The organism is Enterococcus sp. ZJ1622, assembly GCF_011038845.1.
Lineage (GTDB): Bacteria > Bacillota > Bacilli > Lactobacillales > Enterococcaceae > Enterococcus_B.
Window position 1 is genome coordinate 171,902 of the sequence record NZ_JAAKDW010000003.1, and the last position, 88,530, is coordinate 260,431.

Genomic DNA, 88,530 nt, shown 5'->3' on the forward strand with positions numbered 1-88,530 from the left:
CTTCTGCTAAGGTCATGATTTCCCAATCAACCGTTGAATTCAAGTGATCACATCTCATCCAAATGGATAAAATAAGAAATCGATATTGTAGTTCGTATGTTTCCTCAGGAGTATCAGACAAAGGCAGAAGAGCTTCAGAGAAATATTTCTCCACGTCTTTTTTTATTTTAAATGCTTTTGTCACAGATAAGAATTCTTCGTCTACAAGGGTAAGATAATCGTATTCACCAATAATGTATCTAGAACAAACTTTCAGAAAGTTGGAATCTTGATAGATTTTTTTGATTAAATCATAACGTCTTACAGATGGATTGAAAAAAATCAAGATATGGCTGCTTGTCATTTTATAAAAGTTGATTTTATCTTCTAAGAGAACGGATAGTTTTTGAAAATCTGATTTGATCGTATTAAAAGTAACACCTAGTCTGTCTGCAGCTTCACCTACATTGATTCTTTTCAGCTCAAAGGCAAATTCAATCAGCTTTACCTTTCTGATGATGTCTTTTTCAATATAATCTTCAATCACATGGAAACCTCCTTGATTTTTAGTTTACTACTTGAAAGTACGCTATTTTATCAGGAGATTTTTTTTTATCTATCGAGCTGTTTATAGAAATAATAAATAATCCATTATATAAGCTGTTCCAAGAGATATACAAGCAACTACGCAGCTGAAAAAACGAATAGACATTCATCATTTTTGTTTGTTTTTGGTTATTTTAATATAAAGTGGATTTTTATAAAAAACAAAGAAAAAAATAGTTTTTAGCACTATATAAAATGAATGATGTAATAAAAATCAAAAAAAAGGAGAAATAGAAAATGAAAAGAATGAAAAATGTATTGTGCATAGTCGCCTCTGTTTTCTGTCTGATGCTACCTACAGTTGTCCAAGCGGATGTACAAGGGGCAATCACTGATTCTGAAAACAATATAATGAGCGAACTTCAAGAAGGCGTAACTATCAGTGGAAAAACGTTCCATTTCGACGCTTCAGATATCACCCAAGCAGAAAACTATTTGAAGGCGCATAAAGTATCCGATGAAACGGCAGCAGAAGTAGCAGATTACGTCAAAGAAGCGCGTCAGCTGATCGTGGACAATGCACAAAATGTAGATGTTCAGTCTGTTTATTCACTAAAAGATTTGATCAAATCTTTACCACGACCAGTGATCGACCAGTTGAAAGATATCGTATTGAAAATCGGTCAGCTACTGAACTTAGTCATTACATTCTATAGAGACGGCGTATCAGTTGTCGATCCTTCAGGTGCAACTGTCTATGCGACAGGTGATGCGATCAAACAAACTGGTGGGGACTATACTATGAGCTTTGTCGCTATCGGAGCACTTTTGACGCTTTCGATTTTGGCTTATTTTGCAGCAGGCCGGCGTGAGTATCGTGTCTAAAAAACAGATCATTAAACGATTCGCAGTAGGGTTTCTGGTCTCGCTCAGTTTTTTAGTTTTGAACTACGGACTGATTTTTCTTGTTGCAAAACCTGTTATTCAGTTTGTTTCTTCATCGGTTCAACTATTGCTACTGACAGATGCGCCGGATTTCGATGAGATACCGAAAAAAATGACCATCCAAAAGAATGTTTCTACTCATCAAGGCGAGATCAATTCAAGCCAAATCCAATTTCCAAAATATGGAGAGAATTATGGAGAAATCACGATATCTGGGATCAACTTGAAAATTCCGCTTTATTTCGGAGACTCAGAAGCGATTCTGAGAGAAGGCGCAGGTCAATACATGGGTTCGGTCTTTCCAGGAGAAAGTGGGACAACATTAGTAGGCGGGCATAATACCGGTGAATTTGCAAAGCTGAACAATATCCAACAGCAAGAACAAATCGATATACAGACTAGTTACGGAAATTACACATATTCTGTCATGCAAAAGAAAATAGCGAATAAAGCAGATCCGCTGATCGCAAAAGAATTAAGACAACGTGAAAGCAGCAAATTGATCCTTTATACCTGCTATCCGATCGATAGTATCGGGTTAACGAACCAGCGATTATTTGTCACCGCAGATCTGGTTTCCGGACCTAAAATCAATGAAAATAACTAGAAAAAGGATTTTGGCAATGATGAAAAGTTTCACAAAACGAATCGCGCGCTTGTTTTTAGCTTATATGTGCTCATTTTTACTCTTTACCTTGCTGTTATTTATTTGTATACGGGTTACTTTGATACGTCCTGCTTTTATGCAGCAGCAGATCGACGATTCCCATTATGTAATGAATATTCATAAAGAAATCAGTGAGAAAATCCAAGATCTAGGACGGGGAAGCAACATACCGCCTGAGGTAGTGAAGGATATCGTCCCAGAGCCGTTTATCGAAAAAAACATGTATCGCTATGTTGACACATTGTATAACGGGACTGCTTTCACTCTGCAAGACGCAGATAAATTGAAGCAGACGATGGTTGGAAAATTGAAACACTACGCAGAAAACCAAAAGATCCATACAGGGGAAAAAACGAATGAAGGGATCAAGCAGTTCGTCGACTCTTCTTTACAAGTAGTGAAGCAAGGTATTGAGATTCCTTATTTAGCTGGCTTTATTCAAAGAGTCAGTCAGTACAAAGCGACTTTGGATGCGTTTATTGCGGGAGCTGCCGTCATTTTTTGCGTATTGATCGGCATGTTGGCATTAGTTTTGCGTGCAAAAAAGGAAAGTCTCTTTTTTGCCAGCTTTATTTTGGCAGGAACAGGACTTTCAATGATCGTTTTCCCTCTTCTGATTTATTTTAGTGGGATGATTGACCGGATCGGCATCATGACGCGGAGCCTCTATGAATTTGTTAAAACGTATTTGACAGCAGTCGATTTGTTCTTGGTCAAAACAGGAATAGCAGTAATTGCTTTATCCGTGTGCATATTGCTTGTATATGGGGGATTAAGTTACAGACGGGAACTTGCTAAAACTAAGAATCTTTGATTTTAGTAGGATGGAACGTGATGAAAACAGACTGTTCTCTAGCTGATTATCTATCAGAAAAGGTGGTTAGTTTATGGAATTAAAAATAAAAGAAAATGCTTCTTTTAGTCGAGGGTATGGTATAACTATTAAACGAAAGAAACTCTATGAATGCATCAAAAGACTGCTTGATATCATTCTGAGTATAATTGGGCTGGTTCTTGCTTCTCCATTACTATCCTTGATTGCATTCAAGATATATTTGGAAGAGCCGGGAGCTCCAATCTTTTTTACTCAAGAACGTGTAGGCAAGGACAAATGTACATTTAAAATGTATAAATTCCGATCCATGTGTACGGATGCGGAAGAAAAGCTCGATGGCTTATTAGCCAAAAATGAAGTAGAAGGCGCAATGTTCAAAATCAAAGATGATCCACGTATCACAAAAATCGGTAAATTTATCCGAAAAACAAGTTTAGATGAACTTCCTCAATTATGGAATGTTTTAAAAGGGGAAATGAGTTTAGTAGGTCCAAGACCCCCTTTGCCACGAGAAGTCAGCCAGTATTCCTATTATGACGAACAACGCTTACTAATAAAGCCCGGCTGTACAGGGATGTGGCAAGTCAATGGACGAAGCGAAGTAAATTTCAATGAAATGGTCGAATTGGATCTCAAGTACATCCAGCAACGGAATCTGATACTTGATGGTAAGATCATCATGAAAACGATTTGGGTGATGCTTCATCCGCAGGGGGCGTGCTGAGTACATTTCTAAATAGAAAAAAGAGCCGGAGGAGACTCTGGTTTTTTTGTGTCTATGAAATATCTCGCGTTTTTGTAGGAATAAAAAGAGATAGAATTAAAAGTCTCAATATAAGCGATGCACTTTTTATTTTTTAAAACAACTAAAAAAATAAAATTTTTAAAAGAAAAAAGAGTAGAGAAATGTGGTTTAGAATAGACCCATAAGTAAAGGATTCTATCAATCTTTTATTTTTAGTTATTACAATAGGAGGCTTGATTCATATGAGTAAAATTTATGAAGCAGTTACGATCAATACAGGCGGAAGAAAAGGAAAAATCTTTTCACAAAAGAAAGAATTTTTATATGATGTAGCAGCTCCAGGCACAGGAGTACATGGGGCAACGAATCCTGAAGAGCTGTTTGCAGCAGCTTACAGCGCATGTTTCAATGGCGCATTGGAATTAGTGATGTCCAGAAAAAATCTCACAAATGCAAGTTCAGTCAAGGCACGCGTTTCTTTGATGAATCATGGAGAGGCAGATTTTTCGATTGAAGTTGTTATCGAAGTATTTATCGAAGGCATGTCAAAAGAAGAAGCCAAGCGTTTAGTGGAAGAAGCAGATCAGGTTTGTCCGTATTCTAAAGCATTAAGAGGCAATACGAAAGTGACACTAGAAATCAGCGAGAACGCATTTTAACAATCTCTTTGAATACGTAACATGTAATATCGACGACGAATAATCCGCTTTGACAATAGATGACAGTTAGCTTAAGGATACTAGAAGTGTATGGGGACGCTTCTAGTATTTTTTTATTAAAAAAACGGTTGTAAAAAAACTCTTTACAACCGCTGTCTTCATTTTTTATTTATCAGCAGTAAACTGATAAGAACCTTTTGCTGAGAACTTCTCACCTTTTTCCATCCGAAAAGGTGTATTCTCCGAAGAAGCGATCGGATTAAAATACACTTTTCCGTAATTACGATAAAACCAGACACTTTTTGTCTGATTATGTTGATAATTTCCGATGCCAAAGGAGGTGTCTATGGAAACAGACAACTGGTTTGTTCCATCTGTTAACACGAATTGGGAAGTCGTAGAGTCTTTTCTGGAACTGCCGAAAATATCTTTTGTGAAATTTTTTATTTCTTCCGGATAAAGTGGATCACCCATCACCAGTATGCCATTATTATAACTGTTAGTTGCTGCTTGCAGAAAGTAATAGTCTTTCAAAGTAAGATCTTCTAAGGCCGTGGCTTCTACTTCTACACCAATTCTCCCTCCGGTGACTGTATATGTTATTTTTTCACGTAAAATCGGCCGACCGGTCCCATCTCTTTTTTTCGTGTTGGTCCCTTGTACTAGGTTGGTCGTGACAAGTTTGACTTCTTTGGCTGAGAAAGAACCGTATCCTTCCATTTTTTTCCCATCTGCGAATATTTCTGCTTGTTCACATGTCGATGTAGGTGTATCAATGGTCTCGCTATAGGTGTGCCATCCGCCTGTATACCCGTCCGAGTATGGATCATCCCCATTGATATTGTGAAGCGCACGTAGCTGATGATAGGGAGAAACGTAGTCTGTATAGACATTGTTCAACATTTTTTTGGGGCCATCAAATTGATTGGATAAGCTATCTACAGTTTTAGGGATCAAATAAGCATCAGAAATCTGCCAAGTATTGTTTTTAGAAACTCTTTTGATTGTCAGCATTAAATCACTTGAATGATCATAAGAACTGATGATTTCTATCTTATTGCTCGTTTTTCGTACATCCATCTGTGTGTTTACTGTTTCTTGGACAACAGGTACTCTTTGTTCATCTAATGGCTGGAAATTTTTGTCATATATGATCACAGAAACATCGTCCGTGGTTTTTAAATCTGGAAGATAATAGGTGAAAGGATGCGTGATAGAATCTGTTGCTTGATATTGTGCGAACACTGTGCCAGTAAAAAAGAATACTGTACTTGCAAAAGTGAAAATTGGTGTACCTATTCGCAGCGTTGAACGATAGATGCTCTTTTTTTTCATACTAAACTCCTTATTGGTTTTATGAAATCCCATGGTCATGGATAAGTTATTTTAAATGATTTTTACTGGGACTCTTTTTTTATTTTTGACTAAAAATCGCTAAAGTTTAAATTTCTGATGAATGTGAATGATAGCAAGAAAGAACAAGGAGATTTTATTTTATTTCATCAACTAACTATTTTTGAAAAAAAACAAAAAATATTTTTGCGTACGTTTATGTAAAATAGTCTTTGTAGAGATACCTCATGCTGTTTATCTCTTACATTCTCTCGAGGGAGCTGTGACAAAAGACTTGTCATAAGCTCCTTTTTTTCGAATAAATAGGTTCTCCTGCCAACTCCTCGGGCACAAGTCACCATATTCATCGAACATGAGAAGCTGTTTTTTTGGAATTGTTCCTTGTGCCTCAGAGTGAAACGGCAGGCTTACAACCTCTGGTTCACGGTGTTCAAGAGACAGCCTATCGGCAATAAGGCACGATTTTGTAAAAATATGGGGAGCTATTTTTCAAAATCGCTTCTTATTGCTCAAGGCTGAACGTCTCTTTCACGACCTCTGATTCACGGTGTTCCAGAAGTAACTTCTTCGAGAACAAGTCGAAATTCCACAAAAATCTGAAAAGCAATTTTCGTAAATTTCTTCTTATTTCTTGAAGCTGCCCACTTCTGCCACAACCTTATTTTTATAACTAAAAGGAGATGAAAGACATGAAAGCTTTGATTTGGAGTTCAATGATATTAGTAAGTTTTTTTATGGGAATGGTTGTCATGTTTGTATTCGGCTTGCCAAAAGAGACTTACGGAGGAGGATCGGCTTTGACTACAAATGACCAGTCAGCTACGATGACAAGTTCAGCTGAATCAGTGGAGTCTATAGGTAGCAGCTATGATATCAAGCTCAGCCTTCGTGAAGCAATCGATATGTATCAGAAATGCTATCCTGAGACTACGATCACTTCAATCGATTTAGAGCGAGCATTTGGCCGATACTACTATGAGATCAACGGTAGGGATTTGAAGAAAGAATATGGTGTAAGGATCCAGACGAAAACAAAGCAACTGAAAAAACTGCGTACGGAACGCCTAGATGTAGAAGAACAAAATGAAGCAAAACGATCAGAAGAATCTCTTGATCTATCTCATTTAAAAGAATTGCAAGAAATCACGCAGATCGCTCAGCGACAAGCAAGTAATGGAAAAGCTGTCGAATGGCATCTAGACAAGGAAATGGATCAGACATATTGGGATGTGACCGTGGAACACAATGGAAAGAACACCGAAGTGAAAGTGGATGCCCAAACAGGGAAAGTCTTAGGCACGGAATTAGAAGATTGAAACTTGACGGATGGATATGTCAAAAAGAGGCAGTCAGCGCACAAGCTGACTGCCTCTTTTGAGTCGTTTAGATTTCTTTCGGCAATTGTTCATAAAAGGCTGCTTTTGTCGCAGTGATATACGGATTCAACCATAGATAGCCGATTCCTAATGTTGCTACAGCCAAAATGTGCCAGCCGATAAAGGAAAGGTCTAACCAGAACAGTTTTCCTTTGTAGCCATCCATCAATTTCCGACTTGCTGTGATCGTATCTAGAACTTTCGGTGTTTGACCAGTTTCTTGAACGATATCATAGTAAATGAAATAGCTTTGAGAATAAGAATAGCTCTTGATGATCCCAGGGATAACTAATAGCAATGCCCACAACGAGGTAAAGATGAAGATCATCACAGCTAGTCCGATGACACCGCCGAGATACACGCCTTTAAATCCGCGGAACGCATCTTTGAAAGGTTCGATCCGATCTTTTTGTCCGCGCAATACATCGAGATATGTCCAGGAAATACCACTCATGAACAAGGCGCTGATGATGCTGGAAATGATCCCACCACCGCTGCTGCCGCCAGTTCCGCCGCTTCCTGAAGCCATTGCATCTTGCATGCTTGTGCCGCCATCATAAAAACTAGCGAGTAGCAAAACGATAGGCAAAACGATAATAAGAATAATAGCAATTGCAATCAGAGAGGGAATCAAGTTCAGAAGGATTGCCTGTCCCCAGCGTCCTTTCAGACTCGCTTTTGCCTGTTGTTTCAATTCTGCAGAAGTTTGCATCTTTTTCACTCCTTTCTTTTATATTTCTCAGTATACCAAAGAAGGTGTCATTTGGCTTTCCTAACGATTTATATGTTATTGAAAGTTTTTTCAAAAAAAGAGGATTAAATAAATTCCGAGAATAGGATACACGCTTGCAAAATATAGCTAGAACGATTATGATGAGGGGAGTTGTCAACGCTATTTTACAGAAGAAAGTAGGGAATTGAATGACGCAACCTGCCATTCGTTATCGATTAATAAAAAAAGAAAAACATACTGGTGCGCGTTTAGGAGAATTGATTACGCCGCACGGTACTTTTCCGACGCCGATGTTCATGCCGGTAGGGACACTCGCTACTGTTAAGACCATGTCTCCGGAAGAACTGAAAGAAATGGGCGCCGGAGTTATTTTAAGCAATACGTATCATTTATGGTTACGCCCGGGCGAAGATTTGGTGGAAGAAGCTGGCGGTTTACACAAGTTCATGAATTGGGATCAGCCAATTCTAACTGATTCTGGCGGCTTCCAAGTGTTCTCATTGAGTGATATGCGCAATATCGAAGAAGAAGGCGTGCATTTCAAGAACCATCTGAATGGCTCACGCATGTTTTTATCTCCTGAAAAAGCAATCAATATCCAAAATAAATTAGGTTCAGATATCATGATGAGTTTTGATGAATGTCCACCATTCGATGAGAGCTATGATTATGTGAAAAAATCCGTTGAACGCACCTCACGCTGGGCAGAACGCGGATTGAACGCACATGCGAACCCTGATCGTCAAGGACTGTTCGGGATCATCCAAGGTGCCGGATTTGAAGATCTTCGCCGACAAAGTGCGAAAGACTTGGTTGGGATGGATTTCCCTGGCTATTCTATTGGTGGTCTATCTGTTGGAGAACCTAAATCAGAAATGAACCGAGTGCTTGAATTCACAACACCTTTGATCCCTGAGAACAAACCACGTTATTTGATGGGAGTAGGTGCTGCAGATTCATTGATCGACGGCGTGATTCGTGGTGTCGATATGTTTGACTGCGTATTGCCTACACGTATTGCTCGGAATGGGACATGTATGACCTCACAAGGACGTTTAGTGGTCAAAAATGCGAAGTATGCCCATGATTTCCGGCCGATCGATGAGAAATGCGACTGCTATACATGTAAAAATTATACGCGTGCGTATATCCGCCACTTGATCAAATGCGACGAAACATTTGGTATTCGCTTGACTTCATATCATAACTTGTATTTCTTGTTGAATCTGATGAAACAAGTACGTCAAGCGATCATGGACGACAACTTGCTTGAATTCAGAGAAGCGTTTTTTGAAGAATATGGATTCAACAAAGAAAACGCAAAAAGCTTTTAAGTTTGTGAATATGATTTTTTTGCTAAATTTATGTAAAAAACTAGTGTCAGAAGCACTTTTCTGCTAAAGTTGTGTGTGTAGATACATGTGAGTGAGGTGAAAAAAATGGGATCATTACCAATGCTTGTGATGTTTATCGCGCTGTTAGCGATGTGGTATTTTATGTCACGTTCACAAAAGAAACAGCAGCAAGAACGTCAAAGCCTGCTTGACAGCATGAAACCAGGCGACGCAGTTGTAACTATCGGCGGTCTGCATGGCGTTGTTTCAGAGATCGACAATGACAAACGTACAGTTGTTTTGGATTGTGAAGGGATTTTCTTGGAATATGACCGTGCAGCGATCAAAACAGTCACACCAGGAACAACAGTCGCAAATGATACAGCAGTAACGACAGTAGAAGAACCTGAGCAGACAAAAGAAGCAGAAACAACAGAAGTCAGCGAAGTTTCAGAAACAATCGATGAAACAAAAGAAAAATAAGAGGTTGTGACAGGAGTGGTTAGCTTCAAGAAATAAGAAGGAATTTACGAAAATTGCTTCTCAAATTTTTGTGGAATTTCGGCTTATTTTTCGAAGAAGCTACTTCTGGAACACCGTGAATCAGAGGTCGTGAAAAAGCTGCTCTGTATCAAGCAGTAAGAACAATCAGATAAAAATAGCTACTCATATTTTTCATCTGATTGGGCTTAGTGCCGTAGATGCAAGCTTTTGAACACCGTTTATTCGGAAGAAGGGACTGTGATAAGACTTTTGTCACAGCCCTTAGACAGCTATCCTTTGACAGCAGCTTGAATGTTCGTTTGGACATTTAGGTTTGCAGTCAGGGGATTTTTTTGTGCTGTAAAAAGCGAGAAGCATAGCAGAGAACAAAGTGTGCTGACGCTGGAGACTATTTTCAACTGAAAGTTTGTTCATATTTGAATAAATAGAATATTTTTGTTCTGGATAATAAATATTAAATTACAATCATGAATAAAAGCTTTGTTTACAAGGTTTATCTGCGGTAAAAATAACTGTGAAAAAAATCACAAAAAAGTATTTACACGGAAAAGAAAATGTTGTATGATTTATATGTGAATTAATTAACAAATAACCATGACCCATTAGGAGGAAAACAATGGCTAAAGTATTGGAGAAAGCAAAACCACAAACGATCGACGTACAAGAAATGATCGATGGACTAGCAGCTAAAGCAAATACAGCATTGAAAGAAATGGAAAGCTTCGATCAGGAAAAAGTCGACCATATCGTACACGAGATGGCAATGGCAGCCTTGGATCAGCACATGCCTCTAGCAAAATTGGCAGTGGAAGAAACTGGACGCGGGATCTATGAAGATAAAGCAATCAAGAATATGTATGCTTCCGAATACATTTGGAACAATATCAAACATGACAAAACAGTTGGTGTGATCAACGAAGATGTGCAAAAAGGCTTGATTGAAATCGCTGAACCAGTAGGAGTCGTTTGTGGTGTGACGCCAACAACGAATCCAACTTCTACAACGATCTTCAAATCGATGATCGCTTTGAAAACAAGAAATCCAATCGTCTTTGCTTTCCATCCGAGTGCGCAAAAATCTTCAGCAAAAGCGGCTCAAGTGGTCCGCGATGCGGCGATTGCTGCGGGCGCACCTGAAAATTGCATTCAATGGATCGAACACCCATCGATCGAAGCGACTTCGATGCTGATGAATCATCCAGGGATTGCGATCGTTTTGGCAACAGGTGGCGCAGGCATGGTCAAATCAGCGTATTCAACTGGAAAACCGGCATTAGGTGTAGGACCAGGTAATGTTCCTGCTTATATCGAAAAAACAGCAAAAATCAAACGCGCCGTGAATGATCTGATCGTTTCAAAAACGTTCGATAACGGAATGATCTGTGCTTCTGAACAAGCAGTGATCGTAGATAAAGAGATCTATGCAGCAGTAAAAGCAGAATTCCAAGCGCATCAGGTTTACTTTGTAAAACCAGAAGAATTATCTAAGCTTGAAGATGCTGTGATGAACGAAGGCAAATATGCAGTGAATCCGGCAATCGTTGGGCATTCAGCAATGGATATCGCGAAACTGGCAGGGATCAGCGTTCCGGAAGGTACTAAAATGCTTGTGGCTGAACTAGAAGGTGTCGGTGCAGACTACCCGCTTTCACGTGAGAAACTTTCACCTGTTCTGGCGATGGTGAAAGCGAACAGTACAGAACACGCATTTGAATTATGCGAAGGAATGCTGAATCTTGGAGGACTGGGACATACAGCAGTGATCCATTCTGAGAATGAAGACCTTCATGTGAAATTTGGCTTGCGCATGAAAGCCTGCCGTATTTTAGTCAATACACCATCAGCAGAAGGCGGTATCGGTAATATCTACAATGAAATGATCCCTTCATTGACATTGGGCTGCGGCTCTTATGGAAAGAACTCTGTTTCCCGCAATGTCTCTGCTGTGAACTTGATCAACGTCAAAACTGTAGCGAAACGGAGAAATAACATGCAATGGTTCAAATTACCGCCAAAAATCTTCTTTGAAAAGAATTCTTTGCTTTACTTGGAAAAAATGGAGAACGTAGAACGCGTCATGATCGTTTGTGATCCTGGTATGGTCCAGTTCGGCTACTGCGACACAGTACGAGAAGTCTTGGCACGCCGAAAAAATGACGTGAAGATCGAAGTCTTCTCTGATGTGGAACCAAATCCGTCAACGAACACTGTTTATGCTGGAACAAAAATGATGGCAGACTTCAAGCCGGATACAGTTATCGCTTTAGGTGGAGGTTCTGCAATGGACGCGGCTAAAGGCATGTGGATGTTCTATGAACACCCAGATACTTCATTCTTTGGCGCAAAACAAAAATTCTTAGATATCCGTAAACGTACGTATAAGATCGATAAACCGGAAAAAACACAATTCGTATGTATTCCGACAACCTCTGGTACAGGTTCAGAAGTAACACCGTTCGCCGTAATCACGGACAGCGATACTCACGTGAAATATCCATTGGCAGATTACGCGCTGACACCAGATGTTGCGATTGTCGATCCTCAATTCGTGATGTCAGTACCTGCTTCTGTCACAGCAGATACAGGGATGGACGTATTGACTCATGCGATCGAATCTTATGTTTCTGTCATGGCTTCAGATTACACACGTGGATTGAGCCTGCAAGCAATCAAGTTAGTCTTTGATTACTTGGAAAAATCAGTGAAAACACCTGATATGGAGTCTCGTGAAAAAATGCATAATGCTTCTACCATGGCGGGTATGGCATTTGCGAATGCTTTCTTAGGCATCTGCCACTCGATCGCACATAAGATCGGTGGAGAATATGGGATTCCGCATGGTCGTACGAATGCGATCCTTTTACCGCATATCATCCGTTACAATGCGAAGGACCCGCAAAAACATGCGATGTTCCCTAAATATGACTACTTCCGTGCAGATACGGATTATGCAGATATCGCTAAATTCTTAGGATTAAAAGGCGAAACAACGGCTGAATTAGTAGAATCTTTGGCAACTGCGGTCTATGAGTTAGGAAAATCAGTCGGAATCGACATGAATTTGAAAGCACAAGGTGTAACACAAGAAACATTGGACACTACCGTGGATCGTATGGCTGAATTAGCTTATGAAGATCAGTGTACGACTGCAAATCCAAAAGAACCATTGATCAGTGAATTGAAACAGATCATCATTGACGCTTATAAAGGCTGATCAGCGGATAAGGATCCGCCTGAAACACCGTTTATTCGAAAAAAAAGGAGCTTTGACAAGTCTTTTGTCAAAGCTTCTTTTTGTGTGTGGCGCAACCGTTGATAATAAAGGTGTTATTTAATATTTAGGTCAATTTTAGACAGTTTTTGTTCAAAATGCGCTATTTATAGTGATGGCCATTACTGCTATATTAAGGGAAGAAAATGAAAGCGATTTAAAAGGTGGTATAACAATGATTATTAAAGAAGAAATTTTTGTTCCGAAAGAACTAGTAGAAGAAAAAATCGATTTGCTTGTAGAAAATTTAACAACGATTAAAGATGACAGCGGAGAATTCCTGCTGGATTTTGATGGACTAAAAGTAGATGACAAAAGCTGGACTGTCTGGAACTGGCCTCAAGGTGTCGGTTTGTACGGGATCTACAAAAATTACCAAAACACAAAGAATCCCCGTGCGTATCAAGTCGTCAATGAGTGGTTCGAAGACCGGATGCAAGAAGGTGCACCGCCAAAGAACGTCAATACGATGGCACCGCTTCTTACAATGGCTTATCTATATGAAGACACCAAGGATTCACGCTATCTTCCTTACTTGGAACAGTGGGCGGAATGGGTGATGAACGACATGCCTCGAACGAATGAAGATGGACTGCAGCATGCGACTTATGGTCCTGAAAACAAGAATCAGCTGTGGGACGATACACTGATGATGACGGTCTTGCCTCTGGCGAAAATCGGGAAGCTATTGAATCGTCCTGAATATCTGGAGGAAGCGCGCTACCAATTCATGATCCATATCAAATACTTGATGGATAAGCGTACCGGTCTGTGGTATCACGGCTGGACCTTCGAAGGAAACCATAACTATGCAGAAGCATTCTGGGCAAGAGGCAATTGCTGGTTGACGATCGCGATCCCAGAGATCATTGAAATCTTAGAATTGTCAAAAGAAGATGCATTGCGCAAACTGCTGATCGAAACACTAGAAGCTCAAGTCCGGGCATTGAAAGAATATCAGTCTGAAAGCGGCTTGTGGCACACCTTGTTAGATGATCCGTCCTCTTATGTGGAATCTTCGGCAACAGCCGGATTTGCTTACGGTATTTTAAAAGCGGTGCATAAACGTTATTTGCCGCAGGAATATAAAGAAGTTGCTTATCGCGCGATTCAAGGACTGCTTGAACAAATCGACGAAAAAGGCGAAGTCCAAAATGTTTCGATCGGAACAGGAATGGGGGATAGCTTAGATTTTTATCGAAACATCGGTATCACAGCCATGCCTTATGGACAATCCTTGACGGTGCTTTGTTTGACAGAATTGCTAGTCTCTTATTGTTAAAAGAAAGGAAAATAAAATGAAAAAAACAACACTGCTGTTTGCAGCAGGATCGCTGAGCCTAGGTCTTCTAGGCTTGAGCGGCTGCGGAAGTAATTCGAGTGTAGCGACTGTCGCAGAGGCAGACGCGGATGAGACGGTCACACTGCGCTTTGCTTATGCAAGCAACAGCCAGCCGGTCATTGATGCAATGAACGAATTTGGACGTTTAGTAAAAGAAAAGACAGCCGGCTCTGTACAAATCCAGTATTTCCCAGATGGACAACTGGGAGGTGAGCGGGAATTGATCGAGCTGACGCAATCGGGTGCAGTTGATTTTACTAAAGTAAGCGCTTCGGCATTAGAGAGTTTTTCAAAGGATTATTCGATTTTTTCTGTCCCTTATTTGTTCAACGACGAAGAACATTTCTTCCGAGTGATGGATAATGCAGAAATCATGGATCCAATCTATCAGTCAACGTCAGATTTGGGCTTTACCGGACTGACTTATTATGATTCTGGTCAGCGTAGTTTTTATATGGTAGATGGGCCGATCCATTCGCCAGATGATCTGAAAGGGAAAAAAATCCGTGTCATGCAAAGTGAAACCGCCATCAAGATGGTAGAGCTTTTAGGAGGATCTGCAGTACCGATGGGAAGTGATGAAGTATATACCTCCCTTCAATCCAATCTGATTAATGGCTCAGAAAACAATGAATTCGTCCTGTATACAGCTGGGCATGGCGGAGTCGCTAAATATTATTCTTATGATGAACATACACGAGTGCCGGATATCCTGATCATGAACGATGCGATCAAAGAACAATTGTCAGCAGAGCAGGAAGAAGCGATCAGTGAAGCAGCCAGAGAATCCACGATCTTCGAAATCGATGCATTCTCAAAAGCGATTGAAGAAGAAAAAGCGAACGCGCAAAAAGAACATGGAGTGCAATTCAATGATGTAGACAATGCGCCGTTTCGTGAAGCTGTTGCGCCACTTCATGATGCATTCAGGAATGATCCTGCGTATCGAGAGCTGTATCAGATGATCCAAGACCAAGGAGCGTAAGAAAAATGAAAACGATTTTAAACAAAGTATTAGAACTCATCGGCGCAGCCTTGCTTATAGGAATGGTTGCTCTTGTGTTATGGCAAGTCTTTTCCAGAACTGTTTTGGGCAATCCGAATACGGTAACAGAAGAGCTTGTCCGGTTCGGACTGGTTTGGTTTGCGATGCTTTCTTCTGCGTATGTCGTTGGGCAAAAGGCGCATTTAGCTGTGACGATCCTTAGCGAAAAATTGACAGGAAAGAAGAGCCAAGCATTAGAAATGATCGTGCAGTGTTTGTTTTTGGCATTTGCGGCGATCATCATGGTGTATGGCGGCTGGAATGCTGTCACGTTAACGATGGGTCAGATCTCACCATCTATGGGGATTCCGATGGGGTACGTATATCTTTCTGTCCCTGTATCGGGTGTGCTGATCATTATCTATAGTCTGATCAATCTGATCGATACATTCAGCGGCAAGCCAGCGATTCAAGAAAAAATTTAATTGGAGGAATAAAATGGCACTAGAAGCCGGATTAGTCTTATTTTTAGTATTTGTTGTGTTGCTCGTATTGGGAATGCCGATCGCGATCAGTATCGCGTTTTCTTCCATGATGACGCTGTTGTTAGTGATTCCGTTCGATGTTGCAGCTTTCAGTTCTGCCCAAAAAATGGTAGGGAGTATCAATAGCTTCTCGCTGATCGCTATTCCTTTCTTTGTCCTCTCAGGAATTATTATGAATAATGGCGGGATAGCAAAGAAGCTGGTGGATTTTGCCATGCTGTTCGTAGGAAGAGTTCCAGGTGCTTTGGCACATACGAATGTTTTGGGGAATGCTTTGTTCGGCTCGATTTCCAGCTCGGCGATTGCAGCATCTACGGCGATCGGAGGCGTCTTGATTCCTCAGCAAGTAGAGGAAGGATATGATCGGAAATTCGCTACAGCTGTCAATATCGCTTCTGCACCAACGGGGATGGTGATTCCACCAAGTACGGCGTTCATCATGTACTCGCTTGTAGCTGGAGGTGCGTCGATCTCTGCTTTGTTCATGGGTGGTTATCTTGTCGGTGCGCTTTGGGCATTTGGGATTATGCTGATCGCTTTCGTAGTTGCGAAAAAGAACAAATATCCAGTTGTTGAAAAAGGACAGATGAAACATGCAGGAAAAATACTGATTGATGCGATACCAAGTCTGCTTCTGATCGTGATCATCATCGGTGGGATACTGACTGGGATTTTTACGGCAGTCGAAGCGTCTGCTATTGCTGTGATCTATTCTTTACTGATCGCGATGTTCTATTACAAAACAGTGAAACTGAAAGATATACCAAATATGCTGTACCAAGCAGTAGCGATGTCTGGCACGATCATGTTCTTACTGGCGACTTCTTCCATGATGTCATTTGCTATGGCATTTACTGGGATTCCTCAAGCGATCAGCTCGCTGATCATGGGAGTAACAGATAACAAATTCGTGATTTTACTGTTAGTCAATCTTGTTTTGCTTCTTGTTGGGATGTTCATGGATGTGGCGCCTGCGATTTTGATTTTCACTCCGATCTTTTTGCCTATCGTCACAAGTGTAGGCGTTGATCCTGTGCATTACGGGTTGTTCTCGATCATGAATCTGTGTGTAGGCTCTATCACGCCGCCAGTAGGAACTGGATTGTATGTCGGAGCAAGTGTCGGAGGCGTGAAAGCAGAATCTATGCTGAAGCCGCTGCTGCCTTTTTACGGTATGATCCTGGCTGTCTTGTTTTTGATTACGTATTTCCCGCAAATCGTGATGTGGCTGCCGAATATGTTAGGTTAGGAGAAAAGATATGTTGAATCTTGCGATAAGAGGACATGATCTATCTGATGTCCATACAGTTGAAATGCTAGCTGAAAAAACCAAAGAACAAGGTATCCATACCTTGCAGTTAGCGTTAGGTTTGTCTTTTCCGGATATCCCATCTGGCGCAGAAGCAATCAACGCTGGTATGGGGAATTTTGTGAAACGGACGTTAGGAGAAAAAGAAATCAGTGTTGGGATCTTGAGTTGTTATATCAACATGATCCATCCTGATGGGAAAGAGCGGGAGAAACTGCTGAATAAATTCGAAAGATACCTCCAATATGCCTCTTCATTTGGTGCATCGATGGTAGCTTCAGAAACCGGGGGTGTTTTTCCGGAAATCCAATACACGGAAAAAAATTTCACAGACGAGGCTTTTGCTGAAGCGGTGTCAGTGATCCATCGGTTGGTTCAAGCAGGTGAGAAATACCAGATGATGGTCGGGATCGAACCAGGATTGAATCATCCAGTGTATTCACTAGATCGTGTGGAGCAGTTGCTTCAAGCTGTCGATTCGGACTATTTAGGAATCATTTTAGATCCTACCAACCTGATCACTATTGAAAACTACCAGCAGCAAGTCCAATTAGTAGAAGAAGCCTTCGAACGTTTTGGCGAAAAAATCTGTGCAGTCCACTTGAAAGATTTTCGTGTAGAAGAGGAAAAAATCGTCCCGACGAATCTGGGTGAAGGGCTGATCGATTATACTGGAATCAGTGAGATCATTGAGAAGAAACGTCCTTATCTTTATGTGGTGCTGGAAGAAACGAAAGATGACGGGATTCGTCAAGGAGTGAGTTTGTTGAAAAGAAGTCGTGGAACCACTGCTTAAACCTTCGTTGCTCAGATCGAAAAATAACATTAGGGGCTGTGACAGTTAGCTGTCTCAGTCTCTCTTCTTTTTATCAAAGTATTTTGATAAGAAAAAAGGAGGTTTACGTACGCTCACCTCCAATCATCAGAAAATGTTATCTGATCGAAAAAACAGCGTGGTATAATAAGATTGTTCGTAACTGAACAAAAGGGGTGATAGCCATGAAACAAAAGAAAGTAAATGGCGAACAAGTCAATACGATGGTCTCTGATCAGTACGAGATCTATCACGTCAAAGACATTGTCAGCCAAAACAAAACGATTTATCATCATCATGATTTTTATGAGATACACGCGACACTGAAAGGTGAAGCGATATTTTATTTGGACGGTCGTCAATTCACGATCAAAGAAGGAAGCGTCTTGCTGATCCATTCCAATGACTTGCATCGCATCGTCAGACAATCAACCGAGCTTTTTGAACGCGTGTATATTTTTGTCACGCCCTCTTTTTTAGAGAGCCGGTCCACTCAATGGTCGAATCTGTCGGCCTGCTTCCAGCCATTGGGAGAAAAGCGCAGCAGAGTGCTGAAAGTTACGCCTGAACTATTGAAAGAAAAATTATCCTTCATCGATCATCCGCCAGACAGACATGTATACGGCGCAGACATCAAATATGAACAGGCGCTTGTCGACTACCTGATCTTTTTGAACCAAGTGGTGAAGCAGGAAGAGAACACTTCTGAACAGACTGCTGCCATCCCTAATGAACGAGTCGACCAGATGATTCAGTATATCTCAAAACATTTGTCGAATCCGCTTTCCTTAGAAGAAATGGAGAAACAATTTTTTGTCAGCAAGTACCATATCACGAGAGAATTCAAAAAATACACAGGTTTTACCTTCCACCAGTATGTCATGAAGAAAAAACTGATTTATTCCAAGCAGTTGCTGAGGGAATACCGAAGTTCAAGTGCTGTCTACAGCAAATGCGGGTTTTCTTCCTATCCTCATTTTCTGAAAGCGTTCAAAAGAGAATTCGGGATCACGCCAAAAGAATTTTTGAGACGGGATACGCAAAATGAATTGGTCCATTATGATCATTTCGAGGACGAGCGATGACTATCCGCCATGGATCACTGACTGAATAAACGAAACAAGACTGGAATTTTCCTGCACTTGTTTCGTTTATTTTTCGTGAAAAATACATAAATGTGCGTATTTATTAGATGAATCAGCTGTATCGGCGAAAGTCTCTAGGGGAAAGGCCTGTTTTTGCTTTGAACAACCGGCTGAAATAAGCGAAATTCTCAATCCCGATCTCGCTAGAAATCGTTTGGATCGTAAATTCTGTATAGCGCAGGAGGTCCTTTGCATAAGAAATCTTTTTATTGATGAGATAATCGATCGGTGGTGTCCCGATATATTTTGAAAAATCCTTGCTCAATTGATATTTGTTCAATAAAAACTGATGTTCCAGCTCATCCAGTGTGATCACTTTTTTGAAATTCTCATCTAGATAATGCTGTAGTTCATAAATATAAGCAGGGATATCTTTCTCCTCAAAATCCAGCTGATACTTTTGCAGGATCAATTCATTCAGCAATTCATGGATGATGACCGACGACTGGAAATCCGTTCGGGCATTAGCTTGTTGTTGCTTGCGGATAAGCTCTGTGAACAAGTGATGGATCTTGTTGTCTTCAGGAGAATCTGCTGTATGGAAGGTGAATTTCCCGTCTTTGATGAATTCTTGATAAAATGCGTGGATATTCTGTCCGCTCAAATGTACCCAATCCATTTCCCAAGGTTCCTCGCTGACTGTTTGGTAACGCTGATACTCTTGGCAATCGATGAAGAAAAGATCGCCAGCTTTCAAATGATGGAGCTTGTTGTGATATGTAAGCGTTCCTTCTCCGGAAAGCGTGAATTTGATCAGATAAGAAGGAAGGTGGGCACGTTCCGTATAGTAAGGGATGGGGGCTTTGAAATGCCCAATCTCTTGGATATAAAAAAACAGATTTTTACTTTTTTGCGTATGTGTCAAAATCACTCTGCTCGAATCTTCTGACCATGAATGATTGGCTTTTTCCCAGTAGTCCATGCAATCGCTCCCATTTGTCAAGATAGTGCAATTATATACCAAAATAGTGTGAAGTAAAATCACTCATTCTGTAATATGATAGCTTTGTTAGTAAATGATAACGTTTTATTCATAAATCAGCATCCAACAATAAAGTAAAAGAGGTGGAGAAATGAATTCGACATTTGTCGCAGTCGACATCGGTGCTTCAAGCGGACGTTTGATGAAGAGTACACGAAAAAGTGATGGACGGCTGTCTTTAGAAGAAGTGCATCGATTCAAAAACGGTTTTCGTAAAAAAGACGGATATCAGCGCTGGGAGATTGATTACTTGATCCATGAGATCCTGACAGGGCTGGAAAAACTGAAAAGTTCAGGGGTAGCTACTTGTTTTGTAGGGATCGACACATGGGCAGTCGATTACTGTCTGCTAGACAAGGATGGCGAACGTTTGGGTGATCCAATTTCTTATCGTGACGATCGCACCACGCACGCAGTTGAAGCTTTTTCAAAAGAGTATTCTTTGGACAAATTATACGAGCAAACCGGGATTCAGATCCAGCCTTTCAATACATTGTTCCAATTATTCGTGGAAGAAAAAGAGCGATTGGCAGAAGCACACAAACTGCTCTTGATCCCGGATTACCTCGGCTATGTCTTCACAGAAAGAATGGTCACAGAAAAAACAAATGCATCCACTATGCAGCTTTTGAATGCAGGAACGAAAGAGTGGGAACCAGAGCTTCTTGAACGAATCGGTGTGGCAAAAGAATTGTTTGCGCCATTAGTTGATCCTGGAACGATCCTGGGATCACTGAAAAAAGAAAAATTCCTGAATTATGACCTCCCGGATGCGACATTCATCAGTGTTGCTAGCCATGACACCGCCTCGGCTGTATTGGGGACACCAGGAGAAGGCGAAAAATGGGGATATATCAGCAGCGGCACGTGGTCGCTTCTGGGGATCGAAACGAAGATTGCCAATGTTTCACCTGCAGCATTCTCAGAAAATTATACGAATGAATGGGGCACACATAATACGGTACGTTTCCTAAAGAACATCATGGGGATGTGGCTGATCCAAGAAGTCGCACGAATGCAGGAGTACCAGTACAGCTACGCAGAACTAGCTGAGCTTGCCAGCAAAGAAAAAGCTTTGCAGCAATTTGTTAATATCAATGATCCGAGATTTCTGAATCCCAAGAACATGATCCAGGAAATCCAGACGTATTGTTTCGAAACAGAACAGACAGTGCCGATACGCCCGGGTGCTATCGCACGCTGTGTCTATGACAACTTAGCGTTATGCTACGCAAATGAACTGGTGAAGATCGAACATCTCACAGGAACACCGCTCGATCGCCTCCATATCGTAGGTGGCGGTTCGAATAATCGTCTGCTGAATCAGTTAACGGCTGATTATGCAGGGATCGTCGTAGAAGCGGGCCCAAGTGAAGCGACAGCAATCGGGAACATATTGATGCAGATGCTGAGTACTGGACAATTCAAGGATGTTGCGCAAGCACGAAAAGAAGTCAAACGGTCTTTTCCATGTGAGATTTTTTATCCAGATCCTGCTAAAAAAGAACTGGCGGCTATTTATTTAAGACAAAACAAAGGAGTAGAAGTATGAATACGATTGAAAGAAATTATGCTCAAGCAAAAGAAAAATATGCCGATTTAGGCGTAGATACGGACAAAGTATTGGCGCGCATGCAGGAAATCAAAATTTCGATGCATTGTTGGCAAGGGGACGATGTCAAAGGATTTTTGAACCCGGATGGTGAACTGACAGGTGGGATCATGTCTACAGGGAATTATCCAGGAGCAGCACGGACACCGGAAGAATTAAGAAACGACCTTGAAAAAGCGTACGCGCTGATCCCTGGTAAGCATAAGTTGAACCTGCATGCCATTTATCTAGACACAGAAGAAGCGGTCGACTTGAATGAGATCGAACCAAAGCATTTTGAAAAATGGGTCGAATGGGCAAAAAAAGAAGAGATCGGACTGGATTTCAATCCAACATTTTTCTCCCATCCAATGATGAAGGACGGCTTCACCCTATCACACCCTGATGAAGAAGTCCGTGCCTATTGGATCGAACATGGCAAACGAAGCAGAAAGATTGCGGAATATTTTGGCAAAGAGACTGGTCAGACCTGTATCAATAACTTTTGGGTACCGGATGGCATGAAAGACAATCCGATTGATCGCTTTTCTCCGCGTAAACGTTTGATGGAATCTTTAGATACGATTTTCAGCGAAGATTTGGATGAGAATTATGTCCAAGATGCTGTAGAAAGCAAACTGTTCGGTCTGGGGGCAGAAGCTTATACAGTCGGTTCCCATGAATTTTATATGGGCTATGGACTGACAAGAGACAAACTCGTTTGTCTGGATGCCGGTCATTTCCATCCGACAGAAGTGATCTCGAACAAACTTTCTTCTCTTGCTTTGTTCAGTAAAGGGATCATGCTTCACGTCTCACGACCAGTTCGCTGGGATTCTGACCATGTTGTCTTGATGGATGATGAACTGCAGGAAATCGCGAAAGAATTGGTTCGAAATGATTTGCTAGGAAAAACGAACATCGGCTTGGATTTCTTCGACGGAACGATCAATCGTATCGCTGCTTGGGTGATCGGCACAAGAAATACTCAAAAAGCGCTACTTAAAGCGCTGCTTGAACCGGTCGAAAAATTGAAGGAAATAGAATCATCATTTGATTTTACATCTAGAATGGCTTACACAGAAGAATTGAAAGACTACCCATATGCAGACGTCTGGAATTATTTCTGTTTCAAAAACGAAGTGCCGACTGGCTTGGATTGGCTGAAAGAAGTGCAGCAATACGAAAAAGATGTATTAGAACGAAGAGGAGCGTGACGAGGTTGAAAAAAATAGATATTTTACAAGCCCCTTATGTAAAGGAAATGGTACAGACGACATCGAATCTGTATCGTTTAGGCTGGGATGAAAGAAATGGCGGGAATATTTCTTACCTGCTGAAAGAAGAAGAGATCCTTCCGTTTCTGGACCCGGAAAAAGTGATCCGCCGCATCCCGATGATCTTTGATGCTAGTCGTCTGGCAGGATGTTATTTTATTGTGACTGGTTCAGGGAAATATTTTAAGAATGTAGCAGATGAGCCCTCAGAAAACTTAGGGATCGTTCGCGTAGCAGAAGATGGGAAAGATCTCGAACTTTTATGGGGACTGGACAACGAAGCGAAGCCGACAAGCGAACTGCCAAGCCATTTCATGAGCCATATCGCTCGTCTGGAAACTGATCCGGAAAATCGGATCGTGATGCATTGTCACGCGAGTCATTTATTAGCGATGAGTTTTACGCATGTATTAGATGAACGGTCGTTTACACGTACGCTTTGGCAGATGTGTACAGAATGTCTCGTTGTCTTCCCAGAAGGAGTCTCGATCATTCCGTGGATGGTTCCGGGAACGAATGAGATCGGAGAAGCAACGGCTGAAAAAATGCGGGAAACACGACTTGTCCTGTGGCCGCAGCATGGGATTTACGGTGCAGGAAAAGACATGGATGAGGTCTTCGGATTGATCGAGACAGCGGAAAAAGCAGCAGAAGTCTATACGTACGTCAAAGCGCAAGGGCCGATTCTACAAACGATCACAGATGAGAATCTCCTGTGCTTAGCTGAAGCGTTTGGCGTAGAACCAAAAGAAGGATATTTGGAAGGTTTAAAAGCTGAGGTAGGTGTGTAGCATGCTAAAAAAAGCTTTCTGCATGAAGGTGTATCCAGAAAAGCAACAGGAATATAAAGAACGACATGACAATCTCTGGCCGGAGATGAAGTCAGCCCTTCGTGAACACGGAGTCAACAGTTATTCGATTTTTCTCGATCCGAAAACCAGTACATTATTCGGGTACCTAGAGATCGAAGACGAGACACGCTGGGCAAAAATGGCTGAAACGCAGATCAATCAAAAATGGTGGCATTATATGGAAGATATCATGGAGACAAATCCAGATTCCTCCCCTGTGAGCCTTGAATTGATGCCTGTTTTCGAATTTTGATCGGTAAAACGCAAGGATCGGGCAACCGGTTGCTTGCTGTTTTACGGTCGTGTTTGTGAAAGTATATACAATGAAGGAGAGAGAAAAATGAGTAATCGAATGATTTTAAATGAAACCTCTTATTTTGGCAAGGGAGCAATCGAACATATTGTCCCAGAATTCCAGAAACGTGGTTTTAAGAAAGCGGCAGTGATCACAGATAAAGGCTTGATCGAGCATGGTGTAGCAACGAAAGTCACACGATTGTTAGAGGATGCGGCAATCGATTACGTCTTGTACGACGGCATCGTTCCGAATCCGACCATCCAAAATGTCAAAGATGGGGTAGCGTTTGTGGAAGAAGCATCAGCAGATTGCATCATCGCTATTGGCGGAGGATCACCGATCGATACCGCAAAAGCGATTGGGATTATCGTGACGAATCCTGAATACTCCGATGTGATCAGCTTAGAAGGCGTTGCGGACACGAAGAACCCTTGTCTGCCGATCTTAGCCGTACCAACAACATCTGGTACGGCAGCGGAAGTCACGATCAACTATGTGATCACTGATGAAGCGAACCATCGCAAGTTCGTATGTGTCGATCCTCATGATATCCCGATCGTGGCTTTTATCGACAGTGACATGATGATGGGAATGCCAAGCAAGCTTGCTGCTTCAACAGGGATGGACGCGATGACACATGCGATCGAAGGGCTGATTACTAAAGGTGCCTGGGAAATGACAGATATGCTGCATCTCAAAGCGATCGAGATCATTGGACATTCACTGGAAGATTCAGTGAAAGGCGATCAGCTTGGCCGAGAACAAATGGCACTGGGCCAGTATATCGCTGGCATGGGCTTTTCAAATGTCGGCTTAGGACTTGTCCACGGAATGGCGCATCCATTGAGTGCATGGTATAACATTCCTCATGGCGTAGCATGTGCAGCGCTTTTGCCTACAGTCATGAAATATAACAAAGACTACACAGGAGAGAAATATCGTGAAATCGCATGTGCACTAGGGATTTCAGGAGCAGGGGCGATGTCATTGGAAGATGTTCGCGATGCTGCGTGTGGCGAAATCGATCGGTTGAGCAAATCAGTCGGTATTCCAGCCACAATCTCGGAATTAGGTGTAAAAAACACAGATATTCCTGCAATCGCAGAAGATGCGCTACGTGATGTCTGCACACCGGGCAATCCTAGAGAGACGACGAAAGAAGAGATCATCGAGCTATATCAAAGTTTGATGTGAGAAAGATACAGCAACGCATAAAAAACTTCCAAAACGTCAACGTTTCCGTTATAATTTTCCTATAAAGAAATAGGAGAGTATTATATGGAAAATAAAAAACCGTACGGCACTGTTTTAATCAAAGCAGCCAAAATCTTGGATTATCTAGCAGAAACACCGGATGTTTCCTTGCAGGAAATTGCAAAAGGGACGGGGATGACTTCTTCGACGGTGCTGAAAATCTTAGATACCTTACTTCTTATCGGATACGTCAATAAAAACGCAGAAAAAAATTATCGTTTAGGCGCTAAACTGGTCCGATATGCCAACAAAAACATCGAACAGTTGGATTTGGCAGAATTGACTTTGCCTTTTTTGGAAAAGCTTCAGCAAAAAATTGACGAAACGATTCACTTGGGCGTTTTAGATAACAACGAGATCCTATATGTCAACAAGCTGGATCCTAAAAATCAAACGATCCGCATGTCCTCGAAAATCGGGATCACGCGGCCGTTGTACAACTCAGCTATGGGAAAAGCCGTACTTGCCGAATTCACGGAAGATCAATATGAAGATTACGTAGGTACGCATTCCCTAGTTCCTTACACAGAGTACACGATCACTAATTCTCTGCGCTTGAAAAAAGAGATTGAGAAGGTCAAGAAAACACATGTCGCTTTCGATGATGAAGAAATCGAGAAAGACATCTTCTGTATTGGTGCGTCAATCGTAAAAGGCGATGAGATCATCGGTGCTTTTAGTGTGAGCATGCCGAAATACCGATTGACAGAGGAAGTGAAAGAGCAGATCATCACAGCGATAAAACAAACGAAGCAGGAAATCGAAAAAACAATTCAAAAATAATTGAAAAAGCGTTTGCATTTTTTCTTTTCTGCCGTATAATATGGGTATAGAATTTCCAAGTTATAAAATCAAATTTCTAAATAGGAAATAGGTGGAGAAGATGAAAAAAATTGATATTTTGTCTCGTTTGAAAAAAGCCGGTGTGATCGCAGTTGTACGAGGGAAAACAAAAGAAGAAGCCCTGAATGCCTGTCACGCAATCATCAAAGGCGGTCTGACAGGGATCGAGTTGACTTTCACTGTCCCTCAAGCAGATCAAGTGATCAAAGAACTATTAACTGTTTATCAAGATCAGCCTGAAATCGTCATTGGAGCTGGTACGGTTTTAGATGCTGTAACGGCACGATTGGCGATCTTGGCTGGTGCTGAATATATCGTCAGTCCTTGTTTCGATCAGGAGACAGCAGAGATGTGTAATTTGTACCAGATCCCTTATCTGCCTGGATGTATGACGATCAATGAAATCAAAACGGCTATGAAGAGCGGTGTGGACATCGTGAAGCTGTTCCCGGGAAGTGCATATGGACCAAGTATCATCTCTGCATTCAAAGCACCGATCCCTCATTTGAATATCATGCCGACAGGCGGTGTAAGCTTGGACAATATGAAAGACTGGTTTGACGCAGGCGTAGTGACAGTTGGCGTAGGAGGCAACCTTTTAGCTCCTGCAGCTACAGGTGATTTTGACAAAGTAACGGAAGTCGCTCAGCAATACGCGGCAAAAATGAAAGAAATCGCGGGGTAACAGAAGATGGGGAAAGTAGTTACTCTTGGAGAGATCATGTTGCGATTATCCACTGATCAAGGGATCCGTATCGAAAACAGCGGGCAATTCCATGCGCATTATGGTGGAGGAGAAGCAAATGTCGCTATTTCTCTTGCTAATTATGGACATGAAGTCTCGTTTGCGACGAAAGTTCCTGATCAAGCTTTGGGAAAAGCGGTAAAGAAGCACTTGCAAGGCTACGGGGTAGGCACAAGCCATGTGGTATTGGGCGGTCCGCGTCTAGGAACGTACTACATGGAAGCAGGTGTTGGTGAACGAGCAGCCTCTGTGATTTATGATCGGGCAGGTTCCAGCTTTGCAGTGATGGATCATTTGGAATGGCAATTAGATGAATTGTTTCAAGACGTGGATATTTTCCATGTTTCAGGTATCACGCCTGCTCTGTCAAAAAAATGGCAGAAAATGACGAAAACACTGTTGCAAGCCGCCAAAAAAGCTGGCTGCTTAGTCAGTTTCGATATCAACTATCGCGGGAAACTATGGTCGCAAAAAGAAGCAAGTGGTGTCATCCATCAGCTGCTTCCATTCGTTGATATCTGTTCGGCTGGAAAAATGGATGCGCTCTACTTATTGGGAATCGAAGAGGCGCCAGAAAATACTGAACAGCCTATTGCCTATTATTATCAGAAGATGCAAGAAAAATTCCCGAATATCCAAGTATTTTACTCGACAGACCGGACCGTTCGATCTGCTAGTGAGAACCAGCTGATGGGCACAATTTGGATGGATCGGAAATATTTGGAATCACAGACCCACGAAATCAAACCGATCGTTGACAGAGTCGGTGGCGGAGATGCATTTGCAGGCGGTGTGCTCCACGGTATCCTGTCTCGCATGCAGCCGCAGGAGATCATTGATTTCGCGACTGCAGCTTCTGCTTTGAAGCATACGATTCATGGTGACTGCAACCAATTCAACCACGAAGAAGTCGCACAGTTTCTCGCGTGCGGCTCTGGAAAAATCATTCGATAAAGGAGCAATTAATATGCAAGAAATGGAAACACGTTATACACACAGCCCAGAGGATATCCGTCATTACTCGACGGAACAGTTGAGACAGGAATTTTTAGTCGAAAAAGTATTCGTCCCTGGAAAAATCAGCTTGACTTACACACATAATGACCGAATGATCTTTGGCGGTGTGACACCCACGAAAGATGCGTTGGAGATCACATTGGACAAGGAATTAGGTGTTGACTATTTCTTGGAACGTCGTGAACTAGGCGTGATCAATATCGGTGGTCCCGGTTTTATCGAAATCGACGGACAAAAAGAAGAAATGAAAAAACAAGACGGCTATTACATCGGAAAAGAAACACGTCATGTCGTATTTTCTTCTCAAGATGCTGACAACCCAGCTAAATTCTATATCAGCTCCGTTCCGGCGCATCATAAATATCCTAATGTGAAAATCAGTATCGATCAGGTGAAACCGATGGAAACAGGAGAAGGGATCACACTGAACGAACGTAAAATTTATCAGTATATCCATCCAAATGTATGCGAAAGCTGCCAATTGCAGATGGGCTATACGATTTTAGAACCAGGAAGCGCATGGAACACCATGCCATGCCACACACATGAACGCCGTATGGAAGCTTATGTCTACTTTGACTATGCAAATGAAGATACACGCGTGTTCCACATGATGGGCAAACCTGATGAAACAAAACATTTAGTCGTGGACAACGAACAGGCGATCATCTCACCAAGCTGGTCGATCCATTCAGGTGTAGGAACAAGCAATTACTCATTCATCTGGGCAATGTGCGGCGAAAATATTACGTATACGGATATGGACATGGTTCAAATGGACCAATTGAAATAAGAGAAGGAGAATCGGATAATGGAGTTTAGCATGGATATGTTCCGCTTAGACGGAAAAGTAGCATTGGTAACAGGTGCAGTTTACGGGATCGGGTTTGAGATCGCTCGTTCTCTTGCCACAGCAGGAGCAACGATCGTTTTCAATAATCTGAATCAAGAATCGGTGGATGAAGGAATCGCGCATTATAAAGAGGCTGGCATCGATGCAAAAGGGTATGTCTGCGATGTGACTGACGAAGAAGCGGTTCAAGCAATGGTTCAGCAGATCAAAGAAGATGTAGGTTCAGTTGATATTCTAGTCAATAATGCAGGGATCATCAAACGGACACCGATGATCGAAATGGAAGCGGCTGATTTCCGACAAGTGATCGATGTGGATCTGAATGCACCGTTCATCGTGTCAAAAGCAGTCATTCCTGGCATGATCGAAAAAGGCGGCGGTAAAATCATCAATATCTGTTCAATGATGAGTGAACTTGGACGTGAAACAGTTAGTGCCTATGCTGCTGCAAAAGGCGGTCTGAAAATGTTAACGAAGAATATCGCTTCAGAGTATGGTCAGTACAACATCCAATGTAACGGAATCGGACCTGGCTACATCGCTACACCGCAAACAGCACCATTACGTGAAACGCAAGAAAACGGCGAACGCCATCCGTTCGATCAGTTTATCGTAGGGCGTACACCGGCAGCACGTTGGGGAGAACCAGTCGATTTAGCTGGACCATCTGTCTTCTTGGCATCTAGTGCTTCTGATTTTGTGAACGGCCATGTGTTATATGTAGATGGCGGGATTCTTGCTTATATTGGCAAACAGCCTTAATAAAACAAAAAAATAAAAAGAGGTTGTGACAGTGTCGTTCAGCTTTGAGGGATAAGAAAAATTTTGTGAAAATGACTTCTCACATTTTTGCACAAATTAGGCTTATCTCCGAAAAGTTGGCACTGGAACACCGTGAATCAGAGGTTGTGAACCTGCCGTTCAACTCTGAGGCACAAGGAACAATTTCAACAAACAGCTTCTCATGTTTGCTGTATATTGTTCCTTGTGCCCGAGGAGTTGGCAGGAGAACACCGTGAATTAGAGGTTGTAAAAAAGCTGTTCTGCATCAAGCAGTAAGAACGATCAGATAAAAATAGCTTCCCATATTTTACAAAGTCGTGGCTTATTGCCGATAGGCTATCTCTTGAACACCGTTTATTCGAAAAACAGGAGCTGAGACAAGATTTTTGTCTCAGCTCCTGTTGTTTGTCCGCTTTCCATATTTCACCAGATCGATCCCTCTTGCTTCGCACCAGTCCTTCACTGGACCAGAAAAGACAAGTGATTGCTGATGGAGGTCAGTAGTTTTCTTAGCGCCGACTAGCGTATAAAGCAATCGTAGTTCTTCTTGCCACTGTTTCATAAGATCGATCGTTGCATCTACGCCGTGAGTCATCAAGTGAGTCAAAATCGTGCCGGATACCCCGACCGCTTTTGCACCAAGGCACAAGGCTTTGAAGATATCGTAGGCATTCCGGACCCCGCCAGAAGCAAGAATCTCCAGATCCGTTCCTGCTTCATTTGCTTCAAGAAGAGAGGTGACGGTCGATTGTCCCCAGTCTGAAAGATAACTCAATTCGCGTTTCGGCCGGCGTGCATTTTCGATCTGAGTGAAGCTGGTACCGCTTCGTCCACTGATATCCACCGTTTTGACACCGAGACTTGCTAACTCAGTGATCGTCTCACTTGTCATCCCAAAACCGACTTCTTTTATGATCAACGGCACATCGATTTCTTTTTGGATTTCCTGGATAAGTGATTTCCAATCTGAAAAATCACGGTCTCCTTCAGGCATCACTAACTCTTGCGGCGCATTCAAATGGATTTGAAGGGCATCCGCATGAAAGAGCTGGACTGCTTCTTTTGCTTTTTCCACAGAAGTGCCAGCGCCGACATTTGCCAAGAGTTTCCCCTCAGGATGTTCTTCCCGCACCACGGTATACGTATCCGCCAGTGAAGGATCTTTTAAAGCAGCGCTGACTGAACCGGTAGCCATCATCAATCCAGCTTCTCTGGCAATGATGGCTAGCTCACGATTGATTTTTTTCGTTTTTTCACTGCCACCAGTCATTGCATTGATATAAAACGGGCTGCTTAAAGAAAAACCAGCGACCCCAGTACTTAGGTTTACTTCATCGAAAGCTGTTTGAGGCAACGCATGATGCACGATTCGAACAGCATCGAATTCGTTTTTTTGTTTATTGTGGAATGCTTTTGCTAATGAAACATGTTCATCTTTTCGATTCATGCTTTTTCCTTTCTTTGATAACTGTAGACATGTAGGGGCAAAGGCGTGATCTCCGCTTTTTCCCAAGCACTCATCAAAGGCAGTATGCCGGATTTCTGGTCCACGATAACGATTCCGCAGTCACCGCCACCTGCACCAGAGGATTTGGCTGCTCCTTCGTATTCTTCTGCCAAGTTGCAGAGTTTGTTCAGCGCGGGCGTCTCGATGACAACGCCAGTGATTGCTGATAGTTCACGAAGTAATTGCCGGTTTTTGCGGATCATTTGCTGGATCGATGCGACATTGTTTTCTTTGAATCCTCGGATCATTTCAGTGACGCAAGCTGTACTGTCTTGGAGAAATGACTGATAGGCAGTCATCTTGTCTTCTCTCGAACGATGGACTTGATCCACTAAATCAGAAGTCGAAGCAGGGCTTCCTGTCCAGCCAATCAGCAAGCGAAGATCTTTTGGCGCGGTCAATGGCTCGATAGAAAGTCCGGGCCAATCCATCGCTAACAAATCACTGATAGAATGCTGTGTTTCTTGTTCTTGCAGCCATTGATGGTCAAAAGTAGAAAAAGCGATCCAGCCTCCATAACAGCTAGCTGCGATATCGCCACAAGAGCCATTGTCTTGGACAGCTAGATTTGCTAAAGCAGCGATCTTGAAAATCTCCAATTGTGACAGATTCAGTGCGTAAAAAAGATTGAGTGCTTTGACGGTTGCCACAGTGACAGCACCGCTTGAACCAAGGCCGTATTTTCGACCGTTCGAGCTGTCCAGTTCACTTGTTACTTTAAGATCATAAAAAGATAGCAAGATGTTTTTTTCCTGTGCATATTTTTCCGTTAACCGGATCGCGGCGAGGATATAATGGAACGGATTCTCCCGAATGTCCAGAACCAATTCTCCGTTTCGTCTCGTCCAGCGAATCGGCATGCCGCTGTATTGAGCAGATTGGATACTCCCAACTTTGCGTGCAGCTTCTAATGTGACAGTAACAAATTGATCCACGGCAACGATCACCGCAGGATGTCCTGTTTCGACGACTGCATATTCTCCGGCAATATAGAGTTTGCCTGGCGCAGATACTTCAATCATATAAATCTCCCTTTATTCAATAATCGCGATTCCTGGACCTGCTTGGGCTGAAACCACTTGTTGTTTACTAAATGAATCGATTAACGTGTCTTGGACGATCGGCAAATTTTTCTTTTCGACTAAGACTTTCACGTTAGGGCCTGCATCCATGGTGAAGTAGCAGGGGATCCCTTCATTGCGCAGTTTACGAACGAGTTGCATCGCTTTTAAACTGTCTGGAGACCAGTAAGTGAAAGGAGGGAGAGCAGCTAAAGTCGTTCCGTGCATCTTCAGGGCATTTCGCTCCATCGTCTCTCCAAGAAGCTGAAAGTCTTTTGTTTTTATCGCTTGTTTCAATTGATATAAGTCTGTCTCGACGGAATCGAGCCAGCCTTGGTAAAAACTGGATGTTTCAACCGTTCGACGCATGCCGTCACGACTAGAGACATCTTTTTTCTGATCATTGATCAAAAGAAAAACCATCGCTAATTCCTCTTCGAACGAGTCCGATGCGATCGGCTGAGCGTAAGAGCTCAAATCATCATGTCCTTTTTCCCATTCGACAAAACCGCCAAAAATGCTTCTGCATGCAGACCCTGATCCGCGACGTGCCAGACGGGAAAGTGCGCGCGAATCCAATCCAAGCGATAGTGCTGAATCACATGCGCCAGCCAAGGCTGCCAGACCGCTAGCAGAAGAAGCTAATCCTGCTGCGGTAGGGACGAAATTTTGACTGATCACTTTGGCTTTGAGCTGGATATTGGCTTTTTCTCGAACAAGATCAAGAAAATGACTGATTTTTTTTGTTGCTTGTTCATCTTGTAGCTGATCGTCCAAATAAAATTGATCTTCTTTGAATTCGTCAGAAAAAACAACTTCGGTTTCTGTATAAAACGCATCTAGTGTGAGGGATAAACTGTTATTCATCGGAATAATGAGTTCTTCGTTTCTTTTCCCCCAGTATTTGATCAATGCGATATTTGTGTAAGCACGTGCTTTGCCTTTAAACATAGGTATGTACTCCTAATCCTTGGATCCAAGTTTCAGCAGCGCCTGCTTGTAGAAGTGCCTGACTGATCTCTTGGGCTTCCTTTTTTGTTTTGGCTAATGCGATCATGCAACCGCCGCGACCGCCGCCGGTTAATTTTGCACCTAGAGCTCCCGCATCCTGTGCAGTTTGAATCAGTAAATCAAGAAAATCATTGCTGATCGTCAAACTTTTCAAGAGTTGCTGGGATTGATTCATCACTTGGGCTAATTCTTCAGGTGCATTTTGGATGATCGCTTGTTTTGCCTGTTTGGTCAAGTATCCTAGCTGCTGGATCTTTTGTCCAGTTTCATGCGGATTTTTTTCGAACAGATGAGCGACATCTTTCACGGCTTCTCTTGTCTGTCCTTTGATCCCAGTGTCGGCAACGATCAAAAAAGCGTCGATATTCAAAGAGAAATAATCGAAAGGGTGGCCCTTCGTGAAATAAATCGGTTCAAGACTGCTTGTAGCAGCTGCATCGATGCCGCTTGGATTGCCGTGAGCGATTTTCTCGGAGATCTGTACCCATTCTAACAAGGTATCACGAGATAATGGAACGCCCAGATAATCATAAAAGGCACGAGTGATCGCTGTAGCAACTGCCGCGCTTGAGCCCATCCCGCGTTCAGCCGGAATCGTACTGTCGATCGTTAACAAAAGATTTGTGCTGACGTGGTGCCTTTTTTTGAGACTAGCAAGCAGTTGTTTGATGTTTTTCAATGCATGAGGCGCCTGTGAAAGCTCTCCTTTATAGTAGGAGGAGGAAAGCTGATCGTATCCAGCTGATCCAAGCGTTTCAAGTGATGCCGTCGCTTTTGTCGCATAAAAAGGAAAAGCAATCGCTGGTTCGCCGTAGACGACCGCATGCTCACCCATCAAAATAATTTTCCCGCTTGATTCTCCTTGGCCATAACTTGCCATAATACAACCCCTTCTCACATAACAGTAACTTTAAAGCAAAAAATAAAGCGCCCTGAATTAGTTGCGCTACTGAACAGAATTTTTTGCACCAAAATGGGTTTCAAAAAACGTTTCTTCTTTATTTTACTAAAACCAACCGAGAAGTAAAACTAAGAATGCGTTTTCTAGCAAAAAAACACTTTTTTCTTAAGATTTTTTTGAGTTTTTCCGTATCATCAACAGATGAATTTATAATTGACACCACCAGATATTGGGGGTATATTTAAAAAGATCGGAGTTAAACACAATATTTAGTGATGAAGTGAGTTGGAGGTAAATGAGCGTGATCGTTTTAGCGGGTACAATCGGTGCCGGAAAATCAAGTTTGACGGAAATGATGGCTGAACATTTCAATAGTCAGGCCTTTTATGAATCAATTGATGACAATGAAGTCCTGCCATTATTTTATGCAAACCCTGAACAATATGCTTTTTTGCTGCAGATTTATTTTTTGAATAAACGTTTTGCAAGCATCAAACAAGCGATGAAAGAAGATAACAATGTATTGGATCGGTCAATCTATGAAGATTCTTTACTCTTTCACTTAAATGCAGATCTGGGAAGAGCCACAGAGACAGAAGTTCGTGTATATGATGAGTTGTTGGAAAACATGATGGAAGAACTGCCTTATGCAGCGCATAAAAAGCATCCTGATTTGTTAGTCCATATCCGTGTATCCTTTGATACGATGCTGGAACGGATCGAAAAACGCGGCCGCTCCTATGAACAGTTATCATTTGACCCTAGCCTGTATGATTATTATAAAGAATTGAATCGCCGATACGATCAGTGGTACGAAGAATACAGCGAAAGTCCGAAAATGCAAATTGACGGCGATCGGTTTAATTTCGTCGAAGATCCGAAGGCAAAAGAACAAGTATTAAAACTGATCGAAGAAAAACTAGCGGAAATCCGCCAAGAAGAGTACGCGATCTGACCCATGCCCATCCAATCAAAGGTTTGACCTTTCATTGGATGGCTTTTTTCTTTATACTGACAGGAGGAGAAAGGAGTGGTGAGTGTGCGAGAAAAATATTTTTTTAATCATGAACAGAATTTTTGGATAAATGTAGAGCAAAATGATGTGTTGGCAGTAAAGAATCTGAAGGAAGAATATGGGATCAGTGACGAGATGCTGACGTATTCCCTAGATAAAAACGAACGTGCACGGGTGGAATATGATTATTTGGATGAAGCGCTGCTGCTTGTCTCGAATGTGCCGCATCAGCGGAAAAAAGAAAATCATTACGAGACGAGCCCAATCGCATTTATTTTGAAAGATGAAGGCCTGTTCACATTTACGACCCCAAGTACCGAGTATGTGATTCGAATGATCCATTCTCTTTTAGAAAGAACGCCAGATATCAGTGTTTACAGTTTATTGTTCCGCACGTTGTTTTTGATCTCAGATTCTTTCTTTCCACTGCTCGAAGAAGTAAACAGTGAACGTCAGCGATTGAATCAGAAATTAAGAGAGAAAACGACCAATAACAATCTGCTGCAGCTTTCCGATCTGGAAATCGGCTTAGTCTATCTAGTGACAGGCACGAAACAAAACGTTGTATTGTTGGAGCAGATCAAAGCCTTAGCGCTGTATCGGAAATTATCGGAAAAAGAAAAGGAACAGCTGGATGATGCGCTGATCGAAGCGCGCCAAGCAGTAGAAATGACTAATTTGGCCTCGCAAATCTTAGACCAGCTTTCTAGCACATATAATAATTTATTGAACAACAATCTGAATGACACAATGAAATTTTTGACAGTATGGTCACTGATATTGACAGTTCCCACGATCGTCACCGGCTTTTTTGGAATGAATCTCCGTTTGCCGTTTACCCATTCCGTCTTTGGCTGGGGGATCGCGTTGATCATCAGTTTAGTGCTGTCAGTCTGGATGCTTATCGCTTTGTGGCGTAGGATCAGATAATGCTGCAGTTTGTATATCGATAAATCTTACACCTGAGTAGAGTGAAAAGCTTTCTGATAAAAAGATTGACAAATCTATGCGAAAATGTTAAACTGATTGAGTTGAGAAATAAAAGCAGAAGCACCCGCTTCTCGCCTTAGTGGACAATGTCACTGGGCTAGATAGTTTTCACTGGTTCTTTTTAGGTGAAGTACGCGCGGGTTCTGTAAGAGAACTCGTTTTTTTATTGCCGTTAACCCGGCAAGCTTTTCTTTCTCTCATAATATTTGGAGGTGAATGACCATAGCAAAGGATATGATGGTTAACGACGGCATTCGTGCACGTGAGTTACGATTGATCGGTTCAGATGGTGAGCAATTAGGAGTTAAGACAAAAGCAGAAGCATTGAATATTGCAGAACAAGCAAACTTGGATCTTGTGTTAGTTGCCCCTGGTGCGAAACCACCAGTTGCGCGAATCATGGACTACGGGAAATACCGTTTCGAGCAGCAAAAGAAAGACCGCGAGGCGCGTAAAAAACAAAAAGTGATCAATGTAAAAGAAGTTCGCTTGAGTCCTACGATCGACTTGAACGATTTCAATACAAAACTTCGTAATGCACGTAAGTTCTTGGAAAAGGGCGATAAAGTGAAAGCTTCTATCCGTTTCAAAGGCCGTGCCATTACCCATAAAGAAATTGGTCAAAAAGTCTTGAATCGCTTAGCTGAAGAAACTGCTGATATTGCAACAGTGGAACAAAAAGCGAAAATGGACGGACGCAGCATGTTCTTGACGCTGGCACCGAAAAACGACAGTAAGTAATTTGAATGACTAACTGGCTGTTGGACAGCCGATAGTCGGATAACGAAAGATTTTGAGGAGGAAATATAGTCATGCCAAAACAAAAAACACACCGCGGATCAGCAAAACGTTTCAAACGTACTGGTAAAGGCGGATTGAAACGCTTCCGCGCGTTTACAAGTCACCGTTTCCACGGCAAAACAAAAAAACAACGCCGTCAATTGCGTAAAGCAAGCATGGTTTCTAGTGGCGACTTCAAACGTATTCGCCAACAACTAGCAAAAATGAAATAAGAAATACAAACGACAGAAATTTGAAGATTTATTTTTATTAGGAGGAATTATACATGGCACGTGTTAAAGGTGGAACAGTAACTCGTAAACGTCGTAAAAGAGTGCTAAAATTAGCAAAAGGTTACTACGGTTCAAAACACACTTTATTTAAAACAGCAAAAGAACAAGTAATGAATTCATACAACTACGCATATCGCGATCGTCGTCAAAAGAAACGCGACTTCCGTAAATTGTGGATTGCTCGTATCAACGCAGCAGCTCGTATGAATGGCTTGAGCTACTCAAAATTGATGCACGGTTTGAAATTAGCTGAAATCGACATCAACCGTAAAATGTTAGCTGACCTTGCTGTCAACGATGCAGCAGCATTTACTGCATTAGCTGACCAAGCAAAAGACGCTTTGGCTAAATAAGCTGAACAATCATAAAGAGGAAAGAAGATAACGGAAAAGTTATGTTCTTTCCTCTTTTTTTGTTCCAATTCTTTATAAAATAAAGCACAGAAGCGTATATAAGGCTAAAATAGCATAATTAGGGTTTTTTAATCCGACGATTGTGAAATATATTACAATTTTAATGTAAGCGCTATCCGTTTAGAATAGAATGAAATAGACTGATATATTAGTTACAGCTTATCAGCAGAACGAAATGAACGGAGGAGCAATATGAGTGATATTATTATTGGTATTTTGTTAGTTATCTCATTCTTTTTTATGGTCTGGTACTGCGTAAAAGGCTACAATCTGATGGTTGGCTTTGCGGTTATGGCAACGGTATGGATGGGATTGGCACTTGTCGGGAATGTATTTTCGCCGAATCCAGCGATGGAGGGACAAGGGGTCATAGATGTTTTGACGCATATCTATACTACCGGACCTGCTGAATATGCGAAATCGATCTTAGTGAATGTATTCTTTGGTGCCTTTTTCGGGCGAGTGTTAGTAGATAGCGGGATCGCGGCTACTTTGATCCGAAAAGTAGTGGAGCTTGGCGGAGACAAGCCGCGTATCACGATGAGTCTACTGTGTGTTGTAACCGCTATTATTTTTATGTCGATGACAGGGATCGGACCAGTTATTTCGATTGCCGTGATCGTCTTACCGATCTTGATGTCATTAGGGATCTCAGTGCCAGTGGCTTTGTTCTCGTTCATGGGTTCGATCATGGCAGGGATATTTGCGAACATCGTGAATTTCAAGCAATACCAAACCATCTATGCAGGGTTCAATCCTGCGGCTGAAAGCTATACTTACAATGACTATTTCCAAATCGGAATGATTGGGATGGTCGTGAGTTTGATCGTTGTACTGACTGTAGCTAATATATCAATGAATAAAAAGAAACGTTATGCAATGGCTGTCGATATGCAGACAGCAGGCGGAGATGCGCCAATGATTTCCTGGCTTGCCGTTCTTTTACCAGTTCTTGGGGTGGTGCTATTAGATTTGCCGATCATTTTAGGCTTTATATTGGCTGGAATCTGGGCTTTGCTCTTCACTGGGAAACTGCGAGGTGGCTACAAAGAGATCTGCCGGCAATTCGCTAAATTATTTACAGATGGGGCAGTCGATGTAGCGCCAATGGTAGGTTTCTTGATGACATTGGCGATGTTCAATAATGCTGCAGCTTATGCATCTCCTTATTTCTCAGCGATTTTTGGTGACTTGATACCGAAATCGCCACTTGTTTTAGCACTTGTATTTGCGATTTTGACACCTCTAGGATTTTTCCGCGGACCAATGAATCTAGTCGGCTCTGGCTCAGCGATCTTAGCAGTTGTACTAGCAGTGAACCCAACGATGCCTGTTGCGTTCTTGTTCCCGCTGTTTGCGATTACTACGATTGCTCCTCAGCACTTGGATATCACACAGTCTTGGGTCGCTTGGGGCTTAGGTTATACAAAAGTGACTTCTCGGGAATACATGAAAAAATCGATTCCGACAGGTTGGATCATCGGGGCGATCTTATGTTTAGTCACCTTCTTCTTGTACGGGAATTTCTAATTAACAAAACGTCAGAAAAATCATTCAGAGAAAAAGGGGGAAAAGAAAATGAAACGTTTTGTACGAATGGGGATCGATGTTGGCGGTACACATACGAAAGCCGTAGCAATCGATAATGCCACACATGAGATCATTGGGAAATCTTCAGTAAAGACAACACACGATGACCTTAGAGGGGTAGCAGCAGGAGTCGTGCAGTCTTTCCAAAACTGTTTGCAGGAAAACGACATCAGTCCTGATGATGTTGTGTTCGTTGCACATTCAACGACACAAGCAACCAATGCCCTGATTGAAGGCGATGTCGCTAAAGTCGGAGTCATCGGTATGTCAAAAGGTGGCTTAGAAGGTTTTTTGGCGAAACGGCAAACACGACTAAATGATATCGATCTTGGAAACAAGAAAAAAATCGAGATCGTGAATGCATTCTTGCCTGTAAAACATTTGAATTTCGATCGCGTCTCCGAAACCATCTCGTCCTTAGAAAAAGAAAAAGCAGAAGTCTTAGTTTCGTCGATGGCTTTTGGTGTAGATAATGGCGAACCGGAGCGCGTCGTGTACGAAGCAGCCTCTGGGAAGTCCATCCCTACCACGATGGCTTCAGACATCACCAAATTATACGGATTGACGAGAAGAACCAGAACAGCAGCTATCAATGCCTCGATTTTACCGAAGATGTTGGATACTGCGACATCTACGGAAAATTCAGTACGTGAAGCCGGCGTGAATGTCTCATTGATGATCATGCGAGGAGACGGCGGTGTCATGGAAATAAACGAGATGAAAAAGCGTCCGGTGCTGACGATGCTTTCGGGGCCTGCAGCATCCGTGATGGGCTCATTGATGTATTTGCGTGCGTCAAATGGAGTGTATTTTGAAGTTGGAGGGACGACGACCAATATCGGAGTGATCAAGAACGGGCGTCCTGCGATCGATTACTCAATTGTCGGTGGACATTCCACTTATATTTCTTCTCTTGATGTCCGAGTACTTGGAGTAGCAGGAGGCTCAATGGTTCGCGCCAATCAGTCCGGGATCATCGATGTCGGTCCGCGTTCTGCGCATATTGCCGGATTGGATTATGCAGTTTTTACAGAGACCGAAGAAATAAACAAACCGAAAGTTGTCTTTTTCTCGCCAAAAGAAGGCGATCCAGCCGACTATGTCAAAGTCGTGATGGAAGACGGAAAAGAAGTCACGATCACCAATACCTGTGCGGCCAATGTTCTAGGATTAGTGCAAGAAGAACACTTTTCATATGGAAATGTCCCGTCTGCACGCAAAGCCATGCAGGCATTAGCCGATTACTGTCAAACGACCGTGGAGGATATCGCGACACAGATCATGGAAAAATCGTATGCAAAGATCGAACCTGTGATCTTAGAATTAGCTGAAAAATATCATTTGGAAAAAGATCAGATTTCTCTAGTAGGCGTAGGTGGAGGTGCCGCCTCGCTTATCACTTATTTCAGTAACAAGATGGGTGTGAAATATTCGATTCCTGAAAATGCAGAAGTCATTTCTTCTATCGGAGTAGCGCTAGCGATGGTACGGGATGTGGTAGAACGTATCATTCCTTCGCCAAGTAAAGAAGATATCCGTGCGTTGAAAAATGAAGCGATGAATAAAGCCATCGAATCAGGAGCTACGCCAGAATCGATCGAAATCCATGTGGAGATCGATCCGCAGACTTCGAAAGTCACAGCAATCGCTACAGGTTCAACGGAAGTCAAAGCGACGGATCTAACGAAGGAGATCACGAACGAAGAAGCGCTGGCTCTTGCTGCTGAAGATATGCGATTGACCAAATCAGAAGTTTGTCTGTTAGAAAATACGCCTTTCTTTTATGTATATGGCGAAGAAAATCGTTCGAAAAACGCGGGGAACCTTCGTATCATCGATCAGAAAGGATTCATCAAGGTCCAAAGAGGTCATGCCGCTTGTCTGAAGACAACTGCCGCCAATTATATGACAGCCGTCGAACAGTTGTGGGAGGATATGGCTGTTTACCAGACAGAGCTGATCGCTCGACCGGAGTTTTATCTTTGCCTTGGTGCACGTGTCTCTGATTTTTCCGCAACAGATTTGGAACAGCTTCAATTGCTGATGGATTTGGAAGTGTCGACATTGGAGCCAGAGGAAGAAGTGATCGTTGTTGCAGGAAATATCAAGCAAACATAGACTGGAAGATTTGCTGCTGGAATTAAGGAAAGTGCCGGAGGAGATTTGGGGATTGTATCAATTCAGGCGCGACCTTTTAGGAAAGAAGATCTCTGTCCCGCAGCAAAAAAGATTCATCAAACAAGCAATCGCGTGTGGTGTAGGAACGGCCAAAAAAATCCAGAAGCAGTACCCGCTCATGCCGGTTTCGAAAATTTGCGAGCAAATGGAGATACCTATCTGCCAGGTCGCTTCAGAAAAACTGGCAGGTCGGATCACCTTCGCTACTTATGATGAGACAGAAGGGATCCGAGTGATGGCCGAGCCGCTTGAAAAGCTGAAACAACTCACTGGAACTGTCACATCGGTTTCTTTGGATCAGGCACCTGATCTGATTTTGGGGCATGAGCTTTTCCATCATATTGAAACAGTAGATAAGGAAATCTATACACGAACGACGACGATCGATCTATGGAGATTTCTTTTCTATACTCACCGTTCATCGATCCGAGCATTAAGCGAGATTGCTGCTATGAGTTTTTCGAAAGAGTTGAATCGATCTGAGTTTTCCCCTTACTTGTTAGATGCAGCACTGCTTTGGCTGTACAGTCAAGAGCGGAGCAGTTCCATCTTAAGTGAAGTGAGAGAAATCGAACAGTGGTGAGTGTCTTATAAAAATAGAGGAAGCTGTGACAAAAGACTTGTCGCAGCTTTTTTTTCGGATAAATGGTGTTCCACCTGCTGATTCTCGGCAATAAGTTCACTGAACAAGAAAATATGAGGAGCTATTTTTGTTTGGTTGTTCTTATTACTTGATGCAGGACAGCTTTTTCACAACCTCTGATTCACGGTGTTCCAGTGCCAACTTTTCGGAGATAAGCCTAATTTATGCAAAAATGTGGGAAACCATTTTCACAAAATTTTTCTTAGCCCTCAAAGCTGAACGGCACTGTCACAACCTCTCTATTTTTTCGTCTCATCTTCGAAATAATCGGGATATTCATGGATCACATATTCTTGTTCTTCGATGATCATATGTAAATGCATCGTGCAAAGAAATCCGACCTCATCGAAGTTGTGTTCGATCATCGTTTGGAGCATGGTCTGATGCTCATCTAACACACGCCCCCAACCTAATTCACTGATTGTTAGACGTAGCCATCTGAAACGATCTAAATGAGTACTATAACTTTCCAGCCAGTCCCAGATTTCAAGTTTTCCAGCAATTTCATAGCAGGTACGATGGAATTCTTTGTCCAAATCGAAAAATGCTTTTTTGTTTTGCGTGATGACGGCCTGATCTGTTTTCTCTAAGATTTTTTCTAAGCGTAGCTGATCTTGACGTGACATTTTCGCACTGCATTCCTGAAGGATCGGTTTTTCTAGCTTTTCCCTAGTATAGCGGGCTAAAGAAGCCGAGCGTATATCGATTTTTGATACATAGGTGCCGGATTGCGGAATGGTTTTGATCAGTTCCTGGTTCCGTAATTGGATCAAGGCTTCGCGAATCGGTGTACGACCGATTTTCAGCTGCTCTTCCAGTAGTTTGTCTGAGATCCTGCTTCCGGGGGCTAATTCAGAATAAATGATTTGTTTGCGTATAGATTCATACGCTTGCTGTTGCAGATTATTGATGACCATTTGAACTTCCTTTCTTTTTCAATAAACCAAGTATACCATGAATCGCTTTCAAAGCGTGTGAAGTAACTGATGAATCGTCTAGATGGGAGGAAAAGGTGTTGGCACACATAAAAAAGCTCTAAAAGGCAGGCCTTCTAGAACTTTTTGTCATGGAAATATCAATCAGGTCGGATCTCCTGTAGCGATTTGACGCGTCCGCCGATTTTCTTGGCGAAAGCTTCTGATTCTTTTTTGTCTTTGAAAATGAGCAGATTGTCTTGGTTTTTTTCCCGTGTGCGGCAGCCAGTTTTATCGATGTAACCGTGCAGTACTTTGACGACATACATGATGATCACCTGCTTTTTTCTTTACATTATACGGGCTCTTTGTCGCAACACAAGAAAAATGCTTGGGAAAGAACTGGTCGATTTTTTATTTTTTATCTAATTCTGCGTACGCCTGAAATAACTGATCGATGCTAGGCGCGACACGTCCGAGTTTCACTAATCGTTGGTTGTCAGCCTGAAGGAAACAATGTTTACTCGAGCCTGTTGTTTTGAGCCTCTGATCTTCGCTTCCATAGATCTGATAATCAAAATCCAGCCGAGTCCCTGTGTATTTAGCGATCGTTGGTTGGATCAGCACTTTTTCCCCATAACGGATCATTTCTTTGTACTGGCAGCTTACATCTAGAACAGGGATGATGATCCCTGTCTCTTCGATTTTTTTATAAGGGAAACCTAAGTGATCCAGCAAAGCCACTCGTGCTTCTTCAAACCAGCGGATATAATTGCTGTGATGGATGATCCCCATTTGGTCTGTTTCATAATAAAAAGGTTCGCGTACGTAACCGGTGAATTTTTCCATGTTCAAACTCCTTGTCCTGATGTGTCTTTTTCACAAAAATAGTTCATCCACTTTGGAAGAGCCGCACTGATTTGTGTAGGCAATACGACATACTGCTCTTTAGCAAGCTGATCGGCGATGAAGCTGTGGAGGTAGACAGCTGCGGCAATCGTCTGGTCATTCTTAGGGAATTGGGCTAAAAAGCCAGTAAGAATCCCCGCCAGAGTATCACCAGTGCCACCAGTGGCCATAGCTGCAGAACCAGCTGTATTCTTATAGATGCCATGTTGTCCATAGATCGTTGTTTCATGACTTTTCAGGACGACTGTAGCGCCTATTTCTTGCTGTTTCTTCAAATTTGCTTCTGTTGTCTGCTCATTGATGGCTAAAGAACTGAGACGCTGCCATTCCATTTGATGAGGCGTCAGAACAGTCTGCTTTGGATAAGGAAGCTGTAATTCATGGGCGGCAAGCAGTGTCAAAGCAGAGCCGTCGATCACCAGCCACTGATCCTCTTTTTGCTCCTTCAAAATCAAACGTAAAAGTGCCAAGCTCTCAGAAGAGGTGCCAAGGCCAGGTCCGATCAATAAAACGTCTGCGCTTTGCAGGATCGATAGACAAGCGTTTTTGTCGGTCCAATCCAGTACCATTGCTTCCGGCAGATGCGTATGCAGCGGGATGTGATTGTGCTTATCCGTCAAAACAGTGGTCAGACCAGCGCCGCTGTGGACTGTCGCTAGAGCACTCATAATGATTGCGCCGCCATATTGAGCGTTTCCGCCAATCAGTACTGTTCGTCCAAAAGTACCTTTATGTGACTTTTGCGGTCGCGGTTTGATAACGGATGTTAATAATTGTTCGTTCAAGTGCATCCAAAAACCTCCTTTGCCTTATTATAGCCTAGTTTTTTTGATGGATGAAATAGAAAGAGAGAGGAATTGTCTGATTTTTTAAACTATTTTTTTCTTCATTTTATGGTATCATGGACACGAAGACTTAATAAGTGGAGGAATAACTTTATGACAATCGATTGGCAAAAAGAAGTAGAAGCACGTAAAGATGATCTGCTTGAAGACTTGAAAAATCTTTTACGTGTCAACAGCGAACGGGATGATTCGAAAGTAACACCCGACGCACCATTTGGACCTGGTCCAAGAGATGCACTGAAACACATGCTTGCTTATGGCGAACGTGATGGCTTTAAAGTGAAAAACGTCGACAATTACGCTGGACATATCGACCTTGGTGAAGGAGACGAAACATTAGGGATCTTTGGACACATGGACGTTGTGCCTGCAGGAGATGGCTGGGATACAGATCCATATGAACCGGTGATCAAAGATGGAAAAATCTTTGCACGTGGTTCAAGTGATGACAAAGGCCCAAGTATGGCAGCTTACTATGCAATGAAAATCATCAAAGAACTTGATTTGAAATTGTCGAAAAAAGTTCGTTTCGTTGTCGGAAGCGATGAAGAAAGCGGCTGGGGCGACATGGCTTATTACTTTGAACATGAAGAAGAACCAGATTTCGGTTTCTCTCCAGATGCAGAATTCCCAATCATCAATGGGGAAAAAGGAAATGTTTCATTAGCTTTGCGTTTCAAAGGCGATAATGCCGGAGATTACGCGTTGAAATCATTTGCTTCTGGTCTTCGTGAAAACATGGTGCCAGGAACAGCAACAGCAGCACTTGAAGTCCCAAATGCAGAAGCAGCGATCGCGATGGAAGAAGCCTTCCTGAAATTTATCGAAGCAAACCCAGTCAGCGGGACCATCGAAGCAGACAATACCTACGTAAAAATCGAATTAGTCGGTAAAGGTGCGCATGGAGCAAGTCCGCAATCTGGGATCAATGCCGGTTCATTCTTAGCATTGTTCTTGGACAACTATGAATTTATGGAATCAGCAAAACGATTCATCCATGTGGCAGCAGCGTACGTGCATGAAGACTTCTACGGTGAAAAACTAGGCGTTGCTTACGAAGATGAAAAAATGGGCAAATTGACAATGAATGCCGGTTTGTTTGCTTTCAAAGAAAACGGGACAGAAGAAGAGAACTTCATCAACATGAACTTCCGTTATCCTAAAGGTGTGACAGTCGACAGCTTGGAAAGCGGGATCGAAAAAACAGCAGGACAAGAAGGCGCAACGATCACACGCGGCGCACGTGTCATGGAACCTCATTATGTACCAATGGATGATCCATTGGTTGCAACCTTACTGCAAGTCTATGAAGATCATACTGGCGAAAAAGGCTACGAACAAATCATCGGCGGCGGTACTTACGGACGCTTGCTGAAACGTGGTGTAGCTTACGGTGCGATGTTCCCAGGCTATACAGATACTATGCACCAAGCAAATGAATTCATGAGCTTAGACGATCTGTTCCGAGCAACAGCAATCTATGCGGATGCGATCTATCGTTTGGCGAAATAATCATATAAGAATACTAAAAAAACTCCGGCTATTTTTGATAGCCGGAGTTTTTTGATGATAATCATTTTACAGAATGGATATGTTCTTTTTCTAAAAATAGTTCATCGTTTTTTTCTTCAGGGGGAATTAAAAAGGCAAAGGCACTCAATATGGCAAAACTTGTGATGATTTGCGTACGATACGTAAACCAATAATGTATTTGTGAGTGATTAGCTAAAATATTGTACCAAATATACGGAGTTACAGCAGCTAAGACAAATAAAACAAGAAAATGGAACGGATGCCAATTATTTCGTTTCCGATAAGCAATATAAATAAAGAAAAGACAAGTGATTACTAAAATCAATATCGTTACTTTCGGATACATTAATTTGAAGTTGTTTTTTAACATTTCCAGACGGTGTAGAGGATAGTCGTCATTACCTTCTGTTCGAAAAATGATTTGATTTATCGCATCTTTTATTATATTTTTTCTCAGAATAATTGAAGATATACACCATTTAGCAACCCATGTTAGCCCATATCCTAATCCCCAAAAAATACCAGTGAGAACAAAATTAATTAATTGATTTTTTAGTTTTTCTATGGGTCTATTTAATTTCTTATTGTTTAAATAAAAAATAATCACTATTGGTATACCCCATGAAACAATGGGGGTTGTTAGCAAATCAAAAAAATTAGCTAGGGAACCAATAATAAAAAAATATAAGAACATGTTTTGATTTGTTTTTAGTATATTTGGTTTTATTAAAAATAATAATGTAGCTAATAATGTTAAAATCCAAATGTTTGAAAATTGCATACTAAAGAAAAAGGTAGACGCATTTCCTAATGCGATAGCAATTAAAAATGCAATTCCTAAATAAATATCGCTATGCTTAATCAAAAAGTAAGTAGTTAATCCAATTGTGACAAAGAGAACAGTCGCATAAATAGTACGGATACTGCCGAGAGTCATTACTATGAGTAAAGGACGTAAAAATAATTGGTAGCCATGCCAATAACGCGGATAATTTCCCATAAACATCGCATTTTCTAATGGATTAAGTGTAGCGTTTGATTTGGCTTTAAATATCATCAAGTTGTCAGTGAAATTATCTAATCTTGTACCAAAAGCATTTCCTTTGTTTATGGTGGGATACAGCCCTTCATTTGCTAACATTTGTATTGATTTATCCACATTTGTATCAATAAATTTTTGTGGGATAGAATAAATAATTGTCAGCAAAATACAATAACTAATGAGTAAAGTGATAAAAGTAAAAATAATCTTTTTCGAGAGCTTCATTTGTTTCTCCTAACTGTTTTTGATTTTTCTAATTAATAAATAAGAAGGAAATTACAAGGCGAAATAAAGATAAAATATAAACTAAAATTGTCAAGAAGACATAAATGTAGCAAAAAAATATAATAATTTAAACAAGCTAATAATTATTAATAAAATCAATAGTTATGTTTCCTAAGAAGTAAAGAGATTCCGGATACAAATAAAGTTATGAAAAAGGTGGAAAGAAGAATATCTTTTTTTTATACATAATATCCTCACCTACTTCATTTTTTGGTTTTTGTATTCATGATAAACATGGTATAGATTCAATTCATATTCTTTTTTCGCATTCGTGACGACGGTGTCTAAAATCAGACCTGTCACAAGCGAAAGAAGGGCCAAAGTCATCAAACCTGTACTTAAAATCGCGGAAGGGACACGGGTAATAAAGCTCGTTAACATGAATTCACGAATAACCGGGATCCCTGTCAATAGACCGAATAAAAAGAAGAAGGCCGTCCAGATACCGAAAAATAACAAAGGTTTGTAATCTTTGAACATTTTGATGATCATCATGATCACTTTGAACCCGTCAGAAAAAGTATTCAATTTGGATTCACTACCTTCCGGGCGGTCACGATAATCGATCGGAAGCTCCACTAGCTTGAATTTTTTATCTAAGGCATGGATCGTCAATTCTGTTTCGATTTGAAAGCCAGAGCTCATGATAGGGAAGCTTTTGACAAATACCCGGTTGAATCCTCGATAGCCGGTCATTACGTCCCGGATTTTTGTTTTGTACATTTTTGTGATCGTATTTTTCACTAAATTGTTTCCGAAATCATGGAATGGACGTTTATTTTCATCGAAATACGTACCATTCGACAATCGGTCACCAATCACCATATCCGCTTCGCCAGAACGAAGCTTATCAAGTAAACTGTGAACTGCTTCGGCAGGGTACGTATCGTCGCCATCGACCATCAGATAATAATCGGCGTCGATATCGAAGAACATCTGACGGATCACATTTCCTTTCCCTTGCCGCGGTTCTTTTTTTACAATGGCACCACCTTGAACGGCGAGCTCATACGTATGATCAGTCGAATTATTGTCATATACATAAATATCTGCCTCTGGTAATTCCCGTTTAAAGTCGGCGATGACGGTCGAGATCGTCGCTTCTTCATTGTAGCATGGAATTAATACAGCAATTTTTTCACTTTTTTCCATTGTTCACTCTCCATAAATAATTATAAAACACATTCTATCTAAGAATACCGTATCGCCAAGGCAAATACCAGTTCCTGCATAGGAAAATTAAGTTATTTTTTCTTTTTGAGTAATTAAAAACTGTTCCTACAAAAAAACCGCTATAAAAGAAAACAAGTCATGACTGTTCACTCGTCTTTTCGATAGCGGGATTTTTTCTTTCGATCGTTGTATAGTTAAATTGATTCTGCTGATTCGCCTTTTTTTCTTGTAATGTCTAAAACGGTGCCTGTACGTGCATCAGCCAGGAATTCATAATAGACGATTTCGCCATCTTCAACACGGGAGATGCCACCTCGATAAGCATTTGATCGAACAGCAAATTTACGGATAGGTTCTTTTTCAAAAGAGATCCAAGAGCCTTCGATCGCGCCTTCTTCCAAAAATGACTCTTTGATCTGCGCCAAAACCTGATCGGCTGTAAGGGCTTTTTTGCGATGATACAGTATCGTCGAAGCAACACCGCTTAAAAGACCAAGGCTGATCCCTACAGCAAGTCCGCCTTTGAAATAACTGCGTTCACTTTCTTCATACATTCGGATATACCTCCTTTTTCCGTTCCTTTCTATTCCTTGTGTTTATTCTACCACACTCTATGAATTTCTTTGAAATAAATAACCGCTCCTTGCGAAAATAAGTTATAATAGTGACAAAAGATTCGTTCTCAAAAAACAAATACTTGTGGATGGATCAATTATAAGTTTGAGAGGAGTTTAGTCTGAAATTTAGACGAATTGAATATGGAAGAAAAAACATTTCAACGCATCAAAGAATTAACTGAGCTTCAAGGAACAAGCGGGTTTGAACAAGACATACGCGCATACATGGAAAGCCATATGGCCCCATTAGTGGACGAATTACAGCAAGATGGTCTAGGTGGGCTATTTGGTCTGCGCCACCACAAAGAAGAAGATGCACCACGAGTGATGGTTGCTGCACATATGGATGAAGTCGGATTCATGCTGACTCAAATTCAAGAAAACGGCTTATTCAAAGTTGTACCATTAGGCGGCTGGAATCCATATGTCGTTTCTGCGCAACGCTTTACTTTGAAAACATCTTCTGGTAAAAATTACCCATGTATCTCTTCATCAGTTCCACCTCATTTATTGCGCGGAACAAGCGGACAAAAATCTGTCGAAGTCACCGATATCTTGTTTGACGCTGGATTTGAATCTCGCGATGAAGCTATGAGTTACGGCGTCTTGCCAGGGGATACGATCGTTCCTTATGCAGAAACGATCAAGACCGCAAACGGAAAAAATATCATCAGCAAGTCTTGGGACAACCGTTACGGCTGTACGATGGTCCTTGAAGCGCTAGAAGCTTTGCAGAATGAACAATTAGGTCATACCCTGATTGCAGGGGCAAACGTACAAGAAGAAGTCGGACTACGCGGATCGAAAGCCTCCGTCAATAAATTCAAACCAGATCTGTTCTTTGCTGTCGATTGTTCAGCAGCGGATGATACAGTGACAAAAAATGGCACATTCGGTCATTTAGGAGAAGGGACTTTGATGCGTATCCAAGATCCAGGTCTGATCATGCTTCCTCGTTTGCGTGAGTACTTATTGGATATCGCAGAGACAAACAATATCCCTTATCAGTATTTCGTTTCAAAAGGCGGAACCGATGCAGGCGCTGCTCATACGCAAAATGAAGGAATCCCAAGTACAGTTATCGGCGTAGTGGGTCGTTATATCCATACACATCAAACGATGTTCAGTATCCGCGATTTTGAAGCAGCAAGAGAAATGCTGATCCAGACGCTTAAGGGACTGGACAAATCCACTGTGAATACCATCGTGTACGGAAAATAAAAGAACTTAACGAATCTGGCGAGAACATCCTCTCGCCGGATTTTTTTCAGTACAAAAAAGGTCACAGTTGGTCAGTTTGACATAAAGGTGTATAATTTAGGTGAACATGCACAGAAAAATAGAAAGAGGTAGATTTATGATCATTCCAGAAAACTTAGAAGACTTGGCAGGTTACGTAGAAAAAGGGAAAAATGTGTTTTTCTTTACAGCGGACTGGTGTGGCGACTGCCGATTCATCAAGCCGCAAATGCCGGAAATCGAAAAAGATTTTTCAGACTGGCAGTTTATCGAAGTCGATCGTGACAAATACATAGATGTAGCCGCTGAATGGAGTATCTTCGGGATCCCAAGCTTCGTCGTGATCCAAGATGGTAAGGAACTTGGCCGTCTTGTCAATAAAGACCGTAAAACGAAGCAAGAGATTGAAGATTTCCTGAATAAAGTGATTGAAAGCTAACATCTTTTAGGAGGGATCAAGATGGAGCAAGAGTATAAAAATATTTTAGTCGGTATCGACGGTAGTGACCAAGCATTTGCAGCATTCAAGAAAGCAGTGGAGGTTGCCCGCAGGAATAATGGTACCGTGTATGTAGCACACGTCATCGATCAGCAATTCTATAATTTTATGGGGTATGCACCGATTGACCAGAACTTAGTTGATCAGCAAACAGAAACTGCGAAGCAAATGATCGAGGACTGTAAAGCCTACGGGAAGACCGTTGATTACCAGTCTATTGAAGGGATCATTGCGTACGGATCTGTTCGTGAATCGATGGCTGTCAAGTTACCTGATAAATATCATATCGATCTGATCATGGTGGGTCAATCAGGGCTGAATGCGGTCGAACGTTTCATGACAGGAAGTGTTGCAAGCTATGTCATACGTCGTGCACCTTGTGACGTCTTGATCGTATCTGACGAAGAAGAACAATCAAGCAATTAAGAGAGACAGCTTTATTTGGTCGATTGTTCTGATTCATAACGGCATGTTGGTTCTAAAAAATAGAGAGGTGTGACAAAATTTTTGTCATGCCCCTTTTTTTTGAATAAATGGTGTTTAGAAACAGCTTTTGTCACCACCTCTCATTTTTTCGTAAAAAGAGAAACAAAGCATGAAAAAAATCTCATGCAGCGAATGCTTTTTTTTGTTAAGATAAATTCCAGCAAAGGATAATGGAGGAAAGAACATGATTTTTGCTTATAACAAAGCACACGTCGGTGATACCTTGATGGTCATTCTAGCCGATGATAAAGGAACAGAAAATACTGTAGAACGTAAATGGAATGTCGCACAAGTGAAAGACAGCACTGGTCAGACAGTCGCTTGGAACTTTTTCCATATCTCCGAACATTTGACGATCGAAGGAAATGGACAAGTGTCCTTGACAGAAGAACAAGTATCAGAATTGAATCGTCTGATCAGAGAAGCAGGATTTGAGGAACAGTTAGAAGCAGATAATGAACCGAAAATCGTTGTCGGTTACGTGAGAACTTGCGTACCGCACCCAGATTCAGACCATTTATCGATTACTGAAACAGAAGTAGGGGATGGGGAAGTGCTACAAATCGTATGTGGTGCGCCAAATATCGAAGCTGGGCAGAAAGTCGTGGTTGCAAAACCAGGTGCGATGATGCCTGATGGGATGATGATCTGGCCAGGGACCTTGCGTGGAGTGGACAGTTTCGGGATGATCTGTTCGGCACGCGAATTGCATTTGCCGAATGCACCTGAGAAAAAAGGGATTCTGGTATTGCCAGAAGATGCAGTGGTCGGCGAAGATTTCTTGAATGAAAAAAATAAATAAAAAAAAGACTCGTTGTATCCCTGTTATTCAGGAATACAACGAGTCTTTTTTTTTTGCTTAATTTCCTGATTTACTTTGGTTTTGCTTCAAGGCAGATTGGTCTAGAGTCAATTCAACTGTTGTTGTCTTTTCTTTAGAACCTTCGTAGTAAGTGATCTTCACTGAATCGCCCACTTTTTTCTTGTAAAGCGCTGATTGAAGTTCGACGCCAGAAGAAACTTCAGTGTCATCGATTTTAGTGATGACATCGTATTGTTTCAGCCCAGCTTTTTCAGCAGGGGTAGCTGTTTGGACGTTTGTGACGATCACACCATTCGTGACAGATGAAGGAATCTTCAAAATCTGTTCCTGCTGCTGGGTAGAGACTGCGGACAGATCGACCATTGTGATACCAAGTGCCGGACGTGTCACTTTGCCGTCTTTTTCCAGCTGGTTGATGATATTCACCACATCGTTACTTGGGATCGCAAAGCCCATTCCTTCTACACTGACATTAGAAGAAGATTCGGAAGTACTTGCGATTTTGCTTGAGTTGATCCCGATCACTTGTCCTTCGATATTGACTAATGGTCCTCCAGAGTTCCCTGGGTTGATTGCCGCATCAGTTTGGATCGCATTGATATTGACTGTTTCATTAGATTCGTTGGTACTTGTGACTTGTCGATTCAAGGAAGAAATAATCCCGGAAGTGACAGAGTTCGCATATTCTGAACCTAAAGGCGATCCGATCGCAATCGCTGGTTCACCGACTTTCAACGCGCTCGAGTCACCGAATGAAGCAACTGTGTCGATTTTATCTGATTTGATTTTCAGCACGGCTAAGTCGGAATAAGCATCTGTACCGACTAATTCTGCTTTCACTTTCGTTCCGTCTTTCATCAAGACTTCAAGCCCTTGCTGACCATCCACCACGTGATTATTTGTGACGATATAAGCGGTATCGCCTTCTTTTTTGTAAATCACGCCACTACCTTCGCTGTAAGCTTCCAGATTGCTGTCATCTGAGCTGTTTTCTTCCTGTTGACCGAACAATTGGCCAAAACCGCTTGACTGGCTTTGATTTTGAAGATTGATCACAGAAACAACTGCGTCTTGTACTTTATCTACAGCATTTGTGATATCAGAGTCGACATTGACTTTGACGTTTTCCACAACTGTTTCTCCTGATGAATTCTGGTTTCCGCTCGTGCTAGTTGTAGAGGGACTGCCGGCGCCCATTGCTGCATAAAAAATCCCAGCAGTAATCAATCCGCCGATAATTCCGCCCACAAGGCCTAGCCCCAGTTTGCGAAAAATGCCATTGTTTTTCTTTTTCATTTTTGGTGTCACATCTTTTCTATCCATGTGCTCCTCCTCCATTGTGATTGATCTATAGTAAGTTCACATCTTTTCTATCCATGTGCTCCTCCTCCATTGTGATTGATCTATAGTAAGTATAGTTTTATTCGTTAAGATAAGTCTACTTTTAGACTGTGAAGTTTTTATGAAAAACTTTAGGAAAAATCATTGCTTCCAGATGAAAAAAGAATAAAAGGTGTTTTTCCACAGCATTTGTGTAAAACTCTGGCAATAAACAGAGGAAAAACAAAAACAAAAGTTATCCACAACCTGTGGGTAAAGTGGATAAAATTGTGAGAAACATATGTTTGCTTAAGAAATACTTATGAAATAAGGAACAATAACGCTTGTTTCTGTGGATAAACCTGTGGATGATGTGCATAACTCTGTGGGGAAATCTTTTTAGATAAAAAGAAGAAAGAAACAGGCAAAGAAAGAATATCTTTTATATAATAGAAAAGCAGACAATTACTGAAGGAGAAAAACCATGAATATCAAAATCATTTCTGTTGGGAAATTAAAAGAAAAATACCTGATCCAGGGAATCAATGAATACACCAAACGGCTACAAGCATACGCCAAGATCGAGCTAATCGAAGTCCCAGATGAAAAAGCCCCGGAAAATCTTAGTGAAGCTCAGATGCGCCAAGTCAAAGAAAAAGAAGGCGAACGCATCCTGGCCAAAATCAAAGAACAGGAATATGTCTACGCCTTGGCAATCGAAGGGAAAAATCCGACAAGCGAAACTTTTGCGAAACAGATCGATCAATTAGGTATCCAAGGGAAAAGCCATCTTGTCTTCGTCATTGGCGGCTCCTTGGGACTCAGCGAAGCCGTCATGAAAAGAAGCAACGCCCAAATCTCATTCGGGAAAATGACCTATCCTCATCAGCTGATGCGTCTGATCCTCGTCGAACAAATCTATCGAGCCTTCCGGATCAATGCGGGGGCGCCGTACCATAAGTGAGGTGCTTTTAGGAATAATCAAACATAGCAGCAGAATAAAGAGTATGAGCAGATTCGTTATTATTCTAGATGTTTGTTTGGTATAAAGAATTGAGTGCATGTTATGGAATTCGATTCACGCTTGCCATGATCCTACAATTAAATAAACAATATCAAACAGTCGTATCCAAACCAAAGGATACGACTGTTTTTGTATCAAAAAATAGTGGAATGTAGTCAATAGGATCAAAATCCACTGATTTAAATCTGTCATCTGTTTTCGTATGTTTCATGGGTAAGTGATATAATAAAAGAGAAGTAAGTCGTGTGAGGATTCACAATTTGTTATCACAGACGGAGAAAAAGAACGTTAGATGATCAAAATATGACCAGATAGATGGCGTTCGAACTGGTTGCTGATTTTCTAGAAAGACCTAACTAGCTGCAGGAATAAGTGCTTCTTTGAAGGATAGATTATAGGTATGAAAAATAATTTGAAAAAAGAATTAGGAAAGGTCATCGACTGGAATGAAGTAGATAAAAATTAGTACCTCACAGCAATGCTTAAGGTCTACGTGTCTTGGATTTCTGCTGGCCCTAATTTCAAAAACATTCAGGAGAGACGATCATGAAAAAAATAATTTGGATCACTTCAATTAATACAGATGGTGTATATCCTTTTGGGTATGGAGGGTTAGCAGTTACTCCTCTAACGTCAGTGCATTTGAAAAAAATCCAAAGGGAACTAAAGTCAGCCTTTGAACCGGAATATGAGCTCGAATTTATTAGTTATAACGTAAACAGTCAGGAAATGCCGTTAGCTGATAGGGTCATATACAATGAAAGAGATGAAGTATATATGGATGAAGAAATGAAGAAACACGGGATAAAAATGCCATTTCTACTTTTTTACCAGGGAAAAGTTGAAGAAATAAAAGATTTCATTAAATCCAACTTATAAATCCAAGTTTTATTAGTAAGTCCAAGAAAAATATAAAGTAAATATCTATTAATAGCGTGATGCTGTTATTAAATTCCTCAATGGTGCGTTTGTAAACGAAGCGTCATTGGGGAATTTTTTTCGTCTGGACTGAGGATTTACTGTTATCCCTTGAGAAATAATTCATAAAAATACTAGTATTTTTCTAATAATCATTTGATAAACTAAAGGAGTGGGAGAATAGTCGAAGGGAGACAGTGAATGAAAAAATGGGCTTTATTGATCGTTGGAATGGGGGCTCTGTTAAGCGGATGCACGTCCAATGGAACAAAAGAGGAAACGAATAAGGAAAAAGCAGCATCAACAGCAGAGACCGTAGTGAGCAGTACTCGGTCATCAGAAAAAACAACAGCATCTACTCAATCAGTCGATGCCAGTTCTTCAACAAAAAACAGCGAATCGACATCCGTTGAGTCGAGTGCTTCAACAACAAGCAGTGAAACAGCATCAGCTGGATCTAGTACTTCAACAGAAGTCAGTCAATCAGCAACTGCTAGCAGTGTAGTAGAACAGACTTTATGGAATCCGAACAAATCGGCCCAATTAGCTGCATTCATGTCTTCATGGAGCCAAACGATGGGGCAGCAGTATAAGAGTTATACAAGCCAAATGAATGTGGATTTATACGGTCTTCAGATCCCGCAGGCTATTTTGAATGGAGAATGGACCATGGCAATCGGTGAATCACCTGTATCAGCTGAGTGGTCAGAAAACGGCACTGGCCAAGCAGGTTATCAAATCGTTGCAGTTTATTCTGATGCAGAAACTGAACCGTATCTGAAGAAACATGTGTATCTCTTTGGATTTCAGCAAGGTCAGCCAAAAGTACTGGTGACCCAGCAAAATCAGGGGAATCCAAACAATTATCTTTATTTCAAAGAAACAGAGAACGTAGAATTGAAAAATGGCTATGCTCGTATCGTGAACGGAGAAGCTTAAGTGCGTGAGAAAAAGATATTGAACCGCACATTCGGCCGAATTCTACAAAGAATAGACAAATAAAAAGAGACAAAAAAGGATTTTATGCGTACTTTAGAAAGAAAAGTAACGTAGAATCCTTTTTTTATTTTTAAGAGAAAACAGATAAATAAAACAAGTTATTATAAAATTCAGAAAATTCCACCTATCGTTCTTGTGAATAAAATGGTAAACTGATGTTCAAAATAGAAAGAAGAAAGGGTGTATGGTTTGATTGATAAGTTTTTGAATATGTCGTTTGTCCAGCGAATCATTTGTGGTATGTTAGTCGGTATTATTTTAGGGATCTTTTTGCCCACATGGACATTTATTTCAATACTAGGTACGTTTTTTGTCAGCTGCTTAAAAGCGATCGCACCGATCCTTGTATTTTTGTTGACGATGGCTTCCATTGCCAAACATAAGGTCGGGAATAAAACATTCGTGAAGCCAATTTTAGCTTTGTATCTGTTTGGTACGCTGTTATCTGCTTTTGTTGCTGTGATTATTAGTACATTCATCACTGTGCCTATCACGTTGCAAGAAGCGACTTCGCAGCAGGCACCGCAAAATTTAGAGAGTGTTTTGACGACTATGATCACCAATATCACTCAAAATCCGGTTCAGGCGATCGTTGATTCGAACTATCTTGGTGTTTTGTTCTGGGCCGTTTTATTAGGGCTTGCCTTGCGCACTCGCGCGAAAGAAACGAAAGAATTAGTAGACCAACTGTCGATCGCTCTTTCACATGTAGTCCAGCTCATCATCTCTTTTGCGCCTATCGGTATTTTAGGTTTGGTGTATCAATCGATTGCGACGACAGGGATTTCCGGCTTGGCAGAGTACCTCCAGTTAGTACTTGTGCTAGTAGGGACGATGCTCTTTGTGGCGTTAGTCGTCTATCCTTTCCTTACGTTTTTATTTATCAAAGAAAATCCGTATCCACTGGTCCTGTTTTGTCTGAAAGAAAGTGCACTTCCAGCTTTCTTCACACGAAGTTCTGCGGCGAATATTCCCATCAATATGATGCTGGCCGAACAATTGAAGCTGACGAAAGAGTCCTACGCCATCTCTATTCCGTTAGGTGCAACGATCAACATGGGTGGAGCAGCGATCACCATCACAGTGATGACATTGACCACTGTCCACACGTTAGGGATAGAAGCTTCTTTTGTATTGAAGCTCATTTTATGTGTGTTAGCAGCTTTAGCAGCTTGTGGCGCATCAGGAGTCGCCGGCGGTTCTCTTTTACTCATCCCGCTTGCATGCAGCCTGTTTGGTATCTCAAATGATATCGCGATGCAAGTAGTGGGGATCGGTTTTATCATCGGAGTGATCCAAGATTCTGTTGAAACAGCGTTGAATTCTTCTAGCGATTTGTTATTCACAGCAGTGGGAGAGCTAGGGGCGAGAAAAAGAAACGGTGAAGACATCGGTTTGAAGGGTCGATTGAAAGAATTACGATAATCTATTATAAAAAAGTTGCCGAATGTGAAAAATATGGATCCAGCCAATACTTGATAAATCAATCAAGTGTCTCCCTGTCAAATAAGCATCAAGTCGTTTATAATAACATCTGTAGTATCATGTGTGAGTTCAATGGAGGCATCTTATGGAATTTGTACGTAAATATGGTTTTTATTTTTTGCTTTTAGGGGTTATGAGCGACTTTTTGACACCTTACATTCTAGGATTCTTTTATCCAAAGTTGGATCAGATGACTGATGTGATCAGTGTATTTGGCGATGTGGATAGCCCGGTGCGAAAGGCATTTCTGATTTGGTCAGTGGTCTCAGGTATGTTCTTCTTGTTCTCTTTGCCTACTTTGTATCAGATCTTTTCAGGGATTTCCCGTCCGCTTGCCAGTTTACTTACAGCGGCGATCGGTTTTTATGGCTTGGGTGATTGTATTTTTACCGGGTTGTTCAGTATCAATACGAATGAAGCCACTTGGAATGTTTCGACTTGGGTGCATAATATCGGTTCGGGATTAGGCTATAGCGGTTTTCTGCTATTTCCGGTATTGCTGTTTCTTTTGTACCGTAAAGACGGGCAGTACGCATTCAGTCAGTTTTATTTGATATTGACTGTGATCAGTTTGGTATTTGCTGTGATTTACGGACTGGCAAGGATCCCTTCGATCAATCAGTTGCCGATACTGAATAAAATAGGATTTTGCCAGAGAATCAGCTTTTTCTTCAATTATGTGCCAATCGCCTGTTTAAGTATCTGGCAAATAAGAAGATGAACAAAAGAATATGTGTTTCGCGCAGTCTCTCAGCAAGTTCGCTGATTGGCTGCGTTTTTGCGTATAATAAATAAAGAAGTGTTCAGCTTTTCTCCATTTGGCTAAAGAAAGCGTCCTTTGTTTGTGCTACAATCATAAGATAATGAACGAAATAATGAGCAACAGCTAAAGGAGCAAAAAAGGTAAATGCGAAATATCAAATTAACGATCGAATATGACGGAAAGAGATACTCAGGTTGGCAAAGACTGGGTGATGACGACAAAACGATCCAAGGGAAAATCGAGAAAATACTGACACAGATGACAGGCGAGACCATCGAGATCATCGGTTCAGGACGTACAGATGCCGGTACCCATGCAAGAGGGCAAGTAGCGAATTTCAAAACAAACGCAGAGATGGGACGACCGGAAATGCTTGAATTCATGAATCGTTATCTGCCAAGGGATATCGTGGTAAAAAAAATCGAAGAGATGCCTGAGCGCTTCCATGCTAGATATAATGCAAAAGGGAAAAAATATAGCTATTATGTTTGGAACAATAAGATTCCTTCTGCTTTTGAACGGAATCACAGTTTTTATTTTCCGCAAGAACTGGATATGGCTAAATTGACTGCTGCTTGCGAAAAATTGACTGGTACGCATGATTTCATCGGATTTTCTGCTCTCAAAAAATCAAAGAAATCTACCGTGCGTACTATTGAAGAGTTGTCTGTCGAACGAGAAGGAGAAATGCTTCATTTTACCTTTGTCGGAGACGGTTTTTTGTATAAAATGGTCCGGATCATCATGGGAACATTGCTAGAAATCGGGACAGGCGCCATGAAATTAGAAGTGATCGATGAAGTATTTGAAAACAAAGTACGCCAGCATGCAGGAGAAACCGTTCCAGCACAAGGCTTGTTTTTAGATGAAGTGTATTATCGTTGATTAATAATCAGAATCGACCGATCTTTGAAGGCTGGAGGTTACTCCAACTTTTGGAGGTCGGTTTTTTGTTATCTGTTTTTTAAACTACCTTGAAGAGAGTTTGTCGCTTATTTACTTGTTTTATGATAAGTTACAGTAAAGTTGCTAATCTGATACGCTTCACAAAGGAGGGCTCTCCATGGATAATGAAAAAGCACTCACACCGATTCTTTATAACCTCATCTTGAATCCGAACACAAGAGAGTGGGAACGAAAAGTACTCACTCGAGCAAAAGAGCGTTTGGCTGAAAACAGATCTGTCGCTGACGCCTTTGTAAAATTAGAAGCAGAGCTGCGGCCACTTGCGCTTCGAAATAATTTGACCCCAGATGTCATGGATTTCTACTCGCTTCTTACTGGTGAGACAAGTGATGAAGCAACATATGATTTTTCGAAACATATACTGGAAGATCCTATTCATCAGGAAAAAGCCGTTTTTTCGGGAGGCTGTTTTTGGTGTATGGTGGAGCCGTTTGAAACGAAGCGGGGGATCGTATCTGTATTATCCGGTTATACAGGTGGCCTGATAGAAAACCCGAACTACGATCAAGTAAGCGGCGGATACACAGGACATGTGGAAGCTGTCGAGATCATTTTTGACACACGAGTGATCAGTTATGAGGAAATAGTAGCGATTTATTGGCAGGTAACAGATCCAACCGATGCATTTGGTCTGTCATGTTAATTTTCATTTGTTGATTTAGCGCCTTTTAGGAGCTTTTTTTTAACTTTTGACTACCCCTTTGACTACCATTTTATAAATCCATGTACCTTAAGAATTTCTCTGCACTTTCTTTTTCTGCTTCTTTAGTAACGTGGGTATAGATTTCTAGTGTTGTATTTATATTGGTATGACCTAGTCTTTCTTGAACCTGTTTGATACTTGCTCCAGCTTCGAATAATAGAGAAGCGTGAGTATGTCTAAATCCATGTGGAGTAATATTATATTGAGGATATTTTCTTAATGTTTCATTCAAAAATGCATTATGAATGAGTTTGTTGCTATTACTAGAAAATATCAATTGTTTTTCGTCAGATTTGATTGGTATTCCACGAGAAAGCAAGAGCTTCTTTTGTTCTAACTTCCATTGTTTTAATAAAGAAATTGTGGACTTGTCTACAGAAATTATCCTTGTGGACTTATTTGTTTTGGTAGACGTGATATAAGGATTTCCATTCAAATAATATCCTGTTTTATTGATAGATAAAGTTTGGTTAGTAAAATCTATATCACTCCATGTAAGAGAGACTAGTTCTCCTTTTCGAAGTCCTGTGTAAGCTAGGACATGGAACATTGTGTAAATACTGAAATTCTCTTGCTGTTTTACTATTCCTAAAAAATCTTTTAATTGGTAACGATCTAAAAAGTTTTCTTTCTTTGCTTTTTGATGATTTCTTTTTCTAGGGACTAAAATATTATCCATTGGATTTGAAGAAATAAGATTGAGTGACATTGCATAAGTAAAAACCTTTTTAGTGTAACTTCTGAGACGAGTAGGGGCATTTTCTTCATTCCACTCATTTACTATTTTTTGACAGATTGCTGTATTTATTTTATTAATTCTCATATGACCGAATTTAGGCAATATCTGATTATTGAATAGATATTGAACTCTTTGAACGCTCGATTCTTTTACGGTATTTTTATAGTTAGCAAACCATAATTCATAAACTTCTTTAAATGTGCTATAATCTTTTTTGGAAAAACTATTAGATTCTATTTCTATTTGAAGCTGAGCTAGTGCAAGCTTGGCTTCTTTTTGTGTTTTAAATCCTCGTCTAGTAGTGCGTTTCTTTTTCCCAGTTATTGGATCAACGCCTATATATGCCTGAAACATATAGGCTGTTGATCCATCTTTTTTTGTGTATTTTTTTATTGTAGTCATTTTAAATTCCTCCTTAAATCATGATCTATTTCCATTCATTTCTATCTACTTCCAAGTAAAAATATCAATTAGGTAGTTTTTTATTGGAAATTAACGGAAGTGAGCGGAATTTTATTCTTGCTTTTTTTCACGTTACACTATAATATAAACATATAGATAAGCGTTTAGTAATGTACGCCACAGAAACATTATTGAGACAATAGCATTTCACAATGTATGCCAAGAAACATTGTAGTTATAATTGCGTTTAGTAATGTACGCCACAGAAACATTACAGTTAGTCTCTTTGGATTTTTTCAAAGAGACTTTTTTTATTTAGGAGGTAAGATGAAAGAACGAGGAATGTACTTTGGAAAAGATAGTATCTATCAAAAAATTAGAGAAGTTGGTGGTGTCTGGAACGACAACAAACAACGACCTATTGTTTGTTTGATAAAATCTACCGAACATGATTCTTTGTATTGGGCCATACCTGTTGGCAATTGGAAACACAGAAATAATGAAGCACAACAGAGAATTATTAGTTATATGAATCGTCCTAAGCGTGATATTGCTTCTTGTTTTTACCATGTTGGGAATACAACTACAAAATCAATCTTCTTTATAAGTGATGTAATACCGATTACAGAGAACTATATAGAAAGAGAATATGTCCAATATAATGGGATTACTCAGTATGTTATAAAGAATAAAAAATTATTATCAGAACTTGAAAGAAAACTCTTTAGGATATTGGCTTTTGAAAATAGTAAGCCTAATTACTTTAGGCAACATATTACAGATTTAAAAAATAATCTTTTAAAAGAATTAACTCAGTGTTAATTCTTTTTTGTTTCTAAGTGTTATTCCAATTCTATCTCCAAAATACTGTTGTCAAATGATTCTAAAATCTCGTTTTTTTCTATAAAATCAATCCATTCTTGATATCCATTGTATTTTGGAATTCCTAAATGTGATTTAAGTTTTTGATAGGTATTTGTCACGATCTTTTTCCATTCTTCTTCGCCAGTACGAATTATTTTATCATCATCCCACTTTTTTGTTTTTCCAGTTCGTTTACTATTTTTTGATATTTGATAGTCTTTCCATTTAGTCAAAAATATATGTTTTGAGTTAGAATTATTCTCTAACCATTCGCTGAATTCTTGATACTGCATGTTTTTCTCCTTTCGAATGTATGTTCTTATTGAGCTTTAAAGAAAAGCCCGAAGGCTTTTCACATTTTAGCCAATGATAAATATTTGTTTTTCATCGGCTAAATTAAAGATACTTTATTAGTGTTCTAATGGGACTTTAAATGATAAGGAACCTTCAAAATCCAACGAAAAATCATTAGAATAATCAATTTCAATTTCATTCATATCTTTCAGATCACTATTCATTTCAAACCACATTGTTGATTGTGATGCCTTTCCACCGGAGCTGACTTCTGTTTGGCCATGCATATATCCTAAATCTTTACCAGCAATCCCATTAGTATCATAAGCTGAAAGGAATTGAGATTTAACAGACATGGCTTTAGGATAATTATAATTTTTATATTCATAGACAACTTCAATTAAATTGTTGTGTTCTTCGTTAGTTAAGACAGAATCTGGACTAGTAGAAGTAGTTGTTGCTTTAAGTATTTTTAGACTATAAATATTGTTACCTTGATCGTCTTTTAAAATTGCTTCTTCATTCAGACCATATGTCTTTTTTTGAGATAAATCTGTCTCAGTTCTTGAGGAAGTTGTCGATTCTATTGTTTTTTTCGAATCATTGATTTGTGATTTTAATTCACTGTTTTCTTTACGTAAACTATCAATTGTTTTTTGTGCATTTGAATCAGTAGAACTCGCTGTATTTCCACATGCTCCTAATATTATGCTACTAAAAACTAATCCCAAAATTATTTTTTTCAATTTAAACTTTGACTCCTTAATAAGTAAGAACTACCACTAACTTTATTGAATAGTTCTTACTACAATAAATATTCTTAATATTAACCTCTTTTACATAATGTATATCCTTGAGCTTCTGCATCTTGTTTTGATATCGGTGCGATCGAGTTTGCATTATTAAGCCCAGGACAATTAGGATTTAGATGATACTTCGTTCCGTGTTCAGGAGCTATATAAACTGTTTCCTGATTATTTTGTTGCTGAGCTTGAGCAGTGGCATGGTCTTGAGCTGCCTGTGCTTGTTTTTGCTGTTCCGCTTGAGCAGCAGCTTGTCTAGCTTGTTCCTGAGCAATTGCTTGTTGTCTTTGTTCTTCAGCTACTCTAGCAGCTTCAGCTTGGGCTGCTTCATTTGCTTTGATTGTAGAATCAACACTAGCTAATCGATCGGATAGTGATTGATTTCCATCAGGTATTGCTTGGATAGCAGAAAGGGCTGAATTATAGTTATCTCTAGTCGGGTTGGTTTCAGCTTGGGCAAGAATAGTTTCAGCAGCAGCAGTCTTTTGAGATATTTCAGCTTTTTTTTGTTCTTCTGCTTTACGTTCCTCTTCTTGTTGTTTCTCAGCTTCTTCTTTAGCTTTTTGTTCCTCAAGTTTCTTTTTCGCCGCTTCTTGAGCTTGTTTTTTCTTTTCAGCTATTTCTTTAATTTTTTGTTCTTCTTTTGCTTTACTTTCAGAAGAAGTATCCAGCGTTTTTGAGCTGCTTATTGTTGTACTACTTTGAGAAGATGCGTGATGAGTGTTGCTGCATGCACCTAGACTAAGAGCTATTCCTAGAGACAGTATAGAAGTAAGTAATTTGTTTTTCATAAGTTCCTCCTCCGCCAGTCCAAATTATTTTCTTTCAGATATTAAAATCTAAGAATTATGGACTTAGATTTCCGTATATAATTTATTTATCATTCGTAATATACGGGCGAGGAAACTCACTGTATTTTTTATGTATCGATCTGTGTTTGGGGGCACAGATCGATTTTATTTTTAAATGAATTTAACAGCAGTGCCATATGCAACGACTGATTGCATATCTTGACCTATTGAACCAGAATCAAAACGCATCATTACAACAGCATCTGCACCTAATTTTTCAGCACTTTCTTTTAATCGATCTAGCGCGATGTTTCTTGCTTCTTCTTGCATCTCTGTATAAGCTCTAATCTCGCCACCGACAATATTCTTAAAACTAGCACCAAGGTTTTTAAAAACATTTTTAGATTGGGTTGTTAAACCGAATACCTCTCCAATAATTGAATAGTTTTGTGAGGGAATCCTTTCCGTAGTTGTTATTAACAAAATATTTACCTCCTTCGCCAGTCCAAAATATTTTCTTTCAGACATTAAAATCTAAGAATTATGGACTTGGCTTTCCGTATATAATATTTTTATCATTCGTAATATACGGCTGAGGAAACTCGCTGTATGTAGGCGGCTTGTGCCATCAACACAAGCCGCTTTTTGCTTTTAGATAAAGCAAAACCCGAAAGTTTATTCTAAAATAAGTCACTGTGTGTTCCAGTTTCAATTAACAGAAGAACAAGTTCATCTTCTAATATTTGATATATGAGTAGCCAATCTGGTTTAATATGCAATTCTTTAAAGCCAGAATAGTTACCAACTAAATTGTGATTTTTATATTTTTGGGGTAGTTCTTGCCGAGTTTGTAATAACTCAACAACTTCTTGTAAGTCTTTTTCTTTATAGCCCATTTTTAACGCTTTTTTTAGTTGTTTTTTGAAACGATTTGTATAACGTAGCTTTAATTTATTCATTGATTGATCTCATCATTTCTTCAAAAGAATCAAAATCATCAGAAGTTTTATTTTGGTTAACCTCATTAAGTGCTTGGTCTAAATCTATTTTAAATTCTTTTTGTAAAGTCAGAGTATAGATATATTCGATGACTAGATTAAGTTCTTCTGAATCTAAGTTGCTGATTAATTGTGTAATTTCTTCTGTTTTGTCCATTTTACATAACCACCTTTCCAACGATTCTGAATTCATCATTTTCAGTAACAATAATATCTTTATATTTTTTATTCAGTGATTCTAATCTAACATCACCGTTTTCGAACCAAATTCGTTTTAAAAATGCTTCGCCGTTTAAAATAGCAACACCAATTTTTCCACTAAATATATCTAACTGTTTTTTTACAAAAACATACTCACCGTTATGAAAAGTAGGCTCCATAGAATCACCATTTACGCTTAAACAAAAATCTGCTTCAGTTGGTATTTGTTCAATAGGTAATTCTATTTCTTCACAAGTTTCATCTGTTAAAAACTCACCTGTTCCTGCTGATACGGGGCCACACCACTTTGTTGTTCCGTAAATTGTTTCTTCTTCTTTTTTCTTTCTAAACTGTTCTAAAGAAGTGAGAGGATTATTTTTTTGTTTAGTTTCACACTTTTGTTCTTTTAGTTGAGATTCTACAAAATCGTAAACTTTTTGTTGTCGAGGTGGGGTGAGTTGAGAAGAAGTTTCATTGATTAGAGATAGTAGAGAGCTTTTCTTTTTTTCTACCTCGAATCCCATTAACCACGGTTCGCTAACACCTAAAGTTTTGGCTAATAAAACTAATTTCTGTTGATCAGGGTTAGATTTACCACTAACATATTGAGATAAAGCGCTTTTTCCCATTTTAACCCCTAATTTTTTTTGAAATGGCAAAGATTTATTTAGAATATCTATTTGTTTTAAATTTTGCTCTCTCATAATTTGTTTTAATCTTGTTGAAGTATTTTCTCTCATAAATCTATTCACCACCTTTTGTTTGTATTATATATAGTATTGAACTTAAATTCAACAAAAAAAGTTCAAAAAAATTAAACTTTTTTTGTTGACAAGCAAATTTCAAGGAGGTAAGATATAAATATAAAGTTCAAGTTATTTGAACAAAAAAGAGAGGGGTGACCAGTATGTCTTTTGATTATTCGAAGTTGACAGGTAAAATTATTGAGTTATATAAAACTCAACATAATTTTTCGATTGCTATTGGATTATCGGAAAGAAGTTTGTCTTTAAAATTGAATAATAAAGTTAGATGGAAAGACACAGATATTAAGAAGGCATGTGAATTGCTTGGTATCGATGATGAAGATGTAGGCGAATATTTTTTTAAGCAGAGAGTTCAAGTTGTTTGAACAAAGGGCGTACCAGTTGAAAGATTAAAATTATCTTTTTACTAACGATGTCAAACAACCAGCGTGAGGAGGTGAGAGAAGATGAAAAAGTTTGAAGAAAGAGTAATCGAGTCTAGAAATAGTATTGAAAACTTAATTGATGACTTGGTAAATGAAACTTTAGAAATTTTTGATACGTATGAAGAAGCTATAAACACGATACGTCAATTAAAGTTTAGTTTCACTGGAAGTGTAGGTCATCTGATAATTGAAGAATCCATCGAAAGAATAAAGAAATTAGCTTTAAAAAATGCCGCTAAATAAATAGCAACAAGATTGTTAACAGTATAGTAGGAGGTGAGAAAGAATGATAAGCAAAGAAACACGTGATTCTATTGAAAAATTCATTAATGAGTATTTTAACTCTAATAAAAAGAAAAGCCCTGCAATGATTTGGGCTATTGCAAAGCTAATTCGAAGTATTGCATTTTAATCTTTGATTCGAATCCAACTAACTGTAGATAGATTAATTATTCGACTAGTATTGTCTGCATAATTATCTGTTTTAACTTGAATATAATTTTTGTCATTTGGTAGTGCATTAATTAAAGAATCTGCAGAAAATTGGACATCTTTATCAAAAACAAATGTCACTCTTTTTTGATTTAATAAAGCGTTTATGATTGTTTGTTTCATTTTATTTGTCACTCCTTTTTAGTTATTTCAGCGGACCACTCACTGATAAGGAAATTTTAGCAAAAGAAATGAATGAAAATCAACAGCGTAGGAGGTGTACTCGTGGAAACATCAAGCGAATTAGCAGGATTGATTGAAAAGCTAATTGAAGAAAAAGTAGATGAAAAAATACAAGTACTAGAAGCTACTTATTTTGCAAAGGCTAAGCAAACTCTTTTTACCATAAGGGAACTAGCTGATAAATGGGGGTGTTCAGAAAAAACAGTTGATATTTATTTAAAGCAAGGGAGAGTTGAACCAGTTGATAAAAGAGGTCGATGCTACCTGTACGATTTAGCCGAAGCTGAAAAAGCAAAGCAAAATTATACTAAAAAAGTTTTGTTTGATCAAAAGCTAAATTATCGTATGAGAGCTATGTAAATTCTACACTCACCACTTCCGAAAAGAGGAGTTGCAATTTCCTTCAAAAACTACAAAAAACACAGCACATATACCTACTTGCATGGGCAACTCCTCTTCTTGGAGGTGGTGACGGTGAGAGACGAAGGAGGGATAACATGGAGGACATAGTTATTAAAGTTGATTTGCAAAAATTAAAGAAGTTGATCAAACAAGCTGAAGAGCAAGCTGACCAACTTCAAAAGACTTTAGATGAGATTAATGAAATTAGAAACCTAATCTCTTAGTTACCCATTCTGAACCAGCAGCAGACTTCATATCTTCCCAGGATTCAAAGTCTGTATTGGAGCTAACGAAATTATCTAATTCATTGTCGTCGATTGATTCTATATCAGAAAAATCAAATCCAGATTTTTCAATAAAATCATCAATATTAGAAAAATTAGTATTTTCAATCATAAATTTTTCATTGAAAAGCTCATCGAATGGTACAGAATGTTCACCATCTAATTCCTTAGCGTTTTTAGATAATTGATTTAGATTTTTCTGTAAATCATCAAGTCCATTTAATTCAAACTTCATTATGTTTCACCTCCATTTCTAAAAATATTTTATCAAATAGAAATGGAGAAATTCAATAAACGAAAGGAGGAATCGAATGACGTTACAAGAGCATCAACGCTTGATGCAAAAACTAAATCAGGAATATCACAAAGATGTGAAACCTGATTTGTTAGGTAATCAATGGCGTGAACGTCAGAAGAAGTGGCAAGAAATAAAAAAAGACCGATCAACGAGTGCAATCGCTAATCGGCAACAAACAAATTATACCTAAGGAGATTTTATCACATGAACGAAAAAATTGAAAATCTTATTGAAGAATTGATGATAATTTGTCACGAAGAAAATATTGGTTTAGCTGTCACTGCAGTAGATGGACAGGGAGAGATTATCAAAGCAGAAACTGGACCAGCAAAATTGGTTGTTACAGGTGTGCTTGAACAATATAAATGGGCTCAAGATGAATTGGCAAAAACATCTTGTGATTGTGCTGAGTGTACAAAATTAAAACACCAGTTTGGAGTGGCTGATGGAATTTCTGCAGACCATACCTTTGTTATTAATAGCGAGGAAGATTTCGCTGATGTGATGACCCGTATTCTCAAGGGGGAATTTCAATGAAAAAGACACGAATTAATGTGAAAGGAGCATATGCCCTCATTGGTGTGGGTATGTGCTTCGCCACAATTAATATTTTCTATGGTTGGATTTACTTCATTACTTTAGGTTTGACGTATCTTGCCAACTCTACACTTAAGGAGTGACAAAAGAATGAAAGAGTTAGCAAACTTAGACAGCTATTTAACGAGTGAAAGTTGGGGAGTTCCTCAATATGAAGCACCAATCGATGAGGAGGATGAAGATGAGTCATTTTGAAGGCCATGATTTGGAATGGATCACGAAAAAAATCGAGGAATTGGAGCAAGCGAAGAAACATCGGCTTAATCAATACGATCTTGAAATTGCACAGATAACAGAAAGAAAGAATCGTGTATGTGCAGATTTACAAAAAGAAATTGATGAAGCTGTCGCTATCCAAAGACAGTTGATGGGAAATGCAGAACTAGTAGAAACCAAAAGCTTTGTTTTGACGATGAAGCCTGTAGATTTGCGTAAGCCATCGCAATTTAAATTACAACCATCAAAAGTAAAAGAAGAGAAAGAACAATTTATTCAATACCTTCGAAACGAACATCCTGAATTGGTTAAAGAATCAACTGAATACAAACCAAAGAAACTAGACATCAAGAAGTTGATTGCTGACGGTGTGTTTCAACTAACGGATGATCTTCGAGTAATAGATGAGAATGGTTGTTATATTCCAAATCTAACAGTTGATATCAAAGAGCCAGAAGTGAAAGTGAAGGTGAAAAGTTAAATTGAATAATGAAGTAGCAATACAAAAGAATAGCGCTATGGACATGGTTATGGGAGCTGATTTAGATAAAGTTACGAAACAACTCCAAGCCATCGCTAATTTTCAAAATGTTGTCCAAAATAACTTGAAGAGTGGACAAGATTTTGGTGTGATACCTGGAACTAATAAACCTACTCTACTGAAGCCTGGTGCGGAAAAAATACAAATGTTGTTTGGAGTAACAAGTGAATATGAAGAAATCGAGCGAATTCAAGATTATGACAACGGATTTTTTGCTTATACGATCAAATGCACACTATCAAAAGATGGAATGAAAATAACTGAAGGTATGGGGCATTGTAATACCAAAGAAAAAAAATACATCAAACAAGATCCGTTTACCTTGGCTAACACGTGTCTCAAAATGGCTAAGAAAAGGGCACAAATAGATGCCACATTAACGATTGCTAGTTTATCTGAAGTATTCACACAGGATATGGAAGATTTACAAGATTTTTCAGAGCGAGAACAAATGGAAACAATGAATAAACAAGATGCGTTAGCAATGAAGGTAACATTTGGTAAATATAAAGGACGCACTCTTGGAGAAATAGTGAAAGAAGATCGTTCGTATATAGAATGGTTAGCGAAAAATGCGAAACAAGAGGCTATGAAAAAAGCATCAGACATTCTTTTAAATGATCGTCTAGAACAACAAACTTCAATACCTCTTGTAACGAACGAGCAAATAGAGGAGATTTGTACTTTAGCAGATGTGATTGCTAAGGCAAATAATCTTTCACAAGAAGAAGTAATCAAAGCTTATGGAATTGATGATCTTAAACAAATTAATGAAGTGACTGGAAAAGATTTGATCAGACGTTTAAGTGACAAAGTTTCTTCATTGATGCCAAAAGAAGAGAACAAACAGGAAGAATTATTTGATGATATGAATCCTCATTTTGAGGGAAAAGAAGTAGATATTTCAGATGATGACCTTCCCTTTTGATCAACAAACGACATTATTTGATTCAATGAATCCACCACTATAGCGAGAGAGTTCTCTCTCGCTTATCTAAGGAGGTGATAGTGTGGCAAGACCAACAAAAGAAGGTCTTGATTATTTTCCTCTTGATGTTGATGTTTTCGAAGATGAAAAAATAGAGGCTATTGCTGGGGAGTTTGGCATAAAAGGAGAAATTGCGGTAATCAAACTGCTTTGTGCGATATACAAAAAAGGATATTTCATTCTGTGGAATGATTTAACGCAAGCTACTCTTTTAAAACGCCTGCCCGGAGTAAGTAAGGAAATGCTCAATCAAATAGTGAACCGCTTAGTCATATGGGGATTTTTTGATAAAAAACTGTTTGACTCGGTCGAGGTGCTTACGAGTGAGAATATCCAAGCCACATACTTTGAAGCAACAAAAAGAAGGAAATCACCAAAACCAACTAAGTACGTAATTAATGCAAACAATAATACACAAGATGAAAGAGTTAATGATGACATTAATCCCCAAAGTAAAGTAAAGGAAAGTAAAGTAAATAAAATAAAAGATTATGAAGAAGATATAGGCGTGTACGAGTTCATTCAAAAAAGCTGGGGAAAACCACCTACTGGCGTTTTGCAAGGAGCATTAGGTCCATGGATTCGTGACTGGGGATCAGAAATTGTTTTGTTTGCTTTTCAATCCGCTTATGAGAATAGCGTGGAAATGTACGGTCTAAAAAAATACGTGGATAAAATCTTTACTACGTGGAAGTCAAATAACGTTTCTACACTACAGGATGCAATCAAAGCGAAAGAAGATTGGGAAGCGAAGAAGAACAAAAAGATTTTTTCCAACTCTCAACCTAGAACACGTAAAGAGCCTATTCCTAATTGGCTTGATGATCCAGAAGGATATAACAAACGCAAAGAAGAAGAGCTAAAACGTGGATACGAAGATGTGCCATTTTGAGAGGAGGATGTGACGAATGGATTACTTAGACATTATACATCGTTTAGAGAAAATCACCACGACAGAGTCAGCAAAACAAGATTTACGGCTAGCTTACAGAGGAATTCGAGATGAAAAAGTAAATCAAATTCCAGAGGAACAAGCAAAAGAGCGATTTGTTTATTATATGCGTCCGTATTTCATTTTTCAGCTCTATCCTCGGTTGTATCGTGAAAAAAGATGGCTCGGGTTAACATTCGATGACTATCTTAAAGGCATTCATAAAGCTTTGGAAAAACATGGCAAAGGAGCGATAGCATAGGTGGGACAGCCAAAACAAACAGGTGGGACACCTAAGAAAAGGCCGAGATTTTCCCTTGATGACGAGACGATAGAACAACTTAATTGGATGCATGAGGAAGATGTTAAGAAAGTAAAACATCGAATCTATCCGTCGGATACATTGAAGAAAATCATTAACGAAGCGTATACAGTGCGCAGAGCATTTAGAAATTAGGTATTGGAGGTTTGAACGTGGCATACGTTGTAAAAGCAATGTGTTATGTCGATTCAGAAGGATATGGAGTCCCTGATTTGAAAAAGGCAAATCGATATAACACAAAAGAAATGGCCGAACTAGCCGCTTATGTAAGTAATGGTGAAGTGGTAGAAGTGAAAGATTATTCTAAGAATCCTAATACCAATAAACAATCTAAAAAATTTGAGCAGGAAAAAAGGAAACAAGCTAAATCTAATCAGGCTTGGATGAAAAAGAGGTGAATCAAATGAGCAGAAAAAAGAACTTTATTCCAGAAGTTGGCCAAGAAGTCGAATGCTTTTGTTGCGATTCAAAGCGTGATACGCCATGGTTATATCCGTTTGAAGGATACGTAAAAGAAGTTTATGACAATTCAGCAATGATCACCATTAAAACTACTCATCCAGAAGATGACAGTTTAGTGGTTAGATATGGTGGTCGAACGATTGTTTCTTTTTCAGAAATGAGGGCTGCAGAATGAATTATTTTAAATACTTACTAGATGTCGCTGCTAATTTTTTAGGATGTGGACTTGTTTTGGCAATGGCAATGATTGTATTAGCAGGAGTAGTCAAATTTGGTGTACTGCTTTGGCAGATGATTTTTTAGGAGGAAAACAATGGACGAACTAATTACAAAAGTAGAGAAATGGGCAAGAGAAAAAGGCTTGGATCAAGCTGATTCTAGCAAGCAAATGCTTAAAACGGTCGAAGAAGTTGGTGAGGTTGCTGCTTCTCTAGCTAGAAAAGATAAGCATGGTTTAAGAGACGGAATTGGAGACGTAGTAGTAACCTTGATTATTTTAGCTATGCAAAACGATATGGATCTGTACGAGTGTCTGAACCAAGCATACAACGAAATCGAAGGACGTAAAGGTGTAATGGTTGATGGTGTGTTTGTGAAGCTAGAAGATTTACTGGAGGACGGCGAATGAAATTTTATGTAATTAAGTTTGGTCAATATTTTTACAGAAAAAGTAATCAATTTATAAATGTTGCTTCATTGAATTTAACTCCTTTATTACAAGATTCTCAGTGGTTTCGTAGCTATGAAAATGCAAGGGAAACTGCGGAAAAATTTGGTGGTGAAGTTAAGGAATGTAGTGTATTGGGGGTGGAAAATATGGAGGACAGCAAATGATAGGTTTAACAATATTTTGGTGTGTGATTGGTGGCTTATTAGCAATTCTAGGATTTCACCTTATTTGTAAAAGTAGAAAAGGGGAAAAATATACAGTGGCAGGGATTGTCCTGTTAATTATCGGCATTCTAGTTGCGATTGGTGCAGAAGTGAACCTTTATTTAAACGGTACGACAGAAGATTTGATGTGGTTCTTATTATGGACAAGGAGATAGGAGTATAGCAAATGATAACTGCGAAGAGTTATTTCAGCGGTGCAGGCGGTATGGATTTAGGCATGCTAGAAGCGGGAATCGAAATTTTAGAATCCTTCGAGATTGACCAAAAAGCAGTCAATACTTTGAAAAAGAATTTTGATCATAAAATCAATCAAAGTGATATCACTAAAATTACAGTGTTGGATCAACAAGATGCAGATGTGTACATCGGTACTTTTCCGTGTACGAGATACTCGAACATCGCTGACATAAGCGGGACAAGAACAGGAGATGATTTATTCCTTCACTTCTTTCGTCATATTGCACTTGCAAAACCAGAGGCATATGTGATTGAAAATGTTCCTGGAATGCGTAAATTTCAAGTTGTAATGGAGTGTATGACAAAACTACCTGATTACTATGTACGAGTCGAATGTCCTGTAAACGCGAATTGGTGGTTACCGCAGGAAAGGAAGCGGCTGATCGTCATAGGTACGAGGAAACCATTTGATAATCTTGAATATCCAATGGCTGTCGAACAAACGCCAATAACAGTTGGGGATATTTTAGAAAATGATCCTGAAATCCATATTCCAGACTACGTTTACAAGCGGCTAAATGGAGAGTATCGTGACAAACCGATTATTACAACGAGAGACGGAATTGCGCCGACTTGCGTCGCACATTATGCCAAAGATCGTAGCACCCGCTTAGTTGATGATGGTAATAATATCAGACCATACAGCGTACTGGAATATCAACGACTCCAGGGATTCCCAGACTGGTTCAGATTTGAAGGTACAGATAACGACGCTTATCGTCAAATAGGAAATGCCGTACCTGTAGATATGGGTAGATGGATTGGTAAACAGTTAGTTAAATATTTTAGTTAGGAGGAGCAGCGATGAAAATAATTGAAGATATTATTCGTGAGCTAAATCTAAAGTGTACTGCTTTAAAAACAAATTCAGTGACTATTGAACAGACAGATGGAAATGACGAATTTAAATGTAATTCTCATGTATCTGATTTTAATAAAGGGAAAATAGAAGGGTTAAGCGAAGCTAAAAAGTTGTTAGAAGAAGTCAAGCAACTAGACGAACCGCAGAAGCCAGTGGTGCCGAAGTTTGTGGCTGATTGGTTTGAAGAGAACAAAGATGATTTAGATAATGCTATTTTTGGATATCTTGTATTTTGGGAGGAACGAGACACCGATAGCGCCCTATATCAGTGGTTTGCTAAATCCGAAAATAAACCAATCGAAACCCTCATCCGTATGAAAGACGGCTATGAGGTCGAGAAAGAGCCGTTGTATTATGTTTATTTACCGAAAATAATCGCGTCACCAGAAATGTTTTTTCCAGACATCGAAGGGGCTTATTTAATGAAGAGTGACGATGAAATTGAACTAGCCGATAATAATGACTTCGACGATATGAAATTCACAGAACAAGAAATCAAAGCAATTGATGAAAGATATTGGCCATTTGCTGTGCCAGTGGAAGAGGTGGCTGAAGGATGAAGCACAAAGACAAACTGCTAGATATCAGAGAACACTTGGATAATGCGTTACATCAAGCGATATCTATAGAAAGGATCAGAGAGGAAACCGAAACTGCTTATGAGCTGGTTGATAGCTTAGTCAAAGATGAACCACAACTTAACGACAACCAGAAAATCGTGTTGGAGTGGTTGAAAGAGAAAACTTGTAAATGTAACAAACCTGTCTATCCAATGAATTTAGTAAGAAAAGCAGTTGAAAAAATGCCTGTAGAAATTGTTAATTACTACGATCACTTAAGTGATAGAGAAGAATTCCAAGTTCTAGCAGCATTCGCTCAATGGGGATTAGAACAGGAGGAAAAAGAATGATCTATCCTTTTATCTTTATTGTACTTTTCATTGTCATGTTAGTAATTATCCAAGAGGGGAATAAGAAATAATGGGAAAGACGAAATCGAAAATCAAGAAGAAAAAACGCCGTTTGGAACAAAAGTCGATCCAGAATGGAACGGCTAACGCAAAGCTTTTGAAGAAGGGAGAAATTATGGATGGAAAAAATCGAAAGAACGATTACTAGTAACGAAGTAGCGGAAATGGTGGGGCGTACACATGACAACGTGTTGAAAGATATTCGAAATATCATCAAACAAATCGGTGGCGTGAAAAATCACGAGTCCTATTTTATTGAATCAACGTATACAAATTCTCAAAATAAAGAACTACCAAACTACTTGTTAACTAAAAAAGGATGTGAGTTATACAGTACACGTATGACAGGAGCCAAAGGTGCACAATTTGCAATGGCCTATATTGAACGGTTCAATCAAATGGAAAATCAATTGAAGGAAGTAACACCACCGATTAGTAATACCGAATTGCTTTTAGAAACAGCGCTAAAACATGAACGAAATTTAGCAGCAGTAAATGAACTATTAGATAAATTAGAGACGGAAACGATCATCAATTCTAGTCAACGTCGTAAAATACAGGGATTAGTTCGATCTACAGTAATAAAAATACTAGGCGGTAAGAAAAGTAATGCCTATAAGAATAAGAGCATAAACAGAGCTGCGTTTAGTAATTGTTACAATCAATTGAAAGCAGTATTTGATGTGGCTTCTTATATGGATATTCCAAAAGCTAGATTCATAGAAGCTATAGATTTAATCCCAAAATGGAAACCAGATTTAGAATTACAAGCTAGGATTAATCAAGCGAACGGGATTTCTAGTTTGTGGTAAAAGAACATAAAAATAGACAGTCACTTTGTGGCTGTCTAGATATATTATATTTGTTATTAAAATAAAAAATTCCGAAAATTTTTAGATAGAGGAAATAAAAAAGCACAACTTAATAAAAGTATTTGAGCAATGCATAAAATAAAGAGAATACTCTTGTGATAGGTATAAAAGAAATAAATATGCACAAGTTCTTCTAATATGTTGAGCAAAAGAAAAGTGATGTAATTTCTTTTTTTAATTTTTTTATTATAAAGTAAGTTGAATCCTAATTTGATATCTAACATCAATAAAATTAAAAGAAGTAATTTATATATAATTACAATTCCAGTAAGCTGCTCTGTAAATTTAAAAAATAAAAAAATAATTGTTGGTACAGGAATATAAATGATAACAAATGTCATAAAAAAATAAACAATAAAAGGCATAATTTCCTCCAGAGTTTTTAAGATAAAAAACATTGTTTATTTTATGATAACAGAAATTCATATTATTATTTATAACTTAAAATTATAACTACTATAGTATTTTTATATAAAAATAGACAGCCAGTAATGGGCTGTCCCTACATAGTATGGCGAATTGTAACAAAAATCTTCTCTCATTATAACATAAAAGGAGCGATTTTGCTTGATGGATTTATTACGAGAAGTAGATTTCAAACAAACAAGAGATAATGCTAGAAATGTTTTAAAGAATTTTAGACGTTTAGAGCGTATAGCAGGTCGCTCTTTGATAGATATTAAGTCGCCGATTATTACGGATATGCCGAAGGCACCGAAATACGGAAACAAGGCAGAGGATGCATTGGTCCAGATGATGGATATAGAAGCGGAGAGAGATGCGATTCTAGCGGCTTTGATGTCTCTTAGTCTTATTAGTCGTCAGATACTTTACTACAGCTTCTGTGTACCAGATAGCTTCTCAAACTACAGGATTAGCCGTGAAGTGGGCTATTCAGAAAGAAGCATACAACGGATGAAGTCGGAAGCTCTAGTAGAGTTCGCAGAAGCGTATAAACACGGAAGAATAATTGCATATAAATAATTTGGCGGTTTTTTGGCGGAATGATGGCGGTTTTTAGCCATTTACCAGTGATATTATGGTAGTGTCGAAAGATTAGTGATAGGTCTGAGACAAAATAAAAAAGAACATCGTTGTCTATTGTCACATGATTAAGCTTGATAGACAGCAGCAAACAAACTAAAGGATGTGGGGTTCAGCTCCTACAACATTAGTTCATATGTTGCTGTCTATTATAAAATTGTTTAGAAATAGACAAAAACTATATATAAATCAAAACATTTTGTTTCCTTTATGTATTTAGTGTTTGTTCTATAGATATATGTTAAAGTCTTAGTTAAGATAATACTTATATAATAAATAAAAAGTGATTATGGGTTTAAAGGATTATTTTGAAAGTTAAGCCAAAAACATTGTGAAAAAAAGGTGATAATATGGAAAAAATTCTTTCTATAATAGGTACAGGTATACCAGGTTTTTTAAGCTATTGGTATTTAAGTAAGCAAGGTTTACTAGATTTTAATAAAGACCGAAAAGATGAAAAAATAATTGTTTTATCGGCATTTTCAGCGTTAAATATTTTTTTTACGTTAATTGCTTCAATTTTATTATATAAATATTTCAATATAAATTTGAAATTTGAAAATATGAATATTTCTCAGATATTGATTGTTTTTATTTTGGGAGTCCTAATCAGTATACTGTTTACAACTACTCTATACCCTTTTGTTATTGATAAAGCAATACAGAAAATCGATAATAAAATTAATGAGAAGGGAAAACCCAATTTAATAAACAGACATATTTTAAAAGAACTTCTGTATAATAATTCCAATAAATATCCTGCTATTTATTTGTTTGAGCGTAATGAAGAGAAAACTTTTATAGAGAGTGGGTTTCTAGAATATTTAGGGGATATAGAAGATAATCTACAACTAATGCTATCAGGCAAAACTTTTAGTACAACTGAAAAAATAGAATATGAAGAAGTTTTAAAAATGTTCAACGGAGATAAATATAAAACAGAAGATAAACATATATATATAGATATTAAACAGAATATAATAATGTTTATCTTCTTTATAGAAAAGGAATAATTATTTCTTCTCTATTGGCGGTTTAACTTGATTGGTAGTTGGAACTTGAATTCCCAATCCTCGCTCTTCGTATATAGGTGCAGGGCGGTTGTAACTATGTTCTGGCGTTTTTTTATCACTCATATTAAATTCCTTTTGTTTGTATTTCAACGGACCACTCGCTGATAACTAAAATTATACACTTAGTATTTATTTTCACAATATCTGTGGTAAGATTTTACTGAGGTGATATTAATGGATATGGAAGAACAAGTAAAGTTATGGGGATTACCGAAAGCACTTAAAAATAAAGATATTAAATACAAGTTTGAATCTAAATTGACTACTGATGATGGAGTTAAATTTTCTTTACTTGATGGGAAAGAAGAAGTATTTATCATGAGTTTTTACTCAGGGAAAAATTATCTGAAATTACGCCGTAATAGTAGTCCTTATCTAGTGTTGAAATTTATTTGTGTTCCAAATACTAATTGTAGACATAGAGGGATATCAACATTCTTTTTAAAGAAATTTTTACAGTTTGCTAAGGATAAAGAATATAGAGAAATACATTTAGCAGTGTCTCCAGAGCAAACAGAAAAAGAAGGATACAGCTTAGAAAATGGCATGAATAAAGAAGAATTGCAGAAGTATTACAAAAATTTTTTAGGACGTGATCCTGATATAAAGCTAATATTTAAATGAATTTAATAGTTAAAATACCACTCAAAGAGTGATCTTTTTATTTTAGGAGGAATTATGAAGTTACTATCCATTATCACCTTACCAGCAATTCTAATTGGATTTGCCCATGCCTCTGTGCATGTTTCGCCACACGTTTCACCTCATGTTTCTACTCACAGTGCGCCACATGTTAGTTCTCACTCATCATCGCATACTTCTGGTAAAAGCAGCAGTACGTCGAAAGGTAGTGGAGCTAAGTCGACTAGTCCAAAAACAAGTAAACCTAGCAGCAAAAGTTCTAGTGTAAAGAGCAGTTCAAGTAGCTCACATTTATTTTGGCATCCTTGGTGGGGCACAAGAAACAGCAAAGAGAATAATGATGTGAGTCATATAAAGAAAGAAATCAAAGAATTAAACAAATCAGATCAGAAAAAAATTAAAAAATACGTTGATGAATTAGTTAAGTAAAGATCATTCATGTTTTATGGATGGTCTTTTTATTTTGCGTAAAGGAGGCACGACAATGTATAGACCGCAATACTTAGAACAGAAGTATGAAGTAATTACTGTTCATGATGGTAGCAGCAGGGGAGTCTGGGAATTTAGAAGACCATCAAAGGTTGATACATACAAGCGAAAGGACAGTAATGAAGTTGTTCCCTTTCGCAAAAGGAGAAAGATCAAATGAGAAACTACTGGTATGTATCACTATCGAATAAGTATCCACAACCAAATACAGATGATCCAATTAGAATTGTCCAATCAGTCCAAATTAAAAAGAAGTACTCCATCATTGAAATGACCAGGGAAGCAGCACCAGATGAGATCGATAAGTACAATCTTCGTTACTGTGGCCATGGCTATTTCAGCGAGCAGAACATACAGACGAATATTGGGAGGTACATCAAATAAATGATAACTATGATTACATCAAGTTAATTGAAAAGATAAGAGCAGAGAAAGATATGGATGAACTGGCCACATTGTTTATGAACATCATTAGCCTAGTTGGGTTAAAGATGGATGAAGTAGCGGCACTAAATTATTTCATCGCTGAGCAAACAATTAAAGCTGAACACAATGCTAAGTTTTTGAAAGAAAGACTTGGGCTTGATGTTACTGAGCTAGAAGTGGACGGTGTTCTTCAAGTGCAGCGAGCGTTGGTTAGTACTTATATATCAAAAGAAACAGAGAAAGTGGGAGGATGAATAATGTTTAGAAAGAACAAGAGAGATATGTAAATGAAAGAAGCTAGGCCTAGAGACGAGATAGACAAACTCTATAAGACGAACAAGTGGAGGGAGCTTAGAGAGCTAGTCATAGCAAGAGACTTTGGTGTATGTCAAGAGTGTCAACGCAGAGGGGTAGTCACAAGAGGAGTAGTTGTCCATCACCTAATCGAAGCAAGAGAAGATATAACTAAGTTCTGGGACATAGATAACCTAGAGCTTGTTTGTCTTGCCTGTCATAACAAAGAACATCCTGAGAAATCAGGAGGAGAAAAGAAAGTTAAAACGAAGAGAAAGGTAGTGAAGTTCTATGCCACAAGAGAGTAATGCAACAAATAAACAGATTGAGTCTTTAGATCGTCTCATTAAAGAAATTGAGGAATTAAAATCAGCTGTTTTGAATGGAACTGTGATTATAGAATCAACTTATGAATCTCGTGAGACTAATTACGAAGTGCTAGCGTCACCTAGATTAGCATATGAGAGTTTAAGATTGGAAATCGAGCTTAGGAGAAGCAAAGACAAGTAGCCCCCCTATCAAAGAAAGGAGCAATTAGGAATTTTTTTGACCGGTGAGCTCCCTCCTTCACACAAATACCGCTTTTCAAGTTTTTTTAGAAAGGAAAACTAATGGATAAGAACAAGATAACAAAAGAAAATGTTATTAAATTGGGTTTAAAGCCTAGAAAGACAGTGTACTTGTTTTATTTGAAAATACTATTTAAATATTTTTTCAGTTCTCAAACTGTAGATCAGGCTATCAAAGATATAATTGAAAAAGATGGCATTAAAAGGTATTACAAAATAGTTAGAAAAAATTAGGATAAAATACATTGTGAAAGAAGGTGATGAGATGCCACAGCCAGCTAAGAGCGCAAAGTTGCAATTGTTGCAAAAGAATCCTAACAAAAAGAACACTAAAGAATTAAAGAAGCGTGCAGACGCAGAGGACCGCCTACAAATGAAAAGCGACAACATCAGAGCGCCTGAATGGTTAAATGAATCTGCAACAAAAGCGTTTGATTTCTTGAAAGAAGAGTTGCTTGAGATAGATTTAATTACGAACGGTGATGTTTATCCGCTGGCTATGTATTGCTATTGGTACTCAGAACATTTAAAACTGCAAAATCAAGCAGCTAGAGTGCAAAGAGATTATCCAGAAGATATTGGCAATCCACTGATCAAACAATTGGATACTTGTTCAAAAAACATGCGGTCTTTTGGAAGTGACTTGGGGTTATCACCTTCAGCTAGAGCTAAATTAGCTATAAAAATGGCTCAAAGTGAGGATGATGATGAATGGACCTGATGTCATTATCATATTCAGAACTTGAAAGATGGTGGGCTGATTACAAAGAAGAACAAGCTTCATGGGGAGGCATCTTATTAGAACCATATCCTGAACTGTTAACCACTTGGTATGCTGAACGATTGATTGATGGATCTATACCAGCAAGCAAAGAAAACATCCTTGCTGCTAAACGTCATGTATTAGATTTAGAACGACAAGGAACAGAAGAATTTCCGTGGATTTTTGATGAAGAAGTAGGGCATCGTCCTATTCGTTTTATTGAAGATAATTGCCGTCCGACTGAAGGAGACTTTGACCGATTTATTTTGCAACCATGGCAACATTTTATCATCGGTTCGATGTTCGGATGGATTCATAAAGACACAGGAATTCGACGTTTTCGTGAAGCTTTGACATTCGTTGGTCGTAAAAATGGAAAGACATCTCTCATAAGTGGGCTATCTGCTTACATGCTTGGATATGATCATGAGCAAGGTGCCAATGTCTATGTGTTGGCCAATGCAAAAGATCAAGCGTCTATTTTGTTCGATAAAACCAAAGAAATGGTGAAACAATCGCCGCGTTTGGATAAAAAATATAAGCCACAAAGATCCTTAATTAAGGATGAGGCTACTTTCTCTAAAATGGAAGCTCGAGCATCTGATAGTAAAAAGCTGGATGGCTTAAACACTCATTTTGCGATTTTTGATGAAATCCATGAATTCATTAATTTCAAATTGATCAATGTAATAAAAAAATCTCGTGGTACACGAAGACAACCGCTGATCGTTTATATAACTACAGCTGGTTATGTTCTGGATGGGCCGCTTATGCAATATTATGACAATGCACTCGATTGTTTAGAACATCTCGAAGATGGGCTAGATGAACGGGTTTTTTATTTTGTAGCAAAGCTAGATGATGTTTCTGAAGCGGATGATCCAAGAAACTGGATCAAAGCTAATCCAAATATCGGATTAATGTCATTTGTTGATTTGGTAACTGATTGGAAAACAGAACGTAATAGTCCCCAGGAACGAGCGGACTGGATCACTAAGCAGTTCAATCTATTTTCTGACATAGACGAACTATCGTTTCTGGATATGCAGACAATCAATAAGAATAACAAAATAATTGATTGGGAAACGATGGAAGGAGAAGAATGTGTTGGGGGATATGATTTATCAGAAACGCAAGATTTCACATCGGCTAATTTAGAGTTTCCTATTTACGAAACTGGAGAAATAGCAGTTCTAGAACATAGTTGGATTTCGCAAGAGAGATATAACAACGACAATAATAAACAACGGTTGGATGCTTGGATAAAATCAGGTGATCTAACTGTGACACCAGGCAGTTATGTCGATTACCAGTTTGTTTTTGACTGGTTTGTTGAACAATCAAAAAAATATAAAATACTGAAAATCAGATATGACAGGAGAAACAGTTTGATTTTGAATCGGCAAATGATTGACTATGGGTTTGTGATGGAAGAAGCTATTCAGGGCTTCACTACTCTTGGTGGTCCGATGAAAGATTTGAAAGAACGCTTCTTAGACGGGAAAGTAATTTATAACCAACAGAAAATTTTTAGGTGGTATCTTTCTAACGTGAAGCTAGTTCAAGATCGCAACACTAATTGGATGCCGACAAAGCAATCGAAGAATAGGAAAATAGATGGTTTTGCTGCTGTATTGAATAGTCATGTCAGCGTAGTTGAAATGTTTGCTACAAAATCTAAACAGAGCGGAACTATTGGTTTCATAAGCGTCAGAGAAATGATGAAGGGAGGTAAATAATGAATAAGTTTCAAAAAGTGGTTAATAGAGTAACTCCAAAATTTATCAAACAGGCAATTATAAAAGATTACTCAACCAGTAGTAACTTTAAGGCTTGGTTTGGCAAGACTTTTTTTGGAATAGAAAATTCAACTCTTGAAACAAATGAAAATATTTTTTCAGTCGTTTCTCGTTTAAGTAATACATTGTCCAGTCTACCATTCAAAAAATATCTGAATTACGATCAACAATTCGATGAGTCTATGGACCGATTAATATATTTTCCTAATAAAAATCAAACTTTGGACCAAATAATTAATGTACTTGAAGTCAGTAGGAATACAAATGGAAACGGCTATGCTTTGATTATTCGAGACTTTCGAGGGCAATTTGATACTTTGGTCCCTTTCAATCCAAACTATGTTGAACCAGTAATTGAACAGGATAGTAAAGAATTATGGTATCAAGTGAATAATGATGGTAAAACTTTTTATTTTCATAATACTGATGTTATTCATGTCCGACATATCGCAGGAAACGGAAATTGGAAGGGAATAAGTCCAATTCAAGTATTGAAGAATTCGAATGATTTTGATAAAGCGGTCCGCGAATTTTCTTTAAAAGAAATGCAATCTTTACGAGATTCATTCATCTTAACTTATAACACTAACGTTGATGAAGAAAAAAGAAAAGCCGTAGTGGAAGATTTTCGACGTTTCTATGAAGAAAACGGTGGCGTGCTTTTTCAAGAGCCGGGTGTAACCATTGAAGAAATGAAACGGAACTTCGTAGCAACTGATATGAAAATCACTGAGGAAATTACTCGAGATCGTATTGCTAATGTTTATAACGTTCCTAGCATTTTTTTGAACTCTGACAGTAGCAGCTTCTCATCAAATGAGCAGTTGATGCAACTATTCGTTAATATGACACTTACTCCGATTGTGAAGCAATATGAAAGAGAATTTAATAAGAAAATACTTCAAAAAACTGAAAGAATAAAAGGATACTACTTCAAGTTTAACATGATGGGATTGCTTCGCGGAGACAGTGATGCACGCCAAAAATTTTATCATGGCGGAATACGCGACGGTTGGATGTCTCCTGACGAAGCGAGAATGTTAGAAGAAATGCCTCCGCGTGGTGGTAAAGCTGCTGATCTATGGATTTCAGGTGATATGTACCCACAAGAAATGGATCCAACCTTAAGAAAATCGAATAAATCTAGTGAAACAGACGTAACTAAAAGTAGTTAGGTCTTTTTTATTTTGCCTTGAAAGGAGGGTTGAAATGAAAAAGTTTTGGGAATGTAAACAGTCTGCTAATCAAAATGAAGCAGACGTTTTTATATTTGGAGAAATTGTCTCCTACAAATGGGACGACACAGACACTACTGCAGCAAGTTTTCAAAAAGATTTGAAGGAGCTTGGAGAAGTTAGTCAGATTAATCTTCACATAAATTCACCAGGCGGGTCTGTTTTTGAAGGAATTGCAATTGGAAATATGTTGCGACAGCACAAAGCACGTGTTGTAGCTCATGTGGATGCTTTAGCAGCTTCGATTGCCAGTGTGATTGTAGCAAGCTGTGATGAAGTCATTATGCCTGAAAACAGCATGTTAATGATCCACAATCCTTGGACAATCTCAATGGGAAATGCCAGAGAGCTACGTAAACAAGCAGACGATTTGGACAAAATAGCTGAATCTTCTGTGGTTACGTATTTAGCAAAAGCTGGCGAAAAGTTAACAGAAGAAAAAATAAAACAAATTATGGATGAAGAAACTTGGATGTCTGCTCAGGAAGCATACAGTTACGGTCTTTGCGATGTGGTTGAGTCAGCTAATCAAGTTGCAGCTTCAATCAGTCAAAAACTGTTTGAAACGTATCAAAGAGTTCCAGAAAATCTTTTGGACTCTAAACAAGAAAACTCGAGAGACCAAGAAAAAATAGAAAAAATCGTTGAGCATGCAAAACAAAACAAAGTCTTGATAAGCACAATTCTAGGAGGATTATAAATGAAAACACTGTATGAATTAAAACAAGATTTAGCTACATTAGGACAACAAATTCAAAAACAAAACGATACGATTATGCAAAAAGCAACCGATCCAGGAACGAGCGCTGAAGAGCTAGTTCAAATGCAAAAATCAAAAGATGATTTACAACAACGTTTCGATATTATCAAAACTCAACATGACCAAATGGAAGCAGAACAAAAGGCTAATTTGTCAAAAGGACAATTTACCACTTCTGAAAATCCTAAACAAAAAGTAATTGATGCAAAAGCAGAATTGATTCGTAAAACCATTGCAAAAGAAGCTGTTCCATCAGATATTTTACAAGCATTAGGTGATGATGATGCGTCAAAAGGCGGGAAATTCTTACCAAAAACAGTAGCCACTGACATTATCTCTGAGCCAGTTGTAAAAAATCGATTAAGAGATGTTTCGACTATCACAAACATTCCTAATTTAGAAATTCCAAAAATTTCTTTCACGTTGGATGACGATGATTTTATTGCAGATATGGAGACAGCTAAAGAACTGAAGGCAAAAGGGGATACAGTAACTTTTGGACGTCATAAGTTTAAAGTGCTTGCTGGTATTTCTGAAACTATCTTAGCTGGAACAAATACGAACTTAGTTTCAACTGTAGAGCGTAATTTACAGTCTGGTGTAGCTGCAAAAGAGCGTAAAGTTGCGTTTGCTACAACTCCTAAGCCTGGCGAAGAACATATGAGTTTTTATGACGAAACGGAAGTAAATATTAAAAAAGTCGAAGGTGAAGATTTATACAAAGTAATTAAAGCTGCTATTGCTGATCTACACGAAGATTATCGTGAAAATGCAAAAATCATGATGAAATATGCGGATTATTTAAACATCATCGAAACCCTAGCTAACGGAAGTGCCACTCTTTATACAGCACAACCTGAACAAATTTTAGGAAAACCAGTAATCTTTACTGATGCAGCTGTTACCCCTGTTATCGGAGATTTTTCATACTCACACTTTAACTACGATATCGGTGCGACGTACGAACAAGATAAAGACGTGAAAACAGGTATTAACTTGTTTGTTGTCACAGCATGGTTTGACCATCAGATTAAACTGGCTTCAGCGTTCCGTTTAGCTGTAAAAAAAGTGTAGCCCCGGCAGTCGTCGGGAAAGTGACCCCGACTGCAGATGGGGCAACTATCGAACTTAGTTAGGCGGTGTATTCATGATTCTAGATCCTAAAAATGAACAAGATTTAGAAGAAATAAAAGAGGCAATTCGCGAAGATTTTTCTGATGATAATACCGGCATTAAACGATCAGCGGCAGCTGCTATTGCATATATCAAAGGAACTATTGGACAAGATAAGCCTTCTTTTTATGAAACAGATAACGAGTACACAGATCTTTTAAACCTTTCTATCTTGATGCTAACGGATCATTACTATCATGCGCGCTCAGCCACCATCGAAACATCGAATGCAACTGGGGGATTAAGAGAGTATGACTTAGGATTCAACTCTCTTATTCTTCAACTCAAAGCGAGTTATAAAGTATTCAAAGAAGGTGAGTCTACTGAAAAGATCTAGCACAAGAAAATTAAACACAAAAGTTTTCTTTTATCAATATAAACCTTCAAATGGGCCTGAACCCGGTAATGATGAGGAAAAAATATTGTATAAAACAAGAGCTGAAATATACGATCCATCAATGAAGGACCTTGAAGTTTTGAATGGATTAGATAGTAAACTGGCTGTCACTCTGGTGATGCGTGATCCGAGAAAAAAGTATACTCCGGACAATAAAGATTTTGCAGAAATAATTGATTATCGATATTCCGGACTCAGATGGAATATTGTGGAAGTACGACATGATTTAGCCTCGAATGAGTTTGTCACACTTTTGTTAGCGGTGATAAACGATGAGTAATGTAAAGTTTGAAGGCATTCAAGAAACAATCCAGGCTTTAGAGAAAAAGTTTGGAGAAAAGAAAACTAAGACATTAACAAAAAAAGCAATCAATGCCGGCGCTGAAAAAGTAGAAAAACAGTTGCAAACGGATATGACCGTTTTTAAAGACAAAGGTTATACGATCGATGAGGTTGTACGTAAGAACGCAACGTATAGAAATTACAAGGCAGAAGCTGAAATCGGTTGGAATGGTCCTCACCAGCGTTATAGAATCATTCACTTAAATGAATGGGGATATACACGAAAAGGCAAGCAAATTAGGCCAAGAGGTTTTGGCGTAATCACTAAATCGCTTAAAAATTCCGAGCCATTGTATTTTGATGCTGTTGGGGAGGAGGTTAAAAAGAGATTATGAAAGATATGCTTAATATCATTTATGAGGCTCTTTGTTTGAATGAGTATATTCGTTCAATGACATATAACGAGAATACCGAGCAATATCGTATTAAATTTTATGAGCAACCTGAAACCGCCGATAAAACAGGTCCAATGATCACGCTTCGTCCTGTAGATACACCTAACGAGGCATACCATGGAAGCAACAAAGAGCTTTCTGTGGAGCATATGATACAGATTGATGTTGAATCGAAATATAGAGCAACATGCAAACAAATTCAATATGAGATAAAAAAAGAGATGAAAAAACTAGGCTTTGGCCAAATTTCCGGGCAAGGGTTAGATGAATACTTTTCTGAAACAAAACGCTTTGTAGACGCACGTCGTTACGAAGGAAATACAAAAATTTATGATACCGAATATTGAAATTAAGACACGAAATCATCGTGTCTTCAGACTGTAGACAAACTCCTAAATTTGGAGTGTTGTTTGCAGTTTTTTTGTTTTATACTCATTGTATAAACTATTCTGGGAGTGATTCTAATGATGAGAAAACAATCGATTGAAGGTAGAAATCAATTTGCTATGTTAACAATTGATGATCTTGTACCTAAAGATCACTTAGTTCGAAAGATTGATGCAGCGATTCAGTTTGATTTCATTTATCCCATTGTAGAATCTACGTATTCGACCTATGGTCGTCCCAGTATTGATCCAGTGGTCTTAATTAAATTAGTATTTATCCAATATTTATTTGGTATCCGTTCGATGAGACAGACTATTAAAGACGTTGAAACAAATGTTGCTTATCGTTGGTTTTTAGGTTATTCATTCGAGGATCCTATCCCGCATTTCTCTACTTTTGGT

113 protein-coding genes, 1 pseudogene and 1 other annotated feature (1 of these 115 running past the window's edge) are annotated in these 88,530 nt (G+C 39.3%); of the genes and pseudogenes, 87 read left to right on the forward strand and 27 right to left on the reverse strand.

Annotated elements, in window-relative coordinates; genetic code table 11:
* On the reverse strand, positions 1 to 526 hold the 5' end (the start) of the coding sequence (locus G7Y42_RS04060) for a helix-turn-helix domain-containing protein (protein WP_165004300.1). 917 nt of this gene lie to the left of the window's left edge; 526 of the gene's 1,443 nt are visible here — the first part of the coding sequence; its start codon is at positions 524 to 526; its stop codon lies off the left edge, out of view.
* Between the two features lie 296 nt (positions 527 to 822).
* Between G7Y42_RS04060 and G7Y42_RS04065 the strand changes: the two genes are divergently transcribed.
* The 5 genes from G7Y42_RS04065 (at position 823) to G7Y42_RS04085 (ending at position 4,376) form a co-directional block, all read left to right on the forward strand.
* Positions 823 to 1,410, forward strand: coding sequence for a cell wall protein (locus tag G7Y42_RS04065; RefSeq protein WP_165004302.1), 588 nt, complete (start codon positions 823 to 825; stop codon positions 1,408 to 1,410).
* Positions 1,403 to 2,077, forward strand: coding sequence for a class D sortase (locus G7Y42_RS04070; RefSeq protein WP_241161904.1), 675 nt, complete (start codon positions 1,403 to 1,405; stop codon positions 2,075 to 2,077). The genes G7Y42_RS04065 and G7Y42_RS04070 overlap by 8 nt, the downstream gene beginning before the upstream one ends.
* Positions 2,078 to 2,093: 16 nt before the next feature.
* Positions 2,094 to 2,951, forward strand: coding sequence for a hypothetical protein (locus G7Y42_RS04075; protein ID WP_165004305.1), 858 nt, complete (start codon positions 2,094 to 2,096; stop codon positions 2,949 to 2,951).
* 73 nt (positions 2,952 to 3,024) lie between these two features.
* Positions 3,025 to 3,696: a sugar transferase gene (locus G7Y42_RS04080; RefSeq protein WP_165004308.1), complete on the forward strand. Its 672-nt coding sequence runs from the start codon at positions 3,025 to 3,027 to the stop codon at positions 3,694 to 3,696.
* Between the two features lie 263 nt (positions 3,697 to 3,959).
* Positions 3,960 to 4,376: an Ohr family peroxiredoxin gene (locus tag G7Y42_RS04085; RefSeq protein ID WP_165004311.1), complete on the forward strand. Its 417-nt coding sequence runs from the start codon at positions 3,960 to 3,962 to the stop codon at positions 4,374 to 4,376.
* Between the two features lie 165 nt (positions 4,377 to 4,541).
* Here the strand turns inward: G7Y42_RS04085 and G7Y42_RS04090 are convergent, their stop codons facing one another.
* Entirely contained in the window at positions 4,542 to 5,711 is a 1,170-nt protein-coding gene (locus G7Y42_RS04090) for a hypothetical protein (protein ID WP_165004314.1), read from the reverse strand.
* Between the two features lie 707 nt (positions 5,712 to 6,418).
* On the opposite strand from G7Y42_RS04090, the gene G7Y42_RS04095 reads away from it, so the two are divergent.
* Positions 6,419 to 7,045 carry a PepSY domain-containing protein gene (locus G7Y42_RS04095; protein ID WP_165004317.1) on the forward strand — a complete coding sequence of 209 codons (627 nt, stop codon included), beginning with the start codon at positions 6,419 to 6,421 and terminating at the stop codon, positions 7,043 to 7,045.
* Positions 7,046 to 7,112: 67 nt separating this feature from the next.
* Here G7Y42_RS04095 and G7Y42_RS04100 read toward each other — a convergent pair whose 3' ends face one another.
* Positions 7,113 to 7,817, reverse strand: coding sequence for a DUF975 family protein (locus G7Y42_RS04100; protein WP_165004320.1), 705 nt, complete (start codon positions 7,815 to 7,817; stop codon positions 7,113 to 7,115).
* Positions 7,818 to 8,026: 209 nt separating this feature from the next.
* On the opposite strand from G7Y42_RS04100, the gene tgt reads away from it, so the two are divergent.
* The 9 genes from tgt (at position 8,027) to G7Y42_RS04145 (ending at position 19,027) form a co-directional block, all read left to right on the forward strand.
* On the forward strand, positions 8,027 to 9,172 hold the full coding sequence (gene tgt, locus G7Y42_RS04105; protein ID WP_165004323.1) for a tRNA guanosine(34) transglycosylase Tgt: 1,146 nt from the start codon (positions 8,027 to 8,029) through the stop codon (positions 9,170 to 9,172).
* A 105-nt stretch (positions 9,173 to 9,277) separates the two neighbouring features.
* Entirely contained in the window at positions 9,278 to 9,655 is a 378-nt protein-coding gene (yajC, locus tag G7Y42_RS04110; RefSeq protein WP_165004326.1) for a preprotein translocase subunit YajC, read from the forward strand.
* A 637-nt stretch (positions 9,656 to 10,292) separates the two neighbouring features.
* Positions 10,293 to 12,890, forward strand: a complete 2,598-nt coding sequence (adhE, locus tag G7Y42_RS04115; protein ID WP_165004329.1) for a bifunctional acetaldehyde-CoA/alcohol dehydrogenase — start codon at positions 10,293 to 10,295, stop codon at positions 12,888 to 12,890.
* A 232-nt stretch (positions 12,891 to 13,122) separates the two neighbouring features.
* Positions 13,123 to 14,229: a glycoside hydrolase family 88 protein gene (locus tag G7Y42_RS04120; RefSeq protein WP_165004333.1), complete on the forward strand. Its 1,107-nt coding sequence runs from the start codon at positions 13,123 to 13,125 to the stop codon at positions 14,227 to 14,229.
* 16 nt (positions 14,230 to 14,245) lie between these two features.
* A complete protein-coding gene (locus G7Y42_RS04125) occupies positions 14,246 to 15,274 on the forward strand; it encodes a TRAP transporter substrate-binding protein (RefSeq protein WP_165004336.1) in 1,029 nt (342 codons plus the stop codon).
* A 5-nt stretch (positions 15,275 to 15,279) separates the two neighbouring features.
* Positions 15,280 to 15,759 (forward strand): TRAP transporter small permease, encoded by a 480-nt coding sequence (locus G7Y42_RS04130; RefSeq protein WP_165004339.1) that lies wholly within the window; start codon positions 15,280 to 15,282, stop codon positions 15,757 to 15,759.
* Positions 15,760 to 15,772: 13 nt separating this feature from the next.
* Positions 15,773 to 17,068: a TRAP transporter large permease gene (locus tag G7Y42_RS04135; RefSeq protein ID WP_165004343.1), complete on the forward strand. Its 1,296-nt coding sequence runs from the start codon at positions 15,773 to 15,775 to the stop codon at positions 17,066 to 17,068.
* Between the two features lie 10 nt (positions 17,069 to 17,078).
* Positions 17,079 to 17,924 carry a sugar phosphate isomerase/epimerase family protein gene (locus G7Y42_RS04140; RefSeq protein WP_165004346.1) on the forward strand — a complete coding sequence of 282 codons (846 nt, stop codon included), beginning with the start codon at positions 17,079 to 17,081 and terminating at the stop codon, positions 17,922 to 17,924.
* Positions 17,925 to 18,127: 203 nt separating this feature from the next.
* A complete protein-coding gene (locus tag G7Y42_RS04145; RefSeq protein ID WP_165004349.1) occupies positions 18,128 to 19,027 on the forward strand; it encodes an AraC family transcriptional regulator in 900 nt (299 codons plus the stop codon).
* Between the two features lie 112 nt (positions 19,028 to 19,139).
* On the opposite strand, the gene G7Y42_RS04150 is transcribed toward G7Y42_RS04145, so the two are convergent.
* Positions 19,140 to 20,009, reverse strand: coding sequence for an AraC family transcriptional regulator (locus G7Y42_RS04150; RefSeq protein ID WP_165004352.1), 870 nt, complete (start codon positions 20,007 to 20,009; stop codon positions 19,140 to 19,142).
* A gap of 151 nt (positions 20,010 to 20,160) precedes the next feature.
* Between G7Y42_RS04150 and rhaB the strand changes: the two genes are divergently transcribed.
* The 10 genes from rhaB (at position 20,161) to G7Y42_RS04200 (ending at position 29,560) form a co-directional block, all read left to right on the forward strand.
* Complete coding sequence (rhaB, locus tag G7Y42_RS04155) at positions 20,161 to 21,621, forward strand: rhamnulokinase (protein ID WP_165004354.1); 1,461 nt, start codon at positions 20,161 to 20,163, stop codon at positions 21,619 to 21,621.
* Positions 21,618 to 22,877 (forward strand): L-rhamnose isomerase, encoded by a 1,260-nt coding sequence (gene rhaA / locus G7Y42_RS04160; RefSeq protein ID WP_165004357.1) that lies wholly within the window; start codon positions 21,618 to 21,620, stop codon positions 22,875 to 22,877. Before rhaB ends, rhaA begins: the two co-directional genes overlap by 4 nt.
* A gap of 5 nt (positions 22,878 to 22,882) precedes the next feature.
* A complete protein-coding gene (gene rhaD / locus G7Y42_RS04165) occupies positions 22,883 to 23,728 on the forward strand; it encodes a rhamnulose-1-phosphate aldolase (RefSeq protein WP_165004359.1) in 846 nt (281 codons plus the stop codon).
* Between the two features lies 1 nt (position 23,729).
* Positions 23,730 to 24,041 (forward strand): L-rhamnose mutarotase, encoded by a 312-nt coding sequence (rhaM, locus tag G7Y42_RS04170; RefSeq protein WP_165004361.1) that lies wholly within the window; start codon positions 23,730 to 23,732, stop codon positions 24,039 to 24,041.
* A gap of 87 nt (positions 24,042 to 24,128) precedes the next feature.
* Complete coding sequence (gene fucO, locus G7Y42_RS04175; protein WP_165004363.1) at positions 24,129 to 25,280, forward strand: lactaldehyde reductase; 1,152 nt, start codon at positions 24,129 to 24,131, stop codon at positions 25,278 to 25,280.
* Positions 25,281 to 25,364: 84 nt separating this feature from the next.
* Positions 25,365 to 26,123, forward strand: coding sequence for an IclR family transcriptional regulator (locus tag G7Y42_RS04180; RefSeq protein ID WP_165004365.1), 759 nt, complete (start codon positions 25,365 to 25,367; stop codon positions 26,121 to 26,123).
* Between the two features lie 100 nt (positions 26,124 to 26,223).
* A complete protein-coding gene (locus tag G7Y42_RS04185; RefSeq protein ID WP_165004367.1) occupies positions 26,224 to 26,868 on the forward strand; it encodes a bifunctional 4-hydroxy-2-oxoglutarate aldolase/2-dehydro-3-deoxy-phosphogluconate aldolase in 645 nt (214 codons plus the stop codon).
* Between the two features lie 6 nt (positions 26,869 to 26,874).
* Positions 26,875 to 27,882, forward strand: coding sequence for a sugar kinase (locus G7Y42_RS04190; protein WP_165004369.1), 1,008 nt, complete (start codon positions 26,875 to 26,877; stop codon positions 27,880 to 27,882).
* A gap of 13 nt (positions 27,883 to 27,895) precedes the next feature.
* Positions 27,896 to 28,738 carry a 5-dehydro-4-deoxy-D-glucuronate isomerase gene (gene kduI, locus G7Y42_RS04195; RefSeq protein WP_165004370.1) on the forward strand — a complete coding sequence of 281 codons (843 nt, stop codon included), beginning with the start codon at positions 27,896 to 27,898 and terminating at the stop codon, positions 28,736 to 28,738.
* 18 nt (positions 28,739 to 28,756) lie between these two features.
* The gene (locus G7Y42_RS04200) at positions 28,757 to 29,560 is read left to right on the forward strand and encodes a gluconate 5-dehydrogenase (protein ID WP_165004372.1); all 804 of its coding nucleotides are present in this window, start codon (positions 28,757 to 28,759) and stop codon (positions 29,558 to 29,560) included.
* 412 nt (positions 29,561 to 29,972) lie between these two features.
* Here G7Y42_RS04200 and fni read toward each other — a convergent pair whose 3' ends face one another.
* From fni to mvk, 4 genes are read right to left on the reverse strand one after another with little or no spacing between them, the layout of a single operon-like run.
* The gene (fni, locus tag G7Y42_RS04205; RefSeq protein WP_165004374.1) at positions 29,973 to 31,028 is read right to left on the reverse strand and encodes a type 2 isopentenyl-diphosphate Delta-isomerase; all 1,056 of its coding nucleotides are present in this window, start codon (positions 31,026 to 31,028) and stop codon (positions 29,973 to 29,975) included.
* Positions 31,025 to 32,110 carry a phosphomevalonate kinase gene (locus G7Y42_RS04210; RefSeq protein WP_165004376.1) on the reverse strand — a complete coding sequence of 362 codons (1,086 nt, stop codon included), beginning with the start codon at positions 32,108 to 32,110 and terminating at the stop codon, positions 31,025 to 31,027. Before G7Y42_RS04210 ends, fni begins: the two co-directional genes overlap by 4 nt.
* A gap of 12 nt (positions 32,111 to 32,122) precedes the next feature.
* Positions 32,123 to 33,100 (reverse strand): diphosphomevalonate decarboxylase, encoded by a 978-nt coding sequence (gene mvaD, locus G7Y42_RS04215; protein WP_165004378.1) that lies wholly within the window; start codon positions 33,098 to 33,100, stop codon positions 32,123 to 32,125.
* Positions 33,093 to 34,040, reverse strand: coding sequence for a mevalonate kinase (mvk, locus tag G7Y42_RS04220; RefSeq protein WP_165004380.1), 948 nt, complete (start codon positions 34,038 to 34,040; stop codon positions 33,093 to 33,095). The genes mvaD and mvk overlap by 8 nt, the downstream gene beginning before the upstream one ends.
* 316 nt (positions 34,041 to 34,356) lie before the next feature.
* Here mvk and G7Y42_RS04225 point away from each other — a divergent pair, with 316 nt between their 5' ends.
* The 8 genes from G7Y42_RS04225 (at position 34,357) to G7Y42_RS04260 (ending at position 41,903) form a co-directional block, all read left to right on the forward strand.
* Entirely contained in the window at positions 34,357 to 35,016 is a 660-nt protein-coding gene (locus G7Y42_RS04225) for a deoxynucleoside kinase (protein WP_206215436.1), read from the forward strand.
* 84 nt (positions 35,017 to 35,100) lie between these two features.
* A complete protein-coding gene (locus G7Y42_RS04230; protein ID WP_165004383.1) occupies positions 35,101 to 36,006 on the forward strand; it encodes a magnesium transporter CorA family protein in 906 nt (301 codons plus the stop codon).
* Between the two features lie 106 nt (positions 36,007 to 36,112).
* Positions 36,113 to 36,239, forward strand: a sequence feature (ribosomal protein L20 leader region).
* Between the two features lie 43 nt (positions 36,240 to 36,282).
* A complete protein-coding gene (infC, locus tag G7Y42_RS04235; protein WP_002293357.1) occupies positions 36,283 to 36,807 on the forward strand; it encodes a translation initiation factor IF-3 in 525 nt (174 codons plus the stop codon).
* Positions 36,808 to 36,878: 71 nt separating this feature from the next.
* Complete coding sequence (rpmI, locus tag G7Y42_RS04240; protein WP_002289309.1) at positions 36,879 to 37,079, forward strand: 50S ribosomal protein L35; 201 nt, start codon at positions 36,879 to 36,881, stop codon at positions 37,077 to 37,079.
* 53 nt (positions 37,080 to 37,132) lie between these two features.
* Positions 37,133 to 37,492: a 50S ribosomal protein L20 gene (rplT, locus tag G7Y42_RS04245; RefSeq protein WP_165004385.1), complete on the forward strand. Its 360-nt coding sequence runs from the start codon at positions 37,133 to 37,135 to the stop codon at positions 37,490 to 37,492.
* A 252-nt stretch (positions 37,493 to 37,744) separates the two neighbouring features.
* Positions 37,745 to 39,082 carry a citrate transporter gene (locus G7Y42_RS04250; protein WP_165004387.1) on the forward strand — a complete coding sequence of 446 codons (1,338 nt, stop codon included), beginning with the start codon at positions 37,745 to 37,747 and terminating at the stop codon, positions 39,080 to 39,082.
* A 48-nt stretch (positions 39,083 to 39,130) separates the two neighbouring features.
* Positions 39,131 to 41,260 carry a hydantoinase/oxoprolinase family protein gene (locus G7Y42_RS04255; protein WP_165004389.1) on the forward strand — a complete coding sequence of 710 codons (2,130 nt, stop codon included), beginning with the start codon at positions 39,131 to 39,133 and terminating at the stop codon, positions 41,258 to 41,260.
* Positions 41,235 to 41,903: a hypothetical protein gene (locus G7Y42_RS04260; RefSeq protein WP_165004502.1), complete on the forward strand. Its 669-nt coding sequence runs from the start codon at positions 41,235 to 41,237 to the stop codon at positions 41,901 to 41,903. The genes G7Y42_RS04255 and G7Y42_RS04260 overlap by 26 nt, the downstream gene beginning before the upstream one ends.
* Positions 41,904 to 42,202: 299 nt before the next feature.
* Here G7Y42_RS04260 and G7Y42_RS04265 read toward each other — a convergent pair whose 3' ends face one another.
* From G7Y42_RS04265 to G7Y42_RS04280, 4 genes are all read right to left on the reverse strand, one after another.
* A complete protein-coding gene (locus G7Y42_RS04265) occupies positions 42,203 to 42,880 on the reverse strand; it encodes a GntR family transcriptional regulator (protein WP_165004391.1) in 678 nt (225 codons plus the stop codon).
* A 158-nt stretch (positions 42,881 to 43,038) separates the two neighbouring features.
* Positions 43,039 to 43,206 carry a hypothetical protein gene (locus G7Y42_RS04270; protein WP_165004393.1) on the reverse strand — a complete coding sequence of 56 codons (168 nt, stop codon included), beginning with the start codon at positions 43,204 to 43,206 and terminating at the stop codon, positions 43,039 to 43,041.
* A gap of 85 nt (positions 43,207 to 43,291) precedes the next feature.
* Positions 43,292 to 43,726: an acyl-CoA thioesterase gene (locus G7Y42_RS04275; protein ID WP_165004395.1), complete on the reverse strand. Its 435-nt coding sequence runs from the start codon at positions 43,724 to 43,726 to the stop codon at positions 43,292 to 43,294.
* Positions 43,727 to 43,728: 2 nt separating this feature from the next.
* Complete coding sequence (locus G7Y42_RS04280) at positions 43,729 to 44,577, reverse strand: NAD(P)H-hydrate dehydratase (RefSeq protein WP_165004397.1); 849 nt, start codon at positions 44,575 to 44,577, stop codon at positions 43,729 to 43,731.
* Between the two features lie 147 nt (positions 44,578 to 44,724).
* Between G7Y42_RS04280 and pepV the strand changes: the two genes are divergently transcribed.
* The gene (pepV, locus tag G7Y42_RS04285) at positions 44,725 to 46,143 is read left to right on the forward strand and encodes a dipeptidase PepV (RefSeq protein ID WP_165004399.1); all 1,419 of its coding nucleotides are present in this window, start codon (positions 44,725 to 44,727) and stop codon (positions 46,141 to 46,143) included.
* 61 nt (positions 46,144 to 46,204) lie between these two features.
* Here pepV and G7Y42_RS04290 read toward each other — a convergent pair whose 3' ends face one another.
* From G7Y42_RS04290 to G7Y42_RS04300, 3 genes are all read right to left on the reverse strand, one after another.
* The gene (locus G7Y42_RS04290; protein ID WP_165004401.1) at positions 46,205 to 47,431 is read right to left on the reverse strand and encodes a hypothetical protein; all 1,227 of its coding nucleotides are present in this window, start codon (positions 47,429 to 47,431) and stop codon (positions 46,205 to 46,207) included.
* A gap of 258 nt (positions 47,432 to 47,689) precedes the next feature.
* Complete coding sequence (locus G7Y42_RS04295) at positions 47,690 to 48,643, reverse strand: glycosyltransferase family 2 protein (protein WP_165004403.1); 954 nt, start codon at positions 48,641 to 48,643, stop codon at positions 47,690 to 47,692.
* A 215-nt stretch (positions 48,644 to 48,858) separates the two neighbouring features.
* Positions 48,859 to 49,218 (reverse strand): PepSY domain-containing protein, encoded by a 360-nt coding sequence (locus G7Y42_RS04300; RefSeq protein WP_165004405.1) that lies wholly within the window; start codon positions 49,216 to 49,218, stop codon positions 48,859 to 48,861.
* A gap of 204 nt (positions 49,219 to 49,422) precedes the next feature.
* Between G7Y42_RS04300 and pepA the strand changes: the two genes are divergently transcribed.
* The 4 genes from pepA (at position 49,423) to ytpR (ending at position 52,307) form a co-directional block, all read left to right on the forward strand.
* Positions 49,423 to 50,502, forward strand: a complete 1,080-nt coding sequence (gene pepA, locus G7Y42_RS04305) for a glutamyl aminopeptidase (protein WP_165004407.1) — start codon at positions 49,423 to 49,425, stop codon at positions 50,500 to 50,502.
* Positions 50,503 to 50,638: 136 nt separating this feature from the next.
* Entirely contained in the window at positions 50,639 to 50,959 is a 321-nt protein-coding gene (locus tag G7Y42_RS04310; RefSeq protein WP_165004409.1) for a thioredoxin family protein, read from the forward strand.
* Positions 50,960 to 50,980: 21 nt separating this feature from the next.
* The gene (locus G7Y42_RS04315; protein ID WP_165004411.1) at positions 50,981 to 51,445 is read left to right on the forward strand and encodes a universal stress protein; all 465 of its coding nucleotides are present in this window, start codon (positions 50,981 to 50,983) and stop codon (positions 51,443 to 51,445) included.
* Positions 51,446 to 51,689: 244 nt separating this feature from the next.
* Positions 51,690 to 52,307: a YtpR family tRNA-binding protein gene (gene ytpR, locus G7Y42_RS04320; protein WP_165004412.1), complete on the forward strand. Its 618-nt coding sequence runs from the start codon at positions 51,690 to 51,692 to the stop codon at positions 52,305 to 52,307.
* 57 nt (positions 52,308 to 52,364) lie between these two features.
* Here ytpR and G7Y42_RS04325 read toward each other — a convergent pair whose 3' ends face one another.
* Positions 52,365 to 53,651: a trypsin-like peptidase domain-containing protein gene (locus G7Y42_RS04325; protein WP_165004414.1), complete on the reverse strand. Its 1,287-nt coding sequence runs from the start codon at positions 53,649 to 53,651 to the stop codon at positions 52,365 to 52,367.
* A 481-nt stretch (positions 53,652 to 54,132) separates the two neighbouring features.
* Between G7Y42_RS04325 and rlmH the strand changes: the two genes are divergently transcribed.
* The 7 genes and pseudogenes from rlmH to G7Y42_RS04360 all read left to right on the forward strand — a co-directional run.
* Positions 54,133 to 54,612, forward strand: coding sequence for a 23S rRNA (pseudouridine(1915)-N(3))-methyltransferase RlmH (gene rlmH / locus G7Y42_RS04330; protein ID WP_165004417.1), 480 nt, complete (start codon positions 54,133 to 54,135; stop codon positions 54,610 to 54,612).
* A gap of 606 nt (positions 54,613 to 55,218) precedes the next feature.
* Entirely contained in the window at positions 55,219 to 55,551 is a 333-nt protein-coding gene (locus G7Y42_RS04335) for a hypothetical protein (RefSeq protein WP_165004420.1), read from the forward strand.
* A 240-nt stretch (positions 55,552 to 55,791) separates the two neighbouring features.
* Positions 55,792 to 56,529 carry a DUF4767 domain-containing protein gene (locus tag G7Y42_RS04340; protein ID WP_165004422.1) on the forward strand — a complete coding sequence of 246 codons (738 nt, stop codon included), beginning with the start codon at positions 55,792 to 55,794 and terminating at the stop codon, positions 56,527 to 56,529.
* Between the two features lie 249 nt (positions 56,530 to 56,778).
* Complete coding sequence (gene sstT, locus G7Y42_RS04345; RefSeq protein WP_165004424.1) at positions 56,779 to 58,014, forward strand: serine/threonine transporter SstT; 1,236 nt, start codon at positions 56,779 to 56,781, stop codon at positions 58,012 to 58,014.
* Positions 58,015 to 58,159: 145 nt separating this feature from the next.
* Positions 58,160 to 58,795, forward strand: coding sequence for a DUF998 domain-containing protein (locus G7Y42_RS04350; RefSeq protein WP_165004426.1), 636 nt, complete (start codon positions 58,160 to 58,162; stop codon positions 58,793 to 58,795).
* A gap of 186 nt (positions 58,796 to 58,981) precedes the next feature.
* Positions 58,982 to 59,722 (forward strand): tRNA pseudouridine(38-40) synthase TruA, encoded by a 741-nt coding sequence (gene truA, locus G7Y42_RS04355; RefSeq protein ID WP_165004428.1) that lies wholly within the window; start codon positions 58,982 to 58,984, stop codon positions 59,720 to 59,722.
* Between the two features lie 178 nt (positions 59,723 to 59,900).
* Positions 59,901 to 60,434, forward strand: a pseudogene (locus G7Y42_RS04360) (peptide-methionine (S)-S-oxide reductase); the annotation flags it as partial.
* Between the two features lie 82 nt (positions 60,435 to 60,516).
* Here G7Y42_RS04360 and G7Y42_RS04365 read toward each other — a convergent pair.
* On the reverse strand, positions 60,517 to 61,647 hold the full coding sequence (locus G7Y42_RS04365) for a site-specific integrase (RefSeq protein WP_165004432.1): 1,131 nt from the start codon (positions 61,645 to 61,647) through the stop codon (positions 60,517 to 60,519).
* A 327-nt stretch (positions 61,648 to 61,974) separates the two neighbouring features.
* On the opposite strand from G7Y42_RS04365, the gene G7Y42_RS04370 reads away from it, so the two are divergent.
* Positions 61,975 to 62,469 (forward strand): hypothetical protein, encoded by a 495-nt coding sequence (locus tag G7Y42_RS04370; RefSeq protein WP_126344283.1) that lies wholly within the window; start codon positions 61,975 to 61,977, stop codon positions 62,467 to 62,469.
* Positions 62,470 to 62,489: 20 nt separating this feature from the next.
* Here G7Y42_RS04370 and G7Y42_RS04375 read toward each other — a convergent pair whose 3' ends face one another.
* From G7Y42_RS04375 to G7Y42_RS04405, 7 genes are all read right to left on the reverse strand, one after another.
* Positions 62,490 to 62,804 (reverse strand): hypothetical protein, encoded by a 315-nt coding sequence (locus G7Y42_RS04375; protein WP_126344280.1) that lies wholly within the window; start codon positions 62,802 to 62,804, stop codon positions 62,490 to 62,492.
* A gap of 117 nt (positions 62,805 to 62,921) precedes the next feature.
* Positions 62,922 to 63,551 (reverse strand): hypothetical protein, encoded by a 630-nt coding sequence (locus G7Y42_RS04380; protein ID WP_165004434.1) that lies wholly within the window; start codon positions 63,549 to 63,551, stop codon positions 62,922 to 62,924.
* Positions 63,552 to 63,631: 80 nt separating this feature from the next.
* On the reverse strand, positions 63,632 to 64,399 hold the full coding sequence (locus G7Y42_RS04385) for a hypothetical protein (protein ID WP_241161906.1): 768 nt from the start codon (positions 64,397 to 64,399) through the stop codon (positions 63,632 to 63,634).
* Between the two features lie 171 nt (positions 64,400 to 64,570).
* Entirely contained in the window at positions 64,571 to 64,927 is a 357-nt protein-coding gene (locus tag G7Y42_RS04390; protein WP_206215437.1) for a heavy metal-binding domain-containing protein, read from the reverse strand.
* Positions 64,928 to 65,079: 152 nt separating this feature from the next.
* Positions 65,080 to 65,358: a type II toxin-antitoxin system YafQ family toxin gene (locus G7Y42_RS04395; protein WP_165004439.1), complete on the reverse strand. Its 279-nt coding sequence runs from the start codon at positions 65,356 to 65,358 to the stop codon at positions 65,080 to 65,082.
* Positions 65,351 to 65,554, reverse strand: a complete 204-nt coding sequence (locus G7Y42_RS04400; RefSeq protein ID WP_165004442.1) for a hypothetical protein — start codon at positions 65,552 to 65,554, stop codon at positions 65,351 to 65,353. Before G7Y42_RS04400 ends, G7Y42_RS04395 begins: the two co-directional genes overlap by 8 nt.
* A 1-nt stretch (position 65,555) precedes the next feature.
* Positions 65,556 to 66,338, reverse strand: a complete 783-nt coding sequence (locus G7Y42_RS04405) for a S24 family peptidase (protein ID WP_165004444.1) — start codon at positions 66,336 to 66,338, stop codon at positions 65,556 to 65,558.
* Positions 66,339 to 66,505: 167 nt separating this feature from the next.
* On the opposite strand from G7Y42_RS04405, the gene G7Y42_RS04410 reads away from it, so the two are divergent.
* From G7Y42_RS04410 to G7Y42_RS15130, 3 genes are all read left to right on the forward strand, one after another.
* Positions 66,506 to 66,730: a DUF739 family protein gene (locus G7Y42_RS04410; protein WP_165004446.1), complete on the forward strand. Its 225-nt coding sequence runs from the start codon at positions 66,506 to 66,508 to the stop codon at positions 66,728 to 66,730.
* Positions 66,731 to 66,811: 81 nt separating this feature from the next.
* Positions 66,812 to 67,033, forward strand: coding sequence for a hypothetical protein (locus G7Y42_RS04415; RefSeq protein WP_165004448.1), 222 nt, complete (start codon positions 66,812 to 66,814; stop codon positions 67,031 to 67,033).
* Positions 67,034 to 67,076: 43 nt separating this feature from the next.
* Positions 67,077 to 67,202 (forward strand): hypothetical protein, encoded by a 126-nt coding sequence (locus tag G7Y42_RS15130; RefSeq protein WP_277424418.1) that lies wholly within the window; start codon positions 67,077 to 67,079, stop codon positions 67,200 to 67,202.
* On the opposite strand, the gene G7Y42_RS04420 is transcribed toward G7Y42_RS15130, so the two are convergent.
* Positions 67,199 to 67,405, reverse strand: coding sequence for a hypothetical protein (locus G7Y42_RS04420; RefSeq protein WP_165004450.1), 207 nt, complete (start codon positions 67,403 to 67,405; stop codon positions 67,199 to 67,201). The genes G7Y42_RS15130 and G7Y42_RS04420 overlap by 4 nt on opposite strands.
* 102 nt (positions 67,406 to 67,507) lie before the next feature.
* Between G7Y42_RS04420 and G7Y42_RS04425 the strand changes: the two genes are divergently transcribed.
* Both G7Y42_RS04425 and G7Y42_RS15135 read left to right on the forward strand, forming a co-directional pair.
* A complete protein-coding gene (locus G7Y42_RS04425; protein WP_165004452.1) occupies positions 67,508 to 67,825 on the forward strand; it encodes a MerR family transcriptional regulator in 318 nt (105 codons plus the stop codon).
* 137 nt (positions 67,826 to 67,962) lie between these two features.
* Complete coding sequence (locus G7Y42_RS15135) at positions 67,963 to 68,091, forward strand: hypothetical protein (RefSeq protein ID WP_270217522.1); 129 nt, start codon at positions 67,963 to 67,965, stop codon at positions 68,089 to 68,091.
* Here G7Y42_RS15135 and G7Y42_RS04430 read toward each other — a convergent pair.
* Positions 68,072 to 68,386 (reverse strand): hypothetical protein, encoded by a 315-nt coding sequence (locus G7Y42_RS04430; protein ID WP_161440378.1) that lies wholly within the window; start codon positions 68,384 to 68,386, stop codon positions 68,072 to 68,074. The genes G7Y42_RS15135 and G7Y42_RS04430 overlap by 20 nt on opposite strands.
* A 76-nt stretch (positions 68,387 to 68,462) precedes the next feature.
* Between G7Y42_RS04430 and G7Y42_RS04435 the strand changes: the two genes are divergently transcribed.
* From G7Y42_RS04435 to G7Y42_RS04530, 21 genes are all read left to right on the forward strand, one after another.
* Entirely contained in the window at positions 68,463 to 68,639 is a 177-nt protein-coding gene (locus G7Y42_RS04435) for a hypothetical protein (RefSeq protein ID WP_165004454.1), read from the forward strand.
* Between the two features lie 14 nt (positions 68,640 to 68,653).
* Entirely contained in the window at positions 68,654 to 68,986 is a 333-nt protein-coding gene (locus G7Y42_RS04440) for a hypothetical protein (protein WP_165004456.1), read from the forward strand.
* Positions 68,983 to 69,129, forward strand: a complete 147-nt coding sequence (locus G7Y42_RS04445) for a hypothetical protein (protein WP_165004458.1) — start codon at positions 68,983 to 68,985, stop codon at positions 69,127 to 69,129. The genes G7Y42_RS04440 and G7Y42_RS04445 overlap by 4 nt, the downstream gene beginning before the upstream one ends.
* A gap of 98 nt (positions 69,130 to 69,227) precedes the next feature.
* The gene (locus tag G7Y42_RS04450; RefSeq protein WP_165004460.1) at positions 69,228 to 69,743 is read left to right on the forward strand and encodes a hypothetical protein; all 516 of its coding nucleotides are present in this window, start codon (positions 69,228 to 69,230) and stop codon (positions 69,741 to 69,743) included.
* A 1-nt stretch (position 69,744) separates the two neighbouring features.
* Entirely contained in the window at positions 69,745 to 70,731 is a 987-nt protein-coding gene (locus G7Y42_RS04455; protein WP_165004462.1) for a hypothetical protein, read from the forward strand.
* An 82-nt stretch (positions 70,732 to 70,813) separates the two neighbouring features.
* Positions 70,814 to 71,683 carry a Lin1244/Lin1753 domain-containing protein gene (locus G7Y42_RS04460; RefSeq protein WP_165004464.1) on the forward strand — a complete coding sequence of 290 codons (870 nt, stop codon included), beginning with the start codon at positions 70,814 to 70,816 and terminating at the stop codon, positions 71,681 to 71,683.
* A gap of 16 nt (positions 71,684 to 71,699) precedes the next feature.
* Positions 71,700 to 71,984 carry a hypothetical protein gene (locus tag G7Y42_RS04465; protein ID WP_165004466.1) on the forward strand — a complete coding sequence of 95 codons (285 nt, stop codon included), beginning with the start codon at positions 71,700 to 71,702 and terminating at the stop codon, positions 71,982 to 71,984.
* Positions 71,985 to 72,179 carry a hypothetical protein gene (locus tag G7Y42_RS04470; RefSeq protein WP_165004468.1) on the forward strand — a complete coding sequence of 65 codons (195 nt, stop codon included), beginning with the start codon at positions 71,985 to 71,987 and terminating at the stop codon, positions 72,177 to 72,179. It begins immediately after the preceding gene.
* 17 nt (positions 72,180 to 72,196) lie between these two features.
* Complete coding sequence (locus tag G7Y42_RS04475) at positions 72,197 to 72,442, forward strand: hypothetical protein (protein ID WP_165004470.1); 246 nt, start codon at positions 72,197 to 72,199, stop codon at positions 72,440 to 72,442.
* Positions 72,443 to 72,447: 5 nt separating this feature from the next.
* On the forward strand, positions 72,448 to 72,681 hold the full coding sequence (locus G7Y42_RS04480; RefSeq protein WP_165004504.1) for a hypothetical protein: 234 nt from the start codon (positions 72,448 to 72,450) through the stop codon (positions 72,679 to 72,681).
* Positions 72,678 to 72,809 carry a hypothetical protein gene (locus G7Y42_RS15140; RefSeq protein ID WP_277424419.1) on the forward strand — a complete coding sequence of 44 codons (132 nt, stop codon included), beginning with the start codon at positions 72,678 to 72,680 and terminating at the stop codon, positions 72,807 to 72,809. Before G7Y42_RS04480 ends, G7Y42_RS15140 begins: the two co-directional genes overlap by 4 nt.
* Positions 72,810 to 72,819: 10 nt before the next feature.
* The gene (locus tag G7Y42_RS04485) at positions 72,820 to 73,134 is read left to right on the forward strand and encodes a MazG-like family protein (RefSeq protein WP_165004472.1); all 315 of its coding nucleotides are present in this window, start codon (positions 72,820 to 72,822) and stop codon (positions 73,132 to 73,134) included.
* The gene (locus G7Y42_RS04490) at positions 73,131 to 73,340 is read left to right on the forward strand and encodes a hypothetical protein (RefSeq protein WP_165004474.1); all 210 of its coding nucleotides are present in this window, start codon (positions 73,131 to 73,133) and stop codon (positions 73,338 to 73,340) included. Before G7Y42_RS04485 ends, G7Y42_RS04490 begins: the two co-directional genes overlap by 4 nt.
* Positions 73,337 to 73,555 carry a phosphocarrier protein HPr domain protein gene (locus G7Y42_RS04495; RefSeq protein WP_165004476.1) on the forward strand — a complete coding sequence of 73 codons (219 nt, stop codon included), beginning with the start codon at positions 73,337 to 73,339 and terminating at the stop codon, positions 73,553 to 73,555. Before G7Y42_RS04490 ends, G7Y42_RS04495 begins: the two co-directional genes overlap by 4 nt.
* Before the next feature lie 11 nt (positions 73,556 to 73,566).
* On the forward strand, positions 73,567 to 74,430 hold the full coding sequence (locus G7Y42_RS04500) for a DNA cytosine methyltransferase (protein ID WP_165004478.1): 864 nt from the start codon (positions 73,567 to 73,569) through the stop codon (positions 74,428 to 74,430).
* 11 nt (positions 74,431 to 74,441) lie between these two features.
* Entirely contained in the window at positions 74,442 to 75,059 is a 618-nt protein-coding gene (locus G7Y42_RS04505; protein WP_165004480.1) for a DUF1642 domain-containing protein, read from the forward strand.
* Positions 75,056 to 75,409 (forward strand): hypothetical protein, encoded by a 354-nt coding sequence (locus G7Y42_RS04510; protein WP_165004482.1) that lies wholly within the window; start codon positions 75,056 to 75,058, stop codon positions 75,407 to 75,409. The genes G7Y42_RS04505 and G7Y42_RS04510 overlap by 4 nt, the downstream gene beginning before the upstream one ends.
* 70 nt (positions 75,410 to 75,479) lie before the next feature.
* Entirely contained in the window at positions 75,480 to 75,617 is a 138-nt protein-coding gene (locus tag G7Y42_RS04515; protein ID WP_165004484.1) for a hypothetical protein, read from the forward strand.
* Positions 75,589 to 76,281, forward strand: a complete 693-nt coding sequence (locus G7Y42_RS04520; protein WP_165004486.1) for an ORF6C domain-containing protein — start codon at positions 75,589 to 75,591, stop codon at positions 76,279 to 76,281. Before G7Y42_RS04515 ends, G7Y42_RS04520 begins: the two co-directional genes overlap by 29 nt.
* 630 nt (positions 76,282 to 76,911) lie before the next feature.
* Complete coding sequence (locus tag G7Y42_RS04525) at positions 76,912 to 77,325, forward strand: ArpU family phage packaging/lysis transcriptional regulator (RefSeq protein WP_165037825.1); 414 nt, start codon at positions 76,912 to 76,914, stop codon at positions 77,323 to 77,325.
* A 410-nt stretch (positions 77,326 to 77,735) separates the two neighbouring features.
* Entirely contained in the window at positions 77,736 to 78,398 is a 663-nt protein-coding gene (locus tag G7Y42_RS04530) for a hypothetical protein (RefSeq protein WP_165007447.1), read from the forward strand.
* On the opposite strand, the gene G7Y42_RS04535 is transcribed toward G7Y42_RS04530, so the two are convergent.
* Complete coding sequence (locus G7Y42_RS04535) at positions 78,399 to 78,548, reverse strand: hypothetical protein (RefSeq protein WP_165007444.1); 150 nt, start codon at positions 78,546 to 78,548, stop codon at positions 78,399 to 78,401.
* A gap of 84 nt (positions 78,549 to 78,632) precedes the next feature.
* On the opposite strand from G7Y42_RS04535, the gene G7Y42_RS04540 reads away from it, so the two are divergent.
* The 15 genes from G7Y42_RS04540 to G7Y42_RS04610 all read left to right on the forward strand — a co-directional run.
* Positions 78,633 to 79,082 carry a hypothetical protein gene (locus G7Y42_RS04540; RefSeq protein ID WP_165007441.1) on the forward strand — a complete coding sequence of 150 codons (450 nt, stop codon included), beginning with the start codon at positions 78,633 to 78,635 and terminating at the stop codon, positions 79,080 to 79,082.
* Positions 79,083 to 79,136: 54 nt separating this feature from the next.
* Positions 79,137 to 79,529: a hypothetical protein gene (locus G7Y42_RS04545; RefSeq protein ID WP_165007438.1), complete on the forward strand. Its 393-nt coding sequence runs from the start codon at positions 79,137 to 79,139 to the stop codon at positions 79,527 to 79,529.
* Between the two features lie 216 nt (positions 79,530 to 79,745).
* Positions 79,746 to 79,973: a hypothetical protein gene (locus G7Y42_RS04550; RefSeq protein WP_165007435.1), complete on the forward strand. Its 228-nt coding sequence runs from the start codon at positions 79,746 to 79,748 to the stop codon at positions 79,971 to 79,973.
* Positions 79,970 to 80,269 carry a hypothetical protein gene (locus tag G7Y42_RS04555; protein WP_165007454.1) on the forward strand — a complete coding sequence of 100 codons (300 nt, stop codon included), beginning with the start codon at positions 79,970 to 79,972 and terminating at the stop codon, positions 80,267 to 80,269. The genes G7Y42_RS04550 and G7Y42_RS04555 overlap by 4 nt, the downstream gene beginning before the upstream one ends.
* A gap of 33 nt (positions 80,270 to 80,302) precedes the next feature.
* The gene (locus G7Y42_RS04560; RefSeq protein WP_165007432.1) at positions 80,303 to 80,617 is read left to right on the forward strand and encodes an HNH endonuclease; all 315 of its coding nucleotides are present in this window, start codon (positions 80,303 to 80,305) and stop codon (positions 80,615 to 80,617) included.
* 526 nt (positions 80,618 to 81,143) lie between these two features.
* Complete coding sequence (locus G7Y42_RS04565) at positions 81,144 to 81,599, forward strand: phage terminase small subunit P27 family (RefSeq protein WP_165007451.1); 456 nt, start codon at positions 81,144 to 81,146, stop codon at positions 81,597 to 81,599.
* Complete coding sequence (locus tag G7Y42_RS04570) at positions 81,590 to 83,380, forward strand: terminase large subunit (protein WP_165007429.1); 1,791 nt, start codon at positions 81,590 to 81,592, stop codon at positions 83,378 to 83,380. The genes G7Y42_RS04565 and G7Y42_RS04570 overlap by 10 nt, the downstream gene beginning before the upstream one ends.
* Complete coding sequence (locus G7Y42_RS04575; protein ID WP_165007425.1) at positions 83,380 to 84,615, forward strand: phage portal protein; 1,236 nt, start codon at positions 83,380 to 83,382, stop codon at positions 84,613 to 84,615. The genes G7Y42_RS04570 and G7Y42_RS04575 overlap by 1 nt, the downstream gene beginning before the upstream one ends.
* Positions 84,616 to 84,649: 34 nt before the next feature.
* A complete protein-coding gene (locus tag G7Y42_RS04580; protein WP_165007421.1) occupies positions 84,650 to 85,375 on the forward strand; it encodes a head maturation protease, ClpP-related in 726 nt (241 codons plus the stop codon).
* Complete coding sequence (locus tag G7Y42_RS04585; RefSeq protein ID WP_165007418.1) at positions 85,376 to 86,509, forward strand: phage major capsid protein; 1,134 nt, start codon at positions 85,376 to 85,378, stop codon at positions 86,507 to 86,509.
* A 73-nt stretch (positions 86,510 to 86,582) separates the two neighbouring features.
* Positions 86,583 to 86,945: a head-tail connector protein gene (locus G7Y42_RS04590; protein WP_165007415.1), complete on the forward strand. Its 363-nt coding sequence runs from the start codon at positions 86,583 to 86,585 to the stop codon at positions 86,943 to 86,945.
* An 85-nt stretch (positions 86,946 to 87,030) separates the two neighbouring features.
* On the forward strand, positions 87,031 to 87,285 hold the full coding sequence (locus G7Y42_RS04595) for a phage head-tail adapter protein (protein ID WP_225610375.1): 255 nt from the start codon (positions 87,031 to 87,033) through the stop codon (positions 87,283 to 87,285).
* Entirely contained in the window at positions 87,278 to 87,682 is a 405-nt protein-coding gene (locus G7Y42_RS04600; RefSeq protein WP_165007412.1) for a hypothetical protein, read from the forward strand. Before G7Y42_RS04595 ends, G7Y42_RS04600 begins: the two co-directional genes overlap by 8 nt.
* Positions 87,679 to 88,089 carry a hypothetical protein gene (locus tag G7Y42_RS04605; RefSeq protein WP_165007409.1) on the forward strand — a complete coding sequence of 137 codons (411 nt, stop codon included), beginning with the start codon at positions 87,679 to 87,681 and terminating at the stop codon, positions 88,087 to 88,089. The genes G7Y42_RS04600 and G7Y42_RS04605 overlap by 4 nt, the downstream gene beginning before the upstream one ends.
* A 117-nt stretch (positions 88,090 to 88,206) precedes the next feature.
* Positions 88,207 to 88,530: transposase (locus G7Y42_RS04610; protein WP_165037823.1), on the forward strand; the 324-nt coding region annotated here is incomplete at its 3' end.

What these genes read in the sequence shown, in the direction of transcription:
- G7Y42_RS04225 (WP_206215436.1), top strand. Translation starts at nt 34,357, where the DNA reads ATGAGCGTGATCGTTTTAGCGGGTACAATCGGTGCCGGAAAATCAAGT.
- ytpR (WP_165004412.1), top strand. Translation starts at nt 51,690, where the DNA reads ATGATTTTTGCTTATAACAAAGCACACGTCGGTGATACCTTGATGGTC.
- G7Y42_RS04450 (WP_165004460.1), top strand. Translation starts at nt 69,228, where the DNA reads ATGAGTCATTTTGAAGGCCATGATTTGGAATGGATCACGAAAAAAATC.
- G7Y42_RS15140 (WP_277424419.1), top strand. Translation starts at nt 72,678, where the DNA reads ATGAATTATTTTAAATACTTACTAGATGTCGCTGCTAATTTTTTAGGA.
- G7Y42_RS04570 (WP_165007429.1), top strand. Translation starts at nt 81,590, where the DNA reads ATGGACCTGATGTCATTATCATATTCAGAACTTGAAAGATGGTGGGCT.
- G7Y42_RS04125 (WP_165004336.1), top strand. Translation starts at nt 14,246, where the DNA reads ATGAAAAAAACAACACTGCTGTTTGCAGCAGGATCGCTGAGCCTAGGT.
- G7Y42_RS04200 (WP_165004372.1), top strand. Translation starts at nt 28,757, where the DNA reads ATGGAGTTTAGCATGGATATGTTCCGCTTAGACGGAAAAGTAGCATTG.
- G7Y42_RS15135 (WP_270217522.1), top strand. Translation starts at nt 67,963, where the DNA reads ATGGAGGACATAGTTATTAAAGTTGATTTGCAAAAATTAAAGAAGTTG.
- G7Y42_RS04415 (WP_165004448.1), top strand. Translation starts at nt 66,812, where the DNA reads ATGAAAAAGTTTGAAGAAAGAGTAATCGAGTCTAGAAATAGTATTGAA.
- rpmI (WP_002289309.1), top strand. Translation starts at nt 36,879, where the DNA reads ATGCCAAAACAAAAAACACACCGCGGATCAGCAAAACGTTTCAAACGT.
- G7Y42_RS04370 (WP_126344283.1), top strand. Translation starts at nt 61,975, where the DNA reads ATGAAAGAACGAGGAATGTACTTTGGAAAAGATAGTATCTATCAAAAA.
- G7Y42_RS04510 (WP_165004482.1), top strand. Translation starts at nt 75,056, where the DNA reads ATGAAGCACAAAGACAAACTGCTAGATATCAGAGAACACTTGGATAAT.
- rhaB (WP_165004354.1), top strand. Translation starts at nt 20,161, where the DNA reads ATGAATTCGACATTTGTCGCAGTCGACATCGGTGCTTCAAGCGGACGT.
- G7Y42_RS04325 (WP_165004414.1), bottom strand. Translation starts at nt 53,651, where the DNA reads ATGGATAGAAAAGATGTGACACCAAAAATGAAAAAGAAAAACAATGGC.
- G7Y42_RS04090 (WP_165004314.1), bottom strand. Translation starts at nt 5,711, where the DNA reads ATGAAAAAAAAGAGCATCTATCGTTCAACGCTGCGAATAGGTACACCA.
- G7Y42_RS04400 (WP_165004442.1), bottom strand. Translation starts at nt 65,554, where the DNA reads ATGGACAAAACAGAAGAAATTACACAATTAATCAGCAACTTAGATTCA.
- G7Y42_RS04495 (WP_165004476.1), top strand. Translation starts at nt 73,337, where the DNA reads ATGATAGGTTTAACAATATTTTGGTGTGTGATTGGTGGCTTATTAGCA.
- G7Y42_RS04185 (WP_165004367.1), top strand. Translation starts at nt 26,224, where the DNA reads ATGAAAAAAATTGATATTTTGTCTCGTTTGAAAAAAGCCGGTGTGATC.
- mvaD (WP_165004378.1), bottom strand. Translation starts at nt 33,100, where the DNA reads ATGTTTAAAGGCAAAGCACGTGCTTACACAAATATCGCATTGATCAAA.
- G7Y42_RS04395 (WP_165004439.1), bottom strand. Translation starts at nt 65,358, where the DNA reads ATGAATAAATTAAAGCTACGTTATACAAATCGTTTCAAAAAACAACTA.
- tgt (WP_165004323.1), top strand. Translation starts at nt 8,027, where the DNA reads ATGACGCAACCTGCCATTCGTTATCGATTAATAAAAAAAGAAAAACAT.
- G7Y42_RS15130 (WP_277424418.1), top strand. Translation starts at nt 67,077, where the DNA reads ATGATAAGCAAAGAAACACGTGATTCTATTGAAAAATTCATTAATGAG.
- G7Y42_RS04550 (WP_165007435.1), top strand. Translation starts at nt 79,746, where the DNA reads ATGAGAAACTACTGGTATGTATCACTATCGAATAAGTATCCACAACCA.
- kduI (WP_165004370.1), top strand. Translation starts at nt 27,896, where the DNA reads ATGCAAGAAATGGAAACACGTTATACACACAGCCCAGAGGATATCCGT.
- G7Y42_RS04560 (WP_165007432.1), top strand. Translation starts at nt 80,303, where the DNA reads ATGAAAGAAGCTAGGCCTAGAGACGAGATAGACAAACTCTATAAGACG.
- G7Y42_RS04500 (WP_165004478.1), top strand. Translation starts at nt 73,567, where the DNA reads ATGATAACTGCGAAGAGTTATTTCAGCGGTGCAGGCGGTATGGATTTA.
- G7Y42_RS04445 (WP_165004458.1), top strand. Translation starts at nt 68,983, where the DNA reads ATGAAAAAGACACGAATTAATGTGAAAGGAGCATATGCCCTCATTGGT.
- G7Y42_RS04375 (WP_126344280.1), bottom strand. Translation starts at nt 62,804, where the DNA reads ATGCAGTATCAAGAATTCAGCGAATGGTTAGAGAATAATTCTAACTCA.
- G7Y42_RS04130 (WP_165004339.1), top strand. Translation starts at nt 15,280, where the DNA reads ATGAAAACGATTTTAAACAAAGTATTAGAACTCATCGGCGCAGCCTTG.
- G7Y42_RS04465 (WP_165004466.1), top strand. Translation starts at nt 71,700, where the DNA reads ATGGATTACTTAGACATTATACATCGTTTAGAGAAAATCACCACGACA.
- G7Y42_RS04545 (WP_165007438.1), top strand. Translation starts at nt 79,137, where the DNA reads ATGAAGTTACTATCCATTATCACCTTACCAGCAATTCTAATTGGATTT.
- G7Y42_RS04295 (WP_165004403.1), bottom strand. Translation starts at nt 48,643, where the DNA reads ATGGAAAAAAGTGAAAAAATTGCTGTATTAATTCCATGCTACAATGAA.
- G7Y42_RS04600 (WP_165007412.1), top strand. Translation starts at nt 87,278, where the DNA reads ATGAGTAATGTAAAGTTTGAAGGCATTCAAGAAACAATCCAGGCTTTA.
- G7Y42_RS04390 (WP_206215437.1), bottom strand. Translation starts at nt 64,927, where the DNA reads ATGTCTGAAAGAAAATATTTTGGACTGGCGAAGGAGGTAAATATTTTG.
- G7Y42_RS04335 (WP_165004420.1), top strand. Translation starts at nt 55,219, where the DNA reads ATGAAAAAAATAATTTGGATCACTTCAATTAATACAGATGGTGTATAT.
- G7Y42_RS04605 (WP_165007409.1), top strand. Translation starts at nt 87,679, where the DNA reads ATGAAAGATATGCTTAATATCATTTATGAGGCTCTTTGTTTGAATGAG.
- rlmH (WP_165004417.1), top strand. Translation starts at nt 54,133, where the DNA reads ATGAATATCAAAATCATTTCTGTTGGGAAATTAAAAGAAAAATACCTG.
- adhE (WP_165004329.1), top strand. Translation starts at nt 10,293, where the DNA reads ATGGCTAAAGTATTGGAGAAAGCAAAACCACAAACGATCGACGTACAA.
- G7Y42_RS04120 (WP_165004333.1), top strand. Translation starts at nt 13,123, where the DNA reads ATGATTATTAAAGAAGAAATTTTTGTTCCGAAAGAACTAGTAGAAGAA.
- G7Y42_RS04350 (WP_165004426.1), top strand. Translation starts at nt 58,160, where the DNA reads ATGGAATTTGTACGTAAATATGGTTTTTATTTTTTGCTTTTAGGGGTT.
- G7Y42_RS04150 (WP_165004352.1), bottom strand. Translation starts at nt 20,009, where the DNA reads ATGGACTACTGGGAAAAAGCCAATCATTCATGGTCAGAAGATTCGAGC.
- G7Y42_RS04190 (WP_165004369.1), top strand. Translation starts at nt 26,875, where the DNA reads ATGGGGAAAGTAGTTACTCTTGGAGAGATCATGTTGCGATTATCCACT.
- G7Y42_RS04145 (WP_165004349.1), top strand. Translation starts at nt 18,128, where the DNA reads ATGAAACAAAAGAAAGTAAATGGCGAACAAGTCAATACGATGGTCTCT.
- G7Y42_RS04265 (WP_165004391.1), bottom strand. Translation starts at nt 42,880, where the DNA reads ATGGTCATCAATAATCTGCAACAGCAAGCGTATGAATCTATACGCAAA.
- G7Y42_RS04590 (WP_165007415.1), top strand. Translation starts at nt 86,583, where the DNA reads ATGATTCTAGATCCTAAAAATGAACAAGATTTAGAAGAAATAAAAGAG.
- G7Y42_RS04485 (WP_165004472.1), top strand. Translation starts at nt 72,820, where the DNA reads ATGGACGAACTAATTACAAAAGTAGAGAAATGGGCAAGAGAAAAAGGC.
- truA (WP_165004428.1), top strand. Translation starts at nt 58,982, where the DNA reads ATGCGAAATATCAAATTAACGATCGAATATGACGGAAAGAGATACTCA.
- G7Y42_RS04250 (WP_165004387.1), top strand. Translation starts at nt 37,745, where the DNA reads ATGAGTGATATTATTATTGGTATTTTGTTAGTTATCTCATTCTTTTTT.
- G7Y42_RS04270 (WP_165004393.1), bottom strand. Translation starts at nt 43,206, where the DNA reads ATGTATGTCGTCAAAGTACTGCACGGTTACATCGATAAAACTGGCTGC.
- G7Y42_RS04280 (WP_165004397.1), bottom strand. Translation starts at nt 44,577, where the DNA reads ATGCACTTGAACGAACAATTATTAACATCCGTTATCAAACCGCGACCG.
- G7Y42_RS04440 (WP_165004456.1), top strand. Translation starts at nt 68,654, where the DNA reads ATGAACGAAAAAATTGAAAATCTTATTGAAGAATTGATGATAATTTGT.
- G7Y42_RS04585 (WP_165007418.1), top strand. Translation starts at nt 85,376, where the DNA reads ATGAAAACACTGTATGAATTAAAACAAGATTTAGCTACATTAGGACAA.
- G7Y42_RS04565 (WP_165007451.1), top strand. Translation starts at nt 81,144, where the DNA reads ATGCCACAGCCAGCTAAGAGCGCAAAGTTGCAATTGTTGCAAAAGAAT.
- infC (WP_002293357.1), top strand. Translation starts at nt 36,283, where the DNA reads ATGACCATAGCAAAGGATATGATGGTTAACGACGGCATTCGTGCACGT.
- G7Y42_RS04210 (WP_165004376.1), bottom strand. Translation starts at nt 32,110, where the DNA reads ATGATTGAAGTATCTGCGCCAGGCAAACTCTATATTGCCGGAGAATAT.
- G7Y42_RS04525 (WP_165037825.1), top strand. Translation starts at nt 76,912, where the DNA reads ATGGATTTATTACGAGAAGTAGATTTCAAACAAACAAGAGATAATGCT.
- G7Y42_RS04080 (WP_165004308.1), top strand. Translation starts at nt 3,025, where the DNA reads ATGGAATTAAAAATAAAAGAAAATGCTTCTTTTAGTCGAGGGTATGGT.
- G7Y42_RS04480 (WP_165004504.1), top strand. Translation starts at nt 72,448, where the DNA reads ATGAGCAGAAAAAAGAACTTTATTCCAGAAGTTGGCCAAGAAGTCGAA.
- G7Y42_RS04310 (WP_165004409.1), top strand. Translation starts at nt 50,639, where the DNA reads ATGATCATTCCAGAAAACTTAGAAGACTTGGCAGGTTACGTAGAAAAA.
- G7Y42_RS04065 (WP_165004302.1), top strand. Translation starts at nt 823, where the DNA reads ATGAAAAGAATGAAAAATGTATTGTGCATAGTCGCCTCTGTTTTCTGT.
- mvk (WP_165004380.1), bottom strand. Translation starts at nt 34,040, where the DNA reads ATGGCAAGTTATGGCCAAGGAGAATCAAGCGGGAAAATTATTTTGATG.
- rhaA (WP_165004357.1), top strand. Translation starts at nt 21,618, where the DNA reads ATGAATACGATTGAAAGAAATTATGCTCAAGCAAAAGAAAAATATGCC.
- G7Y42_RS04340 (WP_165004422.1), top strand. Translation starts at nt 55,792, where the DNA reads ATGAAAAAATGGGCTTTATTGATCGTTGGAATGGGGGCTCTGTTAAGC.
- fni (WP_165004374.1), bottom strand. Translation starts at nt 31,028, where the DNA reads ATGAATCGAAAAGATGAACATGTTTCATTAGCAAAAGCATTCCACAAT.
- G7Y42_RS04100 (WP_165004320.1), bottom strand. Translation starts at nt 7,817, where the DNA reads ATGCAAACTTCTGCAGAATTGAAACAACAGGCAAAAGCGAGTCTGAAA.
- G7Y42_RS04135 (WP_165004343.1), top strand. Translation starts at nt 15,773, where the DNA reads ATGGCACTAGAAGCCGGATTAGTCTTATTTTTAGTATTTGTTGTGTTG.
- rhaM (WP_165004361.1), top strand. Translation starts at nt 23,730, where the DNA reads ATGCTAAAAAAAGCTTTCTGCATGAAGGTGTATCCAGAAAAGCAACAG.
- G7Y42_RS04405 (WP_165004444.1), bottom strand. Translation starts at nt 66,338, where the DNA reads ATGAGAGAAAATACTTCAACAAGATTAAAACAAATTATGAGAGAGCAA.
- yajC (WP_165004326.1), top strand. Translation starts at nt 9,278, where the DNA reads ATGGGATCATTACCAATGCTTGTGATGTTTATCGCGCTGTTAGCGATG.
- G7Y42_RS04520 (WP_165004486.1), top strand. Translation starts at nt 75,589, where the DNA reads ATGGAAAAAATCGAAAGAACGATTACTAGTAACGAAGTAGCGGAAATG.
- G7Y42_RS04315 (WP_165004411.1), top strand. Translation starts at nt 50,981, where the DNA reads ATGGAGCAAGAGTATAAAAATATTTTAGTCGGTATCGACGGTAGTGAC.
- fucO (WP_165004363.1), top strand. Translation starts at nt 24,129, where the DNA reads ATGAGTAATCGAATGATTTTAAATGAAACCTCTTATTTTGGCAAGGGA.
- G7Y42_RS04420 (WP_165004450.1), bottom strand. Translation starts at nt 67,405, where the DNA reads ATGAAACAAACAATCATAAACGCTTTATTAAATCAAAAAAGAGTGACA.
- G7Y42_RS04530 (WP_165007447.1), top strand. Translation starts at nt 77,736, where the DNA reads ATGGAAAAAATTCTTTCTATAATAGGTACAGGTATACCAGGTTTTTTA.
- G7Y42_RS04290 (WP_165004401.1), bottom strand. Translation starts at nt 47,431, where the DNA reads ATGAAGCTCTCGAAAAAGATTATTTTTACTTTTATCACTTTACTCATT.
- G7Y42_RS04430 (WP_161440378.1), bottom strand. Translation starts at nt 68,386, where the DNA reads ATGAAGTTTGAATTAAATGGACTTGATGATTTACAGAAAAATCTAAAT.
- pepV (WP_165004399.1), top strand. Translation starts at nt 44,725, where the DNA reads ATGACAATCGATTGGCAAAAAGAAGTAGAAGCACGTAAAGATGATCTG.
- G7Y42_RS04410 (WP_165004446.1), top strand. Translation starts at nt 66,506, where the DNA reads ATGTCTTTTGATTATTCGAAGTTGACAGGTAAAATTATTGAGTTATAT.
- pepA (WP_165004407.1), top strand. Translation starts at nt 49,423, where the DNA reads ATGGAAGAAAAAACATTTCAACGCATCAAAGAATTAACTGAGCTTCAA.
- G7Y42_RS04085 (WP_165004311.1), top strand. Translation starts at nt 3,960, where the DNA reads ATGAGTAAAATTTATGAAGCAGTTACGATCAATACAGGCGGAAGAAAA.
- G7Y42_RS04575 (WP_165007425.1), top strand. Translation starts at nt 83,380, where the DNA reads ATGAATAAGTTTCAAAAAGTGGTTAATAGAGTAACTCCAAAATTTATC.
- G7Y42_RS04275 (WP_165004395.1), bottom strand. Translation starts at nt 43,726, where the DNA reads ATGGAAAAATTCACCGGTTACGTACGCGAACCTTTTTATTATGAAACA.
- G7Y42_RS04140 (WP_165004346.1), top strand. Translation starts at nt 17,079, where the DNA reads ATGTTGAATCTTGCGATAAGAGGACATGATCTATCTGATGTCCATACA.
- G7Y42_RS04540 (WP_165007441.1), top strand. Translation starts at nt 78,633, where the DNA reads ATGGATATGGAAGAACAAGTAAAGTTATGGGGATTACCGAAAGCACTT.
- G7Y42_RS04365 (WP_165004432.1), bottom strand. Translation starts at nt 61,647, where the DNA reads ATGACTACAATAAAAAAATACACAAAAAAAGATGGATCAACAGCCTAT.
- G7Y42_RS04435 (WP_165004454.1), top strand. Translation starts at nt 68,463, where the DNA reads ATGACGTTACAAGAGCATCAACGCTTGATGCAAAAACTAAATCAGGAA.
- G7Y42_RS04580 (WP_165007421.1), top strand. Translation starts at nt 84,650, where the DNA reads ATGAAAAAGTTTTGGGAATGTAAACAGTCTGCTAATCAAAATGAAGCA.
- G7Y42_RS04075 (WP_165004305.1), top strand. Translation starts at nt 2,094, where the DNA reads ATGATGAAAAGTTTCACAAAACGAATCGCGCGCTTGTTTTTAGCTTAT.
- G7Y42_RS04505 (WP_165004480.1), top strand. Translation starts at nt 74,442, where the DNA reads ATGAAAATAATTGAAGATATTATTCGTGAGCTAAATCTAAAGTGTACT.
- rplT (WP_165004385.1), top strand. Translation starts at nt 37,133, where the DNA reads ATGGCACGTGTTAAAGGTGGAACAGTAACTCGTAAACGTCGTAAAAGA.
- G7Y42_RS04095 (WP_165004317.1), top strand. Translation starts at nt 6,419, where the DNA reads ATGAAAGCTTTGATTTGGAGTTCAATGATATTAGTAAGTTTTTTTATG.
- G7Y42_RS04255 (WP_165004389.1), top strand. Translation starts at nt 39,131, where the DNA reads ATGAAACGTTTTGTACGAATGGGGATCGATGTTGGCGGTACACATACG.
- G7Y42_RS04515 (WP_165004484.1), top strand. Translation starts at nt 75,480, where the DNA reads ATGGGAAAGACGAAATCGAAAATCAAGAAGAAAAAACGCCGTTTGGAA.
- G7Y42_RS04385 (WP_241161906.1), bottom strand. Translation starts at nt 64,399, where the DNA reads ATGAAAAACAAATTACTTACTTCTATACTGTCTCTAGGAATAGCTCTT.
- G7Y42_RS04180 (WP_165004365.1), top strand. Translation starts at nt 25,365, where the DNA reads ATGGAAAATAAAAAACCGTACGGCACTGTTTTAATCAAAGCAGCCAAA.
- G7Y42_RS04490 (WP_165004474.1), top strand. Translation starts at nt 73,131, where the DNA reads ATGAAATTTTATGTAATTAAGTTTGGTCAATATTTTTACAGAAAAAGT.
- G7Y42_RS04300 (WP_165004405.1), bottom strand. Translation starts at nt 49,218, where the DNA reads ATGTATGAAGAAAGTGAACGCAGTTATTTCAAAGGCGGACTTGCTGTA.